Raw genomic sequence first — 115,343 nt, forward strand, 5'->3', positions numbered from 1 at the left:
AATCTCTTGCAGCGCTTCGGTTTTGCCCAGTGTTTTTGCCCTGTGTCAGGTTAAAACCGAAGCGCTTTAGCAGGCTTGTAAGGGGTCTTAACAAAGGCCCCTTACACTATTTCAACATTATACCCCTTTAAGCTTTCGTGGCAGCAGGCGCGCCTCGGCCATCAAGGCAATCAACACTTCCACATGACGTCCAACCGAGTAAGAGGCATCTCCGGCCTGGCGAGTCGCTTCGAGGCGGGCCTCTTCGACAATCAACCCGTCCACCGCGGAGGCGGGTGATGGGGTGCGGGGTGATTTCATCAATCGTTTCAGATCCCTATCGCGGTTGTAATCAATCATTCCAAAACGGGCTGCGCGGATCAGAAGACGGGGGCGGCGCAGCGATTTCAAGAGGTCCAAAGCATCGGTCATACTGTTTCCTTTCGTCCTGTTGATGACAACAATACTCAACCCTAAGAGGTGTTGCATCGCGCGATCCTAGCGAACGCAGGCTTTAATAATTGTTTCACTTTTCGCAACAAAACTGTTCTCAGGCCTGGACAATTAAGAAATCAGTAACCAAACGCGTGCTAGCAAATATACCTGTTCTGCAACCGCTAGTGGAGCGTCAACCGGAGTGGATCACCGGTTCCCGAACCACTTCAAAGGGGGACATATGGAGTTTTCGAGCTCGAAAAATTTGGATATCGCGATCGGGGACATGCTTCCCTGGCTGCCAGCTGCGGTGAAACTGTATCTTGAGCATACGGAGCGGGGGGAAACCATCCGCGCTCTGGCGCGCCAGAAAGGTGTGCATGCGTCGACCGTGCTGCGTCAGGTTCAGAAAACCGAAACGCGCCGCGACGATCCCTTGATTGACAATTTTCTGACCCAAATGGCCCTGAACTGGTGTGATCAGGTTGTCCCGGCTGGAGATCTTGAGGAAAGCGATGTGCCTGTCTCGGATCTCGAAGGGAGCAATGGCGTGATTGGCAAACACGCGCTCCGGGTGTTGCGGGGGCTTATGAAGGAAGGCACGCTTCTTGCTATCACCAAAGGCGTGGACACGGCTGTCGTTCTGGATTTGCGCGAAGGTGAGAATCCGGTTCAACTGTGCAAAGCGCCGCGTGAGGTCGCAGAAATTCTTGCGCTGCGGGATTGGATCAGCGGCACTTCATCAGGGGCTGTGTCGCGCTATCGGATTACCCCTGCCGGCCGCTCGGCGCTGAACAAGATGATGGCGCAGGCGGAAGGAAAGGCGTCGGGGTGCACCTCCGAAAGCGGCGCATTTTTACGCCCGGACCGCGCAGGAAAAAATGCCTCGGCCGCATCGCGCAAACGCCGCACCGTTGGTGCAGACACGCCGTTGCGTGTTCTGGCACGCAGCCGCTCCAATGGACAACCTTACCTGTCGGAAGACCTGGTTCAGACCGGAGACCGCATTCAACGGGATTTTGCACTGGCTCAGCTGGAGGCGTCCCCCCAATCCGGTTGGAGTGGTGTCATGGCCGGATTGCGTCAGGTGCCAACAGGTAAGGGGTCACGCGCGGACAGGATGTTGGATGCCCGCAACCGGTTTGTTGCCGCAATGGATGCGCTGGGGCCGGAACTGGGGGAAATGGTGTTGGGCGTTTGCTGCCATGAAAAGGGTATGGAGCGGATAGAGGCAGAGCTGAACATGCCCGCGAGATCCGGCAAGTTCATGCTGAGGGTGGCGCTGAAATATCTGAAACGGCATTTTGACCAGGTGGGCGGAGAAGACCACGATTTGATTTATTGAAGGAACAAACAGGGCTCAAATCTGGTCAAAAACAGGGCGGAGCTTGCGGGTGGAACTGGCACGTGAAAACCTGCGAGCTGCGTGGCTCGGCACCGCACAATCACAGAGTATCGAGCCCTGTCACAATATCGAAATCCACCCCCGGCGCCTGCGCTGATATCTCTGACTTGATGATCCTGGGATTGGTGATTTCGGGGGCCATAACCCGGTATTTTCCCTGAAACCCGATGGCCTGCAGTTGCAGGGCAAGGTCCAGGCAATCAAAGCTTCGGCTCATCAGAAATGAGATCACCAATCCCGGGTCGAGATGATGGATCAGCTCTTCGGTAACATCGGAAAACTCGACAAAGCTGACACGGTCCCGATCCGGAAGGGGCAGGGTGTTAACATCTCCCGCCACAAGATCTCCGACTGCAAGAATATGTGACGTGTCGATCTGTGCAATCATCTCTGGTCCAGTTTTGTTGTTATGCCGCAGTGGTTTCGCGGTCTGGGATCATATGCTGCCTTGCCGGAGACATGTCGCTATTTATAGAGGGTGTTGTGGAGGTTTCAATTCTCCTTTCAGGTGAAATTTGACCGAGAGCCTATTCCCCCTCTTTACAGGTCGTCAAATTCGGGCGCAAAACTTGGTGAAACGAGGCAACACCAAGCTGAGGAGTGCGGATTTGGCCAGTGCGGGAAAATATGACGCCATCCCCATTCCGATTATGGAAATTGCAGCGGATGGGCAGATTTGCGAATTGAACGGCGCAGGGCAGGACCTGTTCGGTGCAAGGGCGCTTGGCAGATTATATGCTGCGGTGCTGCGCCAGCCGGTTTTATTGGCGCGGATTGAAAATGCACTGACAGGAGAGCTGGCCTCGCCGGTTCGCTATTTGACCAATGAAGTCACGCGCGACGTGATATATGAAACCCACGTGACGCCCGGCGCTCAGGGAAGTGTTGTGCTCAGTTTTCTGGATATCACCCATAAGGAAGAGGCCGGGCAGATGCGGGCTGATTTCGTGGCAAATGTCAGCCATGAACTGCGCACCCCCCTGACGGCCCTGTCCGGTTTCATTGAAACCCTGCGTGGACCAGCACGTGATGATGTCGAGGCCCGCCTTCGCTTTCTGGACATTATGGAACAGGAAGCTGGCCGGATGAACCGGCTGGTTGGCGATTTGCTGTCTCTCAGTCGGGTGGAAGATATGGAGCGGGTGCGCCCGACCGATCCGCAGCCCATTCGTGAAATCCTTGCGGCGGCGGTCAGTATGTTGAAGCCGCAGGTTGACGAACAGGACGTGACGTTGAACCTGTCTCTTCCGCAGGATTTCGACGATAAGGTGCCCGGTGACCGCGATCAGCTGCTTCAGGTTTTTACCAATCTCATCGAGAACGCGGTGAAATACGGGCGCAAAGGTGGAAATGTGGAGATTTTCCTGGAAACCCGTACGGATCATCCGGGCATGAAAGGTCCGGTTCTTTCCGTCACGGTTGCCGACCAGGGGGAAGGGATCGCCGCCCATCATATCGGGCGATTGACCGAGCGTTTTTACCGGGTAGATGGGCACAGATCCCGTGAAATGGGCGGCACCGGCCTTGGTCTGGCGATCGTCAAGCATATCCTGAACAGACATCGCGGTCGGCTCAGGATTGAAAGTGACGTTGGAAAAGGCAGCCGATTTATCGTGACGTTGCCGCGCGTAGATTGAGTTTTATATGGACAAAGCACACCAATAAATTGTTAGATCCTGCAGAATTTAAATTAACCAGTAATTTTGCGGTGCAAAAACACATGGATATACACCAGTCCGACGCCGTATCTCTTCCTTCACTGACCAAAGGTTCTCTTGGTCAACGGGGCATGCCGGACCTGCACGATACCAAACAGCTTGCACAATGGGTTGCGTTGGTGGCCGAGGTGATGATGCTGGCGGTCTGCCTGCGGTATCTGATGATCGGGGCATATCTGCCGGCTTTCGTTTCAGCCGTTCCAGTTGGTTTGATCATTTTGGATCAGATCGCTTTTCTGAAATCCAGAAGCTTGCCCATTGCCCCTAATGTGATTCTTCTTGTTATTGCCGTGGCCCAGTTGAGCGTGGCCAACCTGATGACAAGTGCGACCCTGATCTGGACCTTTCCCACCCTTGTCGGGTCCTTCCTGATCGCAAGAACAGGGGTTGTGAACCTTTATGCAGCCATCATGCTGACCTGCGGAACTGCCATCATATATATCGAGGGGGATCTGAGCTTTGCTTTGCGGTTTGCACCCGCTTTTGCCGGAACATGGGTTTTTTTGCTCATTCTCGTTCAGGTGATGAACGGGTTGCGGTTTCGGGCCTGGCAGCAAAGCATCACGGACCCGCTGACAGGGTGTTACAATCGGCGCTATCTGGATCAGTATCTTGACGTTCATATCAAAACGGGACGGGTTGCGATGCTTGTGATTGATATGGATAATTTCAAGCAGCTCAATGATGCGAAAGGACATGTGGCCGGGGATAAAGCTCTGTGCCGTCTCGTTGAGATCGTGCATTCCAGCTGGACAAGTGAGGCGATTTGCTTTCGTCTTGGCGGGGATGAATTTGTTTTGTTGTTACAGCTTCCGGCGCGCAGCAGGGAGCATATGAGCCTGCGGGAACAGGATCGCCACCTGACCCAGTTGGGCCAGAAAATTACAGATGTTTTGAACCAGGAAACCAGCTTTTCAGTTTCAAGTGGTTTGACGCATTTCAACTGGCCTTGCGATCTGGAAGCGGTGTATCGGCGGGCGGATACCGCGCTTTATGCTTCGAAAGACCTCGGGCGGCGGCAAATGTCCGTGGCAGATACGCTTGCCTCGCCCCCCCGAACACACGGCTTCAGTGCCTGCAAGAGTTCAAGAAGCCCTTCTCTGAACGGATCCGTGGGCTGAAGTTCATAAAAATGTCACCTGTCATACTCCTGTTACACAAGCGTCACAAAAGCTTTGTCCAAGCGCATTAGCACGGCGCCAGGTCACCAAGGCTGGTGACATGATGAAAACAGGAGAAGACAATGTCTTTCGTGAAACTGACCGCTTCCGCACTGGCCATTTCGGCCGCAACTGCAACCGTTGCGACCGCTCGTGATCAGGTGCAGGTTGCCGGGTCGTCCACTGTTCTGCCCTATGCGTCGATTGTGGCCGAGGCGTTTGGTGAAAACTTCGATTTCCCGACCCCGGTTGTTGAATCAGGTGGGTCGTCGGCTGGTCTGAAGCGCTTCTGCGAAGGTGTTGGCGAAAATACCATCGACGTGGCCAATGCCTCGCGCAAGATCAAGGATAAAGAGATCGCCAAATGCGCCGAAGCAGGTGTGAAAGACATCATTGAAGTGCGCATCGGTTATGATGGTATCGTGTTTGCCTCGCAACTGACCGGCCCGGACTTCTCGGCCTTTGAACCGGCTGACATCTACAATGCGCTTGGTGCGCAGGTGATGGTGGATGGCAAGCTGGTTGATAACAGCTTTGTCACCTGGAACGAGTTCAACGCAAACCTTCCCGCCGTTGACATTGCCGCCTTCATTCCCGGCACCAAGCATGGCACCCGCGAAGTGTTCGAAGTGAAGGTGATGGAAGCAGGGTGCAAGGCCACCGGTGCGTATGACGCGTTCCTGGCTATGGCTGAAGGCGATGATGAAAAGGCCAAGAAAAAAGCTGCTGCCAAGATGTGCTACAAGGTGCGCACCGACGGCAAATCGGTGGATATCGACGGCGACTATACCGAAACCCTCGCGTCGATCGACGCCAATAAAGATGGCATCGGCATCTTCGGCCTGGCGTTTTACGAAAACAACACCGACACGCTGCAAGTGGCGACCATGTCCGGTGTGACCCCGTCGACCGACACAATTGCAACCGGCGAATACCCGGTGTCGCGCCCGCTTTATTTCTACATCAAGAAAGCCCATATCGGCGTGATCCCGGGCCTGAAGGAATATGCCGAATTCTTCGTCTCGGACGAGATTGCCGGCCCGGATGGTCCGCTGTCGGAATATGGTCTGGTGGCAGACCCGGAACTGGCTGCAACCCAGGAAGCTGTCGCCTCAGAAACTGCTCTGACCCACTAAATCTCTCTGGTGGCGCGGGGGGCTTGCCTGCGTCACCATCCCCCACCGGATCGGGGTAAGGTCCGCTTTTCCCTTATGAGACAGGTCCAATGTCTGCTTTCACCCTTCTCCTGATCATACTGGCCCTGGCTGTCATCGGATTTGCCATCGGCCGGGGCAGGGCGCTCAAATCGGTTCAGGGGAATCGTCGGCGCCTGCATTCCCTGCCCAACTACTATGGTTTCAATGTCGCCATGCTGGCCTTTGTGCCAGCGGTTCTGGTTCTGGCCTTATGGGTCATCGCGCAGCCGCTGATCATAAACGGGGCTGTGTCCGCGATGATCCCCGAAAGCGCGTATGACGATGCGGGGGCGCTCAACCTGATCATGAGTGATGTGAAACGTGTCTCCGAAGGGTTGGAGGTCGCACTGGATCAGGGCGTTCTGGAGCGGGATGGGGTGCAAACCCTGTCGACAACAACAACCGACATCCGCGCTTTTCTGGCTGAGGTCGGTGTCGCTCTTGGATCTGATGTCAGCGAAGAGGTTCTCATCGCTGCCCGTGCCTACCGAGAGAAAACACAGACGGGAAATTGGGTGATGACGGGGGGTGTCCTCGTGATCGCTCTGGCCGGGTTCCTGGCAGCCTTGCTCAAAACCCATGGGGATCTGCGCGCCCGCAATCTGGTTGAACGCGGCATTCTTGCCGTTCTGGTGGGTGCCGCGTCGATTGCCATCCTGACCACGCTGGGCATTGTTTTGTCGCTGATTTTTAACACGGTCAGCTTTTTTGGCATGTTTCCGGTTTCGGATTTCCTGTTCGGCCTGACCTGGTCCCCCGAAGGGCGGGGCGGTTCTGAACATCTGGGCATCCTACCGCTTCTTTGGGGCACCATTTACATCTCGATCGTGGCACTTGCGGTGGCAGTTCCGATCGGATTGTTCGCCGCTATTTACCTGTCGGAATATGCAAATGCCAAAACCCGCGCGGTTGCCAAACCATTGCTTGAGGTTCTGGCAGGCATTCCAACCATTGTTTACGGCCTGTTTGCCCTTACCGTGGTGGGGCCCCTGCTGGTTGAAGTGTTTGGCCGGGATGGGCTGAGTTGGATGCAGGGTGCGCGCTCGGTGATGACGGCGGGGCTTGTGATGGGCATCATGCTGATCCCCTTTGTGTCATCCCTGTCCGATGACATCATCAATGCTGTGCCACAGGCCATGCGGGACGGGTCTTACGGATTGGGTGCAACCCAGTCGGAGACCGTGCGCCAGGTGGTTCTGCCCGCGGCCCTTCCGGGCATTGTCGGCGCCATCCTTCTCGCCGCAAGCCGGGCGATTGGGGAAACCATGATTGTGGTGATGGGGGCAGGGGCGGCGGCCCGCCTGTCGATGAACCCATTTGAAGCAATGACCACGGTGACCGCCAAAATCGTTTCGCAATTGACGGGGGATGCGGATTTCGCCTCGCCCGAGGCGTTGGTGGCCTTTGCCCTGGGCATGACCCTTTTCATTCTCACACTCGGGCTCAATGTGCTGGCACTGATGATCGTGCGCAAATATCGGGAGCAATATGAATGACCGACTTTACCGCAACTGGCCTGTCTGGAAAGGACCTGCCGGAACAGGCCAGACAGGGATCGTCTTCGCTTCTTGAACAAGATGAGCGCACCCGCAAACGCAATGCGTCAGAGTGGCGTTTCCGAGCTTATGGTATCAGTGCCATCGCTATCGGCCTTGTCTTTCTGATTGTCCTGATCTCGTCGATTTTCCTCAAGGGGGTGGGTGCGTTTCAGCAGACCACCATCACCTTGCAGGTCGAGCTGCTGGAAGCCAAGCTGGACAAATCCGGCCAAAGGGACATCGAAAAGATCAAGAAGGTCACGACCTTTGGCTATAACCCGCTGATTGATGCAGCGATCAAACGGGCGCTGGATGAGGCCGGGGTCGAAAGCTCGTTCAAAAAGGGCAAGGAACTTCGCAAGCTCCTGTCCTCTGGCGCTGCGGCACAGATCCGTGATTTTGTCATCGCCAACCCGGACCGCATTGGCGACACGGTGGAATTCAAGCTGCTGGCCTCGTCGCGGGTGGATGGATACCTGAAGGACCGTGTGAGCCGGGATAGCCTTGCCCGCGACAAGAACCTGACCCCGGATCACCTGGATCTGGTGGATGGGCTGCGCGCCACGGGGTCGCTGCGCAAAAGCTTCAATCTTGGTTTCATAACCGGGGCGGACGCCTCTGAAAGCCGCCCTGAACAGGCCGGGATCGGGGTGTCGATGCTGGGCAGCCTCTACATGATGCTTGTCGTGCTGGCTGCGGCGTTGCCGATTGGTGTTGCCGCGTCGATTTATCTTGAGGAGTTCGCGCGGCAGAACTGGTTTACCGACCTGATTGAGGTAAATATCTCAAACCTTGCCGCGGTTCCGTCGATTGTGTTTGGTATCCTTGGTCTGGCGGTGTTCATTCAATTTGCCCATCTGCCGCAATCTGCGCCGCTGGTCGGGGGATTGGTGCTTACGCTGATGACCCTGCCGACGATCATCATTTCGACCCGGGCATCGTTGAAAGCGGTGCCGCCCTCGATCCGCGAGGCCGCTTTGGGCATCGGGGCGTCCAAGATGCAGACCGTGTTTCACCATGTTCTGCCGCTGGCCATGCCTGGCATTCTGACCGGCACGATCATTGGCCTTGCGCAAGCGCTTGGTGAAACGGCCCCGCTGCTTCTGATCGGTATGGTTGGCTATATTGCGTCAAACCGCCCGGATGGGATCATTGAGGGGTTCCTCAGCCCCAACTCAGCCATGCCGGCGCAGATCTATGAATGGGCAAAACGGGCGGACCCGGCCTATTACGAACGCGCCTGGGGCGGGATCATCATCTTGCTCGCGTTCCTGATGAGCATGAATATCATCGCAATCCTTCTGCGCCGCCGGTTCGAGCGCCGCTGGTAAGAGAGGGGATAAACACATGAACGATATGACGAAAATCGAAAGCACCGTGGATATGAAAACCACCAAGATCTCGGCCCGTGACGTGCAGGTCCATTACGGTGACACCCATGCGATCAAGGACGTGAATGTCGAGATCGAGGACAAGACCGTGACCGCCTTTATCGGGCCGTCAGGCTGCGGGAAATCAACCTTCCTGCGTTGTCTGAACCGGATGAATGACACGATCGACATCTGCCGCGTGTCCGGCGACATCCTGCTTGATGGCGAGGATATTTACGACAAACGCGTCGATCCGGTGCAGCTGCGCGCCAAGGTCGGCATGGTGTTTCAGAAACCCAACCCGTTCCCCAAGTCGATCTATGATAATATCGCCTATGGGCCGCGCATTCATGGCCTTGCCAGGAACAAAGCGGAACTGGATGAAATTGTTGAGAAATCCCTGCGGCGTGGGGCAATCTGGGACGAGGTGAAGGATCGGCTTCATGCGCCCGGCACCGGCCTGTCGGGGGGGCAGCAGCAGCGTCTGTGCATTGCCCGCGCCGTGGCCACGGAGCCCGAGGTTCTGCTGATGGATGAGCCCTGCTCGGCGCTGGATCCGATTGCCACGGCTCAGGTGGAAGAGCTGATTGACGAGTTGCGCGAGAAATTTGCGGTGGTGATCGTTACCCACTCAATGCAACAAGCCGCGCGGGTCAGCCAGAAAACCGCCTTCTTCCATCTGGGCAACCTGGTGGAATATGATGATACGACCAAGATTTTTACCAATCCCGAAGACAGCCGCACCGAAGCGTATATCACGGGCCGGATCGGATAAGGGCAGGGGACCACACAATGATTGATCAACATATCGCTTCCGCGTTTGACCGTGACCTTGAGGAAATTCAGGCGCATGTGATGAAAATGGGCGGGCTGGTCGAAGACAGCATCCGCGAAGGGGCCAGATCGCTGAAAATGCGTGATGAGGAACTGGCGGAAAAGGTTCGCAAGGCAGACAAGCAGATTGATGCGCTCGACACCAAGATCCAGGAAGAATGTGCACGCCTTCTGGCCCTGCGCCAGCCGATTGCCTCGGATCTGCGGACCGTTCTCACCGTGATGCGGGTGGCCGCGAACCTTGAGCGGGTTGGCGATTATGCCAAGAACATGGCCAAGCGCACCACGGTTCTGGTGCATATGCAACCGATTGACGGGGCATCCGGTGCGATCAAGCGGATGGCCAAGGAAGTGCGGCTTATGCTGTCGGATGTTCTTGATGCCTATATCCGTCGTGATGTGGATCTGGCACAGGATGTGCGCCACCGGGATATTGAAGTGGACCAGATGTATAACGCTCTGTTTCGTGAATTCCTGACCTTCATGATGGAGGATCCACGCAATATTTCCTCCTGTATGCATCTGCATTTCATCGCCAAGAATATCGAACGGATGGGGGATCACGTGACCTCCATCGCTGATCAGGTGATCTATCTTGTGACGGGCGAAATGCCGGAAGAAGCCCGACCGAAAGGAAATTCGGTCAACTATAACCTAGAGGCACAAATGGGGTTGGAGCGCGAAACATGAGCACGTCCAAACCCTGTATCCTTTTGGTCGAAGACGAACCCGCCCAACGCGAAATCCTGCGCTACAATCTGACCTCAGAGGGATATGAGGTGATGATGGCGAGCAATGGGGATGACGCGCTGGTCATGGTGGATGAGGTCATGCCCGACCTGATCTTGCTGGACTGGATGCTGCCCGGAGTATCAGGGATCGAGATCTGTCGTCAGATCAAAGCCCGGAAGGAAACACGCACGATCCCGGTGATCATGCTGTCGGCGCGATCCGAGGAGATGGACCGGGTGCGCGGGCTGGAAATCGGGGCTGACGACTATATGGTCAAACCTTTTTCGGTGTCTGAATTGATGGCGCGCATTCGGACCCAGCTGCGCCGCACCCGCCCGGCAGCCATTGGTCAACAGCTTGAGTTTGAAGGGATTGTGCTGGATGGGGACAGTCATCGTGTGACCCGCGATGGTGAACCGATCAAGCTTGGTCCCACCGAATTTCGCCTGTTATCAACCTTGATTGAAAAACCGGGGCGGGTCTGGAGCCGCGAGCAGTTGCTCGACCGGGTCTGGGGCCGGGATGTCTATGTCGATACCCGAACGGTGGATGTGCATGTGGGACGGTTGCGCAAGGCATTGTGCAAACATGGGGGCGAGGATCCCCTCCGCACGGTTCGAGGAACCGGATATTCTCTTGGCTGAGGGTTAAACCGCATTCAGCGGGGCGGGAAGGAGCCTGCCCCTTTTTCTTTTACACCGTCAGATTGGTGCGGATTTTCGGTGTCGTGACCTTTCACAATTCCAACGGGTCTGGTTCCGAGCAGGATTGCTCATCGCCCCAACGCCATCATCACAATCATCTCATGGCACAGATAGGCGGTGGCGAGGATCTGCGCGGGGGGCTGATCCTGACGCAACCGATCAAGCGCATCCGCCAATAGCAGAAACTGACGCGCCTCAGCTCCGCGGGCCAGATAGGCCAGATGATCGGGCTGCAGATGCCTGCATTGTTCGGCGAGATGGCTGAGCACCTGGGCCGCAAACCCGCTGTCATGGGGTGCAATCTCGGTTCCCCGCAAATGTTTCAACCCGCGCAGCAGACCGCCTTTGGCGCGTGTCAGGATCCCGCCTTCGGGTGCAGGTTGAAAATCGAGATTGGTGGCGGTCAGCCCCGATCCATCCGGTCGCAGCAGCGCCACCGGTTCATGTAGCAGTTCGTCCCCGATAAGAGTGGTCACAATCAACAGTGCCACCGCGCCGGGAAACTGCAGATGCAGATGGGTCAGGTGATCCATGTCCTGCGGGCGGGCCGAAAGCTCGACCACATCGCCGGACAGATCCTGTGCCCGCCAGCGATAGCGCTGGCTGATATCGTCAAAATACGGCTCTTCAATGCGTGAAGGGGCGATCAGTGCAGGCAGGGGGGACGCGCCCCGTCGAAGCCCCTGTCCGACCCGGCTGCGCAGGGTTGCGCGCAATGCGCCCCAGTCCTTTATGCAGGTGTCATGATCTTGTAGGCGGGCAGGGGACAGGGGACCATTGACCTGCGCTGTTATCTTATCCGCCGTTGACAGCTGCCCGTCCGGGGACAGATGCGGGTGTTCCAGCGAGACCACATTCCCGGTCAGGCCTGGCACAGAGGGTGCCCCCCAGAACGGGTTGGCATAGGCGCGGGCTGGTGTGAAACCGGCATCCATTCCGGCGCCACGCGCCATGGTGGCGGGGTGGAATTCACTTGTCTTGGGGTCCAGAAGATACAGGGTCAGGCCACGTGCGCCATTGGGGCTTGTCCACCCTTTCGCCCCCAAAGCCCAAAGATCCATCGGTGGGGCAGGGGCATAGCTTCGGCGCAGCACCCCCAGAAGGGCGGGATCGTCAGGCGTCTGTGCCAGTGCCTTGACCAGCGCATAGGCCTGCGCCAATGCCGCCAGATACCGCCCGCCTTCAAAGCGGATATCACCAGCCTCTGCCCAGCCCGACAGGGTCGACAGGGTCAAAAGCTGTCCGGTCAGGCGCGGGGCGGCCTGCACCTTGGCGGATATTGCCAAATCAAGAAACCGTTCCTGCGCCAGTTGGGCAGACCCATGAAAGACCTGCGAAATCGCGGCCTCAAGTGCCGTGGCGATCTCAGTCAGCATAGGTTGATCAGGTCCGGTCAAATCCGGTTTGGAGGACGGGGTATCGATCCCCCCTCTTGCCACCCCGGCCCTATCGCGAATGGCAATGGCCCCTGCGGCCACCACCAAACGTTTGCGGGTGGCAGGCCCCTTGTAAAGCGCGGCAGAGAGCGTTTGCCCGGCCACAAATGTCACCGAAGCCTCTGGTGTGGCAAAACTGACCTGTGCATTTTGCCCGCGGTCTTCGATCCGGGCGGATCCGGCCAACATCATTGCCCCGTCCAGATCGGCCCCCGCAAATCTCTGCAGGACATCCGCTTTCAGCGCCACCAGCCCCTCCGTAGCGGTGGCCGTAGCTGTGGCGGCAGGCGGCATTTCGGGTGTGGGGACCTTCTCCTTTAGGCCGTCTTCTGACGGCGTGGCAGCAGGGGCGTCTGAAGGTACTTCCCGCAACACCAGCATGGCCGTCAGGATATGGCTGCACATACCGGGGGCGGGGCAGTCACATGTGGCGGATTGCGGCCCCGCCGCAGGGATCGTCACGCTCTGCCCACTGATGGTCAGATCCGCGCCATCTGCATCATAGCGCAGCACCTCTGCCTCGCCTGTGGCCTTGATTGCGCGACGCAAAAGCCCCTTATTGGCCAGTGCCACCAGTGCGGCATCATCAAAAGAGGCAATCAGATCTGGCAGGCTCATCGCATCACCTCTGCCAACCACATCGCCAGCCGGTCCGGGGTCATTGCGCCGATTTTCATCCCCAGCCCCGCAAGACGCCCGGCAATCTGCTTGTCCATATAGGGATCCCCCAGATCATCCAGCGCCGACAGGCCAATCATCCGCACCTTTGCCTCGTTCATCCGTGCCACGGAGCGATAGAGTCGGCGCGGGCTGGCGCCTTCGGCAAAGTCCGAGATCAGAACAAAAACGGTGCGCTCGGGTGTATCCACGAAGCGTTCGCAATATTCCACAGCACGGCCGATATCGGTGCCGCCCCCCAGTTGCACCGACAAAAGCGTTTCCAGCGGATCAGTCAGCCGGTCGGTGACATCAAGGATCGAGGTGTCAAACAGCACCATCGACACGTTCACACCGGGAAGGCCGGACAGGATCGCCGCCATGACCGCAGAATGGATGATGCTGTCGGTCATCGATCCCGACTGGTCCACGCACAGCACCACCGACCAGGGAAGGTGTCGCCGTTCCCGCGCGATGAAACGCAGATCATCGGCAATGATCCGGCCGCTTTCCGGATCGTAATTCTTCAGGTTGCGCCGCAGGGTGCCGCGCCAGTCGAAATTCGCAGCCGAGGCCACATGGGACCGTTTGAACGGGTTGCGCCGCCCGGAAAAGGCTCGTTGCACATCCGATTTCAACCGACGCAGGATGTCTTGAATGACCGCGTCTGCCACCTGCCGCAGCTTGTCTTTCATCTCGGGCTTGGCGCGGCCATGGAAACTGAGCAGGGTTTTCAGCAGGTCCTGATTGGGTTCCAGACTGTCCAGCGTCTTTGGGTCGTCCAGCAGATCGGACAAGCCGTAGCGATCCAAGGCGTGGTCCTGCATCACCTCAAACACCGATTGCGGAAAGAGTTTGCGCGCCTCCCCCAGCCAGTCCAGTGCCTTCATTTGGGTCGGATCAAGTGATCCCGGACCGGACGGGCGGTGTAAGCCGCGTTTCTCGTATTCGCGACCATAAAGATAATCGAGCGCCCGGTCTGCGCGTATGTCAGACCCTGCCAGCCCACCCATCTGCCGTTCGGCATAGCGGCCAAGGGCAAGGCGCCAGCGGCGTTTGGCGTGATTGGGATCGCGCTCGCTCATGTCGTGCCTCCGATGATCCAATCCATCAGCCCGTCTTCCCGAAGGGCCGCGCGCAGGGCGGCATCAATCTGCGCCCCCTTTGCGGCCTCGCGCGCGTCCACATCGTGATGATGTGCGGTAAACTCTCCCACTGTGCCGCCATGGCGACGGGTCAGGGCAGCGGCCACCTGATCCGCTTCACGCGGAGAAAGGGCGGACAGGGCCAGTCGCAGATGGGGCAGCACCTCCAGAAAGCCGTCATCTTCCAGACCGGTCAGAAAATCATCCAACGCGCCCAACATGCCTTCGACTGTCCACAGCAGGGATGGAGCAACCGCCAGAACGCCCCGCAACCCGGCAAGCCGCGTGGGCAGATCAGGGGCGCTGCCGGTCAATTGCGCGACGATAAGATCGGGCAGGGTATGATCCGGTTTGCGCCCGCTTTCCACCGCGATGGCGGTGATGGCACCCAGAAGTTCCGGGGCGGGGTCCGCCTCTGCCACCCGGTCCAGCGCATCTTCAAACCGTTCGGCGTCAAAGTGTTTGCCCCCCGGACCGCGCATCAGTTCGGACAACAGGCGCAGCGCGTCCAGACAGGGCGGGATCGCCTCTTCGCGCATCTTTGGCAGGTCATCACACAGATAAATCATGCGCGAGAAAGCCTGTTGCATGGTGGGGGCAATCGCCAGCCCCTCAGGCAGTGACAGCGGCCCGCGAGAGGCTTCGATTGCGTGCAGTTCCACCATTGCACTAGCGGCATCGGGAAAATCCGCTGATCGGGTGATCGCCCCGGATATTTCGCTCAGAAACCCGGTCAGATCCGTGCCCAACCCTGCCAGAAGCCCCTTCTTGAACAGCGTGATCAACGCCGACAGATCATCGGCCCGTCCTTCATCCGCCAGCGCAATGCGGAGGGCATTGAGCTTGCCCAGGCAGGCGGCAGGCAATGTGTCACCATGGATTGCAGCCTCGATCAACTGCCCTTCGACACGGGGCGACCAGGCATAGTCCCAATGTTCAAACAACAGCCCGGTCTGCACGGCGTTCAGGAAGTCCGGCCCGCCTTGCCGTGTGGCAAACCCCGTGTCCAGCAGCGCCATCGCATGGGCAAAACGCGAGGCGGCGAGATGGGCGGGTTTGCGGCGAATATCCAGGCTACGCTCGCGCCGTTGCCCGTCGGTGACGTCAAAGCGGTGACGCCGGGCGCGGGCGCGGGCATCTGCCACAATCGGTGGCTGGCCCGCCGCGTCGCTGACCTCGCCCAGGGCATGGCCACGCAGGAACAGGGTAAAACGTTCGCGCCAGACATCTGCCCCGCTGGCCTCACCTTTCAAAAGTGAGGAGGTCAGCCCGTCAAAAAGGTCGTGCCGCAACGCACCCGGGTGGCCCCGCAGCCGGGCCAGCGTTTCTGCCATGCGCAGAAGCTCGACCTGGGCGGGCACGGGGATGCCATTCCCTGCCGCCCGCATGTCAGATGCGAAATCTGCGACAATCTCATGGGCGAGGGCAGGCCAGTTGGGAATTGTCCCACAGGCCTCAGCGTGATCCCACAGCGTTTGATAATAAGCGGGCTGTGGCAGGCCCGCGCCATATCCCATCAGCGCGTCGAGCTCCTTATACCCATAGCGGATCAGGTAAGAGGCTGCATTGGATTTGCCACCTGCCTTGGTCTTGCCAGCCGTTTCGGACGGAGACAAAAGAGGCCCGGTGTGAAACCCGCCGATCACGCAGACAACCGGGCCGTTTGCGACCCCTTCAGCTAGGGCGTCACGCAGGCAGGCGGCCATATGGGCCTCGCGCGCCGGGTCTTCGCCGCTGGTAATTTCCTCTTCCGGGGTGGCGGCACGCAAGGCGGCGCAATAGGCGCCCACATCCCCCAAAAACTTGCGCCAGTTGGCTTCGCCCATCCGGGTTTCAAACAGGTGGTCCCAAAGCTCATCCCCATCGCGACAGCCAAGCCGGTCACAAAGCGCGCGCACGTAGTCACCGCTGTCAAACCCCTGTTCACGCACAAGCGCGCGCGGGCCGGTCTGATTATCACTTTCCCCGGCCATCTTGGCGTCTGACCCAAGGTCGATAAACCGCAAATTCGCGCCAACCGCCGCCCCTTCGCGCAGGGCCACCCATTCGGGGGAGTGGGCGCAGAACGGGTAATACGCTGCCAGCCGGGGGCCGTTTTTTTGATCCAGCAGACTGGCCGCCGCCACGGGGGGCACGGTGTCCGGATCCAGCAGATGTGGGATCAGATGGGACAGATCATGGGGGGCTTCGATCAGCACATGTGATGGTTTCAGCTCGCGGATCATGGCCCGCACCGCCCAGGCGCAGGCGGGCGAATGGTGACGGATCGGGGCCAGATACAGCCCGGTTTCCGGCTGAAAGAGCCGGTTATGCACCTGATGGATCAGCGCCTCATCCCGCATGCTCACCCCACACGGTCGCCGTGGATCGTCCGTCAGCCATCATCCTTGGCGGCCTTGTGAAACGCAGCCCATGCGCGGCTTTTGCGGCCCCGTGCGCGGGCAATGGTATCGACATAGGCGCGCAGTTTGCGGGCATCGTCAGCATCATCCTTGAACACCACGCCACGCAATTGCCGCGCCACATGGGCACCTGTCGGGGCCTCTCCTGACAGGTAACTGGCGTCGAGCAGCGCGCCGTGGGCCACATTCACCGCCTCTGCCGTCGACATGACAGATTTGGGCTGCGCCACCACCGCGCCGTCTTCGGCCCGCCCGGTGCGCAGGTCCCGAAAGACCGACACCACCACGTCGAGCACATCTTCGGGCAGATCCGCCTTCAGGTCATATTCCGCCATCCGTTCGCCCACCTGCCGGGCAATCAGCTCTTTCTCAAAGGCGGCATCAGCGATCGGGGCCACGGTTTCAAAATTGAACCGTCGTTTGAGCGCGCTGGACATTTCGTTCACGCCGAGGTCCCGCAGGTTGGCGGTGGCAATCACGTTGAAGCCGCGTTCTGCCCGCACCTCACGCCCTGCACCCAACTCGGGCATGGCCACGGTTTTTTCCGACAGGAGCGAGATCATCGCATCCTGTACTTCGGGGGCGCAACGGGTCAGTTCCTCGATCCGGGCGATCTGGCCGCCTCGCATGGCGGTCAGCACGGGCGAGGGGATCAGGGCACGGTCGCTAGGCCCTTCGGCCAGCAGCAGCGCATAATTCCAGCCATAACGCAGGTGGTCTTCGATCACCCCGGCGCTGCCCTGCACCACCAGTCGTGAATTGCCGCTGATGGCGGCGGCGAGGAGTTCGGACAAAAGCGATTTGGCGGTGCCCGGTTCGCCCACCAGCATCAGTCCCTGATGCCCCATCAGGGCCACAATGCAACGGTCCACCAACGGGTCGTCGCCGTAAAACTTGCGGCTGACCTCCAGCCCCTTGTCGCCCAGGATAAACCGGCGCACCGCGCGGGGGGACAGCGCCCATCCTGCGGGTTTCGGATCCTGATCGGCCGCGCGCAGGCGGGCAAGCTCTGCCGCGTAGCGCATTTCGGCGGGCAGTTTCTGAACGGTATCTGCAGTTACATCCATGGCATTTTCTTTTCCCAGTTGGGATCAAAACTGCCCTTGGCAACCATGTCCCGGTAATCATTCCAACATTCCGACAAAAGCACCGGTGGCACCTCGGACAGGGGCACTGCGCGCCCGCGGCGCCCGGCACCGTGCAGCTTGGCAAATTCCAGGTGGATCTGCGCGGCGGCGACGTTTTCTTCCGGCAGGCAGTTGCCGGAAAATTCGATCACCGCACAAAGGCCCGCGCTGCGGAAGGTCTTGATATATTCGTTGAAATAGCCGCCATCCAGCGCTTCGCCACGTTCATATCCCAGCTTGGTGCTGGCGCCCCGGAAGCTGAACGTGTCGGTGATCCAGCCCTTGCGATCCTCGATCCGGGTCTCTTTGCCCATCTCGCCGTCCAGCGCCAGAAGCGGGCGGCCAAACTGGGCGAAGAGCGGCTTGACCTCGTAATCGACCAGATGAGTAGCCCAGGCCTTTGCCGCGTTATCAGACAGAAGCGCGCCATGGGCGAGGCGGATGGTGGTGAAGCTGTCTGGCGTCACCTCGTTGTCATCCGCATCCACATAATCGCCTTCGGCAGTGGGGCGGAAGGCGGTGACGATCTTGCCATCGGCATCTTCACCGAGCCAGATCACCCGTTCGGTCAGCCGCCCCATCAGGGGATGATTACGGAAATCGCGCATCCAATCCGCCACCGGCCAGCATCGCTCGGCGCAAAGGGCTTCGTAAAGCCGTTCCCCTTGCAGGGTGATCACCTGTTTCAACTCGCGTTTCGAGACCGAAAGCTGTTTCTTGCTGGTCTTTGTGTTGTCATCATCCCCGGCTGGCAGACCTTTGATCTGCTTGCCATCCGGGTTCAGCACCACCAGCTTGAACTCATCATCCAACCGGGCGGAATAGGGTTTTTCCTCTTCCCCGATTGGCAATTCCAGCACGCCGTCATCATTCAGCCCAGCGGTGGGAATGGTGCGGTCGGCCAGCTCATCCATCGACCAGTCGCGCGCTTCTGCGACCGCTTCGATCAGCTTGCCCGCATGAGCCTGCACACCTTTTTGCTTCAATCGCGTGGCGGCGGAAATCACGATCTGCAGAGAGAGCGGATCGCCCTTCGCGGCCAGAACCTCCAGCAGGGACGAGGCCTGAGATGTGCGTGACCCATGCTGTTTGAGGTAATTGCGCACCGAAGCGGCCGCATGGGCCGGATCCACATGTTTGGTCAGCGCCAGCACGCCTTTGGTGGCTGCGCCTGAGTTCAGATACTGGGTTTTAATGCTGTTATATAGACCGCGATAGGCCTGTTCTCGGGTATAGCTCTTGTCCCAACGCAGATAGGTTTTCCAGTTCTGATCCGCATGCTGTTCGGCATAGGCATTGGCTTCATCATCGCCTGGACGCACCGTGTCATAGTTGATCCAGGCGTCAAAAATCCAGGTCGACAGGGTCTTGGCGCTGTCGGGGGCAAGCTGCGTCAGATAGATGTCAAAAAGCGTGTTGCCGCCCGGTTGCTTGAGCTTGTTGGCAAGGAAGATCCAAGCCTTGATCACCTTTGCCGGCACCTTTTGCCCACCTTTGTATTTCAAGTCGGGCAGGTGGTCGCTGACCAACCAGTCCAGCTTGTCGAACTTGGCTTTTTTCAGGATCACCTCTGCCTCGGTCATCAGCGCCTTGGGGCCGACATAATCGGACAGTTCCACCCCCAGACGGGAGAGTGCGGTGAGGATTGCCGCTTTGGCCAGATCGGATTTTTCCTTTTTCAGGCGCGCTTTGAGGGGCTTCACCGCCTCCTTGATGCCAAGATCCGCCAGCCATTCGGCGGCCCCGGCGCGCACGTCCTGCCTTGTGTCGTTGAGCAGCGCAATGGCGCGCTCTTCCAAACCCTGCGCCCCTTCCAGCATCGCGCGGGCCTCGGCCCGGCCGGATTTGGTGGTGCCGGTTGCGACCTCCAGCAGCGGGCCGTAATAGCGTTGTGGCGTCTTTGGCAAAAGCTGCAGGAACTGGATCGCGCGCAGTTTGCGCGGTGCGGGTTCACCGGCGGCGCGCAGGCCAAATGCCTCGTCAAACACGTCGAAACTTTCAGCCAATAGCGGCCAGAGCGCGTCGCGGTTGAGGTCCATCACATCATAATTGCCCCATTCGCGCCCCAGCTCACCTCGGATCAGATCGCCGGGCACTGCCTTGCGGGTCTTGCGATTGTTCCACGGGCCGGACTGGATTTGGCCCATTTCCACATTCAGGGTTTCGAGATTGCGATAATCCGCCTCCTCGCTGTTTACGTAACGCACCAGCCTGCTTTGAACGGCGCCCCATTCATTCAGGTGAAAGGCCGCATAGAAATTCCGTTCGGTGGCGGTGAAAAATCGCAAGGCGCGGTCGGGTGACATGCGCGAGAGGGCGTCAAGCGTCCATTTGTCCCGCGCGGTGAAATTCAGAAACTGCCACAGCCTTGTGTGCCCCTTGCGATCCAGATCTGCGCCGGTGCCGTTGAACAGTTTGATAATCTGTGTGGCCATGGCGGGCTTCAGGCGTGGCTCAACAAAGTTGTATTTGCCCTTGCGCGCCTCGTTGCGGCGATCAATCTCGATATTTTCCTTGGTGATAATGTCCAGAAGTTTCTTTTCATCCTCGACGCCAAAGGTGACATCCGGTTCCTTGGAAAGTGGGGTCAGGGGAGGGATCTCAACCCGGCTGCCATCCAGCGCCAGATAGGACATGCGGTCGCCCTCATCCTCCTCATCCGCCTGCGAGACCTCCTCGACCGTCAGCGCGCTTTCAATCGCGGCTTTGATCCGGGCGGTTTTTTCGGATTTGAGGTGATCGCGCAACAGGGCAAATCCCGCGTCGGACCGTAGACCCGCCAGCAGATCAACCATGGCTGCGCGGATGGTGGCGGCCCCTGTGTCAAGCTTGTCTTTGGCGATGGGAAGGATTTGATCCTGGGGCAGGGTCATCATGGCCTGCACGGCTTCGTGGCGCACGGATTTTGCGCTGTCGGCGCTCATGTCGACCAGAAATGCGCGTGCCTCCGGGTCGGAGAACATCTCCCATTTGCGCATCTGCGCAATCAAGAGCACCTTGCCACCCGCGCCCATACGGCGGCCTGCCGCCAGCAGATCCTGCTGATGGCTGCGCGCCAGTGGGGCAAAGTCGAAAACCTCGGTCAAGCGGCGAATATCATCACTGCTGCGCCAGCGCCCGTCGTCATTATAAAGGATATCAAACAGGTCTTCGGCGCTGCCTCCGGCGGCCTCGCAAATTTCGACACAAAACTCTGGGGTGAGCACACAGAGCGTGGCGTCGATGACTTGCCTCGGCCATGAGTTCAAAGTTTTCACCAAGCCAGCCCCGGCTTTTGTAAAGAGGATACGCAGGGGGAGTGAAACGTGTTTCGACCCGGCTAAATAGTCCTTCTCGCCACCACTTGCAGCGGCCAGCACTTCACCATAGCGGGCCAGAACAGAGGCATCTTGGGCCTGTCGCGCCAGAAAACGCCTGCGGGCCTTATCGCCGGGTTCGTCGGAATAATTGCTATCAAGTATCAAGCCCAAGGATTTTGGAGGCATCTACATTGGCGAGCGTTGACAGCACACTGCCACCTTTGTCCTTGAGCACATAGGCGATCGCCTTGTCCCCCAACCCGCGCTCAACCGCATGCAATCGCTGCAGGTCCTTGGAAATTGCATTGGAAACTTTTGGGATATTAAAAAGATTGGAGATAATTCCACGCACTGGCTTTCCTCACAAACGACTAATCAACTCTTAAATCGTTAACGCAATGACGGGCACAACCCAAGATTAAATTGGAATCGGAGATGGGCTTCTGCCGGGGGACTTGGCGTTCCGAATTTCTGAGTTTCTCGAATTTGTGACATTCTAATCAAGGAGTGTCGACGTTCAGGCTTCTCACGTGGCATGAGTTCTGCTTCAAGGTTGCAAACAGAAGAGAGGGGTCTTGCCCGACGAGCCCTGACCAACGCCCATTGGGCGATCATCGCCCCCTTCTGCCTTGGCAAGCACACTGATCCCGGCCAGACCAGAGGCGATCCGCGGTTATTCATGGAAGAGGTTTGGTAGAGTGTGAGGACAGGCGCGCAATGGTGTGAATTGTCTGCCGGGTTCTGGCGCTTCAAACGCGTCCAGCCTGGCCCAAAACCAATGTATTTTACAATATGCTCAGAGCGTTATCTTCTGCTCCCGATTTCAAGTACGCGATGATCGATGGCTCTGTCGTTAAGGCCCACCGCTCAGGCCAGGGCGCCAAAGGGGACGCTCAGCCAGGCCATAGGGCGCTTACGCGGCGATTGCCCAAGCATCTGCCTGAGATCGACGAGGTTACCCAAACCGTCAGTCAGCGCCAATATTTTGGTGGTGATACCGCCTGACCGGCGCGCCGTGCCGGATTTGATCGAGCACTCTGTGCCGACTGCGCTTTCGATGCCGACTGGCTGCGGTCTGCTCTCGATAAGCTGGACATACCCCCTGCCATTCCTCTGAAATCGAACCGGCGTTTCCCCGCAACCTTCGACAAGGAAACATACAAATGGCGGCCCCTGATCGAGATTTCCTTCGGGAAACTTAAGAAAAACTGGGGCATTGCGCTGCGGTCATGCAAAACAGATCAGAGCTTCGCCGCCTTCATCTCACGTACAGCAACCATCCTTCACGCCAGGAGAACGTCAACAGGGGCTAGAAAATATTAGTATTCTGGTTTTCTTCCCGAAATAGGCCGCAATCCAGATCAAGGGGGTTGCCACCTGTCAATTCCCCCTATATACGCGCGCCTGTTAATCCACAGGCGGAATGCGGGCCTATGGGGGAGACATCCCCATAACGTCCACCGGTTGAGGGCTCCGAAAACCAACGGACCTTCGAAACATTTCGCCGAGGTTGAAACCGGAAAAGGAAAAGAACATGGCACTGCCTGATTTCACTCTCCGTCAGCTGCTCGAAGCTGGCGTACACTTTGGTCACCAAACTCAGCGTTGGAACCCCCGTATGGGCCCGTTCATCTATGGTGAGCGCAACGGGATCCACATCCTCGACCTGACCCAAACCGTCCCGATGCTGGATGCCGCACTGAACGCCGTGCGTGAAACCGTTGCAAAAGGTGGCCGGGTTCTGTTCGTCGGCACCAAGCGTCAGGCGTCGAAAGCAGTTGCTGACGCAGCTGAGCGTTCGGCACAGTATTACATGAACCACCGCTGGCTCGGTGGCACGCTGACCAACTGGCAGACCGTGTCGAAATCGATCCAGCGTCTGAAAGAATTTGACGAGAAACTTGCGTCGGGCGCGGAAGGCCTGACCAAGAAAGAGCGTCTGGGCATGGAGCGCGAGCAGGCCAAACTGCAGGCCTCGCTGGGCGGCATCCGCGAAATGGGCGGTGTTCCGGATCTTCTGTTTGTCATCGACGTGAAAAAAGAATCGCTGGCGATTGCCGAAGCCAACAAGCTGGGCATCCCGGTTGTGGCCGTTGTCGACACCAACTGCCCGCCGGAAGGTGTGGATTACATCATCCCGGGCAATGACGACGCAGCGCGCGCAATCGCTCTTTACACCGACCTGGCTGCCCGCGCAGCTCTGGACGGCATGTCGGCCCAGATGGGTGCAGCAGGTATCGACCTGGGCGAGCTGGAAGACGGCATGACCGAAGAAGCCGTGGCTGAAGAAGCCACCGCCGAGGCCGCTGACGCCTAAGCACGATTGGAAGACGGGCAGGGGACACCCTGCCTGTCTCATCGTTTGGCATCCAAGACTGATGTCACAGAATTGATACCGGCTTGGGCTAGGACCCGGCCGAAGATCCTCAAGGAGAGTTAAGATGGCAATCACTGCTGCACTCGTAAAAGAACTGCGCGAATCCACCGGCGTTGGCATGATGGACGCGAAAAAAGCCCTGGTCGAAAACGACGGTGACATGGAAGCCGCTCAGGACTGGCTGCGCACCAAGGGTCTGGCCAAAGCCGCCAAGAAGGCCGACCGGACCGCTGCTGAAGGCCTGGTGGCCGTGGCTGTGGACGGTGGCAAAGGTGTTGCCGTTGAAGTGAACTCGGAAACCGACTTTGTCGCCAAGAACGCTGAATTCCAAACCATGGTTTCCGGCATTGCAGGTGCTGCGCTGAACGCAGCAGATCTGGAGGCGCTGAAAGCTGCTGATCTGGGGGGCAAATCTGTCGCTGATATCATCACCGACAAGATCGCCACCATCGGCGAAAACATGTCGCTGCGTCGCATGGCATCGGTCGAAGGTGATGTCGTGGCCTCCTATGTCCACAACGCTGCTGCGGACGGCATGGGCAAAATCGGTGTTCTGGTTGCGCTGAAAGGTGGCGACGAAGCATTCGGCAAGCAGGTTGCCATGCACATTGCGGCCGCCAACCCGCAGGCGCTGAACGAAGCTGAGCTGGACGCTGCTGTTGTTGAAAAAGAACGCACCATCCTGACTGAGCAAGCCCGTGAAAGCGGCAAGCCCGAAAACATCATTGAAAACATGATCAAGGGTCGGATGAAGAAGTTCCTCGCCGAGGTGACCCTGGTGGGCCAGGATTTCGTTCTGAACCCCGACGTCACTGTTGAGCAGGCTGCCAAGGATGCAGGTGCTGAAATCGTCGGTTATGTCCGTATGGAAGTTGGCGACGGTATCGAAAAAGAAGAAACCGACTTTGCTGCTGAGGTTGCTGCTGCCGTAAAGGGCTAAGCCGGCGCAAGGGCAGGGTATCTGCTAAGAAAATAGAAAAGGGGTCGGTCACCCGGCCCCTTTTTCATGCCGGGCGGAACGGGATACCCGGCCACTAAAGCGTTTCGGAATCAACTTGTGTCTCAAGTTAATCTCGAAACGCTTTAGTGGAAAAGAAACGCGGCGCTGACGGGGAATGTCAGCGCCGCAAACATACCGCGGGACAGCGGTGATGCTATTCTGGGTAAGAGGGCGTCTGGTGCCTCCGGTAAAAATCCTCCTTCGACACCAGCCCTCGGTTTCCCGAAAGAATGAAACATTTGCTGAAATTACAGCGCGTCCACCCCTCTATGTTCCAAAGGCTAAAGCCACCACTCACGGAACGTGTTCAATATCGGAATTTTAGGATCATTTTAAAAGTCCGGTATTCCTTACCGTAATTTTACGTATAGGCCCAACTGGACCGAGCGTGCAAAAGTGGCCAAAAATCAGAACAATATAAGAACTTGCAAAAGTAACCGACCTTCGCCGCGCCGTGCGTGAACTAGTAAGATGCGGACAAAAAAGCCATTCCCCTCGCTTCCCCTAATGTCTGGTTTGGCGAACCGTTCAACATTCGCTGATTTTTGGAAAGATTTGTACAGTTGCAGCTATTGGTAAGCTGGCGGTGGATTTTCTCCTAGCCAAGTCATCCAATGAACCCAAACATCCACACCGTTGTTCTTTAATGTTTCAAACAGGTCATTTTGGCGATGTCCGATACTACGCACATCGCGATACAGATCGTTACCGACAAGTTCGACGGAGCGAAGAGTTGGCATGGCCAAAAGAGCCTCGGTGTTTGAAACGGGTACGCCGCCTTCAATCACTTCCAACTTATCAAAGCCCGCTAACAGATTTAGATCGAGTTCGGGGATCATCGATGAAGCTTCAAAAACCCGTAGGTTTCGCAAATGTTGAAGTCCCTCAAAGCTCGATATGTCGAAGTCTTCCGTCTCACCATCCCAAGTCGGACTTACGTAGAAATAGATTTCTAGGCCTCCATCAAAGGATAACGTTTCCACCTCATCGAGAAGGCTCTGGCCGAGGGGATATCGGGCGAGGTAATCATACGCCGGTTGAATTATTCCAAACCCAAGGTCCCATGGATCGGACACAGGTTGGTCTAGGACCCAAGACAGGAAATCAGAGCTTTCCCCTAAATCGATGTGCCCTTCCTCAAGAAGCGATGACAGCACCACAAGTTTTAAGTTTGGATCAGCAAATGGCGCTCCAGTTTCACCGCGAGGCTCCGGGTAGGATTGAGCGGTCGCAGTCTGCGAAAGTGCGGCCGCGCCAATTGCTATCGCGCCACTCCATGCCTGCAAACCTTTCAAAATGCCAACGCCCCCCAATTTTCTTTCCATCTCAACGGTTACATTGGCCGGAGAGTATAAAGAGATTCATAGTTCGATCCACCCTTCATCCTTAGACATCAAGGCAAGCATTGCGACACCATGGTGACATTGCCATCAAGTCCCACAATTCCCAAGCCGGCATTCGCTTTAATGAAGAAAATAGGTCAAAATGGGCTCTGACTTTGAAGCCGCCGCGTCCTGAACGAACGGCGGCTTCAGGTTTCGGCATCAGCGAGAGCCCGGTAGACCGTCATTCTGGAAACGCCGAGATCACGGGCGATCTGGGCTTTTGCGGTGCCCTCACCTGCCAGCCGCCGGATTTCCTCATCATCTACAGACTTTCGCCGCCCCTTGTAGATGCCTTTATCTTTGGCGACTTCGATTCCAGCGCGTTGACGATCCCGAATGAACTTGAGCTCCATGTCGGCGACCATGCCGAGGACGGTGATGACCATGCGGCCCATATCCCCGGCGGTGGTGACTTCCGGTTCAAGCACCCGGAGCGATGCGCCTTTGGCATCAAGTTCATGGACCAGATTCAGCACATCGCGAGTGGATCGGCCGAGGCGATCGAGACGATGCACGACCAATTCGTCCCCGTCGCGCAGAAACTCCATCACTGTCGCCAGCTCAGAACGATCATCACGGGAAGCACCAGAAACGGTTTCCGAACGGATGACCTCACATCCCGCCGCATTCAGCTTTGCTTTCTGAATGTCGAGATCCTGGCTTGATGTACTGACGCGGGCGTATCCGATCTTAGGCATGGGAACCTGTCACATTAGGGTGGCTTACGCTTTGATGCTGTACCATTAGTCGTTTGACTACCCATTTGTGACATTTCACTTTGTCACATCAGCCTGTCTCCTGTGGGTGCACTCTTTTGTGCATATGGATCACGCCGCTTGTCGTCCAAAGTCGATCCGCTTGTCCAAATCCACATCAAACCGCCCGTAGGGATTGATGTGCGAATAGATCAATGGGGAGAGACCACGGTAATCGCGCTCAGACAGGCGGTTTGCCCAGGTCGGCTCCGACAGCACCGATTGCACCATACGAGTATTCACATAAACGAGGGATGCCTGAAGCAAATGCAGCGCATGCGCTGAGATTTCCTGATCGGCAATCCGGTTGCTGGAAATCTCGCCGCCCTTGCCGAAGAAGATAAAGCCGTTGGCGCTGTTCCAGTTCTCAACCACATTCAGGCCCTCATGGATTTCGCGGCGGAACGTCTCGGATCGGAGATAACGACACAGGAAGATTGTTTTGATTGCCTGGCCGAGTTCAGCAAGTGCCTTGTAGGTTGGGTGCATGACATCAGCACGCGCAAAGCAGCGGAGAATGGCTTCCGGGTCCGCAGTGCCGTGCTGCATGGCCGCAGCGTATTTGACCATCTCATCATATTGCCGCTCAATCTCATTCCAATCGATCGTACCTGACAGGATTGGCAATAGGTTTGGAAGCTTCGCCCGCATGCCAGCGCTCGGCAGGGCCAGCTTCTGTTCGGCGATCGCTTTCAGCCGTGGGGCAAGCTCAAAGCCGAGAAGGTGACAGAATGCAAACCCAATTGCGCTTTGGCCATGGCTGTCCACATATTGGCGCTGGATCTCCATGTCCGTGCAATGACGCAGCACACCTTCGATCATGGATGCCACTTCAGACGATGAACAGCGCTTCAGCTGAGAATAGATACAGGTCGCTTGCTGCGCGACATGCCAATAGATCATCACCCCACGCCCGCCATAGCGGGCGTGCCATTCCGTCATCAGATTTCGGTCCCAGGCCCCGAACTTGGTGGAGTCTGATGCACAGGCCGTGCCTGCCTCGCCCCAGACGCTGGGATTGCGGATGGCAAGGGTGGCATCTGCAACGCGCGCGGCCGCGGCACGCAGAGAGGCTGGGTCAATATAGCGCCGTCGAATGTGCAACAGCTCGTCATAACTGGTCCCGGGCACCCCAGCAGCAACACGCTTCAAACCCGCATTTGTACCCAGACCATATAAGGAGAGCAGCAAACGTTGATCCCGAATGTCGGCTGGCAACGCCTCTCTGGTCGCGGAGGTCTCAAAGGCATCAAGAAAGCCCGTGTCTAGCGCCGTTTCCTTCAACGTATCCAACAGTCCCGCCATGGGCCATCGCCGATTGACCTCGGATTTGAGGCCAATCAGACCCTTGGGCTCAGGGGCTGGTTTGAAGGGCGTGATGCTGATCCGGTTGTCACCCGACCAGCGCAAGCGGACCATGTCATTGTCAGGTAGCGTGACATTCAGCTCTAGAAGCTCCTGTTCTACTTGCGTGCGAACGGACTGGCTAAATGCCTGTGCGTCCTGAGTGAGGTTCAGCCCGCTGTAATAGGCCGCGCGTTTCTCGGGAAAATCCTTTGGTAGATCATTGTCCGGATTACGATGACGATCCGCACCCTCGATCCAGATTTCCTTTGCCCGAATCCGCTCTCGTAATTGGGTCAGGATACAGAGCTCATAAGATATGAGATTCATCCGGCCTCGTTCATCCAACACAGTTGCACACCATTTGCTCGGGATCGATCCTTCTGGAGCGAGAGAGGCCGGTGCAGTGCGACGCCCTTCTTCGTTGAGGCGGGCAATCAGAGCCAAGGCATCAAGGATCGGTCGCCATGTCTCATTGTTCGACCTAAATCTCAGAACGGATAGTAAGGAAGGCAGCATCGGGCGATAGTGACTGGCATAGGATCCCCGCATCACCGTCTGGATCTGAACATTGAGCGTACCCTTAGCATTGTGCTCATCAATGATGGCCTTCAGCTTGGATGCACCTGCGATGGGAAAGATGACATCCGACACCTTGCCATTCGGCGCCATCATCGCCGCCGTCGCGATATCCACCAGCAATTGTTCCTTGCCGTGTACCTTGTTTATGTCTGCGGCAATTCTACTAATCACCTTGGTTTTTGATCGCGTATCAATGCGATGCACGACTTCGATCAGCAGACGCTCTGATCACATCAAACGGCAGGTCGAGGTCCCGAATGAAGGCAAGCCGAGCTGCCGCTCAAGCTGTGAAGCTACATATTCGATTGCTCCATCATCTACATCAGTCCAGTCTTCAATGAATCTCCCCGAGCTGCGCGCACTACAAATTTGAAGGGCCGCCTCCAGACAAACCGTCTGGGGCAGAGATGAGAGAAATTCCATATCCTGAAAGGACAGGCTCCAGTCCCGTGCCGCGATACTGTCCATCTGCTTACCCCCCCAAATACTGTTCGAAAGCAAATGGCTACGGCATTTCAAAGTCATTGCAAGACTACTTGTTCACAAATGTTCTGAACTTTGGCCACTTTTACACGCTCGGGCCAGTTGGGCCAATAGAACGTTTTTATTTATTGTTGGATCACAATAATAAGTGGAAACGCCCAGGCCTTCTCGATGTTGCGTGCGTTTTGAGAACAGCTGCGTTTCACCCTAATCTCAAAACGCTTTAGGATCTATTTTGAGTTTTCTTCGCCGCCAGCGACAACATAGATCTGATTGAAAAATGACGCCTTGGCGACGGCCTGTGCCGTTGTGTCCACACCAAGCTTTTCACGGGCAATGCGAAGATGTTTTTCAATGGTGGCGGGCGACACATTCATGATGATCGCAATTTCAACATTTGTCTTGCCATCCGATACCCATTCCAGCGCCTCTCTTTGACGTGCTGTCAGAGGTTGTCGTTGAGTTTCAATGGGTAACGAGATGATTTTAAGGTGGGTTACATTGGCGAAAACCTCAATATCCCGACCATGTTCCGCCCAGATTTTGTCTGCGTCGTCCTGCGTCAGGCCAGCTTTTGCAGTGGCTGCAATAACCCCACGCGTCCGAGAAAAGGCGGTCGGAAATGACAGGGTGTAGCCAGCGGTTATGTCCATACGGCGATTGACATCAAGCACCTTTTGCTGCCGCTCTCCCATCAAATCGGAATGTTCTGCAATCCAGCGCCAGGAACACGCCCCCGTATTGTTGGACGCCCAGAGAGCCATGGGAGAATGCAGATACATCTCATCATCCGTGTAGGCTTTGAGATACTCAGGATCGTGGTTGGACAACAAAAGAATGTCTTCTCGTGGCCCGAAATTTTTTGGCGAGAAAAACCGAGAATAGCCGTAAATGATCCGATCGAACCCATATGACGCAAAGGTTTCTCTTTGAATCTGCCAGACATCCTGCAGCGAAACGCTATTGCAGACATCATGAAGGAGATCCGAAAACCTCATGGGTCAGATCTTTTTTAGATGCGCCAAAAGTGCATCAATCGCAAGGGGATAGCCATCGGACCCAAACCCGCAAATTACCCCGATCGCGGCCTTGGCGATATAGGAAACATGACGAAATTCCTCGCGTGCATGCACATTGGACAGGTGCAATTCGATCACCGGCAGTTCGGTAGAGAAAATGGCATCCATCAGCGCGATCGAACTATGGGTGTAGGCGCCAGCATTCAACACGATCCCATCATGGACACCTTTTGCCGCATGGATGGCGTCGATCAAGGTACCTTCGTGATTGGATTGCAGGCAACAACATTCGGCGCCACGCGTATTTGCATGGCTTACGCATTTCGCTTCGATATCCGCAAGCGTTTCCGACCCGTAAATCTCCGGCTGTCGCGTACCCAGCAAGTTCAGGTTAGGCCCGTTAAGCACCAAAATAGATGGCATTTGTCATATCCCTTATTCCATGCCAACTTAGTCATCTCTATATTGCCTTGTCGAGACACAGTTAGGAGCAAGCCAGTCCTTTTTCACATCCATTTCAGTCATTAATATTACATAATATTGATTATGCGAAACATTGACTGTAGCCGCAAAGCAAAATGTCACCCATGAGCAACTCAGGAATGTCACTCTCCCGTCCGAAGCTGAGGGAGATTGGGCATGGGATAGGTGCTAATGAGCGAGCGCGAGTTGAACCGCGTGGAGGTTTTGACGCAGGTCGATGATGGACGGCTGAGCGTCGACAATGCAGCGAACATGCTGGCACTGACGCGTCGGCAGATTTTTCTGCTGTTGAAGCTTTATCGTCAGGATGGCGCGTCGGCGATCCGTCACAAGGCGCGCGGCACCCCCCCGAACAATCGCATCCACAAAGCCAAACGGGATTACGCGCTGTCGCTGATTAAAGAGAACTATCCCGACTTTGGGCCGACCCTGGCCGCGGAGATACTGGCCGAGCATCATGGGTTCAAGGTGTCGCGCGAGACGGTTCGCAAATGGATGCAGGAAGACGGTCTTTCGCTCTCGCGCAAACAGCGTCGGACATTTCATCAGCCCAGATTGCGCAGAGAATGCTTTGGTGAACTCATCCAGATAGACGGCTCAGAGCATCGCTGGTTCGAGGATCGGGGCGATCCCTGCACCCTGCTCGTCTTCATTGACGATGCCACCAGCACGCTCATGGAACTGCGCTTCGTCAGGTCAGAGAGCACCTTCAGCTATTTCGAGGCATTGGAGCGTTATCTGACGACGCATGGCCGCCCCGTTGCTTTCTACAGCGACAAGCACACGGTCTTTCGCGTGCCAAAACCCAGCGAACACATGACCGACATGTCTCAGTTCGGGCGTGCTCTGGCAGAGCTGCAGATCGAGATTCTCTGCGCCAATACCAGCCAGGCCAAGGTCCGTGTGGAACGGGCGAACCGGACATTACAGGATCGCCTGGTCAAAGAGCTGCGCATCGCAGGCATCTCGGACATGAAGGCCGCAAATGCCTTCCTCCCTCGCTTCATGGAGCGCTACAATGACAGGTTCGCCAAGCCAGCTGCCCGCCCGGATAATTTGCATCGTGCGTTGAACCTCGCATCGGATCGGCTGGCCGAGATCTTCTGTCTGCGCAATAAACGCTATGTCAGCAAGGATCTGACCCTGAAGTACGACCACAAGCGCATCCGGCTGGAAGTCAACGATCTGACGCGCGGTCTGGTTGGCAAATATGCCGACACCTACGAATTCCCCGACGGGCGCATCCAGGTTCGGCACAATGGCGTTGCCCTGCCCTGCACCATCTTCGGTCCGCATAAGCAGCGCGTCACGCACGCGACAATCACGGACAACAAACACCTCAGCGCAGTGCTGGCCCATATCAAGGCCGAACAGGACAAGGTCGCCGCCAGCGCCGAGGTGCGCCCGGAAAGTGCCAGAAACGGATACCGGAAGATCGGACGCCGCAACAACGGCTGGAACACCCTCGCAGACCGCAAGCGAAACACGGCCCGCAAAGCCAGCCAGGGCTGCGATAATTGAGGTCTTCGCCCTGTCAGGCTTTGCTGCCGACAGCACTCAGAGTGACATTTCTGCTTTGCAAACCCGGTGACATTTCCACCTGGTTGCAACATCTACTTTGAAGTACAATTTTTATTAGAAAACAATGGGTTATCTAATAGCAGAACATCGCATGGGAGCCGTTTACACGCAACTATCACTGCAAGAACGACGTAAGATCGAGAGCTGGTGGCGTGCAAGGGTGCCCGTCAGAGAGATGGCGCGTGTCCTCGAAATCGCCGCAATCACTGAAAACGTCGTCGAGGCCGCCGCGCAGACCCTTGTCATCGGAAACGCCAATTAGCAATCAAAAAAGACCGCCACTTAGCGATCAAGTTCACAGAAGCAGTTCAAACTGGACACGCTGATGATACGTTCCACCCGCCACTCTGAGACAATCTCGCCGTCAGCCCAAATCCTGGTGGATCCGCTTTGATCCGTAGCATTTATTACTGGCTTTGAAGACGGTCTTGATCCCGGGCGTTCCGGTCCGCTTTTCGCGGATCCCCCGCTGGTTGGCTGGCCGGAAAGCCATAAAATCAGCCACGGGATATCTCCAGAACTCTGCAAAGTGCAGAAACCGCGTATTGGGCTTTATGGGCAGTGACGAAAGCGCGCTTGTTCGTCATGGTTTCACCGCCCGTGTCGCGAAAAAAGCGGATGCGTGCGCCGGGAAAACGATCCCCCGGATTGTTTTCTGATCCGGCTTGCTGCAAAATCTCCACTTCCTCGGTCAGGCGTTTATTCTCTTTGCGCAGTCGCGCCAGTTCCGCCGCATTTGCCTGCCCCTAGATTGTCGATTTTGCGCGTAGTTTTGGCAGAAACAATACAGGCAAAGTGGTTGCGAATATATCCTAGTAGGTATTGAACTATCAGGATGCGCCATGAAATATTCTGCATTGAGACTGATCAAGGAAGCCCTGACCGGCCACAAGGGTTGGGGGCCGCAATGGCGTGATCCTGACCCCAGGGATGCCTATGACTATGTGATCATAGGCGGGGGCGGACATGGCTTGGCAACCGCATATTATTTGGCGAAGGAGTTCCACGGCACGCGGATCGCGGTGCTGGAAAAGGGGTGGATTGGCGGCGGTAATGTGGGTCGGAACACGACGATTATCCGCTCGAACTATCTGCTGGATGGGAATGAACCGTTCTACGAGTTTTCGCTGAAACTGTGGGAGGGTCTCGAGCAGGACCTGAACTACAACGCGATGGTCAGCCAGCGTGGTATTCTTAACCTCGTCCATACGGACGCGCAGCGCGATGCAGCGCGGCGGCGCGGGAATGCGATGATCCTGAACGGATCAGATGCAGAGCTTCTGGACACCAATGGTGTGCGCGCGCTGTACCCGTTCCTGAACTTCGACAACGCCCGGTTCCCGATCAAAGGCGGCCTTCTGCACCGGCGCGGCGGCACCGTGCGCCACGATGCGGTCGCTTGGGGATACGCGCGCGGTGCGGATCAGCGCGGCGTGGACATCATCCAGAATTGTGAAGTGACTGGGTTCCGTATCGAAAACGGCCGCGTGTTGGGTGTCGAGACATCGCGCGGGTTTATTGGCGCAGGCAAGGTCGGCGTCTCGGTCGCGGGCAGCTCAAGCCGCGTGATGGCGATGGCCGGGATGCGCCTACCTATTGAAAGCCACGTGCTGCAGGCCTTCGTGTCCGAGGGGCTGAAACCCTTCATTCCCGGCGTGATCACCTATGGCGCGGGGCACTTCTATTGTAGCCAATCCGACAAGGGCGGGCTGGTCTTTGGCGGCGATATCGACGGCTACAATTCCTACGCTCAACGCGGGAACCTGCCGGTGGTCGAGGACGTCATCGAAAGCGGCATGTCACTGATCCCCGGCCTTGGACGCGCACGCCTTCTGCGCAGCTGGGGCGGTATCATGGACATGTCGATGGACGGATCGCCCTTCATCGACAAGACCCATATCGAGGGTCTCTATTTCAATGGCGGCTGGTGCTATGGCGGCTTTAAAGCCACGCCTGCAGCGGGATATTGCTTTGCCCATCTTCTGAAAACCGACCGTCCGCATGACACCGCGAAAGCCTATCGGCTGGACCGGTTCATGACCGGGCACATGATCGACGAAAAGGGCCAGGGTGCCCAACCGAACCTGCATTGACGCAGCTGCGATTTGAGGAACTGAACCGATGATCATCAACCATCCGCTTCTGGGACCGCGCGACGCGCAGGAGTTCACCTATCTGGGCGACGCGGGCCTGATCAACCGCCCCTATTGGCTGTCGGAAAACGCCCTGCGCGAATTTCACGACTATCTGCACCTGCGCGACAACCCCGCTGGCCTGCACCGCGAGTTGTGGTTTCACGAACAGGGCGACCGCTCGTGGTTGGTTGTAACCCGCGACACCACCACGCATGAGATCACCAAGGTCGAGCTGGCCCGTGATGTTGCCCGTGCCAACCACGCCGCCGAGGTGTTGCAATGACACAGGCAAACCGCCTTTCTGGCGGGTTGATCGACCGGTCCGCCACGCTGAATTTCAGTTTTGATGGCAAAAGCTATCAAGGCTATGCGGGCGACACGCTGGCCTCGGCGCTATTGGCAAATGGCGTGCGCCTGATGGGGCGATCGTTCAAATATCACCGCCCGCGCGGTGTGCTGACTGCGGGTTCCGAGGAGCCCAACGCGCTGGTCGAGTTGCGCTCGGGCGGTCGTCAAGAACCCAACACCCGCGCCACCGTGGCCGAGATCTATGACGGCCTTACGGCCAACTCGCAAAACCGCTGGCCGTCGCTGGAACGTGATTTCATGGCGATTAATGATCGCTTCTCGAATTTCCTGAGTGCGGGGTTTTACTACAAGACCTTCATGTGGCCAAAAGCATTCTGGGAGAAGCTCTACGAGCCGATCATTCGAAAGGCTGCCGGACTTGGCAGCCTAACCGGCGAGGGCGATCCCGACGCCTATGACAAGGGCTTTCTGCATTGCGACCTTCTGGTCATCGGCGCCGGACCTGCGGGTCTGGCCGCTGCACTCACCGCAGGCCGTGCTGGCGCGCAAGTGATCATCGCTGACGAAGATTTCCGTCTGGGCGGGCGCCTGTTGTCGGACACCGGGTCTCTGTCTGACCAGTCCGGCGTGGATTGGGTTGAACAGACGCAGGCCGAGTTGGTTTCGCTGCCCAATGTTCGCGTGATGCCGCGCACCACCGTCTTCGGGGCCTATGATCACGGCGTCTATGGCGCGGTCGAGCGCAACGCAGATCACCTGATCGCCCCCGAGGCTGACAAACCACGTCAGACGCTCTGGCGGATCTATTCCAAACGCGCTTTGGTCGCCACCGGTGCAATCGAACGCCCGATCGGCTTTGAAAACAACGACCGTCCCGGCGTGATGCTGGCAGGCGCCACCCGCGCCTATGCCAATCGTTATGCGGCCACGCCTGCGCAGTCGGTTGTGGTCTTCGCCAACAACGATGACGCCCACCAGACCGCCCGCGACCTGATCGCCAAGGGCGTCGAGGTGCCCGCCGTGGTGGATATCCGCACTGACGCGCCTGCGATTGAAGGCACAGAGGTGCTGGCAGGAGCACAGATCGTCGATACGAAAGGCCGTCTGGGTCTGAGTTCGGTCACTGTACGGCTGGCAAATGGCCAGACCCGCGTGATCCAATGTGGTGCGCTCGCCATGTCCGGCGGTTGGAACCCCAACCTCGGTCTGACCTGCCATCAGCGCGGTCGTCCGGTTTGGAATGAAGGTATTCACGCCTTTGTGCCGGGGCAGGGCCTGCCTTCGGGCCAAAGCGTTGCCGGGGCCGCCATTGGTGAGATGTCGACCCATGCGGCGCTGACCTCAGGTGCTGCAAAGGCTTCGGACGCATTGTCCGATCTGGGCATCTCCGTGTCCTCTGTGGACTTGCCCAAAGCTGAAGACGCACCCGTCTCGCTCACCCCGTTCTGGCATGTCGCGGGTGCGAAACGCGCCTGGCTGGATTTCCAGAACGATGTGACGGTCAAGGACGTGAAGCTGGCGCATCAGGAAAACTTCACCTCGATCGAGCACCTGAAACGCTACACCACGCTGGGCATGGCGACCGATCAGGGTAAGACCTCGAATGTGAGCGCGCTGGCAGTGATGGCCGAGCTGACGGGCAAGTCGATCCCTGACACTGGCACCACGATTTTCCGCCCGCCCTATACACCCGTTTCGATGGGGGCGCTGGCAGGCCGCGCGGTGGGCAAGGAATTCCATCCGACCCGTCTGACTCCCAGCCACAAATGGGCCGAGGAACAAGGCGCTGTGTTTGTTGAGGTCGGCAATTGGCTACGCGCGCAGTGGTTCCCACAGGAAGGCGAGGCTCACTGGCGTCAATCCGTAGATCGCGAGGTTCTGGCCACGCGTAGCTCGGTCGGCATCTGCGACGTAACAACACTGGGCAAGATCGACGTGCAAGGCGCGGATGCGGCAGAATTTCTGAACAAGATCTACGCCAACGGCTTTGCAAAACTCCCCATTGGCAAAGTGCGCTATGGCCTGATGCTGCGCGAAGATGGCGTGGCCTATGATGACGGCACCGCGGCCCGTCTGGCCGAGGATCATTTCATCGTCACCACCACCACCGCCAACGCGGTTCTTGTCTATCGCAACATGGAATTTGCCCGCCAATGCCTGTGGCCGGATCTGGACGTGCAGTTGATTTCCACCACCGAGGCCTGGGCGCAATACGCGGTCGCAGGTCCCAACGCGCGCAAGCTTTTGCAAAAGATCGTGGACCCTGAGTTCGACATCTCGAACGAGGCGTTCCCTTTCATGGCCTGTGGTGAAATCACCGTCTGCGGCGGGTGTCACGCACGGCTGTTCCGTATCTCGTTCTCGGGCGAGCTGGCGTATGAAATTGCCGTGCCAACCCGCTATGGCGACGCGCTCATGCGCGAGTTGATGGCGGCAGGCGAAGAATTCGACGTGACACCTTACGGCACCGAGGCACTGGGCGTTATGCGCATCGAGAAAGGTCACGCTGCCGGCAATGAGCTGAACGGCACCACCACCGCGCTGAACCTTGGTTTGGGACGCATGGTCTCGACCCAAAAAGACTGCATCGGCAATGTGCTCAGCCGCCGTGACGGGATGAACACCGAGGACGCGCTGAACCTTGTGGGGCTGCGCCCTGTGGACAGCGGCCAAACCATGTCCGCGGGTGGGCATTTGATGGCCGTTTCTGGCCCAGTGGATGCGGTGCACGATCAGGGCTATGTGACCTCAGCAGCCTATTCCCCCATCCTGAAAAGCTCAATCGGACTGGGCTTCGTCAAAGGTGGGTTTGATCGCATGGGCGAGCAGCTGCGTCTGGTAAATCCGCTGGAAAACCAGGAAATGTTAGTCGTAATCACCAGTCCGCATTTCGTCGATCCGGAGGGGGAGAAGCTCCGTGCATAAGTTAAAGCCCATCACGCCGCTAGGGGCCGAGGTGCCACGTGTCGATATCATCGGTGACATAGAGATCACCGAAATTGTGGATCGCGCCCTGGCATCAGTTGCCGCCCGAAACGGTCAGGAAAGCGCGCTGCGCAAGGCGCTTTTGAAACACCATGATCTGACCTTGCCCTGTGCCGGACAGTCGTCATTCGCGAACGACTTTTCGGCCTTTTGGATGGGGCCAGAGCAATGGATGGTTGTTGCACCATATGACGATCAGGAAATGCTCGCAGTAGAGCTGAAACAGACCGTTGGATGGATTGCATCAGTTGCGGAGCAGACCGACGGATGGTGCAGGTTCGACCTGTGTGGAAAAACCGTTTGCGACATGCTTGAGCGGCTTTGTGCCCTGCCCGTCCGCAGGATGAAGACCGGGGCCGTGACACGCTCGATCGTTGAACACAGCAGCGCTTTTGTCTGGTGCCTTGATCAAGGCAAGCATTTTGCGGTGATCGCTCCCCGGTCCTCAGCTGCGTCTTTGCATCACGGATTGCGTGCTGCTGCAACGTCGATTGCCTGAAGTTGTTTCTGCTCAGCCCGACGGCAGGCAATCTCCTTCAGAGACCCGAAGCGAGTTCCTTTTACGCCGGTCCGAAATCGGGGTAATCCCGTGGCTTTCGCGATAGTGCCTCAGGAAGGTTACTGGGGTTGAATACCCAACCATATAGGCGATGTCGGTCACGGGTTCGTTCGTGTAAAGAACAAGCTGGCGTGCTTGTTTCATTCGCACCGCGCGGTAGTATTTCAGCGGGCTTTGCCCTGTGGCATCCTTGAAGCTGCGCTCAAGGCTGCGGGTCGACACACCCAGCGTTTGCGCAACTTCACTGATCTGAAGCGGGCTATCGATATGTTCAGAAAACAGCTGGATCGCGCGGGCAACCGGTTTTGGCAGCATGTCTTCGCTCCGTTCGCTTTGGATGGCCGGGGTCTTTTGCGAAACGGTCGCGCTTCGAATGAGCGGATGCTGAAACCAACAGGCGACCTCTGCCATGATATCGCCTCCCAAACGGGCTTCAATCAGGTTGAGCATATAGTCGAAAACGGCGGAGGCACCTGAAACCGATTTGATGCTTGGCGCATCGCAAATCACAGTGGTTTCTATCGGTACATCTGGAAATTCCGCCTGAAAGGCGGCGGAATAGCACCAATGGACGGACATCGGATCGCCACGGGTCAAACCCGTCCGGGTCAGTGGAAAAACACCACCACTGAAAGCGCCCAATATGCCACCAGATCGCATGTGACGTTGAAGCGCGGCACCGGCGCGCGACGGGTTCTCAAAACACCCATCCGGGCTGGAAACGAAAAACAGATAGTCCAACCCTGTGACCTCGGACAAGGTCGTATCCGGTGCGAATGCAACCGCTGCGGATGAGGTGACGGGTGCGTTCTGTTCTGCCACCACCCGCCACTGAAACACGTCTTTTCCCGAGATTTCGTTGGCCGCGCGCAACGGCTCGATGCAAGATGTCAGACACGCCATTGGAAACCCGGGAAACACCAAGATGCCTAGATGAATCACGTCGATTTGTTCGTTTGCTTTCGTCATGCTGGAAATCTCACGGCTAAGTCGGCAGCGGTTTCCCTGATCCGCCGCTCAAGCAAACGGGCGGCTGGTGATTGGGGTGAAGCGGCATTGCGTAACAAATGGATTTGTCGCCGGATCGTGTCATCCGCCAACGGGCGAAAAACAAGGTCATTTGGCTGCAATGCAAGTGACGCCATTGCCGGTATGATCGTAACGCCGATATTGGCCCGTACCATCGACATGATCGAGGTCAGGTTATGCGCGGACAGCATTGCCTTTGCGTGCAGATCACGCGACTGAGGGGCGGTGATGCCCGCAGATAGGCTGTTGGCGATCAACCGGACATCCTCAAGTTCAGCCCAATCAATTGGCCCGCGCACTTGCGCAACTTTGTGGTCTGGCGAAGCGATTACCCCAAAGCGGTCGGACATCAGGTATTGGCTGTGCAGCCCGATGGCATTTTCACTTAGTGTCGCAATTCCAATATCAACCCTTCCGCGGGCAAGCTCTCGTTGGATCGAAGTCGAATCCATGTCGCGCAGTTCAATATCGATGTTCTCAAACTCATCAATGAAGCGCGAAAAGACGTCCGGGATCACTGTGCCCGCAACAGATGGAACGACTGCAATACTGACATAGCCGTGTGACGCTTTCGCAAAGCCTTCGATGGCTTTCACCGTACTATCGAACTGCTGCAATTCCCGTTCGGCTTGTTCCAGGACGAATGCTCCAAGCGCGGTTAGACGATTCTTACGATCCGTCTCGAATAAGGGTTCGCCAAGATGGGTTTCCAACTGTTTGAGCATCATTGACACGGCAGAGGGCGTGCGCCCAAGGCTACGCGCCCCATCACTGAGATTTCCGCTGCGTGCCACCGCCGCAAACCCCCGGAGCATTTCGATTTTGATACTCATTTCAACATTCCTGAAATATCATTCAATAATTTTAGTTTGATTGAAGTTGCTGCAAAAGTCCATACTGGTCAAAACTGACTTTTGTGCAAGGCGACACTTACATGACCGACATCCAAAAGAACTTGATTGCTGGCGAATGGCTGACTGGCGAAGGCGAGATCGAAAATCGCAACCCGTCGGACCTGAGTGATCTGGTGGGCATCTTCGCTCAGGCCAGCGGTGATCAACTGGAAGCTACCCTTGATCAGGCGCGTGTCGCGCAGCGTGAATGGGAAGCTTACGGTATGGAACGCAAACAGGCGGTTCTGATGGCCATTGGGAACGAGCTGATCGCGCGTTGTGAAGAGCTGGGTGCTTTGTTGTCCCGCGAAGAAGGAAAGCCATTTGCAGAAGGCAAAGGAGAGGTTTACCGCGCCGGTCAGTTCTTCACATACTACGCAGCCGAATGCCTGCGCCAGCTGGGCGAGAATGCAGACAGCGTGCGCCCCGGTGTCGAGATTGACGTTCGCCGCGAAGCTGTTGGCACCGTGGCCATTATCTCGCCCTGGAACTTCCCAACAGCGACCGCGTCGTGGAAGATTGCGCCCGCGCTGTGCTATGGCAACGCGGTGGTGTGGAAACCCGCCAACCTCACGCCCGCCTCGGCGGTTGCCCTGGCCGAGATCATTAACCGGCAAGACATCCCCAAGGGGCTGTTCAGCCTCGTTATGGGCGCAGGCCGTTCTGTTGGTCAGCGTCTGGTTGAAAACCCGAAAGTAAACGCGATTTCTTTCACCGGCTCGGTCCCGGTTGGTAAGGGTATCGCTTCCGCTGCCATCCAGAACCTGACCAAGGTGCAGATGGAGATGGGATCGAAAAACGCTCTGGCCGTGATGGACGATGCCGATCTGGATCTGGCAGCGACACTTGCGCTTGGCGGCGCCTTTGGCGGCACGGGTCAGAAATGCACCGCGTCCTCCCGGCTCGTGGTCCATGAAGCCGTGCACGATGCCTTTGTTGAAAAACTGGTGGCCGGTGCGCAGGCGATGAAAGTGGGCCACGCGCTGGAAGAAGGCACCCAGATGGGGCCGGTTGTCAGCGAGCAGCAGCTGAATGAAAACCTGGCTTATGTCGAACTGGGCAAAGCTGAAGGCGCGGAACTGGCCTGTGGCGGTGTCCGATTGGATATGCCGACCGAGGGTTACTACATGTCGCCGGGCGTATTCCTGAACACCACCAACGACATGCGCATCAACCGCGAGGAAATGTTCGCGCCGTTGACGTCTGTCATCAAGGTGGGAAGCTACGACGAAGCGCTTGCAACGGTAAATGACACCAACTTTGGCCTGACCTCGGGCATCGTGACAACCTCGCTGGCCCGCGCCACGCATTTCCGGCGCAATGCACGCACTGGTGTTGTGACTGTGAACCTGCCCACCGCCGGCACCGATTATCACGTGCCGTTTGGTGGCCGCGGCGACAGCTCCTATGGTCCGCGCGAACAGGGCAAGGCAGCGGCGGAATTCTACACCACCGTCAAGACTGCATATATCAGTGCAGGCCCTGTCTGATGCGTATCGACGGTCTTCAATACGCCAACTGGTCGGAGAAGATCTTCCGCCAACTTCGTGAGGGGGGCGTGGATGCGATCCACGTCACCATCTCGTATCACGAAAACTTTCGTGAGACCGTCCTGAATTTTGAAAAATGGAACCGCTGGTTCGAAACCTATCCCGACCTGATCATGAAAGGTCAGTGGGCCAGCGACATCGACACGGCCCGTGAAACCGGGCGCACGGCGGTGTTCTTTGGCTTCCAGAACCCCTCGCCCATCGAAGACGACATCGGTCTGGTCGAAATCCTGCACACCCTGGGCGCCCGCTTCATGCAGCTGACCTATAACAACCAGTCGCTGCTGGCGACCGGCTGTTACGAGGCCGAGGACATGGGCATCACGCGCATGGGCAAACAGGTCATCAAGGAAATGAACCGCGTTGGGCTTGTGATTGACATGAGCCATTCGGCCGACCGCTCGACCATCGAGGCAGCAGAGCTGTCGGAACGCCCCATCGCCATCACCCACGCCAACCCGCATGACTGGTCGCCTGCGCTGCGCAACAAGAAAGACGCGGTGATCCGGGCCGTGACCGGGAACGGCGGCATGTTTGGCTTCTCGATCTATCCGCACCACCTGAAAGGCAAGTCCGATTGCACGCTGGAAAGCTTTTGCGAGATGATAGCCCGCACGGCGGACAGCTATGGGATCGAGCATCTGGGGATCGGCACCGATCTTTGTCAGGACCAGCCCGACAGCATCGTTGAATGGATGCGCGTAGGCCGCTGGACCAAGGAAATCGACTATGGTGAAGGGTCAAAATCCGCGCCCGGCTTCCCCGCCATGCCCAGCTGGTTCAAAGACAACCGCCATTTCGGAAACATCGAAGCGGGCTTGAAAGCCACTGGCATGTCCGCTGACGAGGTTGCCGGGATCATGGGTGGAAACTGGTATCGTTTCTTTGGCGAAAACTTTGGACCTCAGATCAAATGAACACATCAAACCTACATATTGCGCGCCGAGACCCCGCCATCGTCATGCGCCTACAGCGCCTTGGGTCGCTGCATCAATGCCGTCTGAGCTTCATGCGTGTCCTTACCCGCCGCCTGGCGCAAGAAAACTGGCAGTTCTCGCGCCCCGTATTTGACATTGATGTCAATGGCGTTGGGCATGCAGTCTATACGGCGCAAGGGCCGAAACATACGTATTCACTGGTGGCCTTTGCACATGATCTGCCACCAGACATGCGCTCAGATCGCGTGATCGCAACCGCATGGGACGCTACATTCACGCTTTTTGACGGGGTGCCGGATGCAGATGACATTCAACGCCTGTCCGAAAACGTACCGCTACAAGAAGCGGGGCGCGTCAGCGAAAAGGAAATCTCGGTTTCGCGCGCCAACCGATCTGTGCGCCTCTGGGCCCATTTTGTCGATGCGCTTGCGTCGGGTCAGCAGCCTGATCAGGACAAGATCGACGCTGTCGGATATCTGATGCGAACAACTGCGGTTTATGGATCAGGCAAGCTTGGTGCGACAGACCGCGAAGGCATTGCGGGCCGCGACGAAATGGTTGTCCCATTTCAGGCCGAGATGTTGTCGGTCTTTCTGACCCGTGCCTTCGTGCGTGATCTGGTCCAGCATATGGCGAATGCCAAAGGTGGCCCCGATACGGTGCAGCTTGCCCCCAATATCGCGCGCCAGCTTGGGATCGGAAATTCGACCGGGCTGGGCATGGCGCCCTTCATCATCAATCACCCTATTCTGTTCAACAACTGGATCATTGCCCGCGAAGAAGCGATTGCCCGCGTTCGATCCCAAAAAGCTGCGACGGAGGCTGAACGGAAGACCTTCACAAACATATTGCGACGAAGCGAAGCATCAGTTGAGCGATGGCATTCCGAACATCCGATCCAGATTGAGAAGCTAAAACAGCTGCGGGCGGATTGTGTGACCCTGGGGGCTTATCTCGCGGGGGGCGTTCTGCGCGACGATTACCCATGGGACAAGCTGATGCAGTGGGCAGGCAAGGAACTCAGCGTAGAAGGGCAAGAACTTGTCGCCTCGCTTATACTTGAACCTTTTGGCGACCTCGTCGATGGACTGGCGGTCTGCATGGCGGACAGCAACGCGGATGCCTTCGCAATCAATGGCGCCATGTCCGTCGCGCAATGTCGGGCGTTGATCGAAAAAAGTTTCGGCTGGGCGTTCGACATTGACTGGAATGCAAAGGAAAACCGGGCGCGCGCTTGGTATGTTTCAGAAGAGAAGCTTGAGCCGCGCCTTGGAGAACGGTTTGACGAACCGATCGAGGATTACGAACAGCCCCTTGCACCAGCGCGTGACGCGGTTGCCGCACACTTTGATCTTGCCTCGTTTGACGATGATCAACCGATTGCTGCGTTTCTGTTGCAGCATCCCGAACATCGCCACACAATCCGGCGGGCGCAGATGAGCGGCATCGCGCCCTATGGCGAAATTCATGACAACACGATCTGCGCCACGGTTCTTCCCATCGACATGTTGCGCGCCAAACTGTCTTTCTTCGGTGCGACACATTTCGACCCGCGCTCTGATCGCTGGGTTCGCATCTGCATGTATGCAGGCGCCCCCTACCCTGAAGATCTGACAGACGAAAACGCGGACCTTTGGGTTTACCCGGAGGTCACACAATGAGCTACTCGTTGAATGAAATGGAAGCGACAACCAAGCGTGCGGCGCGTGGTGCGGGATACCCCTGGGGCCTGGCCGAGGACGCTGCGAAAGCGGCCCGCTGGCTTTGTACTCAGGGTCTGGATGGCAGCGCCGAAATGGCACGAGTTCTGGAGCGTGGATTTGCAGAACACCCCGCGAAACACAGGCCGCAGTCGCTTGTGGGCGTGTGGCGGTCTGAAGGCGATCTGTGCCCCATTTCCGCGGGCGCATTGCTGTCTGATTGCGCGCAGACCTTGAAAGCTGCGCCGATCGAGATGCGGCACGTGGTGGTCCCATCGGTTCTGCTGCCCTTTGCGGCCAGCGCGGCAAAACGTCTGGGTGGCTCTGTCCGTGTCACCTTTGATGATGTGGTGGCCATGACAGATGGCACACATCTCGAATTGCAAGGAGAGTTGCCCGGACTGGTCCAGCGCGTGGTGGTATCCCAATGCACCGAAACGGTGAAACCCAACCGCTTGCTGACCCGCTCTCATCTTTCCGCGCAAAGCTGGGATGTTCTGAACAGCTTTGCCCATAAAACATACGCCCCCGCAACCGAGGAATCCCGTGCATTGGGTGCTGGAGCGGGACTGTCTGACAATGACTGAGAAAGCATCAACATGGTAGAAATGCAAATCCTGACCCTGGCCGAGATCGAAGACCTGTCTTTCCGTGCGCTTGTTGCTGCGGGAACATCTGAAGACAACGCCCGCCCCCTGGCGGTCGCCACCGCCGCGACCGAGGCAGACGGTGTGGCCAGTCACGGGCTTGCCTATATCCCGATCTATTGCGAACACGTGCAATGCGGGAAGGTGGATGGTCAAGCCAAGCCAGTCGTGACACGCCCGCGCCCAAGCGTTGTGGCCGTCGATGCCGCGACAGGATTTGCGCATTCGGCAATTGATCTTGGTTTCGAGGCCTTGATCCCTGCCGCCCGCGAACAAGGGGTTGCCGTTTTGTCGATCCGCAACAGCTATAATTGCGGCGTTCTGGGGTATCACACCTATCGGTTGGCGCAGCAGGGGTTGCTCGGCATCGGCTTTACCAACGCTCCGGCTTCTATTGCGCCGTCCGGCGGAGCCAAGCCAGTTGTAGGGACAAACCCGTTTTCAATTGCGGCCCCCGGAGTGGATGGTCAGCCCGCGATCCTGATTGACCAAAGTGCCAGCACCATCGCCAAAAGCGAGGTGATGAAACATGCGCGTGAAGGCAAAGCGATCCCCGTTGGATGGGCTTTGGACGCCGGTGGCAACCCGACAACCGATCCCAATGTGGGGCTGAAAGGCTCGATGGCGCCTTCGGGTGGCTACAAAGGCGTCGGTGTTGCATTGCTGACCGAGATCATGGCCGCCGCCATGACCGGCGCAACCCTTGGAATTGACGCCTCACCCTTCTCGGGCACGGCGGGCGGGCCCCCAAAAACGGGGCAGTTCTTTATCGCAATAGACCCAGCAGCCACAGCGGGCGACGCTTACTTGACCAGTATTGTCGCTTTGGCCCAGTCTATTCACCAACAAGAAGGCGCACACTTACCTGGCGATGGCCGACGTAACAAAAGGCTGTCTGCACAGGAAAAAGGCGTTGCCGTAAACAAGGCGACGCTTGCCAGGATCGAAGCGATCTTGAGCTAAAACCGGGCGGGAACTGATCGGGGACCGCCGCAGGAAGAAAAACTAACCCGATACTACGTATATGTGCGAACAGGGAGGAAACGCATGTCTTTAAAACAACCATTCACCGACCTGCAGGTCCGTAGGGCTGCAAGCGGGTTTTACAGGGGGCATAGCGTCGAAATCGCGCTTCTCAGTAAAGCTATCATGATCGGCCTCGTGATCTGGGCCTTGGTATGGCCAGCCAATGCCAATGGCGTTCTTGGCAGCCTCAACTGGAAACTCCTTGAGGGTTTCAATTCCTTCTACATCATCATCGTCGGACTGTTCTCGTTCTTCTTGTTAGTGGTGGCTTTGCTGCCCCAAACAGGACGTAGGATCATGGGACGCGAGGGCGAAGCCCCAGAGTTTTCCAACTTTTCATGGTTCTCGATGATGTTCGGTGCTGGTCTGGGCGTGGGCCTGATGGTCTTCGCAACCGCAGAACCTATGGGTCTGTGGGGGTCAAACCCCGTCGTATTGGCCGGCGAAGTCCAGCCAAACACCGCAGAGGCTGTTCAGTCTGGCTTTCGTTACACGTTCCTGCACTATGGGTTCCACGCCTGGGCAATCTACGTCACCACAGGGCTTTCGCTGGCATATTATGCCTATACGCGTGACATGCCCCTGACGATCCGTTCGGCGCTGACGCCGCTTTTTGGCAAGCTCATGAACGGTGTGCTTGGTCACATCGTGGACGTGCTTGGCGTTGTGGCAACCATTCTTGGCGTATCCGTTACTATCGGATTTGGCGTATCGCAGTTTGTCGACGGTATGTATGCGATCACCGGTATGGAATGGATGATGGATATGAGCGGCGATGCTCCTGCACCCGGTACAGTTGGCCTTGTGGCTGGATTGTTCGTGATCATGGGGCTGTCCATCTTATCGGCTGTATCCGGGGTAGGACGCGGGGTGAAATACCTGTCAAACCTGAACCTTGTTTTGTCGCTCATCCTGCTGTTGACCTTTGTCACCTTCGGATCGTTCATGTTTGCCATGAGCACATATGTGACTGCGTTTGCAGACTACATCCTGCACTACGTATCGCTGAGCTTTGGGGCGTTCGGACCGCAATCTGCAGACGCGTTCGCGACCGCACTTCCGAAAGAAGCAGTTCCGTTTGCCGATGCGCTGCGCGGGGGAGCCACCAACGCTTGGGGGTCTTTCGCAGGCTTCAAGTCAGGCCTTGAAGGCGAAGCTGCAGCTTTGTCCGACGACGTTCTAACCGCCGTATACGCGGCAGGTGAGCCCGGCCGTCAGTTTGGTTGGCAAGCAGGCTGGACCACCTTCTATTGGGCCTGGTGGATCGCGTTCTCGCCCTTCGTCGGGTTGTTCCTTGCGCGTATCTCTCGGGGCCGTTCGGTCCGCGAGTTCATCATCGGCTGTGTGCTTGTCCCCGCCATGGTCTGCTTTGCGTGGATGGCAGTTTTGGGTGGCACTGCAATTGATATGGAGCTGAGCGGCGCTGCAGAAGGTGCCATCATTGGTGCCTCGAACACTGCCAAGCTGTTCGTTACACTCGAGCAAATCATCTCGGGCGGCCTTCTGTCAGCCATTACCGTGATGTGTGTTGTCTTGATCATGACCTTCCTGGTGACTTCAGCAGACTCGGGTATTCTGGTGATGAACACCATCATGTCAGGCGGAGATCAAGACATTGGCAACAAGCACAAAATTGTGTGGGGCGTTATCCTGACACTCGTGATCGCGACATTGCTGATCGCGGGTAAAACCAACGGAGGCGCGGACCCGATGGAGGCGCTCAAAAGTGCGATGATTATCGGAGCCTTGCCGTTCACCATGGTCATGGGACTGATGTGTATCGCACTGACCAAAGCGCTCTATCGCGACGGTTTGCGTGCTAAATCAACTGCGGCCGAGCAAGCGTCTGCAGCTGAGTAAACCATATAAGAACAAAACCAGGCAGCTCTCAAAGGCTGCCTGGTTTGACCAATCTTAAAGCCCTGCGAAAACTTAGTCTAAGTTGAAGCCAACAGGGGCGACACCGCTCAGATTTCGTAGATCTGTTCCGTCGATATCAATGAAGTCTCATATTTGGGAACGCTTTCTTCTCAAGCTCGCAGAGCTTCGGTCGGCCCTAGACCCAGCCCTATTTCGATTGCCAAGCAATTGCGGCAGATACACGTCTGCGAACGTGCTATTTAACGCTGCCCCATCTCCGTAAGGGGCGGACCAGTTCAGCTGGGAAGGCCCCTTACGCCGGTTCCCATCTTGCCCTTTACTGCAAACATCGGCAGAGAGAGAATATGACACATGACATTCTTTGTATCGGATCCGTTCTTTGGGATGTGATCGGACGCACCACAATCGATATGCGGATCGGGTCTGATCAACCGGGGCGCATCTCGCGCCTGCCGGGGGGCGTGGCGATGAACATCGCCATGACCTTTGCTCGATTTGGCCTGACGCCCGCGTTGATGACCGCAATTGGTCGGGATTATGAAGGGGACGATCTGCTGGCCCAGGCTGCAAGCTTGGGTATGGTCACCGATTATATATACCGGCCCGAAGGTCTGCCGACCGACCGGTATATGGCGATTGAGGGTCCTGCGGGCCTGGTGGCAGCCGTGGCTGATGCCCATTCTCTGGAAGCAGCTGGGGATGCAATACTGGCGCCATTGGAAAACGGTATCCTGGGGTCGGAAGACGCACCTTATCGGGGGATTATCACGCTGGATGGCAACCTGACCGTTGATCTTTTGTCCGACATTGCCACACGATCCAGTTTCGCACAGGCAGATCTCCGTGTGGCCCCGGCAAGCCCCGGAAAGGCCAAGCGTCTCCGCCCTTTGATGGCCCATCCCGGGGTCACGCTTTATGTCAACCGTGAAGAGGCGGGCCTATTGACCGATAGTGCGCCGGCAACCGCGTCGCAGGGCGCGCAGGCCCTGCTTGAGGCCGGGGCAACCCGTGCCATCGTCACCGATGGTGGCAATCTCGCAGCGGAAGGACACAAGGACCGTGGTGTGATCACCGCCCCCTGCCCCGCAATCCGGGTGCGCCGGATCACCGGGGCTGGCGACACGTTCATGGCCGCCCATATCGCCGCCGAGCGCGAAGGGCACGTCCCCGCAGCAGCCCTTGATGCCGCACAGAAAATCGCAGCCAAATATGTCTCAGGAGAAGACGTCTGATGTTTGACCTCACCTACGCACCCGACGTGGCGCAGGCCCTGGCCCACGAAACCCCTGTGGTGGCGCTTGAAAGCACGATCATTACCCACGGGATGCCCTATCCGCAAAATGTCGAAACCGCGCGCGAGGTCGAAGCGGTGGTGCGGGCCGGTGGTGCCGTCCCGGCCACCATTGCGGTGATGAATGGCAAGTTGCATATCGGCCTGACCGATGATCAGCTGATGGAGCTGGCACAGGCCGACAACGTTGCCAAGGTCAGTCGCGCTGATATGCCGGTCTGTCTGGCCATGGGCGGTTACGGGGCAACCACCGTGGCGGCGACGATGATCGCAGCCCATCTTGCGGGTATTCGCGTGTTTGCCACCGGCGGCATTGGCGGCGTCCACCGCGGCGCTGAGGAGACCTTTGATATCTCCGCTGACCTGCGCGAGTTTTCCGCCACCCCCGTCACGGTGGTCGCGGCAGGGGCAAAGGCCATTCTAGACATTCCAAAGACGCTGGAAGTCCTTGAAACCCTTGGGGTTCCCGTAATTACCTATGGTCAGGACGAGTTTCCAGCCTTTTGGTCGCGTTCCTCCGGCCTGTCTTCGCCGCTGCGTCTGGATTGTGCAAAAGACATTGCCCGGGCGGGACAGACGCGCCGGGATCTGGGATTGCCGGGCGGGCAGTTGATTGCCAATCCGATCCCACAGGCGGCCGAAATTCCGCGTGAGGAAATTCAGCCGGTGATCGAAGACGCGCTGGTCCGATCCGAGATCGAACGCGTCAGCGCAAAAGAGGTGACGCCCTTCCTGCTGAATGCGATGTTCAAAGCCACGGAAGGCCGGTCTCTTGAGGCCAATATTGCATTGGTCAAGAACAACGCTGCCCTGGCCGCTGAAATTGCCACGGCTTTTGCGAAACTGACATAATAGCAGATCGCGCCCCTGCCCCATTGACCCGCGCCGAAAACACCCTAAGTTCCTCTGACGAAACGTAAAGAGATCAGCATGACCGACCCCAATCACCGCAGCAAATGGCGCCTGTTCACCGGGCTTCGCAACAACTTCCTTGCGGGGTTGGTTGTCGTTGCGCCGATTGCGGTGACGATGTGGCTGATCTGGACCTTCGTAGGCTGGATTGACAGCTGGGTGCTTCCCTTTGTGCCCGCAGCCTATCACCCGGACGCGCTGATCGACCGCTTTTTTGGCGATAGCGCATGGTTCCGCTGGGTGTTTGGTGAAGATGTCCGCGTGAATGTGCGCGGCCTTGGCGTTGTGGTTTTCCTGATCTTCACGGTGATTGTCGGCTGGATCACCAAGGGCTTGATTGGCCGGTCTTTTCTATCCTGGGGGGAGCGGATCGTTGACCGGATGCCCGTGGTCAGATCGCTCTATAACGGTTTGAAACAAATCGCAGAAACCGTGTTCAACCAGTCGACGGAGGCCAAGTTCGACAAGGCCTGTCTGGTTGAATATCCCCGCAAGGGGATCTGGGCGATTGCCTTCATCTCCACCAAGGCCAAAGGCGAAATTGACGCTCGTATCCCGGTGGATGAGGACATTATTTCGGTCTTTCTGCCCACCACGCCGAACCCGACCTCAGGGTTTCTTCTGTTCGTGCCACGCCACTCGGTGGTTGAGTTGGACATGACGGTGGAAGACAGCGCCAAGCTGGTCATTTCAGCGGGCCTTGTCTACCCGAACCCGAAGGACCCATCGCAACCGCTTGAAATCACAGGAAAATGACGGCTGCAATTGCCGGTTTTTTCACGGGGTTCTCTCTGATCCTGGCGATTGGCGCGCAGAACGCTTTTGTCCTGCGGCAAGGGCTGCTGCGCAACCATGTGTTTCCTCTGGTTCTGTTTTGTGCATTGTCAGATGCACTGCTGATCATTGCCGGAGTGTTGGGATTTGGGGTGCTGGTCTCTGCCGTGCCAATGTTACCGGTCCTGATGGCGGTCATGGGGGCCGTGTTTTTGATGGCCTATGGCGCCCTGCGCTTTGTCGCGGCCCTGAAAGGGCAGTATGAGATGGACCTGACAGGACGTGCCCGCTCGCTCAAGGCGACCTTGGCAATTGCTGCTGCATTCACTTGGCTCAATCCGCATGTTTATCTGGATACGCTTGGCCTGATCGGCGCGATCTCAACCAGTTTCGACGATTGGAACGCGCGTATTCTGTTTGGTCTGGGCGCTGTGAGTGCCAGTTTCGTCTTTTTCTTTTCGCTGGGATACGGTGCCCGCCTTCTGGCTCCGACCATGACGCGCCCATCCTCCTGGCGCGTGCTCGACATTGGCATCGGCCTGACCATGTGGATGATTGCCGTTGGGCTGGTCCATGGTGTCTGGAGCGGTTCAATTTCCTGAAACCGCTCCACTGAAGCGTTGGTCGCGAGACGCCCCCCCTTAGAGGGCCGTCCACCCACCATCCACGGAAATACTGGTGCCGGTAATCTGCGCCGCAGCATCGGAACAAAGAAATACCGCTGTGCCGCCCATCTGCTCCACCGTGGCAAACTCCTTAGACGGCTGACGGGCCAGCATCACCTCGCGCACGACCTGATCGCGGTCCATTCCATGTGTTTTCATCTGGTCAGGGATCTGGCTTTCCACCAGCGGGGTCAGCACATAACCAGGGCAGATTGCGTTGCAGGTGATCGGCTCCTCTGCCGTTTCTAGCGCCACGGTTTTGGTCAGGCCCACCACCCCATGTTTGGCGGCGATATAGGCGGATTTATAGGGGGATGCGGTCAATCCATGGGCTGAGGCAATATTGACCACCCGCCCCCATCCGGCCTTACGCATCAGAGGGAGCGCAGCCGCAGTTGTGTGAAAGGCGGAGCTCAGGTTGATGGCGATGATCGCATCCCATTTCTCGGTCGGAAATGCCTCGACCGGGGCGACATGTTGAATACCCGCGTTGTTGATCAGGATATCGCAGGCCCCCGCTGTTTCGATCAGCGCGCGACACTCCTCTCCATTTGACATATCCGCTTTGATATAGCGCGCAATCACGCCGAATTTCGCAGCGATCTCCGCGGCAATTGCGTGGTCCTCGTCACGGTCGGTAAAGGAATTCAGCACCACATTGGCCCCGGCCCGCGCCAGTTCCTGCGCCACGCCCAGACCAATCCCGGAATTCGACCCGGTAATGACAGCGGTTTTGCCCTCAAGTGATGTGGTGATGGCCATGGGAATCCCTTTCACAATATCAGTATGCTTTGCAGTCGCAGCATAACCCGCCCTGATACCTGCACCATCCCTTTTTTACCCACCCCCCAAATTCGCGAATTGCCCAATTTCAACGGTGTCTGGTCACGGTGATTCTTCGGACCTCCACGTGAAATCCGTTGCGTAAGACGAGTGGAAAATAGCCATAAAAAAAACGCCCGCACGAGGCGGGCGTAAGTTATTGAGGCAGGTTTCATACAGGCAAGAAACCTATCGAGCAGTGATTACTTTATACCGCCTAACTCAGCGGGTTCCAAGCTAAAAGTTTGAAAAGACTATTTGACAGGGCTAGGGTTTTTCCAAGTTGAAACAGGTCGATCGAGGATTGTTGCTCATATGAAATCAGATTATTTTCGAAAATTGCGGCTTGCCTGCACGATGGGGGCCGTTGTTTGTTTGAGCGCAAATCAGATCCAGGCCAAGCCCCAACATGGCATAGCTATGTATGGCGCACCGGCCCTTCCACAGGATTTTGTGTCTCTCCCCCATGTTAATCCGGATGCGCCAAAGGGGGGAAAGATCATTTTTGCCGAGGCTGGCAGCTTTGATTCGCTGCACCCGCTGATTCGCAAAGGAGCCGCCCCCTGGCAACTGCGCTTCATGCTGTTTGAAACCCTGATGGGACGCAGCTGGGATGAACCTTTCTCGCTTTACGGGCTATTGGCCGAATCGATTGAGACCGACGAGGCCCGATCCTGGGTCGAGTTTACCTTGCGGGAGGAGGCGCGGTTCTCTGACGGGACCCCGGTCACGGTCGAGGATGTGATCTGGTCGTTCGCAACCGTCGGGACCAAAGGGGATCCGCGCTACCATGGGGCCTGGAAAAAAATCAAAAACTCCGAACAGACCGGGCCGCGCTCGGTTCGGTTCACATTCCACGAGGCGGATCGTGAATTGCCGCTTCTGCTCGGGCTGCGTCCGGTTTTGAAAAAGGCCCAGTGGGAGGGACGTGAATTTGATACCTCCGGCGTGGAACTGGTCCCAATTGGCTCCTCCCCCTATGTGATCGGAGAGTTCGAACCGGGGCGGTTCCTTACCCTCAAACGAAACCCGGACTACTGGGGCAAGGATATTCCTTTCATGCGTGGTCAGGCCAATCTCGATGAAATCCGTTTCGACTATTATGGCGATGGCGATGTCACTTTCGAAGCGTTCAAGGCAGGTGAGGCCACGACCTATCGAGAAACCAATGCGCAGAGATGGGCCACCCAGTTCGATTTCCCCGCAGTGCAGTCAGGTGATATCGTTCTCTCCAACATCCCGCATCAGCGCCCGACCGGGATCAAAGGCTATGTCATGAACACCCGCCGTGCCGTGTTTCAGGATATCCGCGTGCGCGAAGCCCTGATCCAGGCCTTCAATTATGAGTTCATCAACCAATCCCTCTATGGCGGAGGCAGAAAGCGCATCCAGTCCTATTTCCACAATTCCGTTCTGGGCATGTCACCAGGAACGCCCGCCGAAGGCCGTGTCAAAGAACTGCTGTCCCAGTTTGACGACCTGCCAGAGGGCGCGCTTGAGGGCTACACCCTGCCCGTTTCAGATGGAACGGAACGCAATCGCAAAGGGCTGCGACGCGCCGTGGCGTTGCTGGAAGAGGCAGGCTGGACCGTTCAGGACGGGGTGATGAAAAATACTGAGGGAACGGCCTTCACCTTCGATATCCTTTTGAAAAACGGCGCAACCGAAACACGCCAGACCATTGATATCTTTGTCGAAGCCCTCAAACGGTTGGGGATCACGCCATCCGTGACATCGGTGGACAGTGCCCAATACAAGGAACGCACCAACGCCTATGATTTTGATATGGCCTATTACTGGCGCGGTCTGTCGCTGAGCCCCGGCAATGAACAGCGTCTGTATTGGGGAAGTGAAAGTGCCGACAAGCCGGGAACGCGCAATTGGATGGGGGTGAAAAACCCCGCCATTGATGGTTTGATCGACGTGATGCTCACCTCCGAGAGCCGGGAAGATTTTCTTGCGGCGACAAAAGCCCTGGACCGGGTGCTGACAGCAAGCCGTTTCGTGATCCCGCTGGGCTATGACAACATGTCTCACATCGCGCATGTGAAAGAGCTGAAGTTCCCGGACCGGATCCAGATGTATGGCGACTATCTCGGGTTCCAGCCGGAAACCTGGTGGTACGAGGAATAGATACGCAGCTCTTTCGGAGCAGAAACACCGCAGAAACACCAAAGGGGCCTGATCCGGCCCCTTTTTCTTGCCTTAAAATACCTCGGGGTGAGCGCATAGCGCGAGGGGCAGCGCCCCTGACCCGGCTAGGCCAGGGATGTCACCCAGAGAATTGTCGCATCTTCTTCACTGATGGAAATTACATTATGGCCCATCGAGGCGTCGTAATAGGCACTGTCGCCACGTTTCATCTGCACCGGTTCGTAAAACTCGGTCAGCAGCTGCACCGCCCCGGTCAGCACGTATAGAAACTCCTCGCCGTCATGGCGCACCCAGCCGTCAAATTCGTCAAAACTGCGGGCACGCACCCGGGCGCGGTAGGGCAACATGGTTTTCTTGGTCAATGCCCCGCCCAGAAGCTCGTGCTCATAGGTGGCGGTCGGATGGGCGGCCCCTTCCCCCGATTTGGTCACGGTCATGCGACCTGATACATGGGCCGCCTTGGGCGCGGTGAACAATTGCGGCACGGAAATCTCAAGCCCGACCGCGAGTTTCTTCAGCGCCTCATAGGTCGGGGACATCTGTCCGTTTTCGATCTTGGACAGGGTGGAACGGGCAAGTCCCGCCTGCCCGGCCGCCTGTTCCAGCGTCCAGCCGCGGGATTTGCGCAGATCGCGCACACGTTCACCCAGGTTAAGGGGGCTCAGGTCCTGGCTCTCTTCGCCGCTCTCGCGGGCAAGCTGGATCAGGCTGGGGGTCGATTTGTCGCTCATTCTTTTCTATTGGCACCCCTTTGCGCCTATTGCAACCACCTGTAACCACTGTCAGCATGAGGAACATGCTGTCACAACACCACCCGACCCGCCCGCTCGCGCCAGCCCCTTCGCCGTTCAATATGGCGGCCCATGTGTTACGCCATGCGAAAGATATGGGGGACAAGGTTGCGCTGGCGGTTGTGTCAGCAGAGGGGGAAGATACGGTCTGGACCTATGCCCAATTGGCCCGGTCGGTCGAAGGGGTGGCTGCGGGGCTGTTGCGCAAAGGTCTGCAGCCCGGCGATCATGTGCTTTTGCGGCTTGGAAACACGGTGGATTTCCCGTTGGCCTATCTTGCTGCGATCCATGCCGGCCTTGTGCCTGTTCCCACCTCGTCCCAGCTGACCGAGGTTGAGATCACCAAAATGGCCGCTCTGGTGACCCCTCGCCTTGTCATCGCATCCGAAGGGATTGCCCTGCCGGCAGAGGATCCGAAAACAGAGAGTTTGCCGGTTCTGACAGTGCGGGAATTGCATGATATGGCTAGGCTTGCCCCGGTGGATCCGCATATGGGGGATCCGAACCGCCCCGCTTATATCATCTTCACTTCCGGCACATCCGGTCAGGCCCGCGCCGTGGCCCATGCTCATCGGGCGATCTGGGCCCGGCAGATGATGTGGGATGGCTGGTATGACATTTCTCAAGATGACCGAATGATGCATGCAGGCGCCTTCAACTGGACCTATACATTGGGCACCGGCTTGATGGATCCCTGGACGGTTGGCGCCACGTCGTTGATCCCGGCTCCGGGCAGCACGCCGGAACAGATTACCGCCCTTCTGGCCGGTCACGGGGCCACAATCTTTGCCGCCGCTCCGGGGGTCTATCGTCAGATGATGAAACATGACCTGCCTGACCTGCCCGGGCTGCGTCACAGCCTGTCTGCGGGTGAAAAACTCCCCTCGACCACCCGAGCGGACTGGAATGCGCGCACTGGCAAAAAGATTTATGAAGCATATGGCATGTCGGAATGTTCCACCTTTATTTCCGGAAGCCCCAGACACCCCGCGCCGAAAGGCACGCTTGGCTATCCGCAGGCCGGGCGGCATGTTGCGGTTCTTGGCGAAGATGGCATGCTGGTGCCCCGTGGCGTTGCGGGCATTATGGCGGTGCATGAAACGGATCCTGGCCTGATGTTGGGATATGTCGGCGCTGAAGAGGCCACGAAACTTCGGTTTCAGGGAGAGTGGTTTGTGACCGGTGACACGGTTGTCATGGAGCAAGACGGAGCGATCCGGTTCGAAGGGCGCTCAGACGATATCATGAATGCAGGTGGCTTTCGGGTTTCTCCGATTGAGGTCGAGGCCGCCATGGCGCTGCATCCCGGCGTGCATGAAGCGGCCTGTGCCGAGGTCGCCATCAAGGCGGATGCCACCCTGATTGCCTGTTTCTACCTGCCTGAGGACGGTGTGGTGGACGAAAAACTATTGTCAGATCATGCCCATGCGCGGCTGGCGCATTACAAATGCCCGCGCCTGTTCATCCCCGTTGATACCATCCCGCGCGGGGCCAACAACAAGATCCTTCGCGCCCGCCTGCGAGAGGGGTTTGAAGCGGGTAATAGGGGGTGACGTGGTAAGTCGTATCACGACCGCCCCTTTCGGAACCCTTTCCTTTGGTCGCTGCAGGGGATAAGTCCAACGGGTGAAAAGGAGAGTGCCATGATCCGCCTTGATGTTTTTTCAGACCCGATTTGCCCCTGGTGCTATATCGGCAAAACACGCCTGCAACGCGCCCTTGAGGCACGCCCGGATCATCCGTTTCTGATCCAATGGCACCCGTTTCAACTGAACCCGGAGATGCCGAAAGCCGGCATGGATCGTCGCAGCTATCTTGAAGCGAAATTTGGCGGCAGGGACGGCGCGGTTCAGGCCTACCTGCCAGTGGTGAAAGAGGCGGAGGCAAGCGGTCTGTCGATCAATCTGGACGCCATCGAACGCACCCCCAACACGCTTGATGCCCACCGGATGATCCATTGGGCTGCGCTGGAAGAAAAGCAGAACGCCATGGTTGATCGCCTGTTCAAAGCCTATTTTGTCGAGGGGCTGGACATTGGCGACCCCGAGGTTCTGGCCGATCTCGGCGCGGATATCGGAATGGAGCGCGATGTGATTGCCCGGCTGCTGGCCTCGGATGCGGATGCAGATGACATTTCGGCACGCGACGCGGATGCGCGGCACAAAGGGGTGAACTCTGTCCCCACATTTGTCATCGCCAACCAGCATGTGGTGCCCGGTGCGCAACCGGCTGAGCTGTGGATGCAGGTGATTGATGAGCTGATGGAACAGCTTTCCGCCCCATCCGAGGACAATCCGTGAGTATCCTCCCGACACCGCAAAAACCGCTGCCGATGGGGGAGTTCATCATCCTGCTTGCGGCGCTGTTTTCGATGGTGGCCTTTTCAATCGACTCGATCCTGCCTGCGCTGCCCGAGATTGCCGCCCATATGGTGCCGGACAATGTGAACCGGGCGCAGCTGGTGATTGTCGCCTTCGTCGTTGGCGCTGGTCTGGGGCAATTGTTCTTTGGCCCCCTGTCCGATGCCTATGGGCGGCGGCTTTCGATGGGATCCGGCTTTGTGCTTTACATGCTGGCCTCAGCCGCAGCCTATAGCGCGCAATCCATCGAGGCGCTGTTATTTTGGCGCTTTGTGCAGGGGCTGGGTGCGGCTGGTCCACGTACCAATGCGATGGCGCTCACACGCGACCTTTATGAAGGGCGCACCATGGCGAAGGTGAATTCAATGGCATTCACCTTTTTCGTGCTGGTGCCTGCCGTGGCGCCCATGCTGGGACAATGGATCATCCTCGGGTTTGGCTGGCGTCACCTGTTTACCACCTATGCGCTGGTGGCCTTCGTGATCCTTGCCTGGTTCTTGCTTCGCCAACCGGAAACGCACCCGGTTGAGAAACGGCGTCCGCTGCGCCTGCGCCCGGTGCTGGAAGCATTTGTGATTGTTTTCAAAAGCAAGGTCACCCTGCTTTACATGACCGTGATCTTGCTGGCCTTTGCCCAGTTGATGGCCTATCTGAGCTCAGCGCAGCAGATCTTTGTCGATGTTTTAGGGACCGGAACGTCCTTTCCGTTTTATTTTGCCCTGGTGAGCATTCTGTCGGCAGGGTCCGGGGCGATTAACTCCATGTTGGTTCTGCGGATTGGAATGCGACGCCTTGCGCTGATCGGATTTGCAGCTCAGACCGTTCTGGCGGCTTTGACGCTCGGATATTGGGCAATCATGGCTCCGGGCGGATCCGTGGCACTTTGGCTGTTCGTCTGCTGGTCCACGACGCTGTTTTTCTTAAATGGGCTGAGCTTTGGCAATCTGAATGCGCTGGCCATGCAGCCGCTGGGCCATGTTGCCGGAACCGCTGCTGCCGTGATCGGCGCTGTGCCGACGATGCTTTCCGTCCTGATTGCTGCACCGATCGGTCAGGCGTTCAACGGAACCCCGATTCCGCTTCTCATCGGCGTGGTGATCTGTTCCACGCTCAGCGCGATATTGATCCAGATCGACCGCCACAACCCGGATTAAAAAAGGGGCCAAGGCCCCTTTTTCTATTTCTTGAGAAACCAAAGTCCTGCAAAAACTATCGCGGTGAGGCACAAAACGAATATGGTTTCACGGTGCTCCACAACAATCTTGATTGCCCCCCACTTGGCAGAGAATGCGGGGGGCTTTTCATCGGGCATTTCGACCTCCTTTGTTTCAATCAGGCAAACAAATTGCTTCCGAATTGCTTGATTCTTTAAAGCGGTGAACAAAAGGCGAATCTTTGCGACTCATGATATTTTTTGATCAGTGACACCTATTTGCTGGCGGTATTTTGCAAAAATGCAAAACATGGTCTCGCTGACAATTTAACCATGAGAAAAAATCATAACTGTTTTATCTCAATATATTACGCACTCTTCTGCGCCTCTTTCACCTTGATCGCCAGATCCTGCGCAATTGCAAACGCGCCTTTGATCTTGTCTGAGGTCTTGCGCCAGTCACGCCGCACCACGATCTTGTTGTCCTTGACCTTGGCCAACCCGTCCTGCGCCTGGATAAACTCGACCAGACCTTTCGGACTGGCAAACTTGTCATTGTGGAACTGAAGGGTTGCGCCTTTTGGTCCGCCGTCCAGCTTGGCAATCCCTGCCCGTTTGCACATGCCCTTGATCCGCACCACCAGCATCAGCGTGTTCACTTCTTTCGGAAGCGGGCCAAACCGGTCGATCAGCTCAGCCGCAAACCCTTCCAGCTCTACCTTGGTCGACAGCGAAGACAGGCGCCGATAGAGGCCAAGGCGGACGTCAAGATCGGGCACATAATTGTCCGGGATAAGAACCGGCACCCCGAGGTTGATCTGCGGGGCCCAGGTGCCATCACTGTCCGAAAGCCCCTCAAGCTGGCCGGATTTGATCTTGGCAATCGCCTCTTCCAGCATCTGCTGGTAAAGCTCATAGCCCACTTCCCGCATCTGCCCCGACTGTTCTTCGCCAACAAGGTTCCCCGCGCCGCGAATATCCAGATCCTGTGAGGCCAGCGTGAACCCGGCCCCCAAAGTATCCAGCGATCCCAGCACCCTGAGACGTTTTTCCGCGGTGGCGGTCAACGGGCTGCGCGGTTTTGTGGTCAGATAGGCATAGGCGCGGGTTTTCGAACGCCCCACCCTGCCCCGGATCTGGTAAAGCTGGGCCAGTCCAAACATGTCGGCCCGGTGGATGATCATCGTGTTGGCGGTCGGAATATCAATGCCGCTCTCCACAATCGTTGTGGCCAGCAGGACATCATATTTCCCATCATAAAACGCATTCATCCGATCATCGAGCTCGCCCGAGGCCATCTGCCCATGCGCCACCACAAAGCTCACTTCCGGCACATGGTTTTGCAAGAATTGCTCGATCTCAGGAAGGTCCTTGATGCGCGGGACAACAAAGAAACTCTGCCCGCCCCTGTAATGTTCGCGCAGAAGGGCTTCGCGCAGGGTCACGCTGTCAAATTCAGACACATAGGTGCGGATCGACAGCCGGTCCACCGGCGGGGTGCCGATAATCGACAGATCCCGAACACCGGAAAGCGACATCTGCAAGGTGCGCGGGATTGGCGTGGCACTGAGGGTCAGCACATGCACGTCCGAGCGCAGTTCTTTCAGGCGCTCCTTGTGGTTCACGCCAAAACGCTGTTCTTCATCCACCACCAGCAGACCAAGGTTTTCAAACCGCACATCTTTGGCAAGCAGAGCATGGGTGCCCACGACAATGTCCATCGTGCCACGGGACATGCCTTCACGGGTGCGCCTGGCCTCTGACGCACCGACAAAGCGTGAAAGCTGCCCGACATTGATCGGAAACCCGCGGAACCGTTCGGAAAAGCTTTTGTAATGCTGACGGGCAAGCAGGGTTGTGGGGGCAATCACGGCCACCTGTTGCCCGGACATGGCGGCGACAAATGCGGCGCGCATTGCCACCTCGGTTTTGCCAAACCCCACATCCCCACAGATCAGCCGGTCCATCGGCCGACCCATCGCCATATCCTCGATCACGTCTTCGATGGCGGCAAGCTGGTCTTCGGTCTCCTGATACGGGAAACGGGCAGAAAATTCTTCCCAGGCATGATGTGGGGCTTCCAGCACCGGCGCCTTGCGGAGTTCGCGCTCCGCAGCCAGACGGATCAGCTTGTCGGCAATCTCCCGGATCCGTTCCTTGAGCTTGGCCTTTTTCGCCTGCCATGCGCCACCGCCCAGCTTGTCCAGCAGCCCGGTGTCCTGCCCGAATTTGGACAGAAGCTCGATGTTTTCAACCGGCAGGAACAGACGGTCGCCCCCTGCGTATTCCAGCAGCAGGCATTCATGGGGCGCGCCCATCGCGGTGATGGTTTCAAGCCCTTTGTAAAGGCCGACCCCGTGATCCACATGCACAACCAGATCCCCGGTGGACAGGGCATTTGCCTCGGTCAGAAAGTTTTCCGCCCGGCGCTTGCGTTTCGGGGCGCGGATCAGGCGATCCCCCAGCACATCCTGTTCGGAGATCACCGTCAGATCGGGTGTTTCAAACCCATGTTCCAGCGGCCAGACCGCAAGGTAAACACCCGCACCGCTGTCCGGCACATCCCGGAAATCATTGATCAGCGTAGTGCCTGTCAGCTCCTCATCTGCCAAAAGCCCCTGAAGCCGCTCTCGCGCCCCTTCGGAATAGCTGGCCACCACGGTTGGGGTGGCGGATTTCACGCGAATATGCTTGGTCAAAGCCTCAAACAGATTGACATTTTCCTGTTGGCGTTCCGGGGCGAAATTGCGGCCGATCCGCCCGCTCCCATCCACGACACCCGGTCCCGTGGCCTGCGGAAGGGCGGCGAACTGCACCACCCGCCGGTCTTTGACGATCTCTTCCCAAGCTGGATCATCAAGATAAAGAAGCCCCGGCGGGCACGGTTTATAGACCGTATCCATCCGGTTCTTTGCAGTCATTGCAATTTTGCGGGTTTCATACTGGTCGACAATCCCGTCCCACCGCGCCAGACGCGTCGGGGTCAACTGGTCATCCAGCATCACCGAGGCCTCTGGCAGGTAGTCAAACACGGTCTCAAGGCGCTCGTGAAAAAAGGGCAGCCAATGTTCGACACCTTGATGTTTGCGCCCGGCGCTGACCGCCTCGTAAAGGGGATCATCGGATCCGGCTGCACCGAACTCGATCCGGTAGTTTTGCCGAAACCGGGTTATCGATGCCTCATCCATCAACACCTCGGACACAGGGGCAAGATCAATCCCGGTCAGTTTTTCGGTTGTGCGCTGGGTGGCCGGGTCAAAGCGGCGCACGCCATCCAGAACATCCCCAAACATATCCAGCCGCACCGGTCCGCTTTCCCCCGGAGGGAAAATGTCGATGATGCCGCCGCGCACGGCAAAATCCCCCGGCTCCATCACCGTGGGGCTTTGGGTGAAGCCCATGCGCACCAGAAAACGTCGAAGCTGGTCGATATCCAGCTGATAATCCACCCGTGCAGAAAAGCTCGCTCCGGCCAGCACGTCACGGGCTGGCAGCCGTTGCATGGCTGCATTCAAAGTGGTGAGAAGCACGAACCGGCCCTGAAGGGCCCCTGTGGCCAGTGCAGCGAGGCTGGCCATCCGCGTGGCAGACACGTCTGCGTTGGGGGACACCCGATCAAAGGGCAGACAATCCCAGCCGGGCAAGGTGATTACCGTCACATGGGGGGCAAAAAAAGACAGCGCCGCCTGCATCGCCGCCATCCGCTTGTCATCGCGCGCCACATGCAGCACCGGTTTGCCCGAACGCTCCAGCTCTTTCAGCACCAATTGGGCGTCAAAGCCTTCGGGGGCCCCGGACAGAAGAACATGTGTCATGGAAAACATCCTGCGAAAACATCCTGCAATTCAATGCGTTTCAACCAGCAAGCTGGGCTCAGCCCCAAACATTCAGGGCGAGGTTTTGATACATGCCCCACATCGAGGTGATGAAAATCGACAGCATGCCGATGAGCTGGACCTGAAACCGATGCCGAGACAGGCGTTTGCGCAGGGAGGGTCCCTCCAGCGCCTGCTCCGTGATAATCCGGGCCGTGTTGATCGTCAGCATTCCCACGATGCTCATCGGGAAAGCCATCAGGAACACGGCCTGGGCGAACTCGACCCCGTAGTAGAACCCCAAAAGCAACAGCATGGTCAGAAGACCACAGGCCAACCCAAGAAGCCAAAGCCCTGAAATCGCAGCGATATACAGGATCCGGTTGCAATAGATCCGCACCAGGACCTCAAGGTCAAGTTGCACCTGCCCTTCGTGCCGGTCAGCGCGCTGAACCATGTCAAAGGGCACGCCCAGCACCCAGTGGCTGGCGGTTGACCAGAGCACGGCGAGCGCAATCCAATACCAAAGGTTGGAAAAGGAGCGCATGTCGATGATTTCAAAAAGGGTCGAATACCAGTCCAATGGTCTAACCTGCCTCGTGCCGGGTCTGCCTCATGCTGTCAGGGCCTCATGTCATGATGGGGCTTTGCGCGACCATACGCCCGCTATTCGGTCTTGACCAGACCGGTTTTGCGATAGGTTTCCCGGTCTTGTCCCAAACAGGGGGTTGTGGCAGCGCAGCGCGCATGGCAAGGAAAAACATGTCTTTCGGGTTGGGGATCCGACCCGTTCAAGACCTACATCGCCATCCCGCCGGGGCACCCCCGGCCCACTGACAGGAGAGCCAGATGAGTCGGCAGATCCCTTCGCGCACCGTCGCCCCCTTCCCCATGACCCGTTTGCGCCGCACCCGTTCGTCGCAAGCCTTACGTGATCTGGTCAGCGAGAACAGCCTGACGGTCAATGACCTGATTTGGCCGGTGTTTGTGGTGGATGGCGACAATGTGGAGCAAGAGATCCCCTCGATGCCCGGCGTGACCCGCAAGTCAATTGATCTTTTGGTCGAAGCCGCCCACGAGGCTGCGGATCTGGGAATCCCCGCCATGTGCCTGTTTCCCTATACCGATCCGGCGCTGAAAACCGAAAGCTGTGAAGAGGCCTGGAACCCGGAAAACCTGTCAAACCGCGCCATTCGTGCAATCAAGGACGCGGTGCCGGATATTGCCATCATGACCGATGTGGCCCTGGACCCCTACAACGCCAACGGCCATGACGGCATTGTCAGGGATGGAGAGATCCTCAATGACGAAACGGTTGAGGCGCTGGTGAAAATGTCGCTGGCCCAGGCCGAGGCCGGTGCCGATATTCTGGGCCCGTCCGACATGATGGATGGCCGTATTGGTGCAATGCGCGCGGCGATCGAGGCCGCAGGTTTCCGCAATCTCACCATCATGAGTTACACCGCCAAATATGCCTCGGCCTATTATGGACCGTTCCGGGACGCCGTCGGCGCCTCCGGGGCATTGAATGGCGACAAAAAAACCTACCAGATGGATCCCGCCAATTCCAACGAGGCGATGCGCCTGGTTGAGCGGGACCTGATGGAAGGCGCGGATATGATCATGGTCAAACCGGGAATGCCCTATCTCGATATCTGTCGCCGTGTGAAATCCGAATTCGGTGTGCCGACCTTTGCCTATCAGGTGTCGGGTGAATACGCGATGCAAGAGGCCGCGGCGGCAAATGGCTGGCTGGATGGCGACAAGGTGATGGCGGAAAGCCTGATGGCATTCAAACGGGCGGGCTGTGATGGCATCCTGACCTATTACGCCCCCCGCATGGCACGCGCCCTGTCTGGAGAATGATCCCGGTGCCCTGCGCCGCGCCGTCTAAAACACGCATTTCGTGCAGTTTTCCGCCGCCCCCCTGGGGCGGTGCCCTCTTTGCGTGACAGCCACACATGGCTGGTCTATAGTTTTCAAACAACAGGAATGGCACGGAATAATTCCGGCACCAAATGAAAACAGGCAGGGGCGCTGGAGGTGTTGATCCGGCAGGTCAGTTCCCCGAATTTGGCGATGCGAGGCTAAATATGAGCAAGTCAGAACAGAATTCAGAATTTTCCCGTCGAGGCTTTATCGTGGCGCTTGGCGGCACGGGGCTCGCGCTGGCGGGCTGTGCCAATGGCGTGGGGTCGCAGGGCGCAGCCGAGATTGACGCCCGCGTGACCCAGACCCTGAACTATCTCTACAACCGGTATCCGGGTATGCGGGATCTTGCCGCCAAAGCATCCGGGATGCTGGTGATGCCCCTGGTGACCGAGGCGGGGTTCATCGTTGGGGGCGCTTATGGGCGCGGGGCGCTGTTGATCAACGACGTCACGGTTGATTACTACTCGCAAACCCAGGCCAGCATCGGTTTTCAGATCGGCGCGCAGCAATATGCCCATGTGCTGTTTTTCATGACGCAAGAGGCGCTGCAGGATTTCCGCCGCTCTGCCGGCTGGGTGGCTTCTGCGGATATCAAATACGCCTTCCAGACCGAGGGCGATCGCTTCTCCGCCGACACGATCACCTCATCCGATCCGGTGGTTGCTGTTGTCTTTGGTCAGGCCGGGGCGCTGGCTGGCGCGTCGCTCGAGGGGGCAAAATACACCCGTATCATTCCCTGACCCAAACAGGTTGAACCAATGGAAAAGGGAGGCATGACGCCTCCCTTTTTTGTTTTGAACCGAAACGCCCACAACAGTGACAGCACTTCCCGCGTTTCGACTTCCCCTGTCTCAGGTTGAAGTCGAAACGCTTTAGTCAGTCCAGGGTCTTCAACCGCTTGAACAAGCTGGATGTGTCCCAACGTCCGCCGCCCATTTTCTGGACGTCCTTATAGAACTGATCTACCAGCGCCGTAACCGGCAGGCTTGCGCCATTTTCATTTGCCGTGTCCAGGCAGATGCCCAGATCCTTGCGCATCCAGTCAACTGCAAAACCGTGTTCAAAGTGATCATCCGCCATGGTTTCATGCCGGTTGACCATCTGCCAGCTGCCTGCAGCCCCGCCCTGGATCACATCGACGACCTCTCGAATATCAAGACCGGCTTTCTCGGCAAAATGCAGCCCCTCGGACAAGCCCTGCACCAGACCGGCGATGCAGATCTGATTGACCATCTTTGTCAGCTGCCCGGCCCCACTTTCGCCCAAGCGTTTTACAGTGCGACCATAGGCCTGCATGATCGGTTCCGCAGCGCAATAGGCGGTGTCATCGCCCCCGCACATGATCGACAGAATACCGTTTTCCGCCCCGGCCTGCCCACCGGAAACGGGTGCGTCCAGAAAACTGACACCTGCAGACCGGGCAGCGGCATAAAGTTCGCGTGTCACTTTGGCGGATACCGTCGTGTGATCAACGAAAACCGCCCCGTCTGTCATGCCCGACAGCGCGCCATTTTCACCCAGCACCACCGCGCGCAGGTCGTCATCATTGCCCACACATGCCATGACAAAATCCGCGCCAAGTGCCGCTTCACGCGGGGTGGAGGCCCATTTCCCCCCATGTTCCTTGGCCCAGGCTTCGGCCTTGGCAGTGGTGCGATTGTAAACCGTCACCTGATGCCCCGCAGCAACGAGGTGCCCCGCCATCGGATAGCCCATCACGCCCAAGCCCAAAAATGCGCATTTTGCCATTGCAACGCCCTTTCGTTGTCTTTCCCTGTCAGGCACAGTAGTTACCGCTCAGACCCAAAACGTCAACAAGAGGCTCGGAATGGGAATAGTGTTTCGCTGGTTGATCCGGATCGTATCGGCAGCCCTTTTATTGGCAGTTCTGGGAATCGGGCTGGTCTATTACCTTGCGGCGCAATCCCTGCCGGATTACTCCGCCACGCGAGAAACCCCCGGCATCACCGCGCCGGTCGAGATTGTGCGCAACAACGCCAATATCCCCCATATTTTTGGTCAGAACGACAGTGATGTGTTCTTTGGGCTTGGCTATGCGCACGCCCAGGACCGACTTTGGCAGATGATGCTGCTGCGCCGCACCGCGCAGGGCCGCCTTTCGGAATTGTTCGGGGAGCGTACGTTCAAAACGGATGAATTGATGCGGCGGCTCGATATCTACCGCCTTGCCCAGCAGGATGTGGCAGAACAGGACCGTGACACCCAAAAGGCCCTGTCGGCCTATGCGTCGGGCGTGAACGCCTATCTGTCCCGGATCAACACCGAGGCGTTAGGAAGAGGGGCGCCCGAGTTTTTCCTGTTCCCTGCCGGAATTTCCCCCTGGCAACCTGCCGACAGCCTTGCGGTCCTGAAGCTCATGGGGGTGCAGCAGGGGGGGCAGCTTCAGGACGAGGTGCTGCGCGCGCGCGTTTCGCTTGCCCTACCTGAGGAGCGCCTGCGTGATGTGATGCCGGACATGCCCGGCACCGGTGTGGCTGCGCTCCCTGATTACGCGTCCCTCTTTAAGGGCACCCCGGACTTTGCCGCTTTGCGCCCGGTGGATCGATTGCCCGATTTCTGGCCCAGCCCCGCCCGCGGGCTGGAAGGTGCGTCAAACGCATGGGCCGCCGCGCCCAGCCGGTCCGCCGCCGGTGCCTCCCTTCTCGCCAATGATCCGCATCTCAGCTTTACCGCCCCCAGCCTTTGGTATCTTGCGCGGTTGGAGTTATCGACCGGAGGGGTGATCGGGGGCACCATTCCCGGCATGCCTATCGTGCTTGTGGGGCGCTCAAACGATTTTGCCTGGGGCATCACCTCCTCTTACATGGATGATCAGGATGTGTTCATGGAGGAGCTGAACCCCGAGAATGCGGAAGAGGTGCGCACGCCCGACGGGTTCGCAAAGCTTGTCACCCGTCCAACCATTGTCAAGGTCAAGGATCAGGCGCCGGTCACCCTGCAACTGCAATGGTCAGATAATGGCCCGGTTTTGCCGGGGAACATGTATGATCTGTCCTCGGTTACCCCACCGGGCCATGTTGCGGCACTGTCCTGGACGCTGCTGGCGCCACGTGACCGATCCATGAGCGCGGCAATCCGACTGATGCGCGCCATGACAATCAGTGAAGGCCTGTCTGCAGGCGCGGATTTTGTAGCCCCGAGCCTGAACCTGACCATGGCAGACAAAAGCCAGATCGCGATGAAAGTGATCGGGGCGATGCCCCGCCGGAATGCGGATCATCAAACCAAGGGACGTATGCCGAGCCTCGGGTGGAAGCCGGAAAACCGTTGGAACGGGGTGGAAACCTATTCGGCCAACCCGGAATTCGTGCAACCCAAAGGGGGCATTGTCGGCAACACCAACAATAAGGTGATCGAACGCCCCTTCCCGCTTCACATGAGTTACTCTTGGGGTGACAGCCAGCGTATCCAGCGCTGGACCCGCCTGATGCAGGCCCGTGCCGTGCACACGCGCGACAGTTTTATCGAAGCGCAGCTGGACACGGTCTCTCCCACCGCCCGGACGCTGTTGCCTTTGGTGGGGGCAGATCTGTGGTTTACCGGTGAGGCCGCCCCAGAGGGCACGCAGGATCGCAAGCGCCAGCGCGCGCTTGACCTGCTGGCCAGTTGGAACGGCGAGATGAACGAACATATGCCGGAGCCCCTGATCTATTCTGCCTGGATGCAGGCCCTGAAAAACAGGTTGATCCGCGATGAGCTTGGACCGTTGACCGAGGCTTTTCCCCATGCCGATCCCATTTTTATCGAGCGGGTTTTTCGGGACATCGAAGGGGCTTCTGTCTGGTGTGATGTGATCCAGTCCGCCCCGGTAGAAACCTGCACTGACATCGCCCGGGCCGCTTTGGATGATGCGCTGCTCTGGCTGGAGGAAAACACGCGTGGCGAGCAGGAAAGCCTGCGCTGGGGGGATTATCATATCGCCACGCAGGATCATCCGGTGTTGGGAAAAGTCCCGTTTCTGAAGTATTTCGTGAATATCCGGCAATCGACCTCTGGCGGGGACAATACGCTGATGCGCGGAAAAACATCCGGTCGTGGCGATAATCCGTTTCAAAACGTGCATGGGGCTGGATATCGCGGCGTTTATGACCTAGCCGACCCCGACAGTTCGCTTTTTGTCATCGCCACCGGCCAGTCCGGTCACCCGCTTTCGCGTCACTATGATGATCTGGGCGAGCTTTGGCGGCGCGGAGAATACACCCCGATGTCCCTTGATCCCGATCTGGCGCGGGCGGCGGCGGTTGGTATTACCCGCCTGCTGCCCAAGGAAAAATGATCCGGGATTTCTAAAAACCGGTCTCGGGGGCCAGCCATCAGAGGGTGGTCTGCCCCCCCGAGAGCCTCGTTCACAGCGCCGCGTATTCCGCTTTCTGCCGCTCGGTCCAGGTGACGGTCAGGGACCAGCCGGTTTCGGTCTGTTCTTCCGCGTCCACCACCCCTTGCGAGAACAACCACGCGCGCTGCTTGCCCTGGGAAAACGCCAGATCAACATCTGTGGTTTCGCGCGGTGATGCCAGCCGGGTTTCCACCGCCTCCAACAATTCTTCGAACCCTTCGCCCGTTATGGCGGACAGGGTGAAAACATCGTCGTTGCGTGCAGCTTCGCGCCGGCGCGCATCTGCGTCCTCGGGATCCAGAAGATCGGTTTTGTTCCAGACCTCCAGGCTGGGCGTGTTTTCATCCACCCCCAGATCTTCCATGATCTTTTCCACATCCGCCGCCTGTTCATCTGTGTTCTCAGACGAAATATCGCGCACATGCAGGATTAAATCTGCGGCCAGAACCTCTTCCAAAGTGGCGCGAAACGCAGCCACCAGCTGGGTCGGCAGGTCCGAGATGAACCCCACCGTGTCCGACAAAATGACCTTGCGCCCGCTGCCCGGCAGTTCGATATTGCGCATCGTCGGGTCAAGCGTGGCAAACAGCATATCTTTTGCCAGCACGTCCGCACCGGTCAGCCGATTGAAAAGCGTAGATTTCCCGGCATTGGTATAGCCCACAAGCGCCACGATCGGAAAGGGAACCTTGGCCCGCGCCGCACGGTGCAATTCGCGGGTTTTCACAACTTTCTCAAGCTGCTTGCGCAGCCGGTTGAGCTGATCATCAATGGCGCGGCGGTCGGCTTCGATTTGGGTTTCACCGGGGCCGCCAACAAATCCAAGCCCGCCACGTTGGCGCTCCAGGTGGGTCCATGCGCGCACCAGTCGGGTGCGCTGGTAACTCAGCGCGGCCATTTCGACCTGCAGCACCCCTTCCCGTGTCCGGGCGCGATCCGAGAAGATTTCAAGGATGAGCCCGGTCCGATCGAGGATTTTGACTTTCCAGAGCTTTTCAAGATTGCGCTGCTGCACCGGGCTGACCGGCCCGTCAATCAGCACAAGCTCAACTTCGGCCGCCTGAAGGCGCGCCTTCAGCTCTTCGATCTTGCCCGATCCGAACAGGTGGCCGGGATGGGGGCGGGAAATACGCACGATTTCGGCCCCTTCAACCACCAGATGTGGCAGGGCAGCGGCCAGTGAAACGGCCTCTTCCAGCGCAGGGCCAGCGGTCCGGCGGGCGCGGTCGGATGTCAGTTCGGGATGGAGAACCCAGGCCCGTGTGGGCAGGCTCTCCTGTTCAACGAGATCGGTCAGCTGTCTTCGCCATCATACAGGTTGATCGGAGCGCCCGGCATGATCGTCGAAATCGCGTGTTTGTATACCAGTTGCGATTGACCGTCCCGGCGCAGCAGAACGCAGAAATTGTCGAACCAGGAAATGACGCCCTGAAGTTTGACGCCATTGATCAGGAAAATCGTGACGGGCACCTTCGATTTGCGCACATGGTTCAGAAAGGCGTCTTGCAGGTTTTGTTTGTCCGCAGCCATCGTTTTTTGTCCTTTTTATCTCGTGCTGCCGGGAAACGGCAGGAAAGTCCTATTCTTCTAATATGACCTGTGAATTTGAAGGTTTCCAGCCCCAAACGTATTGCAAAATGCACCTATAGCGACAAAAATGTCGGGAAAGCTTCAGCGGCGCCAGCTGTCGGGATTGAAAAGTGCAATAATTGCCAATGTCTCAAGCCGACCAAGGACCATCGCCCCGGCCATGATGACCTTGGCGGGGTCGGACAGATCCGCATAAGAGAAAGGTGTGCTGGACGCCACCTGGGCCAGTGGCCCCGTGGTGGTAAGGGCGGAAATGGTCAGGATCATCGTGCTTTCAAAATCCAGACCGGTAAAGGATAGCGCCAGTGTCACAATGGCCAGCGACATTGCCAGAAGCATGAAAAACACCCAGGACATATAGGCACCACGCCCCCGCATATGGCGCGCGTCGGTTCCGCTGCCACCCACCGATGACGGGTGGACCAGTTTCTCCAACTCTCGTCGTCCATGCAGGTACAGCGCATAGACCCGCATGAGTTTCGCGCCCCCGGCCGTGGTCGCAACGCCGCCGCCAATCAGGGCAAGCCCAGTCAGGACCAGACCCGGCGTCTGCAAGCCCGACCAATCCCGGCTGGCGGCCCAGGCGCTGCTTTCAAACCCGGTTGTGGTCAGAAAGGACAGAACCGTGAAAACCGATCCCCACAGAGAGGTCAGGCCCGCCAGAATATTGGTTTCTTCATCCACTTCATATGCGCCAATCCAGTGGCGCAGGAAAAGGAAGGCCGGGACAATTAAAATAATCGCAAACGCCATGCGAATTTCCGCATCCCCAAGAAGGCTGCGCAGGTTTTCTGATTGCATGTCAGTGGCAAATGTCAGGCGTGAAATCGCAAAAATGAAAAACACCGCGATAATCGCTTCGCCCGCAAATCCGGCCCCGCTATTGCTTATGCCTCCTACAGGAGAGATCCCGCTGGTGGCCATGGTCGACATGGCGTGGCAGGCGGCAACAAAGGCGGTATCACCGGCCAGGATCAGGCCAATCCAGAGGACCAAGGTCAACCCGGCATAGACCGGAAACAGCTTTAGCCCATAGGCGCGAATGCGCTGGGAAATATCTGCCACATGCGTGATCTGGCTCAATCCGCCGCCAATACCCCCAGCGTCCTGTCGGGCCCCAAACCGTGCGCGCACTTCGAAACCGCCAAGGGCCATGGGGGCAAGAATGGCAATGGCACTGACCCAGATGAACAGGCCGCCCATCCAACCGACCAGCGCGCGCCAGAGGTGGAGGGTCTCTGCAAGTCGGTCGGGGGTATCGAACAGGGTCGCCCCGGTGGTGGTCAGGGCCGAGACCATTTCGAAATAAGCGTTTAGAAAGCTGGTGTTGCGCAGGGCCTGGTGAAAAGGAACCGCAAGCATGATGGGCAAAAGCACAAACAGTCCCAGCAGCGCCATCAGGTGGCGCCGGGGCCGGTTGGAGCGCGGTCGATCCGCCATGGCAAGCGCCAGGAAGGACGTCAGAAACCCAAACAGGATGGCACCGTAAAAGAAAACCCGGCTCTCAAAAAACTCGCCTGCAAACCACCCGTATACAGCTGGGACCAGCATTGAGGTCGACCCGATCCCCATCAGGATCACCAGCAAAGGCAGGTTCAGTATCCTGCCAACAAGAGAAGAGGACGGCAGGCGCGACATCAGAAATAATCAATCTGAACCTGCAACAGGCGTTCCACTTCGGGGACGTCTTCCGCCATTGCAAAAATCGTGACCACATCCCCTTCATCCAGCCGCATCTTACCGGTTGGCTTATAGACGGTATCCCCCTTCAGCACCGCCCCGACCAGCACCCCTTCCGGAAAATCCACATCCCGGATCGCTTTGCCGGCCACGGGTGAGGTGGCCAGAACCTGCGCCTCGATCACCTCGGCCTCGGCGTCGCCAAGCGAATAGACCTCACGCACCTTGCCGTGCCGGATATGGCGCAGGATCGAGCTGACCGTCTGGGTGCGCGGGTTGATATAGGCGTCGATATTCAGCGGCTCCATCAACCCGGCAAGGGTAGGATCGTTGATCAGGCAGATCGACATCTGACACCCAACGGATTTGGCGCGCACCGAGGTCAGCAGATTGACCTTGTCATCATCCGTCACCGCGAGAATGGCATCCGCTTTGGGCACCCCCGCCTCTTTCATGAGCTCCATATTCATGCCGTCACCATAAAGCACGACGGTGCGCTCCAACGCATCCGCGGCCTTCTCAGCCACAACACGGTTAAGCTCAACCACCTTGGCCCGGATCCGATCGGTCCGGGTTTCCAACGCCTTGGCAACCGCAAGCCCAACATTCCCCCCGCCCAGAATGACCACACGGTTTTGGCGTTTTGTGGTCTTGCCAAAGACCTCCATCGTGCGATCCATATCTTCGGTACGGGTGAACACATAAACCTGATCGCCGCCGAAAAGCTGATCTCCCGGTTCGGGGGCGAACAATGACCCCTCGCGCCGCACACCCACAACAATCACCGACAAGGTCGAAAACAAATCTGTCAGCTGGCGCAGCGGTGTGTTGAGCACGGGGCAGTCGTCATCTAGCTGCACCCCCAGCAACTGCACCTTGCCGTCGAGAAAACTCTCGATGTCAAACGCGGATGGTGCGGTCAGCCGTTTCAGAACCGCCTCGGCCACCTCGCGCTCCGGGCTGATCACCACATCAATCGGCAGATGATCACGCCGATACAGATCGGAATAAATCGCATCGAGATAGGATTGGCTGCGCAGCCGGGCAATTTTTCGCGGCACTGCAAAAACCGAATGTGCCACCTGACAGGTGACCATGTTCACCTCATCCGAATGGGTGGCGGCAATGATCATATCCGCATCCGGTGCCCCTGCCCGCTCCAGCACATCCGGGTAGGAAGCGAACCCCGTAACCCCTTGAACATCAAGTGTTTCCGTGGCGCGATTAACGAGGACCGGATTGTTGTCAACCACGGTGACGTCATTGTTTTCCGCCGACAGATGCCGCGCGATCTGCCAACCGACCTGTCCTGCTCCGCAAATGATCACTTTCATGGCCGACTGTTCCTTCAGCTCGTTTCGGCGGCGCAACCTCAGTCAACATGAGGCTGAACCGACTGTCTTTTGCCGAGTGCCATTGTCCGGCGCCCTGTCAGCAAAAGGTCTGCCATTGCAACCCAACAAGGTCAAGCACCCCCAATGCCCAGGCCGCAACGGCCTGAACGTGGCGACACTTTCTGTTTGGATCTCAGGCGGTTTCCTCTTCGCTTTCTCCGGCAATATATGCCACGCGTGCGCCTGCCTTGTTGCCGGTCACAACGCCAAGGGATTTCAGCTTTCGATGCAGGGCGCTGCGCTCCATCCCGACAAAATTCGCAGTTTTCGAGATATTGCCGCCAAAACGGTTGATCTGGGTCAGCAGATATTCCCGCTCAAACGCTTCCCGTGCTTCGCGCAGTGGCAGGGTTGCCAGGGCCGACGGAAGCGCACGCGGAAGGCCGCCATCCTCACCCGCAGCTTCAGCCGGGTCATTTCCAGGAAGCTCATGCGGTTGAATGGGGCCGGTGCCATCGCCCAGAATCAACACGCGCTCGATCACGTTTTTAAGCTGGCGCACATTGCCCGGCCAGCTCATTGCCTGAAGCATTGCCTCGGCATCTTCGCTCAAACTGCGAAGGGCCAGCCCCTGCTCGGCATTGATCGTTTCCAGAAAATGCGCGGCAAGCTCCGGGATGTCTTCGCGTCGATCGGCCAAAGCAGGCACGGAAATCGGCACGACATTTAGCCGATGAAAGAGCTCTTCGCGGAAGTTTCCTTCATTAATTTCGTGCTGTAAGTCTTTGTTAGAGCTAGAAATGACGCGAATATCTACGCTGACCTTATCATGTCCCCCGACCCGCTGAAAACGCTGATCCACCAGAACGCGAAGGATTTTGGACTGGGTGCCAAGCGGCATGTCGGCGACCTCATCGAAATAGATCACCCCGCCATTGGCTTCATCCAGAAGGCCGGGTTCCACCCCGCGTTCCACTGTTTCGCGCCCGAACAACACCTCCTCCATCCGGTCGGCGTCAATCGCTGCGGAATTGACCACGACAAACGGTGCTGAAGAGCGGTCGGAATGGGTGTGAATATAGCGCGCTGCCAGCTCTTTCCCCGACCCGGCCGGGCCGGATAGCAGCACGCGGCCATTTGACTTTGTGACTTTATCAAGGTTACTTTTCAAAGCTTTGAGGGCCGAACTTGATCCAACCATCTCTTTTGTGGACCCGTCACGCCGTTTCAGTGCGGTGTTTTCGCGTCGCAGGTTGCTGGCCTCCATCGCACGGGAAATCACCACCATCAGCTGGTCAATGTTGAACGGCTTTTCGATGAAGTCATAAGCGCCTTGTTTGATCGCCGCGACGGCGATCTCGATATTGCCATGCCCGGAAATGATCACCACCGGCACTTCCGGGTGTTCGCGCTTGACCATTTTCAGGATGTCGATCCCGTCCATGTCACTGTCTTTTAGCCAGATGTCGAGGATCATCAGCGCGGGAAGTTCGGATTTCACCTGCGCCACGGCCTCATCCGAGGTGCCGGCAATGCGGGTGGAAAACCCCTCATCTTCAAGAATATCCGAGATCAACTCGCGGATGTCCCGCTCGTCATCGACAATCAGAATATCGCCCCTGGTGTCACTCATCTTATCCTCTTTCCTTAACTCACTGCAGTCGCCGGGATTTCATCCACTGGCAACCAAATTACAGCCATGGCCCCGGGGCGCAGCTGCCCAGTGCCAGATTGATGTCCAAAGACGGGGGCATCTTCTAGATCGAGCGTCCCGCCATGTTCTTCGATAATTTTCTTGACGATTGGCAATCCCAACCCGGTCCCTTTGTCGCGTGTCGTGACATAGGGTTCAAAAAGCTTAGCACGGTCTTCGGGCAGGCCAATCCCATTGTCGGCAATGGTGATCCGCACCCCGTCCTCTTCTTTTTGCATCGCAATCCGGACCTGAGGATCATACCCTTGAGGAGCGCCACGTTCCTGAAGGCTTTCAATGGCTTCACCGGCATTTTTGATAAGGTTTGTCAGGGCCTGACCAATCATGGTCGGGTCAATATCCACGCAAAGCTCTTCTTCTGGCAGGTCTGCGTGAATCGTGATGCCCTCTTGGCCTGTCTGCTGCAAAAGCACCGCATCCCGGGTCAAAGCCACAAGATCTGTGCGTCTACGCTCAGGTTCCGGCATCCTGGCAAACTTTGAAAATTCATCAACAATGCGCCGCAAATCATTGGTTTGGCGAACAATCACATCCGTGTATTGTTCAAGGGCGTCGACATCCACCCCGTCAACACGAGAGAATTTCCGCTTGATCCGCTCCGCCGACAATTGAATTGGGGTGAGCGGGTTCTTGATCTCATGTGCAATCCTTCGGGCGACATCGCCCCAGGCGGCCATACGTTGCGCAGATACCAGATCGGTGACGTCATCAAAGGCAATCACATAGCCTTCCAGCTCACGATCATGATTGCGCCGCTGGGCAATGCGCACCAGCAAGCTTTCCTGCTTGCCGCTGCGGGTCAGGCGCACTTCTTTCTGAACGCTTTCGCGATTGCTGCTGCGCAATTCATCAAACATGGGCTGAAACTCCGGTACAACCAGTTCCAACTGATGTTCATGTCCGCTTTCATCCTGCACATCCAGCAGCCGTTCGGCGGCGCGGTTGACAAAGGTGACCGACCCATCGGCCGCAAGCCCCATAACCCCGCCAGTGATGGAACTCAGCACACTGTCAAACAAACGCCGACGCTCATCAATTTGCTGCGTGTTATCCAGAAGCCGCTGACGCTGCCCCTTCAATTGCCGGGTCATCTGGTTGAAAAACCGCGCGAGCATGGCGATTTCGTCATCCCCGCGCTCTTCCAGCACCTGAACATCCAGATCCCCGGCCCCAACCCGTTTTGCAGCCCCCGCAAGCCGCCCGACCGGTCGCGCCAGCCGTTCGGCAAACCACATTCCCATCCAGACTGCGGCGAGGATCAGGATCAGCGCAAAGCCAAGATAAATAAGACCAAATTGGAACAGGGTTTTCCCGCGCTGGCTTTCCAGTTGGGTGTAAAGTCTGGCCGCTTCCTGTGTTTCATCGACCAGGTCCAGGATCTCTCCGTTCACCTCGCGCGTCAGGTAAAGAAAATGGTCGGAGAAGCCCGGCAGCAGAAGCAAAACGCGAAATTCATTCTGGCTCCAGTCTTCGATCACCACCGGTTGCCCTGCCATCGCCTGTTTGAAATCTTCCTCTTCGGGGCGGTCATAGTTGAACAGGTAGGATTGATTGCCGCGCACCCGAATATCGCCATCGGAATTCAGCACAAAGGCTTCGCTCAGCCCGCGCTGGATCCGCTCTTGCGCCGTTGTCAGAAGCTGGCCGAGTTCACCCTCGGTCAAAAGGGTTTGTCTTTGTCTCTGGGTCACAAGGAAATTGCTGATCGCACGCGCATCCTGAACAAGCCCCTCGCGGCTTTCCCCCTTATAGGCTTCAGCCGCGGCGCGGGAATTCCCCACCACAAGGCGCACACGTTCTGAAAACCAGCCCTCAAGCCCCAAATTCAACGTGAGCATGGCAAAGATCGCCACCAGCACCGTCGGGCTCAGCGCGATAACGGCAAAAACCGCGGTCAGACGCAGGTGCAACCGTGACCCGGCATTTTCCATCCGGCGCGCACCAACCATTCGAACGATACCTGCCAGAACAAGTCCGGCCACGACGATCACGTAAAGAAGGTCGGCCATCAGGATGAGACGCAACGCGGAGCTTTCCCCGCCCTGACCAAAAGGCCCAAGCACAAGGAAAGTGCCCACCGCCAGAAGTGGTCCCATCATGATCAGGCCAAGGGCCGATATCGTGCGCAAGCGGCGCCAGTTCCGCGCCGCGATATACCGCTCAAGGCTGGTTTTGCGCATCTTGCGCTCTGCCAACGTATTTGCCCCCCAAAACCTGCAGGCTGCTCGTTACTGCCACTTTTGTGACACCGAGTTCAGCACCACGTCTGCGCCGGTTTGTCCGACCACTTCACGTCTCCCGCCCCGGATCGCAGCGACCCAGTGCCAATTTGCAACGCTTGTTGCTCTTTTACATCAACTTTCGACGGCGTGTCACCTCTATTCCGAGGTCGGTGATCTTTTTGCGCAAGGTATTGCGGTTGATGCCAAGAAGATCGGCACATTTGGCCTGATTGCCGCTGGTGGCATCCAGCGCAATTTCCAGCAGGGGAAGCTCGATTTCACGTAAAATACGTTGATAAAGGCCGGGTGGCGGCAATGTCCCGCCGTGAAGATCGAAGTAATGCTTGAGGTGCCTAGCGACAGAGGCGGAAAGCCGCTCATCGGGGGCCTGACTGGGAGAGCGCACGGCCAGATCCCCGGACAGGGCATTCGTTATTTCGGTCAGAGAAATGTCTTCCTCGCCCCCGGTGACCAGCAGGCGGGTCATCAGGTTTTCCAACTGGCGCAAGTTTCCGGGCCAGGGATGCGCTCGCAACGCCTCCAGAGCGTCGTTCGACAGCCGCCGCTCCAAAATCCCATCCTGCGCGGTGCGCTGAATGAAATGCGCCGCAAGGGCGGGGATATCTTCCAGCCGTTCACGCAGGGCCGGAACGGATATCACGACACCTGCCAGACGGTAATAAAGATCTTCGCGAAACGCGCCTTGCCGAATGCGTTCTGATAGATTTCCCTGAGAGATGGCAATGACCCGGGGGCCTCCATTTCCACTTGCGCCAAGCCCATCCAGAAAGCGCGACAGGCGCGCCTGAGCCTCGCCATCCAGATCCCCGATCCCGTCAAAAAGAATGGTGCCGCCGCCAACCCGGCGGGTCAGATCCGACAAGGCATCCGCTGGCCGCAGATCATCCGGGGTTGCCACCACAAATGGGGCCTCACTGCGGGCTGAGAAATCATGTATGGCCTGGGCAATCAACGACTTTCCGGTGCCGCTTTCCCCGGTAATCAATACAGGAAGATCAATATTCAGCACCCGCGCCACGAGGCGATAGAGGTCCTGCATTGCCGGGCTGCGCCCCACAAGCGGCAGGTCTGACCTGGTGGTGGAGGTCCCCTGAACCGGGCTTGCAGGCGCACGCAGGCGTTTTCGCTCCAACGCCTGCCCGACACGTTTCATCAGGTCCGGCAGGTCAAAGGGTTTGGGCAGATAATCAAATGCCTCTGCCTCGGCCGCCTGAATGGCCGTCATGATCGTGTTCTGGGCGGAAATCACGATCACCGGAAGGTCGGGGCGCATTTCAGAGATCTTAGGCAGGTTTTCCAACCCGTTCCCGTCAGGCATGATCACGTCGGAGATCACAACGTCCCCGCGCCCCTCTTCGACCCATCGCAGCAGCGTCATCATTGAACCGGTGGCATGCACCCGACAGCCTGCGCGGGTCAGCGCCTGGGTCAGCACAGTTCGGATCGTGCGGTCGTCATCGGCAATCAGAACGGTTCCGTCCATTGTCTCAGCTCCTTATTTCCTGGCCCGCCCGGGATCGGGCACCACCGGCAGCGACACCCGAAACACGGTTCGGCCCGGTTGACTGTTGACGGTGATCAGCCCGCCGTGATCGGTGAGGATCTTTGATACCAGCGCCAGCCCGAGGCCGGTGCCATTTTCCCGGCCAGACACAAAAGGATCGAACACATGATCGGCAATGTCCGGGGGCAGGCCCGGACCGTCATCAATCACCTCGACCTGAAGCGGAAGGGGCTCTCGGGTGCCATCCGGACCGCGCCGATGCAACCCGGCGTCGTAAAAGCTGCGCAACGTGATGGACCCGGCACTGCCTGCGGCCTCAGATGCATTCTTGATCAGGTTCAGAAAAACCTGCATCAGCTGGTCTTCATCCACAAAGGTCAGGGGCAGTGAGGGATCATACAGTTCATTGATGCTGCACCCATCGGCAAATCCCACCCGAGCCGTGGTCCGGGCGCGATCCAGCAGGTCGTGGATATTGACCGGGTGTTTTACCGGCGGGCGCAAATCGCCAAACTGTTCAACCTGATCCAGCAGCGCCACGATGCGGCGGCTTTCGGCAACAATCAGATCCGTCAGCTCCTGATCTTCCGGGCTGAGCCCCATGGACAGAAGCTGTGCCGCCCCGGTGATGCCGGCAAGCGGGTTCTTGATCTCATGGGCGAGCATTTCCGCCATGCCAATCGCCTGACGCGCGGCCTTGCTGCCCTTTTCTTGCCCCAACTGTTCCGGCTGTCGCGGATGCAACAGCAGCAACGCCCCTTCCCCGATTGGTGAGATCTGGATGTTCACCTCGCCGGGCGGGGCATTATGCGGCGTGAACTTGACCGCATCTGCATACATCGTTCCCTGCGATGCGCGCACCCTCTCGATGGCGTCCCCAAGTTCGGGTCCAAGTTGCAGCACCTCGATCATCCCACGTCCAAGCAGGGCCCGCTCAGATTGATTGAGCAGGGCTTCGCCTGCGGCATTGACCTGCTCAACCTGCCCATCCTTTGACAGGATCAGCGCGGGAATGGGCAATGCGGACCACAGAAGATCGCTCATGCGGGCACCTCTTGCAGCAAAGCGTCCGAAAGCAACCCGGTCACTTCGGCCGGATCACGTGACGACAGGATCCGGCGGCGCAGGTCCGCGGGTGTGCGGGCCACATCCATATACCAGCCAAGATGCTTACGGATCACCCGCGCGCCCAGTTCCTCGCCATAAAAGTCAAGGCTGGCACGATGATGATCCTGAACCATGTGGACCAGATCTTCGCCTTGCGGAATCACCGGGGCAGGCGCGCCAAACAGATCATGGGCCACCTGTTGCAGGAGCCAGGGCTTCCCCCCTGCCCCGCGCCCGATCATCACACCATCCGCACCAGATTTTTCAAGCGCCTCGCGTGCGGTTTTGCTGTCCATGATATCCCCATTGGCAATCACCGGTATCGATACCGCCTCCTTGACCCGCCTGATCGCCGACCAATCGGCACGACCTTTGTAAAACTGGCATCGGGTCCGGCCGTGGATGGTGATCATCTGGATGCCAGCCGCTTCGGCGCGTCCAGCAAGCTCCGGCGCATTCAGCATCATGTCATCCCACCCCAGACGTGTCTTGAGCGTGACCGGGATCTGCACCGCGCCGACAATGGCCTCGATCAAGCGCAGCGCATGATCGAGATCGCGCAAAAGCGCAGAGCCGGACATTCCGCCGACCACCTTTCGGGCTGGACACCCCATATTGATGTCGATGATCCGGGCACCATTGGCCTCAACCATCCGTGCCGCTTCACCGGCCCAGTATACATCCCGGGCGGCCAGTTGCACCGCAGTGTCAGAGAGGCCAAACCCCAGCTCCGCCCGTTCCCGCACCCCCGGTTTGGCCTGCACCATTTCCTGACTGGCGACCATTTCGGACACAACCAGACCGGCCCCAAATCCGCCAACAAGCTGGCGAAACGGCAAGTCGGTGATTCCCGCCATTGGCGCCAGAATAACCGGCGACGGCAGCGTGATATGTCCGATAGAGAGAGGCATGCCTAATCCTTGAGCAATTGCGAAAATCATGCGCGGGTCCCTGCAACCAAACAAGAATTTGCCTGCGGGGATCGGCCCTCATTTATGAATTGCACATTTTTTAGGCGGTTTCCATGGCGCTCTATCGGCTTGTGATCTCTTTCGTGGCAGGTTCGCAAAACGCGCGTGATGTGGCGGCAAAGGTTGCGCCCGGCGTTCGTGTTGAAATCTTCGATACAGTTTTTCGCAGAAACATCTTAAACAGGGCGTCATGACACACCAGACACACTCCATTCCCCCGAAAGTGGCCGTGGTCATTGTTGCCGCAGGCCGGGGCACGCGGGCGGGCGGCGGGCTGCCAAAACAATGGCGTCCTCTGGGCGACGGTTCCGTGGCGGAGGCCACCATCCGAAGGTTCTGCAACCATCCCCGTATCTCGATGATCGCGCTGGTTATTCACCCGGAAGATCGGAAACTCTGCGAAACCCTGATCTGGGATCGCCTTTCCAAAGGACCTGACCTTCCCGAGATGGCGGAAGTTTTCGGCGGGGCCAACCGCGATGAAACGGTGCGGCGTGGGTTGGAAGCTCTGACCAGCGCCAACCCGGATTATGTGCTGATCCATGACGTGGCCCGGCCGCTTGTGTCCGACAAGGTGATTGATGCAGTTCTCGATGCGCTTACCCTCAGCCCGGGGGCGGCCCCTGCCCTTCCTGTCACGGATGCGCTTTGGCGGGGAACGGATGGTAAGGTTTCCGGCACCCAGAACCGTGACGGGCTTTATCGCGCACAGACCCCGCAGGGGTTTCATTTCGACAAGATCCTGTCCGCACATCGCGCCCATCCGGGCGGGGCCGCCGATGATGTCGAAGTCGCGCGCCATGCAGGGCTTGACGTCACGATCGTGGCGGGCGAGGAGCAGAACCTGAAAATCACCACGCCCGAGGATTTCGCACGGGCCGAGTTATTGTTGCAAAACATCACGTAAGGGACAGCAAGATGGATATTCGGGTGGGTCAGGGATATGACGTGCACGCCTTTGAAGAGGGTGATCATGTGATCCTGTGCGGTGTCGAAATTCCGCATGAGCGGAAGTTGAAAGGGCATAGCGATGCGGATGTGGGCATGCATGCGCTGACAGATGCGATTTACGGCGCCTTGGCGGATGGCGATATCGGCCAGCATTTCCCGCCCAGTGATCCGCAGTGGAAAGGTGCTGAAAGCGATATTTTCCTGCGCCATGCCGTCGGCCGGGCCCGTGATCGGGGGTATCGCATTTCGAATGTGGATGTGACCCTGATCTGCGAACGGCCGAAGATTGGCCCTCATGCCATCGCCATGCGGGCGGCCCTTGCCACCATCATGGGGCTGGAACCGGACCAGGTTTCGGTCAAGGCCACCACATCGGAACGGCTCGGGTTTACTGGCCGGGAAGAGGGGATCGCCTCAATGGCCGTTGCCACGTTGATCAAGGATTGAGCCATGAACAAATCCACCGCCAAGCTGATTGCGACCTTCGGCTATTCTGGTCTTTTGAAACCCGCATCCGGCACCTGGGGCACCTTGGCGGCGCTGCCGGTAGGATGGCTTTTACACATGATCGGGGGGCCGATAGCCCTGACTGGCGCCACCATTCTGGCCTATCTCATCGGCCTCAAAGCGACAGAGATTTACACCATGGGGAGCGACAATCACGACCCGTCTGAAGTGGTGATCGACGAAGTGGTGGGGATGTGGATTGCACTTTTCCCGGTGTCTTTTGGGGCGCGGATCATGGGGGCTGATATCTTACAGCTTTATCCGGGCTGGATCGTGGCGTTCCTCGCGTTTCGGTTCTTTGACATCACCAAATTCGGGCCGATTGGAAAAGCGGATCGGCGCGGGGATGCACAAGGTGTCATGCTGGATGATGTCTATGCGGGTATTGCCGCTGCGATCACCGTGATTCTCGCGGCCTATATCGCCCATATGGTGATCATTGGCCCAACCCCGATGAGGTTCTGATGCCCACTCCGACCACGCCCCTCACCGATGATCCCCTTGTCGCGGGCCTTCTGGACATGTGCCGCAGCAAAGGCGTGAAACTGGCAACGGCTGAAAGCTGCACCGGGGGCATGGTAGGCTGTTGGATCACGGAAATTCCCGGCAGTTCCGATGTTTTTGATCGTGGGTTCATCACCTATTCAAACGACGCGAAACAGGAAATGCTGGGGGTTCAGGCAAAGACCCTTGCCGCCCATGGGGCGGTCAGCGAAGAGGTCGCTGCGGAAATGGCTTTGGGCGCTTTGGCGCATTCGGTTGCGGATATCGCCGTCTCGATCACAGGTATTGCCGGCCCCGGTGGATCCGATCACAAACCCGAGGGCCGGGTCTGTTTCGGGCTTGCAGCAGCCACCGGGGGGACAACTGCGGTGACAACGGAAACCGTGGAGTTTGGCGCCCGTGGGCGCGCGCAAGTGCGCCTCGCCGCGGCACGCCACGCACTGGAACTGATTGACGCTGCATTGAGCGCGCGCTGAGAGAGCGAGACCGGAGCGGGATCAGCTCCGACCGGCCAGCGCGTCGTTCAGAACACCACGCACAATCTCCATATCAACCTGATCGGTGACAAACGCATCGCCTATGGCGCGGGCCATGATAAAGCGCAGCTTTCCGGCCTGAACCTTTTTGTCCTGTGCCATCAGCGCAATCAGCCCTTCTGCATCCGGCAGCTCGCCGGGAATATCCGACAGGTCTTTCTTCATGCCCATGGCAGCAAGATGTTCGCGCCAGCGCGAGGGGCTTTCCTGGCTGATCAGCCCCATCCGGGCCGAGGTTTCAAAGGCGAGCGCACATCCGATCGCAACCCCTTCGCCATGCAGCAGGCGGTCGGAATAGCCGGTGGCGGCTTCCAACGCGTGACCAAATGTGTGACCGAGGTTCAAAAGCGCACGGTCTCCCTGCTCGGTTTCATCACGCACCACGATATCGGCTTTCATCTGCACAGAATGGCGCACGGCCTCTTTGCGCAATGCCATATCTCCCGCGGCGAGTGCCGGGCCATTTTCCTCAAGCCAGGCGAAAAAATCCGCATCTCCCAGACCGCCATATTTGACGACCTCACCGTATCCGGCCAGAAAATCGCGCTTTTTCAACGTGCCCAGCACCGCAATATCTGCCAGAACCAAAGACGGCTGATGAAACGCCCCCACAAGGTTTTTACCATGGGTCGTGTTGATGCCGGTTTTTCCCCCGACCGAGCTGTCAACCTGTGCAAGAAGGCTGGTCGGGATCTGCACAAACCCCACGCCCCGGCGCAGGATCGCGCAGGCAAAGCCCACCAGATCGCCGATCACCCCACCGCCAAAGGCCAGAACCACATCCTTGCGCTCAACCTTTTGCGACAACAGCCATTCGACCACCTGCATGAGATAAGGCCAGCTTTTGGTGCCCTCTCCCGGTGGAAGGATCAGCGCCTCAGCCTCGATCCCTTCGGCAGCCAACCCGGATTTGAGCGTATCCAGATGCAGACCGGCAACCGTTTCTTCCGTTACAATCCATGTCTTCGGGCGCGGCAGAAAAGGAGCGATTTCCGCGCCCGCACGGTTGATCAGCCTGGGGGCAATGCGCACGTCATAGGCGCGCCCTTCGAGGGGAACGTGAACTGTGGTCATCTCATACCTCCTGCAAAACATCCGGACGGGTCAGAAGGGCGGCAATCACCGCATCCGCCATATCCCCGATTGCATATTCCGACCGGGCCTCAACAACCAGATCCGCATGGGCATAGATCGGCACGCGGGCATTGTAAATCTCGGTCAATGTGGCCTTTGGATCAGCAGTGCGAAGAAGGGGACGGGTGTCTTTGTGTTTCACCCGGTTCCACAGCAGTTCCAGATCCGCCTTGAGCCAGACGGACACACCCATCTCGGTGATGACATCGCGATTTCTCTCAGCCAGGAATGCGCCGCCGCCGGTGGACAGAACCGCCCGCTCCGTCTCCAGAAGACGTGCGATGACTTCGCTTTCCCGATCGCGAAAAAACGGCTCGCCGTCGCGTTCGAATATCTCGGCAATTGACATGTTGGCCGCTTTGACGATCTCTTCATCACTGTCCAGAAAAGCAACGCCCAAACGGTTGGCCAGCGCCTGTCCGACGGCGGTTTTCCCAGCCCCCATCATGCCCACCATGACCACGGATTTCTTCAGTTCATATGTCACAGTCTTGCTCAAAGGGGCGCCCATCTGCCGAATTACGAAGTTTTTACTTCAATGGCGTGATCTTGCCGCAAAAGCCATATATAAAATGAACCGAGGCAACCGCGAGGCGAGAAAAAAGGGAAAACCATGGCACTTCGCATTATCAAACTCGTTCTTTTTCTGTCGATCCTGTCCGGCATCGGCGTATTGGGATACGCCTACCTTGGGGACATGTCACCTGATGCCACACCGCAGAACATGTCGGTGATCTTGAACGATGGCTAAGAGGGGGTGTCCTTCTGAACCTGGGCGAACAGGCAACCCGGCAAAGCTGGGCCGTGTTTTGTCACGGTCGCTTTCCCGGTCACTGCTCTGTGCGCTGGTGGCGGGCACCCTGTCCGGTTTGGGTGTGCCCGGATTGGTAATGGCGCAACAATCTTCGCACGCGCCCGTGTCCCAGCAGGGGGCTGCAGACAAGCCGCTTTCGGCCATTGACTGGCTGTCCAACAGCATCACCCTACCCGCCCCGACACCCCCTTCTGCCCAAAGCGGTCGCAGCGAAAGCGATGTGGCGCAGACGGCGGCGGTGGCCGCGGTGACAGTGTCCCCTCTTGCACGCACAAAAACAGACGCGGTTGGTCTTTTGCCCAGCCATGTGACAGGATTTCAGTCCGATCTCTGGGGGGCCTCGCGCGCGGATGACCTTGCGCGCCGGATCAGCGGCCTGCCGGTTGACCTGCTGCCGGCCCTGCAGGACCTTCTGAACCGCCTTCTTCTGGCCGAACTTGATCCCCCAAAGGGCACGTCGCTTGCTGATGACCGGCTGTTCCTGGCCCGAGTGGACCGGCTTTTGAACATTGGTGCTCTTGATCAGGCCGATGCGCTTTTGGCACGTGCCGGTCTGACAACACCTGCCAGTTTTCGCCGTGGATTTGATACGGCGCTGCTTTTGGGGGAGGAAGACCTGATCTGTCGCCACCTTGCCAATGCCCCCGCCCTCAGCCCGACTTTTCCTGCGCGGATCTTTTGCCTTGCCCGTCAGGGGGATTGGGAAGCGGCGGTCCTGTCTTTGGGCACGGCGCGGGCGCTGGGGTATATCTCGCAAGAGCAGGACCTTCTTTTGTCCTGGTTTCTGGACCCTGACCTGTTCGAAGGTGACCCCTTCTTGCCCAAGCCCGGCAATCCGACCCCTCTGACCTTCCGTCTTTACGAGGCAATCGGCCAGCATATTGCCACCCACACCCTGCCCCTCGCCTTTGCGCAGGCGGATCTTCGCGCCAATATCGGCTGGAAGGCACGCGCGGAAGCGGGCGAGCGGCTGGCCCGTGTGGGCGCCGTCAGCGACAACCAGATCTTTGGCCTTTACACCGAACGCAAACCGGCGGCCTCAGGGGGCGTCTGGGATCGGATGGCCGCCGTGCAGGCCCTTGATACAGCACTGAAAACACGCGACATTGATACGCTGAACGTCCTGCTGCCTGCGCTTTGGACCCGGTTGGAAGAGGTGGATCTGGAGCTGCCCTTCTCACGCATTTTCGGACCTGAACTTAACCGGTTTCCCCTCGCAAAAGAGGCTGCATGGGTGGCCCTTCGCATGGGGTTGATGTCCAACGCCTCCGAACAGATCGCGCGCCAGCTTCCGGCAGATCCGGGGCCTGCTCCACGTGCCGCCATCCTGCGCGCGATCGCTCTTGGGGACACAATATCGGTTGTTCCGGTGGATGCCGAAACCGAAGCGGTGCTGGAAGGGTTTGCTGCCCGCACCATGCCAACACGCCTCAGCGGCCTTGTGGATCAAGATCGTGTGGGAGAGGCCATCCTGCGCGCCATCGCCCTGTTCAGTAACGGCTCCTTGGGCGATCTGGACGAGGTGAGTGATGCAATCGCGTTTTTCCGCCAGATTGGTCTTGAGGACACGGCCCGCGCCGCTGCTTTGCAATTCTTGATACTGGATCGCCGCGGATGACCGGATTTGATCACAACGCACGCTGGATATCAGCCTTTCTCGAAGCGCAGGCGGCCGAATTGGACGGTGCGCAGAACACGCTGCTTGCCTATGGGAGGGATCTGAAAACCTTTTCCGATCACCTTGGCTCCAAGGGATTTTCCAACGTCACCCGTGAAGATATTGAAAACTTCATGGTGGAATGTGATGCGCTTGGACTGGCCCAGTCAACGCGCGCGCGCCGCCTGTCCTCGATCAAAGGGCTTTTTCGCTTTGCCTATGAAGAGGGATGGAGAGACGACAATCCCGCCTTGCAGATCAAAGGGCCCAAACGCGTAAAATCCCTGCCGAAAACACTGGACGAACAACAGGTTGATGCCTTGTTGGCGGCGGCAAGGCAATTTGGGCGTTCCCCCTCTGACCGATGCCGAAACACCTGCCTGATGGAACTGCTCTATGCCACCGGAATGCGGGTCAGCGAGTTGGTCGGGCTGCCGGTCAGCAGCGCGCGTGGTGACCCGCGCATGTTGTTGGTCAAAGGGAAAGGGGGCAAAGAACGGATGGTGCCGCTGTCTCCGCCCGCGCGCGATGCGCTTGCAGACTGGCTTTTGCTCCGCGATGAACAGGAAGAGACGCAGCGGATTGAGAAAAAGGCCCCCCCCTCCCCATTCCTGTTTCCCTCGCGGGGAAAATCTGGCCATCTGACCCGGCATCGGTTTTTTGGCCTGATCAAGGAAATTTCGGTGGCGGCGGGCATATCTCCGGATCTGGTGACCCCGCACCGGCTGCGCCATGCCTTTGCCACCCATCTTCTTGCGCATGGGGCAGACCTGCGCACCATTCAGACGCTGTTAGGCCACGCCGATGTCGCCACGACCGAGATCTATACCCATGTTCTGGAGGAACGGTTGAAGTCGCTGGTGCTCGAACACCACCCGCTTGCGCAACGCGACACGTAATCCGATGTCTGGACTGCTCGGGACACGCGATGAAGGGCTGGATGCAAAGCACTCCCTCTGGGGGACCAACCCTGCCACCAGCAAGGCTCACCCTACCACGGGGCCATAAAGTTCCTGTGCCCGCAGTTCAAACGCCCGCACGATCCGTTGCATTGCCTCGTTGAACACCAAGCCAATGACTTTCTGCAAGACTGCGCTCTTGAATTCAAAATCGACAAAAAATTCAATTTCACACCCCGTTTCATGCGGATGAAACTGCCAATGGGACCGTAGATATTTGAACGGCCCGTCCAGATATTCCATGTCCAGGCGCGGCGTGTTGGGGTCCAGAAGGGCCCGCGATCCGAACCGCTCCCGAAACACTTTGAAACTGATCACCAGATCGGCCTCAATCACTTCCGTTCCATCCGGTTGCGGCGTCCGCTTGCGCACCCGTGCAGCCGAGTTCCAGGGCAGGAATTGCGGATATTTCGCAACATCAGCCACCAGTTCATACATCTGGTTGGGCGTATAAGGCAGGATCCGTTTTTCCCCATGGGTTGGCATATGTGCTTTTTCCCTTCTATCGTGGCGGAACATGTCCTAATTATGCGCTCGGAAATCAAGGGGGATGCCCCGAAAAATACCAGCAAACCTGCAAGGACCCAGCATGACCCAACCTGCCTATGTGATTGACACCCTGATCTCAGCAAAACGGATTGCGGCGCGGGTGGAGCAGCTGGCCCATGACATTCATGAGGAGTTTGAAGGCACTGACAAATTGGTTGTGGTCGGGCTGCTGCGTGGCTCTTTTGTCTTTATCGCGGATGTGGTGCGAGAGCTCGACCTGCCGGTCGAGGTCGATTTCCTTGAGGCCTCATCCTACGGCAACGCCATGGAAAGCTCGCGCGAGGTGCGCATTCTCAAGGATCTGCGTGGCGAAATTGCCGGGCGCGACGTGCTGGTGGTCGAAGATATCGTCGATACCGGCCATACGTTGACCCAGGTGATCAAACTTCTCGAAGCCAAGGGGCCGCGCAAGCTGCGCACGATTGCCCTGCTCGACAAACCATCCCGTCGTGAAGTGGACATCAAGGCCGATTGGACCGGCTTCGAAATCCCCGATGAATTTGTCGTTGGCTACGGGATCGACTATGCGCAACGAAACCGAAACCTGCCCTTTATCGGTAAGGTGCGTTTTGTCTAAGAGACCTGACCGATGAACCCGCGCTGGCTTTGGCGGATGTCCCGATGGGCGCGAAACCCGCCCTCTGAAAAACGCGTGAAACTGTTTTTGGCCGTGCTGGTGCTGTGTCTCGCCCTTTTTGCCGTGGAATATTTCTTCGGCGCGCCGGGCTGGATGCAGGACTTCCGCTCACAAAGCAAAATTCGCCCATAATCATGCCCATAATCACGCAACGAAAAAGAGCGCCCGGAAAACCGCGCGCCCTTTTTCTTGCCTGAAATACCTCGGGGTGAGACCCGAAGGGTCGAGGGGCAGCGCCCCTGATCTGTCCTGTCAGGGTTTTGTCGCCAGCTGAGCTTCGCGATTGGCCCGCAGCCGTTCAAAATCATTCCCGGCAAAATAGGACGAGCGTGTCAGAGGGGTTGCCGACACCATGGTAAACCCTTTGCCATAGGCCGCTTTCTCGTAATCCTTGAACTCATCAGGATGCACAAACCGCTCCACCGCGTGGTGTTTCGGTGTGGGCTGCAGATATTGACCGATGGTCAGGAAATCCACATCCACCGCGCGCATATCATCCATCACCTGCCGCACACCTTGCGCATCTTCGCCCAGCCCGACCATGATGCCGGATTTGGTGAACATCGACGGGTCCAGCTCTTTCACCCGCTGCAACAGGCGCAACGAGTGGAAATAGCGCGCACCGGGGCGCACAGTCGGATAAAGGCCCGGCACGGTTTCAAGGTTGTGATTGAACACATCCGGTTTGGCCGCCACCACGGTTTCCAGCACCGACGGGTCGCATTTCAGGAAATCTGGCGTGAGGATTTCAATTGTGGTTTTCGGGGATTTATGACGGATGGCGCGAATGGTCTGGGCGAAATGCTCGGCCCCGCCATCTTTCAGATCATCCCGATCGACCGAGGTGATCACCACATGGTTGAGGTTCAGCTTCTTCACCGCGTCAGCGACGCGGCCCGGTTCAAACACATCCAGATCATCCGGTCGCCCGGTGGCCACGTTGCAGAATGTGCAGCCGCGGGTGCAGATCTCTCCCATGATCATCATGGTGGCGTGACCCTGCGACCAGCATTCCCCGGCATTCGGACAGGCAGCCTCTTCGCAGACCGTGGCAAGCTTGTTTTCACGCATGATCTTGTGGGTCTCGGCATAACCCTTGCCGCCGGGCGCGCGCACACGGATCCAGCTGGGTTTCTTGGGCTGAGCGTTGTCCTTGCGATGCGCTTTTTCCGGGTGGCGCTCTTCAGGAAGTTTAAGATCACGCATGAATGGTCCTCCAATTTCCCCGATTATATACGCCGCGTGGGGAAGCCTGTCACCCTTCTGCATCGGCAGGGATGCGGGAATGTGAAAAATGCATGGCTTGGCGAAATTGGCGCGCATGAAACCGACATGAACCGCCCTGCCCGGCGCAATTCTGTTGCGTTTGTGAATTTTACCAACTGCGACAAAGAAAGTCATTGAGTGAGTTTTGGAATCTTTCTAGACAGTCGCGAACCGCAGGGGAACGTTGATTCTTCCCCTGCCAAAAGTTGAACTTTTATGAAGGATCAAGACAGATGAAAGAAGGCGTTCGCGTTCCCAACATCACCTTTAAAACCCGTGTGCGTGACGAAAGCATCGGCGGTGACAACCCGTTCCGCTGGCAGGACATGACCTCGGATGATTATTTCGCCGGCAAACGCGTGATCCTGTTCTCGCTGCCAGGGGCATTTACCCCCACCTGTTCGACCTTCCAGCTTCCAGGCTTTGAAAAAAGCGCTGAAGAATTTGCAAAACTGGGCATCGAAGAGATCTATTGCATGTCCGTGAATGACAGCTTTGTCATGAACGCCTGGGCGCGCAACCAGGAATTGAAAAACGTGAAAGTGATCCCCGACGGATCGGGTGAGTTCACCCGCCTGATGGGCATGCTGGTCGACAAATCCAACATCGGCTTTGGTGTGCGTTCCTGGCGCTACGCCGCCGTGATCAAAGACGGTGTGGTGGAAAAATGGTTCGAAGAGCCGGGCCGCGAGGACAATCACGGCGAAGATCCCTATGGCGAAAGCTCGCCGGAAAACGTGATGAGCTGGTTGAAAGACAATGCCAGCGCCGTGGCATAAGCCACCCCGCGTTTGAAAAATTCAAAGGGCCGCCTGATTAGGTGGCCCTTTTTTATATGATTTACTTCATAGGATTTACGGTTTTCCAGACGTGTGAACTTGATCTCTATGTGGCGGTGAAGCGGGTTTTCCATTCGGCAAAGCCCCCGGCAATTCCGGCAATAGCTCAGTGTTGATGGTGCCAAAGAAGCGCTCGATCTTGCCGCACCCCTGCGGTCGGCCCACCGTCGAGAACACAAGCTCAATACGCAAATCCGCCGCTACCTGCTCAAGGTGCTTGCTGGTAAAATCGCTGCTGTGATCGGTGTAGAGCACGTCTGGTAAGCCGCAGATCGGCCAGGACGGCGTGTCTTTGCGCCAGATCGCTTGCCACAGGGTAAGGGCCATTTTGGATGGCTGAAGGCGCGCCCACCAAAATGGCATACCCGGCCGCGGCACGAGAATGATCATCGAGCACAATGGTCCGCCAGGGTCGTACCGGCGTGCCATTGGCATCCGGAATGAGAATATCCAGCTGCCTGTGGTCTGCTTTCCAAACCGCATCCGGCTTTTCAGCCCGATGACGATAGACCATTTCGAATTGGTCGCGGTAGGCGGCTGCGCCGTCATGGGCGAGCGTGACAATCGGAGTTTGTGCAGGGCCAAACCTTCGATCAGATTGACCAGCTCAGACGGGATCTTCCGCCGCCCTGCATCGGTGCGCGGTGCCCGCGCCAGCCCAACCAACCCGTCCCGATGATATCGGGCCACCCATCTTTGAAGGGTGCGCAACGAGACCTCACTGGCACGGGCCACTTTCGTCAGGGGAACCGCATCGTTCAAATGTGGGCGCAGGATGTTGAACCGGCGCAGTGCTTCGGCGCGCCGGTCATCGGACAGCGTGGTCAAACAGTCCGTAAGGGGACGGTGAGCGGACATTTTGGCATGACGTGGGTCTCGCTTGCAACCGGCATCTTGAGTGTATCATGACAATGGTACGATGAAATTTACAAAAGAGGGGCCTTATTCGTGCAATGGCGGTATGAGTTTCACAAAAATCGGATACGCGCGCTGCTCGACCGACCGGCAGGACCTGTCGGCACGAAAGCAGGCGCTCGAAAAGCTCAGGGTGAGCCCGGATCGCATCTACACCGACCACGGGCTGACCGGCACCAACCTGGCCCGCCCCGGACTGGACCAGGACCTCGCCGCTGTGCACGAAGAGAACATCCTCGTCGTGCACAAACTCGATCTGTTGGCGCGCTCGGTCCCCGATGCCCGCGAACTCGAACGCCAGCTTGGGTGCAAGACGATGGAAGTGGAGATATTGGAGGAGTCATTGGATAAGTCACGGTCAAAAGAACCAACCTTGCTTGCACATTCGCTGCAACGGGACGGTTGCCATGAAGATGGTTGCTGATGCTCTGGGGTGTCCCGTTCAAACTTGCACGAACGGCAGAACGGAAGCACGAAGCCGCGTCGGAGCTATCATAAAGCTCAAGACGCGGCGGTCCTGCCACGCATCGACGGCTGGTAGCGGAGCACCCGACCTATGGCTACCAGCGGATTACGGCCGTGCTGAACCGGGAACTGCATTCTCTGGGCTTACAGGTTGTTAACCATAAACGGGTTTACCGCATCATAAAGTACAACAGTTTTCTGCTGGAGCGCTCCGGCTTTGATCGACCCGAGCGCACCCATGACGGCAAGGTGGTGGTGATGCGCTCGAAGCTGCGGTGGTGCAGTGACGGCTTGGAGTTCACCTGCTGGAACGGTGATGTCATTCGTGCAGCTTTTCTGATCGACGCTCATGACCGCGAGATCATCACCAGGCGGGCTGTGGCCAATGCAGGCATCAGCGGTTCCGACGTGCGCAACATGCTGCTAGAGGCCGTAGAGAAGCGGTTTGGCTCCTGCCGTGCTCCAGATGTCGCCGATGCACTGTCCACGTCTGCATGTTTGTTTGAGACACGTGATGAGATATTGGCTTGCCTGTCCCATTTCCAAGCCGCGCGACTTGAAGCAAGCCACAGTGTGTAGGCCGCATCTGAACGGTAAATTGGGGACTGTTGCATTAAAGCGTTTCGGGATTAACTTGAGACACATGCTTATTCCCAAATGCCCACGACATTGAGATCTCTTACCGCGTTTCGGTTTCCCCCTGTATCAGGTTAAAACCGAAACGCTTTAATTCGATATATGTTGTTTTTGCGCCGACAGCTTTGATCCAGCCCTGCACGGCCTGAGCCACGAACTCCGGACCATTTTCCGAACGAATGAACGATGGGATACCACGTAGGATGAGCAGGTCGCTCGGGGCATTGATCACGTTGCGCGAGTTCAGCTTTCTATCGACGCGGATCGCCAGACATCCGTATGCATCCGGTGTCCCTGCTCTGACGTGGGATAGAGTGTGTTGATGGTGTCCACCATCGATAGTGGACATTATGAGGCGGGTTATGGGGGCGAAGAAGGGCGGGAAGAAGCGGTTTTGGTCGGACGAAGAGAAGGTTTCGATCTGCGCGCAGACACGGACGTCAGGGGGGCGGTTGCGCAAGTGGCGCGGCGTTACGACGCAAATCACCTGCGCGACTGGCTGAGCGACGCCAAGGCAACCGCCTGCATCCCACCGCGCAAGAACCGCAAAATACAATTCGAATATGACGCAGACCTCTCCAAAACCCGCAACATCGTCGAGCGCATGTTCAACCGACTGAAGGACTGGCGACAACTCAGCCTGCGAACATTTCGATGCCAACAAACCCTCTTGGCAGCAGCCCACATCGCCGCAACAGTCATTTGGCTCTTATGAGTCTACGCCCTAGCAAATAATCCTATTGGCCCCATAAGCGCTGAAGTCAGACACTGCCCTTCTGTGATTTCTGGGGTTATATTTGACGTTTATGGAACAACTGAGTCGGTCAGATCCCCCGCCACAAAAATATAATATTGACCAGTGACAAGGCTGCCATCCTTAAGTGTCAGATCAACCGGTATGAAATGGTGCTGGACCCGATCCTTGGCTTCTATCATGTCTTTTACACGGTAACTGACGATAAGGTCACGACTCCAGCGACCACTCACCAGATCGGTCAACACACCTCCCTTTTGCAGGTGCCCTTAAATCATCTTGTAGGGGATTGGACCTTGGATTTTGGGGACAGATCCATGCGGCTTTCCAAGTCTACCATACTCCCTTGTAATCTTTTCATCTGGCCAGACATCCCACCATTGAACGTCGCCGGGCTGGTTGCGCTGAGTTTTCAAGTGATAGGGCATAAGAAGCGTCCTGGTCGTAGAGTTTAGGTATAGTAGTTTAAGTTATTGGCGGCTGCAAAATCTTGGCCAAATGTGGTTTCAGATTGCAGGCCCTCGCGGAAATAAGGCCATTTTGCCCTAATTCCCGTATTCCCTCAGGCCCGTTACAAGCCGATGCCGGTCCTCAAATTCTCATGAAATTCCAAGGCTACATAAAACTTTAGATTAAATTACAATAATCTAAAGATACCCCAAACTAACCGGATAGGTAGACGTAAATTTGTCATAAGTATGACAGAATTTTGTCTGTAATTGGGAGCCGATTTTTCCACGGCACTTCCATCTCCGGTCAGCTTCCGAGCTCCGAAGTTTTTTTGAAATAACTTTCTTTTTACGGGGGGTAGAATGTTTAGAAACAAAACATCCACGCTAAGCATGCTCGCTGCAGGCATCATGCTTATTGGATCGGCACAAAGCAGCTTTGCAACTGAATGTACGTTTAAAACGCATAGGGCATCCCTTGATGCTGATATCTTGTGCGGCTGCACAAGTGTGACGACAAAGCTGCTGCGGCACATTCAGAGAAGTGACGACTTTCTCACCATTCTGGAACAAACAAGCGCGCAATGTCCCGCTTTTGCGAATGCGTTGAACGCATTGCCAACGGCGTCGATTTCGTCCGCATTGCCTGACTACGATGATGAACCGAACCAAAAGCCTGGTGGTGATGGCGGCGGTGACGGCGGCGGTGACGGCGGCGGTGACGGCGGCGGTGACGGCGGCGGTGATGGCGGCGGTGATGGCGGCGGTGATGGCGGCGGTGATGGCGGCGGTGACGGCGGCGGTGATGGCGGCGGTGACGGCGGCGGTGACGGCGGCGGTGACGGCGGCGGTGATGGCGGCGGTGATGGCGGCGGTGACGGCGGCGGTGATGGCGGCGGTGATGGCGGCGGTGATGGCGGCGGTGACGGCGGCGGTGACGGCGGCGGTGACGGCGGCGGTGACGGCGGCGGTGATGGCGGCGGCAATGGCGGCGGCAATGGCGGCGGCAATGGCGGCGGCAATGGCAACTCGGATTCCACAAACGGAAACTCAGGCAACTCCAACGGGAACGGTGGCTGCACGAGCGGTGGAAACCAAGGCGCATCGAACTGCTAAATCAGTCAAACAAAACGGGCGTAGCAAATGCTACGCCCGTTTTCTGTCTGCACCGTATTTCTGGGTGTGAAAACAATTGAGAGGTTTTAACCACCAGCGAAGACATTGACCCAGCGAGCAGGATTGTTCGGATCCTGCATCCGCAAAAACACATAGCGGGTATCCTGCCAGCTTCGAATCTTATTCGTCACATTGTCCAGGATCAGATCCCCTTTGGCCGAACGATACACAAGAACCGCATGAGAATTGCGTTTTCGGTCAAGAACCGTTGCGATCAAAAGGCGTTGCGGCGAAATCCCCTGCCCGATCAGCGCGTGTTTTTTGGCAAGTGCATAATCCTCGCAGTCACCACCAAGCCGGGAAGGCATGGTCCAGCGTTCCGCAACACCATATTGCTTTTGATCATCCACTGGGCGGATGGTCCGATTGACATGTGAATTGATCTGTCTGACCACCTTCATCTCATCAGGACTTATGGCACGATCCACCGAGCCGGTTGAACAGGCCCATTGATATGTTTGACACAGAGTTCTGGCGCCTGGAGGTGCCGCAACCTGCCCCTTGTTCGGGACAAAATAGCCACCAGCTGCGGTTGCGACCTCAGCCCCGCTGAGCATAACCGCACCAACGGCCACGAAAATCATGGATTTAACAGCGCTTGCCACGCGCAATCTGCCCCCCGGCATTACATACTGCTTCATGTCTCTATCCCGCTCCTTGCCTTGCACCTCATACTTAAATGGCTTGGCGTCAAAGGGTTCATTTCATGACAAGTTCCCCTGTCAGGAGTTAAGGTAGAGTGTAAATTTGTCCAAAAATGGGCCTGTATGCGGCCAGATAGCTGCATTTATGCGTACCTGGCTACAATGCCTTTTCTTGGGCGCGGATTGTTGCCGATTTAAACATGCAATCGGAATGGCTCACAGCTGGTAGATCTCAGAAAACTTGCTTTCCAGATACCTTAACAACGGCTCAACGGTAATCGAAGACCCGGTTGCATGTGTGATGGTCGCAACCGGTTCACGAAGGCCACCGTATTTCTGAAGCTTTTCCCTCAACCAACCTGTCGCATAGGTGGCATGACCTTGTGCAAGCTGAGCCTCCAGATCGGGCAGATCCGCACACAGGGCCTGATAAAGACATCCCGCGTAAATATTGCCCAATGCGTAAGTTGGAAAATAGCCAAACAACCCGACGGCCCAATGCACGTCCTGCAACACTCCGTTCGAAGCTTTGTCGACCTCGTATCCGAAGTCCGTTGCAAAGCGCGCATTCCAGGCATCTTCCAGATCGGCAACATCGAGATGCCCGGTGATCAACCGGCGCTCAAGATCAAAGCGCAACATCACATGCAGGTTATACTGAACCTCGTCCGCCTCGGTGCGGATAAAGCCCTTGTTGATCCGGTTAACGGTTCCGTAAAACGCCTCAGCGGATGACGCAGGGGCCTTACCAAATGCCTTTTCCATCTGCCCAAACAGGTAGCCCGTAAACGCACGCGACCGGCCGATCTGATTTTCGTAAATCCTCGACTGGCTTTCATGCACCCCCATTGACACGCCCGCGCCCAGAGGCGTGAGGAGATGGGTTTTGTCGATGCCCAGTTCATAACAGGCGTGGCCCACCTCGTGTATGGTCGAATAGAAACAGTTGAACGGATCTTCTTCTGCCGTGCGGGTGGTAATGCGAACATCCTGCCCCGAGCCGGACGAAAACGGATGCACGGCCTTGTCCAACCGACCGTGATGGAAATCATATCCGAACTTTTTGGCCAGTTTGCGCGCCAGCTTCATTTGCTTCTTGGCCGCGTAAGTGCCGATGAGGGCTTCGGGCTGCCGATCGGCGCCAAGGGCGGCATCGCGCAACGCCACGAGGCGCGGACGCATGGCATCAAACAGGGCCTGGATCTCTGTCCCTGACGTGCCCGGTTCATAGCCCTCCAGAAGCGCGTCATAGAGATCTCCTCCATCCGCAAGAGCCGCAGCGCGCTCTCTCTCCAGCTTGACAACTTGTTCAAGAACAGGACGGAAAGCTTTGAAATCATTTGAAGCCCGAGCGTCTGCCCAATGCCGTTGAGCCCCGGACGTCACGCGGGCAATTTCGGTTGCGAGCGCCTCGGGCACGCGGGATCTGCGGGTAAAATCCCGGCGGATATGGCGCAGGTTCGCGCGCTGAGTTTCATTCAATGCATCTTCATCAATGGCCGCCAACCATTCGCCAATCCGCGGATCCGTTCGGCGTTGATGCAGGATCTTCTCAAGCACGGCCATTTCCTCAGCCCGCTGATTGCCAGCACCATCGGGCATCATCGTTTCCTGATCCCAGCCCTGGCGTCCTGCGACCTCACCCAGCGCATTGGTATCGCGCTGAAAGCTCATCAAATCATTGTAGTTTTTCATATCAACCTCTTACGGATTGCTCGTTGGGATAGCCGGACATGAACCGGGCATTCAGGATCAGAACAAAGGACAGGATGGCACCAATCTGATGGGTGATCGCCACATGAAGCTGGGCTGCCTGCAACACGGTGGTAATGCCAAGAACGGCCTGTGCCAGCACCATGACAGCGACCAGAGAAAACGCCAGTCGTGTATCCGCATGGGGGGACCGGCGCGATGCGCGCCAGACGATCAGGACAAACACCACCACCAGATAGCCCACCATCCGGTGCATGAACTGAACCAACCCGGCATTTTCAAAGAAATTTCGCCAGATCGGTGAGATTTCAAACGCATCAGGCGGAAAAATCTGTCCTGCCATCCAGGGCCAGTCCACAAAGCTGCGGCCAGCATCAATACCCGCCACCAGAGCGCCCAGCAGGATTTGCAGGAACGCAAGATGTAACAGCCCGGTGGACAGACCCCAGAGCTTCCCCTCACGCGCACGACGCGCCGTCATCAGCTTGGCGGCATCGCGCCCAAGGGAAAGAAGATACCATGAAATCAGCCCAAGGATCAGAAAGGCAAGCCCGAGATGGATCGCCAGACGGTAAGCCGCCACATCCACCCGTTCCCCAGTCAGCCCCGAGGACACCATCCACCAGCCGATTGCCCCCTGCAGCCCGCCAAGGGCACCAAGCCCAAGAAAACGAGGCACCCAGCCGGCGGGAATGGATTTCGTAACCAGCAAAAGCAGAAAACCAACAGCCCAGACCAGACCAATAAAACGGCCCAGCTGACGGTGCCCCCATTCCCACCAGTAGATCTCTTTGAATGCGGCCAGATCCATATGGCTGTTTTGCAGCTTGAACTCCGGGATCTTCTGGTATTTCTCGAACTCCGCACTCCATGCGGCCTCGGACATCGGAGGGAAGGCGCCGGTGATCGGCGCCCATTCGGTGATCGAAAGCCCCGAATCCGTCAGTCGGGTCAGCCCGCCGACCACAACCATTGCCGCCACCAGGACAAACAGCATCGCCAACCAGATCCGAACCAGACGACGGTTTCCGCCCGAAGCACCGCCACGATCAATGCCGCCGGTGCGGGCTTCGGGCTTGGCGCCCTGTTCGCTCACGTCTTCGAATATGCTGCGGGGCTTGGGCATGTTGAGTTCTCCTTGATCTGGCGATTGGGGCCGGTCGCGAGTTTGCGCGATACTCCTTTATGTAAACCGGAAAGTGAAGAGCGAAAGCACGGCGGCGTTCTCTGGCCCTGTCATCTGGCCCTGTTCGAAATTCCACCCATTTCACCGCCAACAGCCGGGCTTTTGGTTGCCCCCCGCACCTCGCCGATGATATAGAGGGACGATCAAGATATTGTGTGAAACGCACCAGAACGGCGGACAACGTGAGCGATACTCCCGAAAATCCTGAAAACACAGGCGAAATTCCCCCTGAACGCCCCATCTATGACGGGCCGCAGATCTCAATCGAAGAGGAGATGAAGACCTCCTATCTCGACTATGCGATGTCGGTCATTGTCAGTCGGGCGATCCCGGATCTGCGCGATGGGTTGAAGCCGGTTCATCGGCGCATTCTTTATGCAATGCATGAAACCGGCAACAGCCATGACAAGCCTTATCGCAAGTCGGCCCGCCCGGTTGGCGACACGATGGGGAAATACCACCCGCATGGGGATTCAGCGATCTATGACGCCTTGGTGCGGATGGCACAGCCGTTCTCCATGTCTCTGCCGCTTCTGGATGGTCAGGGCAACTTCGGGTCGATGGACGGCGATAACCCGGCGGCAATGCGCTATACCGAAGTGCGGATGGACAAGCCCTCGGCTTCACTGCTGGCGGATATCGAAAAAGATACGGTGGATTTCACCGATAACTACGACGGAAAAGACCTGGAACCCACTGTTTTACCTGCACGTTTTCCAAACATGCTGGTCAATGGTGCTGGCGGGATTGCGGTCGGTATGGCCACCAATATCCCCCCACATAACCTGGGCGAGGTAATCGACGGCACCCTGGCGCTGATCGAGAACCCTGATCTTTCTTCCGAAGGGTTGATGGAATATATCCCCGGACCGGATTTCCCGACCGGTGGCATCATGCTGGGCCGTTCCGGCGCCCGCAAAGCCTATACCGAAGGGCGCGGGAGCGTGATTGTCCGGGCAAAATCGCGTATCGAGGAGATCAGGAAAGATCGCTACGCCATTGTTCTGGATGAGATTCCCTATCAGGTGAACAAGGCGACGCTGATTGAGAAAATTGCCGAAGGCGTGCGCGACAAGCGGCTTGAGGGCATTTCCTCGGTCCAGGATGAATCCGACCGGATTGGTGTGCGCGTTGTGGTCGAGCTGAAACGCGACGCGACCCCCGAAGTGGTGCTGAATCAGCTGTTCCGTTACACGCAGATGCAAACCTCGTTCGGGTGCAACATGCTCGCGCTGAACGGCGGTCGCCCGGAACAGCTCACCCTGCGCGATTTCTTGAGCCATTTCATCACTTTCCGCGAGGAAGTTGTCACCCGGCGCACCGCGTTTGAACTGCGCAAAGCACGCGAGCGCAGCCATATCCTCTGCGGTCTGGCCGTTGCAGTTTCCAATGTGGATGAGGTGGTTGCCACCATCCGCGCCTCGCAGGATCCCGCAGATGCCCGCGAAAAACTGATGACCCGCCGCTGGCCCGCCCATGACATCGCGGAATATATTCAGCTGATCGACGATCCGACCCACAAGATGAACGAGGACGGCACCTATAACCTGTCGGAAACGCAGGCCCGCGCCATTCTGGAACTGCGCCTGCAACGCCTGACGGCCATGGGTGTGAAAGAGGTCACGGACGAACTTCAGGAACTTGCCGCAAAGATCCGGGATTATTTGGATATTCTGCGGTCTCGTGAACGGATCATGTCGATTATTTCTGGTGAGTTGACCGAGGTGCGCAATCAATTTGCCGTGCCGCGCCGCACCGAGATTGTCGACTGGTCGGGCGATATGGACGACGAGGATCTGATTGAACGCGAAGACATGGTGGTCACGATCACCGCGTCCGGTTGGGCCAAACGCACCCCTCTTGCCGACTTCCGAGCTCAAAAGCGGGGCGGCAAAGGTCTGTCGGGAATGCAGACCAAAGACGAGGACGTGATCACCAACCTCTTTGTTGCCAACACCCATACGCAGCTCCTGTTTTTCACCGATGATGGCATGGCCTACAAGCTGAAGACCTGGCGTTTGCCGCAGGGCGGCCGCACGGCGAAAGGCAAACCGCTGGTCAACATCCTGCCGATCCCAACCGGAGTATCGATCGCCGCAATCATGCCGGTGGATCGGGATGAAAAGGAATGGGACGACCTGCAGGTGATCTTTGCCACGTCCAAAGGATCCGTGCGTCGCAACCGCCTGTCGGACTTCACCAATGTGAAGGCAAATGGCAAAATTGCGATGAAGTTTGAAGGCGACGACGAAGGCACCCGCCTGATCAACGCGCGAATTTGTGATGAGAATGATGACGTTATGCTCGTTACCTCATCCAGTCGCGCCATTCGGTTCCCGGTCACGGATGTGCGCGTTTTCAATTCACGCAGCTCAACCGGTGTGCGGGGGATCAAGCTGGTCAATGAAGGGGATGAAGTGGTCTCGATGTCGGTGATCCGTCACTTTGACGCCACCCCGGACGAACGCAACGCCTTTATCAAACGGTTCCGGACCGAACTGGGGGCGGATGAAAGCGATGCCGGAGAAGAGCTTTCTGGTGACCTGTCTGAAGAGCGGTATCAGGAAATGCTGGCTGCCAATGACCTTCTGGTCACGCTGACTGAAGGCGGGACTGGCAATCTGACCTCATCCCATGATTACCGCGTCAGCGGCCGTGGTGGCCAGGGTGTTGGCGCGATGAAAGGTGGCAATATCGTTGCCTGTTTCCCGGTCGAGATCAGCGATCAGATCATGCTCGCAACCTCGAAAGGCCAATCCATTCGCTGCCCGGTCAACGGGATTTCCTTCCGCTCGCGGGCTGCGGGTGGTGTGAAAGTGTTCAACACCGGCAAGGGCGAAAGCGTCGTATCGGTGGCACGGGTTGTGGAAAGCGACGACGAGGAGGTTCAGGTGGATACGCCTGCGCCCCACGAATCTCAGCCCGATGAGGCACAATCCGGCGACCTGTCGTAAGAATCCGGCTGGGTTGCCCCGGCCCTTCACACCAAGCGCGGGCCGTTTCGCCAAAAAATAAGACCGGCACAGGTTTTCACCTGATGCCGGTTTTCTTATTCCCCCCCTTTCCACGCAGCCCTCTCTAGCCCAAAGCGTTTCGCGAAGACTTGCCGCAAAAGTTTGGCGCGAAACGCAGGGAATCTGTGTTGCGTTTCTCACACGCGATGCAAGATTTATGTTTCATTTCCATATGGATGGTTCTCCACATGACCAATCTTCTCTAAAGGAAGCGGGAAAGACATTGAGGATAACATGAAACACACAATCGCAATCACCGCCCTTGCCATCCTTGGGACACTGGGGGCCGCTCATGCGAGCAGTCTTGGGAATGCCGAAACCGAGCCGACCGTAGACGTCGTGCTTGAAGAGACAGATCTGCTGACCTACGGCCAGTTCAAATTTGAAACCACGATCTTCGACGAAGCATCTCTGACCTCTCTGACAGGAGCAATGGATCTTGATTTCGGTCGCATCGAGGCGTCGATTGATGGCAGCTCGCTCATGTTCTTCGGTGTGGAGAAAGAAAGCATCCTGACCGGCAAACTGGCCTTCGAAGTTGTAGAGGGGGCAGCTCTCTATGTTCATGGCAGCACATTTTCCGGAGAAACCGCCAAAGGTTTTGGTGCGGATTACCAGAATGATCGCTTCGGCATCAGCTTTCAGCAAAACACGATCAACGAAACCGACGCGAACATTTTCTCGGGCCTTTTCAATATCAACGACCGCACAACGATTTTTGGATCCGCCACATCGGTTGAGGATTTCAACCTCCAGTCCGTTGGTGGGCGTTTCGACAACGGTTCCTTTGGGGTTGCTGCCATGACCATTTGGGGGGAAGGGTTTGAAGACGGGTTCAGCTCGCTTGCGGCCACCTATCAGATTCGTCCGAATATTGGTCTGGCTGCCTCGGTTCAAACCACCAACGAAGACTGGTTTGACAACGGTTTCTTTAATCTTGGCGCAACTCTCGACCTGAACAAACATGTCGCCATGGAAGCCTATTACGCCAAGGGCCTGTCTAAAAAAGACAGCTTCGGCTTTGAACTTGTCGTTCAGACCGGTGGTACGCGCAAACGCGTGATCGATCAGGTGATCGAGCTGAACAAAAGCGCCCTTGGCGTATCCGGTGTGGATTTCGGAGCAAGTGGTATCAGCCAGACCAATGGTCCGGCTTTTGGCGGCCTGCTTCTGTTCAACCCGACCTGATCAGGTTCGCACGAAAAAACAAAGTTCCAGACACCCGCCGCATCCTTCGGCGGGTGTTTTTACATCAGGACAAGATGCAAGGCTTGCCCCCCCCCCAACACGCCTCTATATCCCCAACATGACTGACAAAACACTTCATATCGTGGGTGGCGGCATGGCCGGGTCCGAAGCCGCCTGGCAAGCAGCCCAAATGGGCGTGGATGTGGTGATCCACGAAATGCGCCCAAAGGTGGAAACCTTCGCCCATCGCACGGGCGATTTTGCCGAAATGGTTTGCTCCAACTCGTTCCGCTCCGACGATGATGAACAAAACGCCGTCGGTCTTCTGCATTGGGAAATGCGCCAGGCCGGCGGGCTGATCATGTCCACGGCCGACAAACACCGCCTGCCAGCCGGGGGCGCCCTGGCCGTTGACCGTGATCCTTTTGCGGCCGATGTAACCGCCCAGTTGCGCGCATTGCCCAACATTTCCGTGGAATATGGTGAGATCACCTCGCTCCCCACTGAGGGAAACTGGATTTTCGCCACCGGCCCGCTCACATCCCCTGCCCTTGGCGAAGCGATTGCCCATGAGACCGGCACCGACCGGCTGGCCTTTTTCGATGCCATCGCACCGATTGTCTATGCTGACAGCGTAGACATGAATGTGGCCTGGCTGCAGTCCCGCTACGACAAGGGCGAGACGGAAGAAGAGCAGAAAGCCTATCTCAATTGTCCGATGACAAAAGACCAGTATGAGGCGTTCATCGACGCCCTTCTGGCCGCGGACAAGACCGAGTTTCACGAAGGTGAAACCGCCACCTATTTCGACGGATGCCTACCGATTGAAGTGATGGCAGAGCGCGGACGCGACACGCTGCGTTTTGGTCCGATGAAACCAATTGGCCTCACCAATGCACACAAACCCGACGAGAAAGCCTATGCTGTGGTTCAGCTTCGCCGGGATAACACCTTGGGAACGCTTTATAATATCGTTGGTTTTCAAACCAAGATGAAATATGGTGCGCAGACCGAAGTCTTCAAGATGATCCCGGGGCTTGAAAATGCCAGCTTCGCCCGTTTGGGAGGCATCCACCGCAACACATTCATGAATTCTCCCACATTGCTCGACAATCAGATGCGCCTGAAATCGCGCCCCAACCTCAGGTTTGCCGGACAGGTGACCGGCGTCGAAGGCTATGTGGAAAGCGCGGCCATGGGGTTGCTCGCCGGCCGTCTGGCCGCTGCCGAAATCCTCGGATTGGACCTTCCAACCGTTCCACAGGATACCGCAATGGGCGCGCTTATCCACCATATTACCGGTGGGGCCGAGGCCAAAACATTCCAGCCAATGAACGTCAATTTTGGCCTGTTTCGCCCGGTGGACGGCCTGAAAAGCGGACGGCGCGGCCGCAAGGATCGCTACAAAGCCTATACAGATCGGGCGAAAGAAAAATGGACAGACTGGCTTTCAAACTTCTCGTAAGAACGTGACGTAAGTGACTGATTTTATAATACGTTTTGCGCCCAGCCCAACCGGCCCCCTACATCTGGGTCATGCCTATTCTGCCCTGCTTGCCCATGATGTGGCCCGCGCAAATGATGGGAATTTCTTCCTTCGGATCGAAGATATCGACAGCACGCGGGCACGGGCCCATTGGGAAGAACAGATCTATGAAGATCTCAACTGGTTGGGGATCACCTGGGATGCCGAGCCGATACGCCAGTCAGATCGCCTTCCCGCTTATCAAACGGCGCTCGACACCTTGTGGAAACGCGGCCTGATTTATCCCTGCACCTGCTCACGTAAAGACATCCTTGCCGCCGGCTCCGCCCCTCAGGAGGGCGCGCCCCCCACATTTGGTCCGGACGGGCTGATCTATCCGGGCACCTGCCGCCGCAAGCCGCGGCCCGATGTTAGGCCCGAAGGCACGGCGTTGCGCCTGGACATAAGCCGCGCCGTTGACCTCCTCACCCAGGCAGGCGAGAGCAGACTGCATTTTACCGAAACCGCCGCTCGGGATTTAAATACTCAGGTTCCACTTCAGGATATGATCACAAATGTAGGAGACATCGTCCTGTCTCGTCGGGACTTTCTTGGGTCCTACCACCTTGCCGTGGTGCTCGATGACGCCGCCCAGGGCATTACCCACGTGATCCGGGGCGAAGATATCGCACCCGCCACCCAGATACACGTCCTGCTGCAAAAACTGCTCAACCTGCCCACCCCAACCTATTGCCACCACGGGCTGATCCGCGATGAGGCGGGCAAACGGCTCGCCAAGCGAGATGACGCGCGCGCCATCGCCAAATACCGAGAAGACGGTGCAACCCCGTTGGACATCCGCAAAATGGTCGGGCTCTGAAAACCCGCCCCCCTTTTTCTTGCCAAAAATACCTCGGGGGTCCGGGGGCAGCGCCCCCGGCCGGTTGTTGCAATCACACCTCCGGTGCCATCAACTCAACCTGTTGTCCCTCACGCACCGCCGTATAGAAACACGAACGCCGATTGGTGTGACAGGCCGGGCCTGTTTGACGGACCATCACCAGAAGACAATCCTTGTCGCAATCGAAACGAAAATCCACCAACTCCTGCACGTGACCTGAGCTTTCCCCCTTGACCCAGAAGGATTGCCGCGATCGCGACCAATAGGTCACCTTCCCGCTCTCCAGCGTGCGTTCAACCGCTTCTTGGTTCATCCAGGCCATCATCAGAACGTCACCAGATACCGCATCCTGAGCAATTGCCGGCACCAACCCGCGTTCGTCGTATTTCAAAGCTTTCGCGTCGAATTGCATGGCCCGTCCTTTCCATTTTTTGTTCAGCCTCTTATGTAAGGGGCTGCACGGCCCGACACCACCACACGTTTCAATGCATTTGCGTCAGAAAGCAGAAAAATGAGCGACAGCGACCTGATCAAACTCTATTCAAAACAGATCCTCGCATTGGCATCGCAGATCCCTCATGTCGGACAGCTGACCACACCGGAAGGCGAAGCCAAGGTGCGCTCGCCGCTCTGCGGATCAACCGTGTCTGCGCAGGTGGTCATGAAAAATGGAAAGGTTGCTGACTTCGCCCAGAATGTCAAAGCCTGCGCCCTGGGACAAACCTCGGCAGCACTCCTCGGAAAAGTCGTGATCGGGTTGGAAATAGAGGTGATTCAACGCGGTCGTGACCAGCTGGCCGCCATGTTGCGCGATCAGGGCCCCGTCCCCGCCCCGCCCTTTGAGGGTTTCGAAGTCCTGATCCCAGCGCGGGATTACCGCAATCGCCACGCCTCAATTCTTCTCGCTTTTGATGCAGTGCTACAGGCGATCGAAAATTCTGCCGAAAGTTAACCGGATTTCAAAATTCGTTGGCTAGCACTGTTTTGTCCAACGGAGATGAAACGTGCTAGAAAACCAGAACTTCGCGGCAAATCCTTCAGCCCCTCCCTTACAACAAATATCCGAAGATGACCTGTCATTCCTTGCCGAAAAAGGATCAAGGCTTGCCCATGATATCGTGGACATTGCGGGATTTCTCTCTGATGTAGACGAGAAAAGCACGCTCCAGCTGAACTCGATCTCGGTCCTGTCTGCGCAGGCGCATGAGGTTGCAAACGCAAATCGTCACGTCAGAAGTACGATGCAAACCCTGCTGGAAAGCGCCCAGTCGACTTTGGCAACCGTGGAAGGGTCAACCGACAAAATCCGTCAAAGTGCGGAGCAGTCCAAAGATATCGCTGGATGGGTGAAAAACCTTTCAACACAGATGAGTGAAATGGCGGCGTCTCTTTCCTCTGTTCTGTCTGCAAATGAACAAATTGCAACCATCGCAGCTCAGGTCAATATTCTTGCGATCAATGCAAAGATCGAAGCTGCCCGCGCCGGGGACAAAGGCCGCGGCTTTGCAGTGGTCGCAGAAGCAATCAACGAACTGTCCGGCAAAACGGCCAAATCGGCGGCATTGATCTCGGAAAATGTCATCGGCCTTTCCGAACAGATCAACAAGCTCAATACAGAAACCAACCAGATCGAGGCAACGGCAGAAAAAGTGCTGGAAGACAGCCAGAAAACCGATACGGCAATGGGGCAGATTGCCGAGGCTGCACAGGCATCAAGCGCACAGACCGAAACAATTATGGTAGAAGCGGGAAAAGTCCGCGAAGCGGTCGATACCTTTCTGCCAACCTGTGCGCTGCTTGAAAGCTCGGTGCGCGAAACGGCGGCGGATGTGCATCTTGTCACCGAAAAGGCAAACACGCTGATCGACGCATCTGAAGGCATCGTGCAGTCCACGGTGGCATTGGGCGGAGAAACAGCGGATCGCCCCTACATTGAACGTGTGCGCAAAGACGCCATCCGCGTATCTGACCTCCTGAGCCACGCCGTGGCCTCTGGCCTAATCAGCGAAACAGACCTGTTTACCCGACGATATGTCAAAATTCCCGGCACCAATCCGCAGCAGGTCCGGGCACCTTTCACCGAACTGACCGACCGGCTATTGCCTGCAATCCTGGAAGACACTCTGAACAGCGACCCGGCCATTGTGTTCTGCGCCGCTGTGGACGATCAGGGGTATCTGCCCACTCATAATAAGAAGTTTTCACAGCCACAGAGGGACGACCCAGTCTGGAACACAGCCAATTGCCGAAACCGTATCATTTTCAATGATCGCGTGGGGTTGAAGGCCGGGCGATCAAAAGGTCCCTTCCTTTTACAAGTCTACCGTCGGGATATGGGCGGAGGTAAGTTTGTACTGATGAAAGATCTCTCCGCCCCTATTTTCGTAAATGGAAGACATTGGGGCGGGTTACGTTTGGGCTACAGGGTTTGATCGGAATTGCGAAAAGCGTACTCCCGATAAAAAAGCCGCCGCACTTCTTTTCAGAAGGCGGCGGTAGAATGCGGATCAGATCATTCCGGTCGTGGAGTGGGATAGAGGCAAACACTCCGGTTTGGGACAGGTGACGGGCAGTGAACCGTCTCAGCATCAAATTGGGACAGGATGCTGTACCGGGGGATCCGCAAGGCAGACAATGGTAATATCACACCAGTCCAGGCAGATGGAGAGACGCAAAAAGGATGATGACAAGAGAAACACACCCCATCAGATCCTGCAAAATCGTTGCGGATGACCGGGACAATACTTCCATAACCTGTTTCATCATAGCTGCTCCTCCTGCTCTCATCATGTGATATTAACCTTTGTTGCTATTTTGTTCCCACATCACACCCCTCATGTAAAGAACTTTTTGGGAACATTTGTGAACTTTTCATGAATAAATCACTAACCCACTGAAATCAAACGAATTGCCTGATCTTGCCGCATCAACCACAGAAGAACGCGCGCCGCATGGCCACGTTCAGTTTCCAAACCGGGGTCATTTGCCAGCAAAAGCCGCGCATCTTTTTGCGCCACCGCCATAAGTCCAGACTGATGCTCCAGATCGGCAACCCAGAACTGAGGAAGACCGGATTGAGCTGTCCCGATCAGATCCCCTGCCCCCCTCATTTCCAAGTCCGCTTCAGCGATCACAAAACCGTCCTCGGTATCTCGCATCGTCGCCAAACGCTTTTCGCCTCCTGCGGTCAACGGTGGCTGATACAACATCAGACAGGTCGAAGCAGCCTGGCCGCGCCCGACCCGACCTCGTAACTGGTGCAACTGGGCGAGGCCAAAATGCTCCGCCCCTTCAATCACCATGATCGTCGCATTGGGAACATCGACCCCCACCTCGATCACAGTTGTTGCCACAAGCACCTTCGTCTCACCGCGTTGGAACCGGGACATGGCCTGATCTTTCTCGGTCCCCGCCATTTGCCCATGCACCAGGCCGACATTGCCTTCCCCCAATGCCGCGCGCAGATGTTTGAACCTTTCTTCAGCTGCCGTCAGGTTCATGACTTCGCTTTCATCCACCAGAGGGCAGACCCAGTATGCCTGAGTGCCGGTCTCGATCGCGGATTGCAGTCGGGCCACCACTTCTTCCAGACGGCTGGACGGAACCAACACTGTCTTGATCGGTTTGCGACCCGGCGGTTTCTCATCCAGAACTGACACATCCATATCGCCATATTGGGCCAATGCCAGGCTTCTGGGGATAGGCGTTGCCGTCATCACCAACACGTCAGCCGCAATTCCTTTTTCCCCAAGCTGCATACGCTGCGCAACGCCGAACCGGTGCTGCTCATCCACAACAGAAAGCCTCAGATCATAAAATTTGACATCCTCCTGAAACACCGCGTGCGTGCCAACCAGAATATGAATGTCCCCACGCGCCAAGGCGTCAAGCTTTGCACGCCGTTCGCTCCCCTTGTCGCGCCCGGTCAGGATCTCAACAACCACACCTGCGTGCTCCGCCAATGGACGGATCCCCTGCAGATGTTGGCGTGCCAGAATTTCTGTCGGGGCCATCATGACACCCTGACCGCCGGCTTCGACCGCAATCAGCAACGCCAAAACCGCCACCAGAGTTTTCCCTGCCCCGACATCCCCCTGCAGCAGACGATTCATCCGGTTGCCGGATGCCATGTCCTCTGCGATTTCCTTCACCGCCCGAATTTGGGCCTTGGTTGGTTCATATGGAAGATGTTCAAGAACTCTGTTTTGCAGTGTACCCGTTGAAAGGCTGACCTGCCCCACACCCCGCCTCACTTTGGACCGGGCCAGCGCAAGCGTTAACTGATGTGCAAACAGTTCGTCATAAGCCAGACGACGCCGCGCGGCAGACAGAGGGGACAAATCATCCGGCCCGCTTGGGGCATGAGCTTGCCGCAACGCATCTTGCCAGTCAGGCCAATGCTCCTTTGCCTTCAACCCCGGATCAATCCATTCCTTGAGGACTGGCATACGCGACAAGACTTCTCCAACCGCCCGCAACATAAGTTTGGATGTGACCCCGGATGTCAGCCTGTAAACTGGTTCAAAATCGGGAATTTTACCAACTTCCGCTGGTGTCACGATGAAATCAGGATGTGCAATCTGCAACTGTCCGTCAAAAGCCTCGACTTTGCCGGAAACCACCCGTTTCTCACCAACTGGCAGCTGTTTGTTCAGCCAATCCCCATTTGCATGGAAAAAAACCAATGTGAAACTGGTCAGGGCATCACGGACCTCAACCCGATATGGGGCCTGTCTGCTGCGCCCCGGACGATGCGCCACCACCTCGATTTCAATTGTGGCCACTGTTCCCGGCTCAACCTCGGCAACCGAGGCACGAAACTTGCGATCCACACCTGAGTAAGGCAACGAAAACAACAAGTCGCGCGGGGCATCAATTTTCAACACGCCAAGAGCTTTTGCGGTTTTTGCACCGATTCCCCCCAGGCTTTCCAATTCAGAAAACAGAGGAAACAGGATTTCCGGGCGTGCAGTCATGTCATTTCCCCTCAATCAACGCCAGCCACGCATCCTCATCCAGAATTTCGACCCCCAAATCAGCGGCTTTTCGCGCCTTGGACCCGGCACCGGGACCGGCGACCAGAATATCGGTTTTTCCGGATACCGAACCCGAGACCTTTGCCCCCAATCCTTCGGCTCGGGACTTGGCTTCGGCTCGGGTCATTTTTTCTAATGTGCCTGTAAATACCACGGTTTTCCCGGCGACAGGGCTTTCAGACTGGGGCAATTCGGGGGGCAAGATGGACAAATGCCCAACCAACGCTTCGAAAACCTCTCGTTCTGCCGAGTTGGCAAACGCGTCGGACAAAGACAGGCCGACAGTGGCGCCGATTCCATCAATGCCGGTCAACTCATTCCAGGCGGTCACAGATTCTGATGGGACGTTACAGCCCGCGATGGCAGCGTCGCGCGCTGCCTTGATTCTGGCTCGGCGATTTTGTTGGCTGGCCTGACGCCTTTCGTCTTCTTCGGCCAGATCCGCCGCCCGATATGCCTGTGCTGCCAGGCGGGCCATATCTACCGTTTCGGAAAGGGCCTGCCAGGTGCGGAAGTGTATGGCCAGGTCACGCGCAGCGACTTCGCCAACATGACGGATCCCCAGTCCGAAGATCAATTTGGCCAGTGGGATAGAGCGTTTGGCCTCAATAGAGGCAAAGAGATTATTTGCCGAAACCTCTCCCCAGCCCTCCCGGTTTTTCAATTTCGAAAGACTGCCCGCATCACGGGTTTGTAAAGTAAATATCTGGTCCGGGCGCGTGATTGGCAGTGCATCATCCGCGTAGAACATTTCAATTTGCTTCGCCCCCAAACCATCAATGTCAAATGCACCTCGAGAGACAAAGTGTTTCAACTTTTCAATAGCTTGCGCCGGGCAAATAATCCCCCCTGTGCAGCGACGCACGGCATCTCCTTCTTCCCGGACGGCAGGAGAACCGCATTGCGGGCAGGTTTCGGGAAAGACGTAGGGCGTTGCTCCCTCGGGGCGTTTGCTCAGGTCAATATCAGACACTTTCGGGATCACATCCCCCGCCCGATACACTTGAACCCAGTCCCCTATGCGAATGTCCTTCCCGCCTCGGATTTCAGCCCCGTTATTGTCTTTACCTTTAATGTAGTCTTCATTGTGCAATGTTGCATTGGAAACCACCACGCCCCCCACGGTCACCGGGGCCAGTCGGGCGACCGGGCTCAGCGCACCAGTTCGCCCAACCTGAATGTCGATATTTTCCAATCGCGTCCATGCTTTTTCCGCGGGAAACTTATGCGCAATTGCCCATCGCGGCGTTGTGGACCGATACCCCAGGCGGGTCTGATATCCGAGGTCGTCCACTTTGTAGACCACCCCGTCGATATCATAGGCAAGCGTTGCCCGTTGCGCTTCGATCAATTGATAATGGCTTAACAGTTCTGCAACAGAGCTACAGGTCTTGGTCAGCGGATTGGTCTGAAATCCAAGTTCTGACAAGCGTTGGATTGCGTCACTTTGTGTGTGCGCCAAGGGCGAAGAACACTCTCCCCAGGCATAGGCAAAGAAACGCAACGGTCGTGACCGGGTAACGGTTTCATCAATCTGACGCAACGAACCTGCAGCGGCATTGCGCGGGTTGGCAAACACTTTTTCACCAAGCGCGCTCTGCCGCGCATTCAGGGCTTCGAAATCTGCATGTGACATGTAGACCTCGCCGCGAACCTCCAGGATATCCGGAGCACCGACCAAGGCATGCGGAATGTCGGGAATGGTCTTGGCATTGGCGGTGACGTTTTCGCCAATTTCTCCATCGCCACGTGTCGCGGCATAAATCAGTTCCCCATTCTCATAGCGCAACGACAGCGACAAACCGTCAATTTTGGGTTCGGCCGTGTAGCTCAGATCCGCATGGTTCTGCAGACCAAGAAACGACCGGATTCTGTCGTCAAACTCCGTTACATCCTCATCTGTGAAGGCATTTCCCAACGACATCATACGCTGCACATGGCGGATCTTTGAAAAACCGGTGGCTGGCTGAGCCCCCACCTTTTCACTTGGACTGTCAGTGCGTTTCAAACTGGGAAATCGGGTTTCAATCGCGCGGTTTCGTGTCTTGGCAGCATCATACTCCGCATCAGAAATTTCTGGGGCATCTTCCGTGTGGTATTTGATGTTGGCACGATTGAGCAGATCAGCAAGTCGTTTCAGTTCCTGCTTTGCTTGATCTTGTTCCAGATCCTGGACAGAAATTTTGGACAGGTCTGGTGTCATGGTTCAGCTCCGTGTTGATCTTATTTTCTCTCACTTAAAACGGAGCGACAACCAAGGTCCAGCTTCTTCCGGCAGGCACATACGGGCTCGACCAGAAAACTTAGGCTCAGGCCCCATTGATTTCGGACGTTTGGCATGTTTCACGATGCAAAAACCAAGCTGTGAACATGTGTGATCTCTTCTGGCTGACCGATGCGCAGATGGCACGTCTGGAGCCCTTCTTTCCGAAATCCCACGGCAAGCCTCGCGTTGACGACAGGCGCGTCTTGAGCGGGATTATTTTTATCAATTACAATGGCTTGCGCTGGCGGGACGCGCCGAAGGCGTACGTGCCACACAAGACTTTGTACAACCGTTGGAAGCGGTGGAGCAACAAAGGTATCTTCGCCCAAATGATGGTCGGCCTGGCGGCAGATCACGGCGAAGAAAAGACCGTCATGATCGATGCGACCTATCTGAAAGCCCATCGTACAGCGTCCAGTCTGGGCGTCAAAAAGGGGGGCGTGGACGCCTGATCACTGCCGGGCAGTGATCGAGATCATGTTCGCGCGTCTGAAGGATTGGCCGCGGGTCGCCACCCGATATGACAGATGCCCCAAAGTCTTCCCCTCGGCCATCGCTCTCGCCGCAACAGTTATGTTTTGGTTATGAGGCCTGAGCCTAGGGCGTAGACCGCCAATGGTGCCCAAAAAACAACGGCCAAGGGCGGTGCATCGGCCAGACAAAAGGCGGGTTGAATTCAAAGCTGCATCTGGTGTGCGATGGCAGTGGCTAGCCGGTTCATCTGCATCTGACCGCAGGCATAGAGCCGATATTACCCATGCGAATCAATGCCTTGAGCCATATATTGCCAGGGGAACCACCGTCATTGCAGACCGAGGTTACGACGCAAATCACCTGCGCGACTGGCTGAGCGACGCCAAGGCAACCGCCTGCATCCCACCGTGCAAGAACCGAAAAATCCAGTTCGAGTATGACACCGATCTCTCCAAAACCCGCAACATCGTCGAGCGCATGTTCAACCGACTGAAGGACTGGCGACAACTCAGCCTGCGAACATTTCGATGCCAACAAACCTTCTTGGTAGCAGCCCACATCGCCGCAACAGTCATTTGGCTCTTATGAGTCTACGCCCTAGGAAAGCGGAGGACCAGAGATGGCCATTAAGAGACCGAAGCCCGAAGAGATTGTCGTGAATTTACGGCAGGTTGAAGTTTTGATGGGGCAAGGCATGCCTCGGATAGATGCACTCAGACAGATCAGCGTGACTGAACAAACGTATTATCGCTGGAAGAAGAAGTACGGCAGAATGGGCATAGAACAACTCAAGGAACTGAAGCGACTGCAAAAAGAGAATGAACGCCTCCGGCGTGCAGTTTCTGACCTTACGCTGGATAAGTTGATCTTGAGGGAGGCCGCATCGGGAAACTTCTGAGACCCTCGCGCCGACGTGCCTGCATCGATCATATACGTAGCAAGGTGAAGGTTTCAAAACGACGGGTTTGCCGCGTTCTTGGCCAACACCGATCCACGCAACGTCGATTGCCGCATGGGCGTGCTGACGAAGAACGCTTGGTCGCGGACATGATTGAGCTGACGCGCCAGTACGGTCGATATGGCTATCGTCGGATCGCAGCCTTGTTGAGAGATGCTGGCAGGCAGGTGAATGACAAACGTGTGGAACGTCTGTGGCGACGTGAGGGGCTTAAAGTGCCAATGAAACAACCAAAGAAGGGGCGGCTCTGGTTCAATGATGGATCCTGTGTCCGGCTGCGTCCTGAGTATCGCAACCATGTCTGGTCGTACGACTTCGTGCATCAGCGGACAGAGGACGGTCGCGCCTTTAGGACGCTCAACATCTTGGACGAACACAGTCGGGAATGCCTGGCTATCCGGGTGAAGCGGAAGTTGAACTCGACCGAGGTCATCGACGCTCTGACGGACCTGTTCATTCTGCGCGGCGTGCCTGCCTACATTCGTTCAGACAACGGCCCGGAGTTCATCGCTGAGGCTGTCAGGGACTGGATCAAAGCCGTCGGAGCCAAGACTGCTTACATTGAGCCCGGATCGCCCAGGGAGAACGGATACTGTGAGAGCTTCAACGGGGACTATCCTGAATTTTGTGCTCTGGCGTGGTAGCTCAAGAATGAGGAGACCCACGTATGAGCATCGACAAAGACCTTTTGGACCAGCTGATGGATGGGCGTTCGCCCGGTGATCTGTTTGGTAAAGATGGCGTTCTGGCTGAATTGACGAAAGCGCTGGCGGAACGTGCCCT

At 57.3% G+C, this 115,343-nt stretch carries 94 protein-coding genes and 7 pseudogenes (1 of these 101 cut by a window edge); 57 read left to right on the top strand and 44 right to left on the bottom strand.

Translation table 11 applies throughout. From position 1 onward, the window contains the following. Positions 1 to 117: 117 nt before the first annotated feature. Positions 118 to 411, bottom strand: coding sequence for a DUF6477 family protein (locus tag AKJ29_RS14960; RefSeq protein WP_055192159.1), 294 nt, complete (start codon positions 409 to 411; stop codon positions 118 to 120). Between the two features lie 244 nt (positions 412 to 655). On the opposite strand from AKJ29_RS14960, the gene AKJ29_RS14965 reads away from it, so the two are divergent. Further along, positions 656 to 1,759 (top strand): DUF6456 domain-containing protein, encoded by a 1,104-nt coding sequence (locus AKJ29_RS14965; RefSeq protein ID WP_055192161.1) that lies wholly within the window; start codon positions 656 to 658, stop codon positions 1,757 to 1,759. A gap of 100 nt (positions 1,760 to 1,859) precedes the next feature. Here AKJ29_RS14965 and AKJ29_RS14970 read toward each other — a convergent pair whose 3' ends face one another. Beyond that, the gene (locus AKJ29_RS14970; protein ID WP_055192163.1) at positions 1,860 to 2,207 is read right to left on the bottom strand and encodes a hypothetical protein; all 348 of its coding nucleotides are present in this window, start codon (positions 2,205 to 2,207) and stop codon (positions 1,860 to 1,862) included. A 220-nt stretch (positions 2,208 to 2,427) separates the two neighbouring features. Here AKJ29_RS14970 and AKJ29_RS14975 point away from each other — a divergent pair, with 220 nt between their 5' ends. The 8 genes from AKJ29_RS14975 to phoB all read left to right on the top strand — a co-directional run bounded on the left by AKJ29_RS14975 (position 2,428) and on the right by phoB (position 11,011). Further along, entirely contained in the window at positions 2,428 to 3,456 is a 1,029-nt protein-coding gene (locus tag AKJ29_RS14975; RefSeq protein WP_235477606.1) for an ATP-binding protein, read from the top strand. 83 nt (positions 3,457 to 3,539) lie between these two features. Continuing rightward, on the top strand, positions 3,540 to 4,658 hold the full coding sequence (locus AKJ29_RS14980; RefSeq protein WP_055192167.1) for a GGDEF domain-containing protein: 1,119 nt from the start codon (positions 3,540 to 3,542) through the stop codon (positions 4,656 to 4,658). 122 nt (positions 4,659 to 4,780) lie between these two features. Further along, positions 4,781 to 5,833, top strand: coding sequence for a substrate-binding domain-containing protein (locus AKJ29_RS14985; RefSeq protein WP_055192169.1), 1,053 nt, complete (start codon positions 4,781 to 4,783; stop codon positions 5,831 to 5,833). 89 nt (positions 5,834 to 5,922) lie between these two features. Then, entirely contained in the window at positions 5,923 to 7,389 is a 1,467-nt protein-coding gene (gene pstC / locus AKJ29_RS14990) for a phosphate ABC transporter permease subunit PstC (RefSeq protein ID WP_055192171.1), read from the top strand. Next, positions 7,386 to 8,762 carry a phosphate ABC transporter permease PstA gene (gene pstA / locus AKJ29_RS14995; RefSeq protein ID WP_055192173.1) on the top strand — a complete coding sequence of 459 codons (1,377 nt, stop codon included), beginning with the start codon at positions 7,386 to 7,388 and terminating at the stop codon, positions 8,760 to 8,762. Before pstC ends, pstA begins: the two co-directional genes overlap by 4 nt. A 16-nt stretch (positions 8,763 to 8,778) precedes the next feature. After that, positions 8,779 to 9,576, top strand: a complete 798-nt coding sequence (pstB, locus tag AKJ29_RS15000; RefSeq protein ID WP_055192175.1) for a phosphate ABC transporter ATP-binding protein PstB — start codon at positions 8,779 to 8,781, stop codon at positions 9,574 to 9,576. Between the two features lie 17 nt (positions 9,577 to 9,593). Further along, positions 9,594 to 10,325, top strand: a complete 732-nt coding sequence (gene phoU, locus AKJ29_RS15005; protein ID WP_055192177.1) for a phosphate signaling complex protein PhoU — start codon at positions 9,594 to 9,596, stop codon at positions 10,323 to 10,325. After that, a complete protein-coding gene (gene phoB / locus AKJ29_RS15010; protein ID WP_055192179.1) occupies positions 10,322 to 11,011 on the top strand; it encodes a phosphate regulon transcriptional regulator PhoB in 690 nt (229 codons plus the stop codon). Before phoU ends, phoB begins: the two co-directional genes overlap by 4 nt. A 128-nt stretch (positions 11,012 to 11,139) precedes the next feature. On the opposite strand, the gene AKJ29_RS15015 is transcribed toward phoB, so the two are convergent. From AKJ29_RS15015 to AKJ29_RS15040, 6 genes are read right to left on the bottom strand one after another with little or no spacing between them, the layout of a single operon-like run. Then, positions 11,140 to 13,125, bottom strand: a complete 1,986-nt coding sequence (locus tag AKJ29_RS15015) for a hypothetical protein (protein ID WP_055192181.1) — start codon at positions 13,123 to 13,125, stop codon at positions 11,140 to 11,142. After that, on the bottom strand, positions 13,122 to 14,249 hold the full coding sequence (locus AKJ29_RS15020) for a VWA domain-containing protein (protein WP_055192183.1): 1,128 nt from the start codon (positions 14,247 to 14,249) through the stop codon (positions 13,122 to 13,124). The genes AKJ29_RS15015 and AKJ29_RS15020 overlap by 4 nt, the downstream gene beginning before the upstream one ends. Further along, positions 14,246 to 16,651 carry a DUF5682 family protein gene (locus tag AKJ29_RS15025; RefSeq protein WP_055192185.1) on the bottom strand — a complete coding sequence of 802 codons (2,406 nt, stop codon included), beginning with the start codon at positions 16,649 to 16,651 and terminating at the stop codon, positions 14,246 to 14,248. The genes AKJ29_RS15020 and AKJ29_RS15025 overlap by 4 nt, the downstream gene beginning before the upstream one ends. A 32-nt stretch (positions 16,652 to 16,683) precedes the next feature. Continuing rightward, on the bottom strand, positions 16,684 to 17,778 hold the full coding sequence (locus tag AKJ29_RS15030) for an ATP-binding protein (RefSeq protein ID WP_082392626.1): 1,095 nt from the start codon (positions 17,776 to 17,778) through the stop codon (positions 16,684 to 16,686). Continuing rightward, positions 17,769 to 21,302: a DUF4132 domain-containing protein gene (locus AKJ29_RS15035; RefSeq protein ID WP_055192189.1), complete on the bottom strand. Its 3,534-nt coding sequence runs from the start codon at positions 21,300 to 21,302 to the stop codon at positions 17,769 to 17,771. Before AKJ29_RS15035 ends, AKJ29_RS15030 begins: the two co-directional genes overlap by 10 nt. Then, positions 21,292 to 21,489 (bottom strand): hypothetical protein, encoded by a 198-nt coding sequence (locus AKJ29_RS15040; RefSeq protein ID WP_055192191.1) that lies wholly within the window; start codon positions 21,487 to 21,489, stop codon positions 21,292 to 21,294. Before AKJ29_RS15040 ends, AKJ29_RS15035 begins: the two co-directional genes overlap by 11 nt. Before the next feature lie 1,182 nt (positions 21,490 to 22,671). Here AKJ29_RS15040 and rpsB point away from each other — a divergent pair. After that, complete coding sequence (gene rpsB / locus AKJ29_RS15050; protein WP_055192195.1) at positions 22,672 to 23,454, top strand: 30S ribosomal protein S2; 783 nt, start codon at positions 22,672 to 22,674, stop codon at positions 23,452 to 23,454. A gap of 124 nt (positions 23,455 to 23,578) precedes the next feature. Then, positions 23,579 to 24,454, top strand: coding sequence for a translation elongation factor Ts (tsf, locus tag AKJ29_RS15055; RefSeq protein WP_055192197.1), 876 nt, complete (start codon positions 23,579 to 23,581; stop codon positions 24,452 to 24,454). A 629-nt stretch (positions 24,455 to 25,083) separates the two neighbouring features. Here the strand turns inward: tsf and AKJ29_RS15060 are convergent. The 6 genes and pseudogenes from AKJ29_RS15060 to aroQ all read right to left on the bottom strand — a co-directional run bounded on the left by AKJ29_RS15060 (position 25,084) and on the right by aroQ (position 30,505). Then, positions 25,084 to 25,839: a DUF6892 domain-containing protein gene (locus AKJ29_RS15060; RefSeq protein ID WP_139231453.1), complete on the bottom strand. Its 756-nt coding sequence runs from the start codon at positions 25,837 to 25,839 to the stop codon at positions 25,084 to 25,086. Positions 25,840 to 26,045: 206 nt separating this feature from the next. Continuing rightward, positions 26,046 to 26,597: a recombinase family protein gene (locus tag AKJ29_RS15065; RefSeq protein WP_055191269.1), complete on the bottom strand. Its 552-nt coding sequence runs from the start codon at positions 26,595 to 26,597 to the stop codon at positions 26,046 to 26,048. 129 nt (positions 26,598 to 26,726) lie between these two features. After that, positions 26,727 to 28,799 (bottom strand): annotated as a pseudogene (locus AKJ29_RS15070) (Tn3 family transposase); the annotation flags it as partial. 9 nt (positions 28,800 to 28,808) lie between these two features. Then, positions 28,809 to 29,048, bottom strand: a complete 240-nt coding sequence (locus tag AKJ29_RS15075; RefSeq protein WP_161805453.1) for a DUF4158 domain-containing protein — start codon at positions 29,046 to 29,048, stop codon at positions 28,809 to 28,811. Positions 29,049 to 29,293: 245 nt separating this feature from the next. Beyond that, complete coding sequence (locus tag AKJ29_RS15080) at positions 29,294 to 30,061, bottom strand: helix-turn-helix transcriptional regulator (protein WP_055192203.1); 768 nt, start codon at positions 30,059 to 30,061, stop codon at positions 29,294 to 29,296. 3 nt (positions 30,062 to 30,064) lie between these two features. Beyond that, a complete protein-coding gene (aroQ, locus tag AKJ29_RS15085) occupies positions 30,065 to 30,505 on the bottom strand; it encodes a type II 3-dehydroquinate dehydratase (protein ID WP_055192205.1) in 441 nt (146 codons plus the stop codon). 231 nt (positions 30,506 to 30,736) lie between these two features. On the opposite strand from aroQ, the gene AKJ29_RS15090 reads away from it, so the two are divergent. The 6 genes and pseudogenes from AKJ29_RS15090 (at position 30,737) to AKJ29_RS15110 (ending at position 38,074) form a co-directional block, all read left to right on the top strand. After that, positions 30,737 to 32,086 (top strand): ISNCY family transposase, encoded by a 1,350-nt coding sequence (locus AKJ29_RS15090; protein WP_055192207.1) that lies wholly within the window; start codon positions 30,737 to 30,739, stop codon positions 32,084 to 32,086. Positions 32,087 to 32,237: 151 nt separating this feature from the next. Beyond that, a pseudogene (locus AKJ29_RS20685) lies at positions 32,238 to 32,339 on the top strand (helix-turn-helix domain-containing protein); the annotation flags it as partial. A gap of 649 nt (positions 32,340 to 32,988) precedes the next feature. Continuing rightward, positions 32,989 to 34,239 carry a sarcosine oxidase subunit beta family protein gene (locus AKJ29_RS15095; protein ID WP_055192209.1) on the top strand — a complete coding sequence of 417 codons (1,251 nt, stop codon included), beginning with the start codon at positions 32,989 to 32,991 and terminating at the stop codon, positions 34,237 to 34,239. A 28-nt stretch (positions 34,240 to 34,267) separates the two neighbouring features. Beyond that, positions 34,268 to 34,564 carry a sarcosine oxidase subunit delta gene (locus AKJ29_RS15100; protein WP_055192211.1) on the top strand — a complete coding sequence of 99 codons (297 nt, stop codon included), beginning with the start codon at positions 34,268 to 34,270 and terminating at the stop codon, positions 34,562 to 34,564. Continuing rightward, a complete protein-coding gene (locus AKJ29_RS15105) occupies positions 34,561 to 37,515 on the top strand; it encodes a sarcosine oxidase subunit alpha family protein (protein WP_055192213.1) in 2,955 nt (984 codons plus the stop codon). Before AKJ29_RS15100 ends, AKJ29_RS15105 begins: the two co-directional genes overlap by 4 nt. Next, on the top strand, positions 37,508 to 38,074 hold the full coding sequence (locus AKJ29_RS15110) for a sarcosine oxidase subunit gamma (protein ID WP_055192215.1): 567 nt from the start codon (positions 37,508 to 37,510) through the stop codon (positions 38,072 to 38,074). The genes AKJ29_RS15105 and AKJ29_RS15110 overlap by 8 nt, the downstream gene beginning before the upstream one ends. Before the next feature lie 12 nt (positions 38,075 to 38,086). Here AKJ29_RS15110 and AKJ29_RS15115 read toward each other — a convergent pair whose 3' ends face one another. Together AKJ29_RS15115 and AKJ29_RS15120 are read right to left on the bottom strand one after the other, a co-directional pair. Continuing rightward, a complete protein-coding gene (locus tag AKJ29_RS15115) occupies positions 38,087 to 39,037 on the bottom strand; it encodes a GlxA family transcriptional regulator (protein ID WP_409360037.1) in 951 nt (316 codons plus the stop codon). A 62-nt stretch (positions 39,038 to 39,099) separates the two neighbouring features. After that, entirely contained in the window at positions 39,100 to 39,996 is an 897-nt protein-coding gene (locus AKJ29_RS15120) for a LysR family transcriptional regulator (RefSeq protein ID WP_055192219.1), read from the bottom strand. A gap of 101 nt (positions 39,997 to 40,097) precedes the next feature. Between AKJ29_RS15120 and AKJ29_RS15125 the strand changes: the two genes are divergently transcribed. The 10 genes from AKJ29_RS15125 to AKJ29_RS15170 all read left to right on the top strand — a co-directional run bounded on the left by AKJ29_RS15125 (position 40,098) and on the right by AKJ29_RS15170 (position 51,377). After that, entirely contained in the window at positions 40,098 to 41,546 is a 1,449-nt protein-coding gene (locus AKJ29_RS15125) for an aldehyde dehydrogenase family protein (protein ID WP_055192221.1), read from the top strand. Next, a complete protein-coding gene (locus tag AKJ29_RS15130) occupies positions 41,546 to 42,523 on the top strand; it encodes a membrane dipeptidase (RefSeq protein WP_055192222.1) in 978 nt (325 codons plus the stop codon). The genes AKJ29_RS15125 and AKJ29_RS15130 overlap by 1 nt, the downstream gene beginning before the upstream one ends. Beyond that, positions 42,520 to 44,205 carry a hypothetical protein gene (locus tag AKJ29_RS15135; protein WP_055192224.1) on the top strand — a complete coding sequence of 562 codons (1,686 nt, stop codon included), beginning with the start codon at positions 42,520 to 42,522 and terminating at the stop codon, positions 44,203 to 44,205. Before AKJ29_RS15130 ends, AKJ29_RS15135 begins: the two co-directional genes overlap by 4 nt. Next, positions 44,202 to 44,831 carry a DUF3726 domain-containing protein gene (locus AKJ29_RS15140; protein ID WP_055192226.1) on the top strand — a complete coding sequence of 210 codons (630 nt, stop codon included), beginning with the start codon at positions 44,202 to 44,204 and terminating at the stop codon, positions 44,829 to 44,831. Before AKJ29_RS15135 ends, AKJ29_RS15140 begins: the two co-directional genes overlap by 4 nt. Positions 44,832 to 44,843: 12 nt before the next feature. Beyond that, a complete protein-coding gene (locus AKJ29_RS15145) occupies positions 44,844 to 45,854 on the top strand; it encodes an Ldh family oxidoreductase (RefSeq protein ID WP_055192228.1) in 1,011 nt (336 codons plus the stop codon). A gap of 84 nt (positions 45,855 to 45,938) precedes the next feature. Beyond that, complete coding sequence (locus AKJ29_RS15150; protein WP_055192230.1) at positions 45,939 to 47,777, top strand: BCCT family transporter; 1,839 nt, start codon at positions 45,939 to 45,941, stop codon at positions 47,775 to 47,777. 365 nt (positions 47,778 to 48,142) lie between these two features. Then, a complete protein-coding gene (locus tag AKJ29_RS15155) occupies positions 48,143 to 49,030 on the top strand; it encodes a PfkB family carbohydrate kinase (RefSeq protein ID WP_055192232.1) in 888 nt (295 codons plus the stop codon). After that, positions 49,030 to 49,941, top strand: a complete 912-nt coding sequence (locus AKJ29_RS15160; RefSeq protein WP_055192234.1) for a pseudouridine-5'-phosphate glycosidase — start codon at positions 49,030 to 49,032, stop codon at positions 49,939 to 49,941. Before AKJ29_RS15155 ends, AKJ29_RS15160 begins: the two co-directional genes overlap by 1 nt. A gap of 78 nt (positions 49,942 to 50,019) precedes the next feature. After that, positions 50,020 to 50,757 carry a DUF502 domain-containing protein gene (locus AKJ29_RS15165; RefSeq protein WP_055192236.1) on the top strand — a complete coding sequence of 246 codons (738 nt, stop codon included), beginning with the start codon at positions 50,020 to 50,022 and terminating at the stop codon, positions 50,755 to 50,757. Beyond that, positions 50,754 to 51,377, top strand: a complete 624-nt coding sequence (locus AKJ29_RS15170; protein WP_055192237.1) for a LysE/ArgO family amino acid transporter — start codon at positions 50,754 to 50,756, stop codon at positions 51,375 to 51,377. Before AKJ29_RS15165 ends, AKJ29_RS15170 begins: the two co-directional genes overlap by 4 nt. Positions 51,378 to 51,416: 39 nt before the next feature. On the opposite strand, the gene AKJ29_RS15175 is transcribed toward AKJ29_RS15170, so the two are convergent. After that, positions 51,417 to 52,202 (bottom strand): 3-hydroxybutyrate dehydrogenase, encoded by a 786-nt coding sequence (locus AKJ29_RS15175; protein WP_055192239.1) that lies wholly within the window; start codon positions 52,200 to 52,202, stop codon positions 51,417 to 51,419. Positions 52,203 to 52,577: 375 nt separating this feature from the next. Here AKJ29_RS15175 and AKJ29_RS15180 point away from each other — a divergent pair, with 375 nt between their 5' ends. Further along, positions 52,578 to 54,395: an extracellular solute-binding protein gene (locus AKJ29_RS15180; RefSeq protein WP_055192241.1), complete on the top strand. Its 1,818-nt coding sequence runs from the start codon at positions 52,578 to 52,580 to the stop codon at positions 54,393 to 54,395. Between the two features lie 125 nt (positions 54,396 to 54,520). On the opposite strand, the gene AKJ29_RS15185 is transcribed toward AKJ29_RS15180, so the two are convergent. Next, positions 54,521 to 55,147, bottom strand: a complete 627-nt coding sequence (locus AKJ29_RS15185) for a helix-turn-helix domain-containing protein (protein WP_055192243.1) — start codon at positions 55,145 to 55,147, stop codon at positions 54,521 to 54,523. A 65-nt stretch (positions 55,148 to 55,212) separates the two neighbouring features. On the opposite strand from AKJ29_RS15185, the gene AKJ29_RS15190 reads away from it, so the two are divergent. From AKJ29_RS15190 to AKJ29_RS15200, 3 genes are all read left to right on the top strand, one after another. Then, a complete protein-coding gene (locus AKJ29_RS15190) occupies positions 55,213 to 56,760 on the top strand; it encodes a class I adenylate-forming enzyme family protein (RefSeq protein WP_055192244.1) in 1,548 nt (515 codons plus the stop codon). Between the two features lie 90 nt (positions 56,761 to 56,850). Beyond that, positions 56,851 to 57,507 (top strand): DsbA family oxidoreductase, encoded by a 657-nt coding sequence (locus AKJ29_RS15195; RefSeq protein WP_055192246.1) that lies wholly within the window; start codon positions 56,851 to 56,853, stop codon positions 57,505 to 57,507. Further along, complete coding sequence (locus tag AKJ29_RS15200) at positions 57,504 to 58,721, top strand: multidrug effflux MFS transporter (RefSeq protein ID WP_139231444.1); 1,218 nt, start codon at positions 57,504 to 57,506, stop codon at positions 58,719 to 58,721. Before AKJ29_RS15195 ends, AKJ29_RS15200 begins: the two co-directional genes overlap by 4 nt. 23 nt (positions 58,722 to 58,744) lie before the next feature. Here the strand turns inward: AKJ29_RS15200 and AKJ29_RS20355 are convergent, their stop codons facing one another. The 3 genes from AKJ29_RS20355 to AKJ29_RS15215 all read right to left on the bottom strand — a co-directional run bounded on the left by AKJ29_RS20355 (position 58,745) and on the right by AKJ29_RS15215 (position 63,118). Beyond that, positions 58,745 to 58,879 (bottom strand): hypothetical protein, encoded by a 135-nt coding sequence (locus AKJ29_RS20355; protein WP_261172612.1) that lies wholly within the window; start codon positions 58,877 to 58,879, stop codon positions 58,745 to 58,747. A gap of 209 nt (positions 58,880 to 59,088) precedes the next feature. Then, a complete protein-coding gene (gene mfd / locus AKJ29_RS15210; protein WP_409360038.1) occupies positions 59,089 to 62,535 on the bottom strand; it encodes a transcription-repair coupling factor in 3,447 nt (1,148 codons plus the stop codon). Positions 62,536 to 62,593: 58 nt separating this feature from the next. Next, positions 62,594 to 63,118 carry a hypothetical protein gene (locus AKJ29_RS15215; RefSeq protein WP_055192255.1) on the bottom strand — a complete coding sequence of 175 codons (525 nt, stop codon included), beginning with the start codon at positions 63,116 to 63,118 and terminating at the stop codon, positions 62,594 to 62,596. 266 nt (positions 63,119 to 63,384) lie between these two features. On the opposite strand from AKJ29_RS15215, the gene hemB reads away from it, so the two are divergent. Further along, positions 63,385 to 64,401, top strand: a complete 1,017-nt coding sequence (gene hemB / locus AKJ29_RS15220) for a porphobilinogen synthase (RefSeq protein WP_055192257.1) — start codon at positions 63,385 to 63,387, stop codon at positions 64,399 to 64,401. Between the two features lie 227 nt (positions 64,402 to 64,628). Continuing rightward, positions 64,629 to 65,207, top strand: coding sequence for a lipid-binding SYLF domain-containing protein (locus AKJ29_RS15225; RefSeq protein WP_055192493.1), 579 nt, complete (start codon positions 64,629 to 64,631; stop codon positions 65,205 to 65,207). Positions 65,208 to 65,343: 136 nt separating this feature from the next. On the opposite strand, the gene AKJ29_RS15230 is transcribed toward AKJ29_RS15225, so the two are convergent. Further along, positions 65,344 to 66,216, bottom strand: a complete 873-nt coding sequence (locus tag AKJ29_RS15230) for an NAD(P)-dependent oxidoreductase (RefSeq protein ID WP_055192259.1) — start codon at positions 66,214 to 66,216, stop codon at positions 65,344 to 65,346. A gap of 79 nt (positions 66,217 to 66,295) precedes the next feature. On the opposite strand from AKJ29_RS15230, the gene AKJ29_RS15235 reads away from it, so the two are divergent. Further along, a complete protein-coding gene (locus AKJ29_RS15235; RefSeq protein WP_055192260.1) occupies positions 66,296 to 68,764 on the top strand; it encodes a penicillin acylase family protein in 2,469 nt (822 codons plus the stop codon). A gap of 70 nt (positions 68,765 to 68,834) precedes the next feature. On the opposite strand, the gene hflX is transcribed toward AKJ29_RS15235, so the two are convergent. The 9 genes from hflX to dusB all read right to left on the bottom strand — a co-directional run bounded on the left by hflX (position 68,835) and on the right by dusB (position 80,907). Further along, positions 68,835 to 70,121: a GTPase HflX gene (gene hflX, locus AKJ29_RS15240; RefSeq protein ID WP_055192262.1), complete on the bottom strand. Its 1,287-nt coding sequence runs from the start codon at positions 70,119 to 70,121 to the stop codon at positions 68,835 to 68,837. Continuing rightward, the gene (hfq, locus tag AKJ29_RS15245; RefSeq protein WP_055192264.1) at positions 70,118 to 70,354 is read right to left on the bottom strand and encodes an RNA chaperone Hfq; all 237 of its coding nucleotides are present in this window, start codon (positions 70,352 to 70,354) and stop codon (positions 70,118 to 70,120) included. The genes hflX and hfq overlap by 4 nt, the downstream gene beginning before the upstream one ends. 141 nt (positions 70,355 to 70,495) lie before the next feature. Further along, the gene (locus AKJ29_RS15250) at positions 70,496 to 72,052 is read right to left on the bottom strand and encodes a TrkH family potassium uptake protein (RefSeq protein ID WP_055192266.1); all 1,557 of its coding nucleotides are present in this window, start codon (positions 72,050 to 72,052) and stop codon (positions 70,496 to 70,498) included. Then, on the bottom strand, positions 72,052 to 73,428 hold the full coding sequence (trkA, locus tag AKJ29_RS15255) for a Trk system potassium transporter TrkA (RefSeq protein WP_055192494.1): 1,377 nt from the start codon (positions 73,426 to 73,428) through the stop codon (positions 72,052 to 72,054). The genes AKJ29_RS15250 and trkA overlap by 1 nt, the downstream gene beginning before the upstream one ends. 193 nt (positions 73,429 to 73,621) lie before the next feature. Then, positions 73,622 to 75,061 (bottom strand): nitrogen assimilation response regulator NtrX, encoded by a 1,440-nt coding sequence (gene ntrX / locus AKJ29_RS15260; RefSeq protein WP_055192268.1) that lies wholly within the window; start codon positions 75,059 to 75,061, stop codon positions 73,622 to 73,624. Between the two features lie 14 nt (positions 75,062 to 75,075). Then, complete coding sequence (locus AKJ29_RS15265; protein ID WP_074963761.1) at positions 75,076 to 77,322, bottom strand: sensor histidine kinase NtrY-like; 2,247 nt, start codon at positions 77,320 to 77,322, stop codon at positions 75,076 to 75,078. A gap of 169 nt (positions 77,323 to 77,491) precedes the next feature. Continuing rightward, on the bottom strand, positions 77,492 to 78,868 hold the full coding sequence (locus tag AKJ29_RS15270) for a response regulator (RefSeq protein ID WP_055192270.1): 1,377 nt from the start codon (positions 78,866 to 78,868) through the stop codon (positions 77,492 to 77,494). A 12-nt stretch (positions 78,869 to 78,880) separates the two neighbouring features. After that, complete coding sequence (locus AKJ29_RS15275) at positions 78,881 to 79,933, bottom strand: two-component system sensor histidine kinase NtrB (protein WP_055192272.1); 1,053 nt, start codon at positions 79,931 to 79,933, stop codon at positions 78,881 to 78,883. Continuing rightward, entirely contained in the window at positions 79,930 to 80,907 is a 978-nt protein-coding gene (gene dusB, locus AKJ29_RS15280; protein ID WP_055192274.1) for a tRNA dihydrouridine synthase DusB, read from the bottom strand. Before dusB ends, AKJ29_RS15275 begins: the two co-directional genes overlap by 4 nt. A 113-nt stretch (positions 80,908 to 81,020) precedes the next feature. Here dusB and AKJ29_RS19750 point away from each other — a divergent pair, with 113 nt between their 5' ends. From AKJ29_RS19750 to AKJ29_RS15300, 5 genes are read left to right on the top strand one after another with little or no spacing between them, the layout of a single operon-like run. Next, positions 81,021 to 81,161 carry a hypothetical protein gene (locus AKJ29_RS19750; RefSeq protein WP_161805455.1) on the top strand — a complete coding sequence of 47 codons (141 nt, stop codon included), beginning with the start codon at positions 81,021 to 81,023 and terminating at the stop codon, positions 81,159 to 81,161. Further along, positions 81,158 to 81,874 carry a 2-C-methyl-D-erythritol 4-phosphate cytidylyltransferase gene (gene ispD / locus AKJ29_RS15285; protein ID WP_055192276.1) on the top strand — a complete coding sequence of 239 codons (717 nt, stop codon included), beginning with the start codon at positions 81,158 to 81,160 and terminating at the stop codon, positions 81,872 to 81,874. Before AKJ29_RS19750 ends, ispD begins: the two co-directional genes overlap by 4 nt. 11 nt (positions 81,875 to 81,885) lie before the next feature. Then, the gene (ispF, locus tag AKJ29_RS15290; RefSeq protein WP_055192278.1) at positions 81,886 to 82,365 is read left to right on the top strand and encodes a 2-C-methyl-D-erythritol 2,4-cyclodiphosphate synthase; all 480 of its coding nucleotides are present in this window, start codon (positions 81,886 to 81,888) and stop codon (positions 82,363 to 82,365) included. 3 nt (positions 82,366 to 82,368) lie between these two features. Further along, positions 82,369 to 82,890 carry a phosphatidylglycerophosphatase A family protein gene (locus AKJ29_RS15295; RefSeq protein ID WP_055192280.1) on the top strand — a complete coding sequence of 174 codons (522 nt, stop codon included), beginning with the start codon at positions 82,369 to 82,371 and terminating at the stop codon, positions 82,888 to 82,890. Next, positions 82,890 to 83,405, top strand: a complete 516-nt coding sequence (locus tag AKJ29_RS15300; protein WP_055192282.1) for a CinA family protein — start codon at positions 82,890 to 82,892, stop codon at positions 83,403 to 83,405. Before AKJ29_RS15295 ends, AKJ29_RS15300 begins: the two co-directional genes overlap by 1 nt. 21 nt (positions 83,406 to 83,426) lie before the next feature. On the opposite strand, the gene aroB is transcribed toward AKJ29_RS15300, so the two are convergent. After that, entirely contained in the window at positions 83,427 to 84,539 is a 1,113-nt protein-coding gene (gene aroB, locus AKJ29_RS15305; protein ID WP_055192284.1) for a 3-dehydroquinate synthase, read from the bottom strand. Between the two features lies 1 nt (position 84,540). After that, complete coding sequence (locus tag AKJ29_RS15310; protein ID WP_055192286.1) at positions 84,541 to 85,110, bottom strand: shikimate kinase; 570 nt, start codon at positions 85,108 to 85,110, stop codon at positions 84,541 to 84,543. A 102-nt stretch (positions 85,111 to 85,212) separates the two neighbouring features. Between AKJ29_RS15310 and AKJ29_RS19930 the strand changes: the two genes are divergently transcribed. The 3 genes from AKJ29_RS19930 to AKJ29_RS15320 are packed head-to-tail and all read left to right on the top strand — an operon-like array spanning position 85,213 to position 87,969. Beyond that, positions 85,213 to 85,350: a hypothetical protein gene (locus AKJ29_RS19930; protein ID WP_175502297.1), complete on the top strand. Its 138-nt coding sequence runs from the start codon at positions 85,213 to 85,215 to the stop codon at positions 85,348 to 85,350. A gap of 58 nt (positions 85,351 to 85,408) precedes the next feature. Further along, positions 85,409 to 87,031: a hypothetical protein gene (locus tag AKJ29_RS15315; protein WP_055192287.1), complete on the top strand. Its 1,623-nt coding sequence runs from the start codon at positions 85,409 to 85,411 to the stop codon at positions 87,029 to 87,031. Continuing rightward, positions 87,028 to 87,969 carry a site-specific tyrosine recombinase XerD gene (locus tag AKJ29_RS15320; protein ID WP_055192289.1) on the top strand — a complete coding sequence of 314 codons (942 nt, stop codon included), beginning with the start codon at positions 87,028 to 87,030 and terminating at the stop codon, positions 87,967 to 87,969. Before AKJ29_RS15315 ends, AKJ29_RS15320 begins: the two co-directional genes overlap by 4 nt. An 87-nt stretch (positions 87,970 to 88,056) precedes the next feature. Here the strand turns inward: AKJ29_RS15320 and AKJ29_RS15325 are convergent, their stop codons facing one another. Beyond that, on the bottom strand, positions 88,057 to 88,515 hold the full coding sequence (locus AKJ29_RS15325; protein WP_055192292.1) for a type II toxin-antitoxin system RatA family toxin: 459 nt from the start codon (positions 88,513 to 88,515) through the stop codon (positions 88,057 to 88,059). A 103-nt stretch (positions 88,516 to 88,618) separates the two neighbouring features. Here AKJ29_RS15325 and hpt point away from each other — a divergent pair, with 103 nt between their 5' ends. Further along, on the top strand, positions 88,619 to 89,155 hold the full coding sequence (gene hpt / locus AKJ29_RS15330) for a hypoxanthine phosphoribosyltransferase (RefSeq protein ID WP_055192293.1): 537 nt from the start codon (positions 88,619 to 88,621) through the stop codon (positions 89,153 to 89,155). Between the two features lie 312 nt (positions 89,156 to 89,467). Here the strand turns inward: hpt and lipA are convergent, their stop codons facing one another. Then, the gene (gene lipA / locus AKJ29_RS15340; protein ID WP_055192297.1) at positions 89,468 to 90,421 is read right to left on the bottom strand and encodes a lipoyl synthase; all 954 of its coding nucleotides are present in this window, start codon (positions 90,419 to 90,421) and stop codon (positions 89,468 to 89,470) included. Positions 90,422 to 90,714: 293 nt separating this feature from the next. On the opposite strand from lipA, the gene AKJ29_RS15345 reads away from it, so the two are divergent. Continuing rightward, positions 90,715 to 91,260, top strand: a complete 546-nt coding sequence (locus AKJ29_RS15345; protein WP_055192298.1) for a peroxiredoxin — start codon at positions 90,715 to 90,717, stop codon at positions 91,258 to 91,260. A 75-nt stretch (positions 91,261 to 91,335) separates the two neighbouring features. On the opposite strand, the gene AKJ29_RS15350 is transcribed toward AKJ29_RS15345, so the two are convergent. Next, complete coding sequence (locus tag AKJ29_RS15350) at positions 91,336 to 92,148, bottom strand: helix-turn-helix domain-containing protein (RefSeq protein WP_055192300.1); 813 nt, start codon at positions 92,146 to 92,148, stop codon at positions 91,336 to 91,338. Between the two features lie 133 nt (positions 92,149 to 92,281). Here AKJ29_RS15350 and AKJ29_RS20175 point away from each other — a divergent pair. Beyond that, a pseudogene (locus AKJ29_RS20175) lies at positions 92,282 to 93,216 on the top strand (recombinase family protein); the annotation flags it as partial. A 214-nt stretch (positions 93,217 to 93,430) separates the two neighbouring features. Here AKJ29_RS20175 and AKJ29_RS15365 read toward each other — a convergent pair. Further along, positions 93,431 to 93,610: pseudogene (locus AKJ29_RS15365) on the bottom strand (IS3 family transposase); the annotation flags it as partial. A gap of 48 nt (positions 93,611 to 93,658) precedes the next feature. Here AKJ29_RS15365 and AKJ29_RS15370 point away from each other — a divergent pair. After that, complete coding sequence (locus AKJ29_RS15370; RefSeq protein ID WP_055192306.1) at positions 93,659 to 94,051, top strand: transposase; 393 nt, start codon at positions 93,659 to 93,661, stop codon at positions 94,049 to 94,051. A gap of 89 nt (positions 94,052 to 94,140) precedes the next feature. Here the strand turns inward: AKJ29_RS15370 and AKJ29_RS19480 are convergent, their stop codons facing one another. After that, positions 94,141 to 94,338 (bottom strand): imm11 family protein, encoded by a 198-nt coding sequence (locus AKJ29_RS19480; protein WP_409360039.1) that lies wholly within the window; start codon positions 94,336 to 94,338, stop codon positions 94,141 to 94,143. A gap of 859 nt (positions 94,339 to 95,197) precedes the next feature. Here AKJ29_RS19480 and AKJ29_RS15380 point away from each other — a divergent pair. Further along, complete coding sequence (locus tag AKJ29_RS15380; protein ID WP_161805456.1) at positions 95,198 to 95,725, top strand: hypothetical protein; 528 nt, start codon at positions 95,198 to 95,200, stop codon at positions 95,723 to 95,725. Between the two features lie 16 nt (positions 95,726 to 95,741). Here the strand turns inward: AKJ29_RS15380 and AKJ29_RS15385 are convergent, their stop codons facing one another. From AKJ29_RS15385 to ctaA, 3 genes are all read right to left on the bottom strand, one after another. Beyond that, positions 95,742 to 96,356, bottom strand: coding sequence for a transglutaminase-like cysteine peptidase (locus tag AKJ29_RS15385; protein WP_074963804.1), 615 nt, complete (start codon positions 96,354 to 96,356; stop codon positions 95,742 to 95,744). A gap of 219 nt (positions 96,357 to 96,575) precedes the next feature. Beyond that, a complete protein-coding gene (locus AKJ29_RS15390) occupies positions 96,576 to 98,054 on the bottom strand; it encodes a carboxypeptidase M32 (RefSeq protein ID WP_055192314.1) in 1,479 nt (492 codons plus the stop codon). 1 nt (position 98,055) lies between these two features. After that, positions 98,056 to 99,198 carry a heme A synthase gene (gene ctaA, locus AKJ29_RS15395; RefSeq protein ID WP_055192315.1) on the bottom strand — a complete coding sequence of 381 codons (1,143 nt, stop codon included), beginning with the start codon at positions 99,196 to 99,198 and terminating at the stop codon, positions 98,056 to 98,058. Positions 99,199 to 99,440: 242 nt separating this feature from the next. On the opposite strand from ctaA, the gene gyrA reads away from it, so the two are divergent. The 4 genes from gyrA to gluQRS all read left to right on the top strand — a co-directional run bounded on the left by gyrA (position 99,441) and on the right by gluQRS (position 105,805). Then, positions 99,441 to 102,212, top strand: a complete 2,772-nt coding sequence (gene gyrA / locus AKJ29_RS15400; protein ID WP_082392638.1) for a DNA gyrase subunit A — start codon at positions 99,441 to 99,443, stop codon at positions 102,210 to 102,212. A gap of 294 nt (positions 102,213 to 102,506) precedes the next feature. Next, the gene (locus AKJ29_RS15405) at positions 102,507 to 103,460 is read left to right on the top strand and encodes a porin family protein (RefSeq protein WP_055192319.1); all 954 of its coding nucleotides are present in this window, start codon (positions 102,507 to 102,509) and stop codon (positions 103,458 to 103,460) included. 118 nt (positions 103,461 to 103,578) lie between these two features. Next, complete coding sequence (gene trmFO, locus AKJ29_RS15410; RefSeq protein ID WP_055192321.1) at positions 103,579 to 104,925, top strand: methylenetetrahydrofolate--tRNA-(uracil(54)-C(5))-methyltransferase (FADH(2)-oxidizing) TrmFO; 1,347 nt, start codon at positions 103,579 to 103,581, stop codon at positions 104,923 to 104,925. A gap of 13 nt (positions 104,926 to 104,938) precedes the next feature. Then, positions 104,939 to 105,805 (top strand): tRNA glutamyl-Q(34) synthetase GluQRS, encoded by an 867-nt coding sequence (gluQRS, locus tag AKJ29_RS15415; protein WP_175502309.1) that lies wholly within the window; start codon positions 104,939 to 104,941, stop codon positions 105,803 to 105,805. A gap of 73 nt (positions 105,806 to 105,878) precedes the next feature. On the opposite strand, the gene hisI is transcribed toward gluQRS, so the two are convergent. Next, positions 105,879 to 106,238, bottom strand: a complete 360-nt coding sequence (gene hisI / locus AKJ29_RS15420) for a phosphoribosyl-AMP cyclohydrolase (protein WP_055192323.1) — start codon at positions 106,236 to 106,238, stop codon at positions 105,879 to 105,881. Between the two features lie 99 nt (positions 106,239 to 106,337). Between hisI and AKJ29_RS15425 the strand changes: the two genes are divergently transcribed. Both AKJ29_RS15425 and AKJ29_RS15430 read left to right on the top strand, forming a co-directional pair. Next, the gene (locus AKJ29_RS15425) at positions 106,338 to 106,778 is read left to right on the top strand and encodes an iron-sulfur cluster assembly scaffold protein (RefSeq protein ID WP_055192326.1); all 441 of its coding nucleotides are present in this window, start codon (positions 106,338 to 106,340) and stop codon (positions 106,776 to 106,778) included. A gap of 166 nt (positions 106,779 to 106,944) precedes the next feature. Further along, the gene (locus tag AKJ29_RS15430; RefSeq protein ID WP_235477609.1) at positions 106,945 to 108,258 is read left to right on the top strand and encodes a methyl-accepting chemotaxis protein; all 1,314 of its coding nucleotides are present in this window, start codon (positions 106,945 to 106,947) and stop codon (positions 108,256 to 108,258) included. A 453-nt stretch (positions 108,259 to 108,711) separates the two neighbouring features. On the opposite strand, the gene recG is transcribed toward AKJ29_RS15430, so the two are convergent. Further along, positions 108,712 to 110,802: an ATP-dependent DNA helicase RecG gene (recG, locus tag AKJ29_RS15435; RefSeq protein ID WP_055192328.1), complete on the bottom strand. Its 2,091-nt coding sequence runs from the start codon at positions 110,800 to 110,802 to the stop codon at positions 108,712 to 108,714. Position 110,803: 1 nt separating this feature from the next. Continuing rightward, positions 110,804 to 113,065, bottom strand: a complete 2,262-nt coding sequence (ligA, locus tag AKJ29_RS15440) for an NAD-dependent DNA ligase LigA (RefSeq protein ID WP_055192330.1) — start codon at positions 113,063 to 113,065, stop codon at positions 110,804 to 110,806. A gap of 167 nt (positions 113,066 to 113,232) precedes the next feature. Between ligA and AKJ29_RS15445 the strand changes: the two are divergent. From AKJ29_RS15445 to AKJ29_RS15465, 4 genes and pseudogenes are all read left to right on the top strand, one after another. Continuing rightward, a pseudogene (locus AKJ29_RS15445) lies at positions 113,233 to 113,716 on the top strand (transposase). A 27-nt stretch (positions 113,717 to 113,743) separates the two neighbouring features. Continuing rightward, on the top strand, positions 113,744 to 114,190 hold the full coding sequence (locus tag AKJ29_RS15450) for a transposase (protein WP_082392630.1): 447 nt from the start codon (positions 113,744 to 113,746) through the stop codon (positions 114,188 to 114,190). A gap of 31 nt (positions 114,191 to 114,221) precedes the next feature. Beyond that, a pseudogene (locus tag AKJ29_RS18990) lies at positions 114,222 to 115,171 on the top strand (IS3 family transposase); the annotation flags it as partial. A gap of 56 nt (positions 115,172 to 115,227) precedes the next feature. Beyond that, a pseudogene (locus AKJ29_RS15465) lies at positions 115,228 to 115,343 on the top strand (IS256 family transposase); it runs 1,145 nt beyond the window's last position.

Origin of the sequence: Aliiroseovarius crassostreae (genome assembly GCF_001307765.1) — a bacterium.
Taxonomy (GTDB): Bacteria; Pseudomonadota; Alphaproteobacteria; order Rhodobacterales; family Rhodobacteraceae; genus Aliiroseovarius; species Aliiroseovarius crassostreae.

Excerpts from the sequence above, each read along its gene's own strand:
- AKJ29_RS14960 (WP_055192159.1), bottom strand. The coding sequence starts at position 411 with ATGACCGATGCTTTGGACCTCTTGAAATCGCTGCGCCGCCCCCGTCTT.
- AKJ29_RS14965 (WP_055192161.1), top strand. The coding sequence starts at position 656 with ATGGAGTTTTCGAGCTCGAAAAATTTGGATATCGCGATCGGGGACATG.
- AKJ29_RS14970 (WP_055192163.1), bottom strand. The coding sequence starts at position 2,207 with ATGATTGCACAGATCGACACGTCACATATTCTTGCAGTCGGAGATCTT.
- AKJ29_RS14980 (WP_055192167.1), top strand. The coding sequence starts at position 3,540 with ATGGATATACACCAGTCCGACGCCGTATCTCTTCCTTCACTGACCAAA.
- AKJ29_RS14985 (WP_055192169.1), top strand. The coding sequence starts at position 4,781 with ATGTCTTTCGTGAAACTGACCGCTTCCGCACTGGCCATTTCGGCCGCA.
- pstC (WP_055192171.1), top strand. The coding sequence starts at position 5,923 with ATGTCTGCTTTCACCCTTCTCCTGATCATACTGGCCCTGGCTGTCATC.
- pstA (WP_055192173.1), top strand. The coding sequence starts at position 7,386 with ATGACCGACTTTACCGCAACTGGCCTGTCTGGAAAGGACCTGCCGGAA.
- pstB (WP_055192175.1), top strand. The coding sequence starts at position 8,779 with ATGAACGATATGACGAAAATCGAAAGCACCGTGGATATGAAAACCACC.
- phoU (WP_055192177.1), top strand. The coding sequence starts at position 9,594 with ATGATTGATCAACATATCGCTTCCGCGTTTGACCGTGACCTTGAGGAA.
- phoB (WP_055192179.1), top strand. The coding sequence starts at position 10,322 with ATGAGCACGTCCAAACCCTGTATCCTTTTGGTCGAAGACGAACCCGCC.
- AKJ29_RS15015 (WP_055192181.1), bottom strand. The coding sequence starts at position 13,125 with ATGAGCCTGCCAGATCTGATTGCCTCTTTTGATGATGCCGCACTGGTG.
- AKJ29_RS15020 (WP_055192183.1), bottom strand. The coding sequence starts at position 14,249 with ATGAGCGAGCGCGATCCCAATCACGCCAAACGCCGCTGGCGCCTTGCC.
- AKJ29_RS15025 (WP_055192185.1), bottom strand. The coding sequence starts at position 16,651 with ATGCGGGATGAGGCGCTGATCCATCAGGTGCATAACCGGCTCTTTCAG.
- AKJ29_RS15030 (WP_082392626.1), bottom strand. The coding sequence starts at position 17,778 with ATGGATGTAACTGCAGATACCGTTCAGAAACTGCCCGCCGAAATGCGC.
- rpsB (WP_055192195.1), top strand. The coding sequence starts at position 22,672 with ATGGCACTGCCTGATTTCACTCTCCGTCAGCTGCTCGAAGCTGGCGTA.
- tsf (WP_055192197.1), top strand. The coding sequence starts at position 23,579 with ATGGCAATCACTGCTGCACTCGTAAAAGAACTGCGCGAATCCACCGGC.
- AKJ29_RS15060 (WP_139231453.1), bottom strand. The coding sequence starts at position 25,839 with ATGGAAAGAAAATTGGGGGGCGTTGGCATTTTGAAAGGTTTGCAGGCA.
- AKJ29_RS15065 (WP_055191269.1), bottom strand. The coding sequence starts at position 26,597 with ATGCCTAAGATCGGATACGCCCGCGTCAGTACATCAAGCCAGGATCTC.
- AKJ29_RS15075 (WP_161805453.1), bottom strand. The coding sequence starts at position 29,048 with ATGGACAGTATCGCGGCACGGGACTGGAGCCTGTCCTTTCAGGATATG.
- AKJ29_RS15080 (WP_055192203.1), bottom strand. The coding sequence starts at position 30,061 with ATGAGGTTTTCGGATCTCCTTCATGATGTCTGCAATAGCGTTTCGCTG.
- aroQ (WP_055192205.1), bottom strand. The coding sequence starts at position 30,505 with ATGCCATCTATTTTGGTGCTTAACGGGCCTAACCTGAACTTGCTGGGT.
- AKJ29_RS15090 (WP_055192207.1), top strand. The coding sequence starts at position 30,737 with ATGAGCGAGCGCGAGTTGAACCGCGTGGAGGTTTTGACGCAGGTCGAT.
- AKJ29_RS15095 (WP_055192209.1), top strand. The coding sequence starts at position 32,989 with ATGAAATATTCTGCATTGAGACTGATCAAGGAAGCCCTGACCGGCCAC.
- AKJ29_RS15100 (WP_055192211.1), top strand. The coding sequence starts at position 34,268 with ATGATCATCAACCATCCGCTTCTGGGACCGCGCGACGCGCAGGAGTTC.
- AKJ29_RS15105 (WP_055192213.1), top strand. The coding sequence starts at position 34,561 with ATGACACAGGCAAACCGCCTTTCTGGCGGGTTGATCGACCGGTCCGCC.
- AKJ29_RS15115 (WP_409360037.1), bottom strand. The coding sequence starts at position 39,037 with ATGGCGTGTCTGACATCTTGCATCGAGCCGTTGCGCGCGGCCAACGAA.
- AKJ29_RS15120 (WP_055192219.1), bottom strand. The coding sequence starts at position 39,996 with ATGAGTATCAAAATCGAAATGCTCCGGGGGTTTGCGGCGGTGGCACGC.
- AKJ29_RS15125 (WP_055192221.1), top strand. The coding sequence starts at position 40,098 with ATGACCGACATCCAAAAGAACTTGATTGCTGGCGAATGGCTGACTGGC.
- AKJ29_RS15130 (WP_055192222.1), top strand. The coding sequence starts at position 41,546 with ATGCGTATCGACGGTCTTCAATACGCCAACTGGTCGGAGAAGATCTTC.
- AKJ29_RS15135 (WP_055192224.1), top strand. The coding sequence starts at position 42,520 with ATGAACACATCAAACCTACATATTGCGCGCCGAGACCCCGCCATCGTC.
- AKJ29_RS15140 (WP_055192226.1), top strand. The coding sequence starts at position 44,202 with ATGAGCTACTCGTTGAATGAAATGGAAGCGACAACCAAGCGTGCGGCG.
- AKJ29_RS15145 (WP_055192228.1), top strand. The coding sequence starts at position 44,844 with ATGGTAGAAATGCAAATCCTGACCCTGGCCGAGATCGAAGACCTGTCT.
- AKJ29_RS15150 (WP_055192230.1), top strand. The coding sequence starts at position 45,939 with ATGTCTTTAAAACAACCATTCACCGACCTGCAGGTCCGTAGGGCTGCA.
- AKJ29_RS15155 (WP_055192232.1), top strand. The coding sequence starts at position 48,143 with ATGACACATGACATTCTTTGTATCGGATCCGTTCTTTGGGATGTGATC.
- AKJ29_RS15160 (WP_055192234.1), top strand. The coding sequence starts at position 49,030 with ATGTTTGACCTCACCTACGCACCCGACGTGGCGCAGGCCCTGGCCCAC.
- AKJ29_RS15165 (WP_055192236.1), top strand. The coding sequence starts at position 50,020 with ATGACCGACCCCAATCACCGCAGCAAATGGCGCCTGTTCACCGGGCTT.
- AKJ29_RS15170 (WP_055192237.1), top strand. The coding sequence starts at position 50,754 with ATGACGGCTGCAATTGCCGGTTTTTTCACGGGGTTCTCTCTGATCCTG.
- AKJ29_RS15175 (WP_055192239.1), bottom strand. The coding sequence starts at position 52,202 with ATGGCCATCACCACATCACTTGAGGGCAAAACCGCTGTCATTACCGGG.
- AKJ29_RS15180 (WP_055192241.1), top strand. The coding sequence starts at position 52,578 with ATGAAATCAGATTATTTTCGAAAATTGCGGCTTGCCTGCACGATGGGG.
- AKJ29_RS15185 (WP_055192243.1), bottom strand. The coding sequence starts at position 55,147 with ATGAGCGACAAATCGACCCCCAGCCTGATCCAGCTTGCCCGCGAGAGC.
- AKJ29_RS15190 (WP_055192244.1), top strand. The coding sequence starts at position 55,213 with ATGCTGTCACAACACCACCCGACCCGCCCGCTCGCGCCAGCCCCTTCG.
- AKJ29_RS15195 (WP_055192246.1), top strand. The coding sequence starts at position 56,851 with ATGATCCGCCTTGATGTTTTTTCAGACCCGATTTGCCCCTGGTGCTAT.
- AKJ29_RS20355 (WP_261172612.1), bottom strand. The coding sequence starts at position 58,879 with ATGCCCGATGAAAAGCCCCCCGCATTCTCTGCCAAGTGGGGGGCAATC.
- mfd (WP_409360038.1), bottom strand. The coding sequence starts at position 62,535 with ATGACACATGTTCTTCTGTCCGGGGCCCCCGAAGGCTTTGACGCCCAA.
- hemB (WP_055192257.1), top strand. The coding sequence starts at position 63,385 with ATGAGTCGGCAGATCCCTTCGCGCACCGTCGCCCCCTTCCCCATGACC.
- AKJ29_RS15225 (WP_055192493.1), top strand. The coding sequence starts at position 64,629 with ATGAGCAAGTCAGAACAGAATTCAGAATTTTCCCGTCGAGGCTTTATC.
- AKJ29_RS15230 (WP_055192259.1), bottom strand. The coding sequence starts at position 66,216 with ATGGCAAAATGCGCATTTTTGGGCTTGGGCGTGATGGGCTATCCGATG.
- AKJ29_RS15235 (WP_055192260.1), top strand. The coding sequence starts at position 66,296 with ATGGGAATAGTGTTTCGCTGGTTGATCCGGATCGTATCGGCAGCCCTT.
- hfq (WP_055192264.1), bottom strand. The coding sequence starts at position 70,354 with ATGGCTGCGGACAAACAAAACCTGCAAGACGCCTTTCTGAACCATGTG.
- AKJ29_RS15250 (WP_055192266.1), bottom strand. The coding sequence starts at position 72,052 with ATGTCGCGCCTGCCGTCCTCTTCTCTTGTTGGCAGGATACTGAACCTG.
- trkA (WP_055192494.1), bottom strand. The coding sequence starts at position 73,428 with ATGAAAGTGATCATTTGCGGAGCAGGACAGGTCGGTTGGCAGATCGCG.
- ntrX (WP_055192268.1), bottom strand. The coding sequence starts at position 75,061 with ATGAGTGACACCAGGGGCGATATTCTGATTGTCGATGACGAGCGGGAC.
- AKJ29_RS15265 (WP_074963761.1), bottom strand. The coding sequence starts at position 77,322 with ATGCGCAAAACCAGCCTTGAGCGGTATATCGCGGCGCGGAACTGGCGC.
- AKJ29_RS15270 (WP_055192270.1), bottom strand. The coding sequence starts at position 78,868 with ATGGACGGAACCGTTCTGATTGCCGATGACGACCGCACGATCCGAACT.
- AKJ29_RS15275 (WP_055192272.1), bottom strand. The coding sequence starts at position 79,933 with ATGAGCGATCTTCTGTGGTCCGCATTGCCCATTCCCGCGCTGATCCTG.
- dusB (WP_055192274.1), bottom strand. The coding sequence starts at position 80,907 with ATGCCTCTCTCTATCGGACATATCACGCTGCCGTCGCCGGTTATTCTG.
- AKJ29_RS19750 (WP_161805455.1), top strand. The coding sequence starts at position 81,021 with ATGGCGCTCTATCGGCTTGTGATCTCTTTCGTGGCAGGTTCGCAAAAC.
- ispD (WP_055192276.1), top strand. The coding sequence starts at position 81,158 with ATGACACACCAGACACACTCCATTCCCCCGAAAGTGGCCGTGGTCATT.
- ispF (WP_055192278.1), top strand. The coding sequence starts at position 81,886 with ATGGATATTCGGGTGGGTCAGGGATATGACGTGCACGCCTTTGAAGAG.
- AKJ29_RS15295 (WP_055192280.1), top strand. The coding sequence starts at position 82,369 with ATGAACAAATCCACCGCCAAGCTGATTGCGACCTTCGGCTATTCTGGT.
- AKJ29_RS15300 (WP_055192282.1), top strand. The coding sequence starts at position 82,890 with ATGCCCACTCCGACCACGCCCCTCACCGATGATCCCCTTGTCGCGGGC.
- aroB (WP_055192284.1), bottom strand. The coding sequence starts at position 84,539 with ATGACCACAGTTCACGTTCCCCTCGAAGGGCGCGCCTATGACGTGCGC.
- AKJ29_RS15310 (WP_055192286.1), bottom strand. The coding sequence starts at position 85,110 with ATGGGCGCCCCTTTGAGCAAGACTGTGACATATGAACTGAAGAAATCC.
- AKJ29_RS19930 (WP_175502297.1), top strand. The coding sequence starts at position 85,213 with ATGGCACTTCGCATTATCAAACTCGTTCTTTTTCTGTCGATCCTGTCC.
- AKJ29_RS15320 (WP_055192289.1), top strand. The coding sequence starts at position 87,028 with ATGACCGGATTTGATCACAACGCACGCTGGATATCAGCCTTTCTCGAA.
- AKJ29_RS15325 (WP_055192292.1), bottom strand. The coding sequence starts at position 88,515 with ATGCCAACCCATGGGGAAAAACGGATCCTGCCTTATACGCCCAACCAG.
- hpt (WP_055192293.1), top strand. The coding sequence starts at position 88,619 with ATGACCCAACCTGCCTATGTGATTGACACCCTGATCTCAGCAAAACGG.
- lipA (WP_055192297.1), bottom strand. The coding sequence starts at position 90,421 with ATGCGTGATCTTAAACTTCCTGAAGAGCGCCACCCGGAAAAAGCGCAT.
- AKJ29_RS15345 (WP_055192298.1), top strand. The coding sequence starts at position 90,715 with ATGAAAGAAGGCGTTCGCGTTCCCAACATCACCTTTAAAACCCGTGTG.
- AKJ29_RS15370 (WP_055192306.1), top strand. The coding sequence starts at position 93,659 with ATGGTGTCCACCATCGATAGTGGACATTATGAGGCGGGTTATGGGGGC.
- AKJ29_RS15380 (WP_161805456.1), top strand. The coding sequence starts at position 95,198 with ATGAACCGAACCAAAAGCCTGGTGGTGATGGCGGCGGTGACGGCGGCG.
- AKJ29_RS15385 (WP_074963804.1), bottom strand. The coding sequence starts at position 96,356 with ATGAAGCAGTATGTAATGCCGGGGGGCAGATTGCGCGTGGCAAGCGCT.
- AKJ29_RS15390 (WP_055192314.1), bottom strand. The coding sequence starts at position 98,054 with ATGAAAAACTACAATGATTTGATGAGCTTTCAGCGCGATACCAATGCG.
- ctaA (WP_055192315.1), bottom strand. The coding sequence starts at position 99,198 with ATGCCCAAGCCCCGCAGCATATTCGAAGACGTGAGCGAACAGGGCGCC.
- AKJ29_RS15405 (WP_055192319.1), top strand. The coding sequence starts at position 102,507 with ATGAAACACACAATCGCAATCACCGCCCTTGCCATCCTTGGGACACTG.
- trmFO (WP_055192321.1), top strand. The coding sequence starts at position 103,579 with ATGACTGACAAAACACTTCATATCGTGGGTGGCGGCATGGCCGGGTCC.
- hisI (WP_055192323.1), bottom strand. The coding sequence starts at position 106,238 with ATGCAATTCGACGCGAAAGCTTTGAAATACGACGAACGCGGGTTGGTG.
- AKJ29_RS15425 (WP_055192326.1), top strand. The coding sequence starts at position 106,338 with ATGAGCGACAGCGACCTGATCAAACTCTATTCAAAACAGATCCTCGCA.
- recG (WP_055192328.1), bottom strand. The coding sequence starts at position 110,802 with ATGACTGCACGCCCGGAAATCCTGTTTCCTCTGTTTTCTGAATTGGAA.
- ligA (WP_055192330.1), bottom strand. The coding sequence starts at position 113,065 with ATGACACCAGACCTGTCCAAAATTTCTGTCCAGGATCTGGAACAAGAT.
- AKJ29_RS15450 (WP_082392630.1), top strand. The coding sequence starts at position 113,744 with ATGGTGCCCAAAAAACAACGGCCAAGGGCGGTGCATCGGCCAGACAAA.